Origin of the sequence: Actinosynnema sp. ALI-1.44 (assembly GCF_001984155.1) — a bacterium.
Taxonomy (GTDB): domain Bacteria; phylum Actinomycetota; class Actinomycetes; order Mycobacteriales; family Pseudonocardiaceae; genus Kibdelosporangium.
Genome location: NZ_MTQO01000054.1, coordinates 863421 through 978763, shown reverse-complemented (window position 1 = coordinate 978763; position 115343 = coordinate 863421). Strand labels below are relative to the sequence as shown.

The 115343-nt window shown below is 67.9% G+C and carries 89 protein-coding genes and 1 tRNA gene (2 of these 90 cut by a window edge); 31 read left to right on the top strand and 59 right to left on the bottom strand.

The window, feature by feature from the left end:
• Positions 1 to 1313, top strand: partial view of a glycoside hydrolase family 3 protein gene (locus ALI144C_RS51315; protein WP_076994539.1) — the 3' portion only. The gene continues 127 nt to the left of window position 1, outside the view; 1313 of the gene's 1440 nt are visible here — the last part of the coding sequence; its start codon lies beyond the left edge, outside the window; its stop codon occupies positions 1311 to 1313.
• Positions 1314 to 1360: 47 nt separating this feature from the next.
• Here the strand turns inward: ALI144C_RS51315 and coaE are convergent, their stop codons facing one another.
• Positions 1361 to 2527 (bottom strand): dephospho-CoA kinase, encoded by a 1167-nt coding sequence (gene coaE / locus ALI144C_RS51310; RefSeq protein WP_076994538.1) that lies wholly within the window; start codon positions 2525 to 2527, stop codon positions 1361 to 1363.
• Between the two features lie 88 nt (positions 2528 to 2615).
• On the opposite strand from coaE, the gene ALI144C_RS55090 reads away from it, so the two are divergent.
• A complete protein-coding gene (locus ALI144C_RS55090; protein WP_168211553.1) occupies positions 2616 to 4304 on the top strand; it encodes a sensor histidine kinase in 1689 nt (562 codons plus the stop codon).
• Here ALI144C_RS55090 and ALI144C_RS51300 read toward each other — a convergent pair.
• Both ALI144C_RS51300 and rpsA read right to left on the bottom strand, forming a co-directional pair.
• Complete coding sequence (locus ALI144C_RS51300; protein WP_076994536.1) at positions 4291 to 4872, bottom strand: hypothetical protein; 582 nt, start codon at positions 4870 to 4872, stop codon at positions 4291 to 4293. The two genes, ALI144C_RS55090 and ALI144C_RS51300, sit on opposite strands and share 14 nt — an antisense overlap.
• A 354-nt stretch (positions 4873 to 5226) precedes the next feature.
• Positions 5227 to 6720, bottom strand: coding sequence for a 30S ribosomal protein S1 (gene rpsA, locus ALI144C_RS51295; RefSeq protein ID WP_076994535.1), 1494 nt, complete (start codon positions 6718 to 6720; stop codon positions 5227 to 5229).
• A 238-nt stretch (positions 6721 to 6958) separates the two neighbouring features.
• On the opposite strand from rpsA, the gene ALI144C_RS51290 reads away from it, so the two are divergent.
• From ALI144C_RS51290 to ALI144C_RS51280, 3 genes are all read left to right on the top strand, one after another.
• A complete protein-coding gene (locus ALI144C_RS51290; protein ID WP_076994534.1) occupies positions 6959 to 7801 on the top strand; it encodes a class I SAM-dependent methyltransferase in 843 nt (280 codons plus the stop codon).
• Positions 7798 to 8712 (top strand): GNAT family N-acetyltransferase, encoded by a 915-nt coding sequence (locus ALI144C_RS51285; protein WP_237774706.1) that lies wholly within the window; start codon positions 7798 to 7800, stop codon positions 8710 to 8712. The genes ALI144C_RS51290 and ALI144C_RS51285 overlap by 4 nt, the downstream gene beginning before the upstream one ends.
• A gap of 91 nt (positions 8713 to 8803) precedes the next feature.
• The gene (locus tag ALI144C_RS51280) at positions 8804 to 9850 is read left to right on the top strand and encodes an alpha/beta hydrolase family protein (RefSeq protein ID WP_076994899.1); all 1047 of its coding nucleotides are present in this window, start codon (positions 8804 to 8806) and stop codon (positions 9848 to 9850) included.
• Here ALI144C_RS51280 and ALI144C_RS51275 read toward each other — a convergent pair.
• The 5 genes from ALI144C_RS51275 to ALI144C_RS51260 all read right to left on the bottom strand — a co-directional run bounded on the left by ALI144C_RS51275 (position 9835) and on the right by ALI144C_RS51260 (position 12697).
• Positions 9835 to 10482 carry a response regulator transcription factor gene (locus tag ALI144C_RS51275; protein WP_076994533.1) on the bottom strand — a complete coding sequence of 216 codons (648 nt, stop codon included), beginning with the start codon at positions 10480 to 10482 and terminating at the stop codon, positions 9835 to 9837. The genes ALI144C_RS51280 and ALI144C_RS51275 overlap by 16 nt on opposite strands.
• Before the next feature lie 269 nt (positions 10483 to 10751).
• Positions 10752 to 11651 carry a sensor histidine kinase gene (locus ALI144C_RS51270; protein WP_076994532.1) on the bottom strand — a complete coding sequence of 300 codons (900 nt, stop codon included), beginning with the start codon at positions 11649 to 11651 and terminating at the stop codon, positions 10752 to 10754.
• 61 nt (positions 11652 to 11712) lie between these two features.
• Positions 11713 to 12213 carry a GNAT family N-acetyltransferase gene (locus tag ALI144C_RS51265; protein ID WP_237774705.1) on the bottom strand — a complete coding sequence of 167 codons (501 nt, stop codon included), beginning with the start codon at positions 12211 to 12213 and terminating at the stop codon, positions 11713 to 11715.
• 30 nt (positions 12214 to 12243) lie between these two features.
• Complete coding sequence (locus ALI144C_RS56155; RefSeq protein ID WP_168211552.1) at positions 12244 to 12399, bottom strand: hypothetical protein; 156 nt, start codon at positions 12397 to 12399, stop codon at positions 12244 to 12246.
• Positions 12389 to 12697 (bottom strand): hypothetical protein, encoded by a 309-nt coding sequence (locus ALI144C_RS51260; protein ID WP_143231412.1) that lies wholly within the window; start codon positions 12695 to 12697, stop codon positions 12389 to 12391. Before ALI144C_RS51260 ends, ALI144C_RS56155 begins: the two co-directional genes overlap by 11 nt.
• 92 nt (positions 12698 to 12789) lie before the next feature.
• On the opposite strand from ALI144C_RS51260, the gene ALI144C_RS51255 reads away from it, so the two are divergent.
• The 7 genes from ALI144C_RS51255 to ALI144C_RS51225 all read left to right on the top strand — a co-directional run bounded on the left by ALI144C_RS51255 (position 12790) and on the right by ALI144C_RS51225 (position 21231).
• Entirely contained in the window at positions 12790 to 13398 is a 609-nt protein-coding gene (locus ALI144C_RS51255; RefSeq protein ID WP_076994530.1) for a TetR/AcrR family transcriptional regulator, read from the top strand.
• A 102-nt stretch (positions 13399 to 13500) separates the two neighbouring features.
• The gene (locus ALI144C_RS51250) at positions 13501 to 14118 is read left to right on the top strand and encodes an ATP-binding cassette domain-containing protein (RefSeq protein ID WP_076994529.1); all 618 of its coding nucleotides are present in this window, start codon (positions 13501 to 13503) and stop codon (positions 14116 to 14118) included.
• A complete protein-coding gene (locus tag ALI144C_RS51245; RefSeq protein WP_076994528.1) occupies positions 14115 to 16040 on the top strand; it encodes a YhgE/Pip domain-containing protein in 1926 nt (641 codons plus the stop codon). The genes ALI144C_RS51250 and ALI144C_RS51245 overlap by 4 nt, the downstream gene beginning before the upstream one ends.
• Entirely contained in the window at positions 16037 to 16600 is a 564-nt protein-coding gene (locus tag ALI144C_RS51240) for a TetR/AcrR family transcriptional regulator (protein WP_076994527.1), read from the top strand. The genes ALI144C_RS51245 and ALI144C_RS51240 overlap by 4 nt, the downstream gene beginning before the upstream one ends.
• 69 nt (positions 16601 to 16669) lie before the next feature.
• Positions 16670 to 17170, top strand: coding sequence for a SigE family RNA polymerase sigma factor (locus ALI144C_RS51235; RefSeq protein WP_076994526.1), 501 nt, complete (start codon positions 16670 to 16672; stop codon positions 17168 to 17170).
• Positions 17163 to 18329, top strand: a complete 1167-nt coding sequence (locus tag ALI144C_RS51230; RefSeq protein WP_076994525.1) for a WD40/YVTN/BNR-like repeat-containing protein — start codon at positions 17163 to 17165, stop codon at positions 18327 to 18329. Before ALI144C_RS51235 ends, ALI144C_RS51230 begins: the two co-directional genes overlap by 8 nt.
• A gap of 133 nt (positions 18330 to 18462) precedes the next feature.
• A complete protein-coding gene (locus ALI144C_RS51225; RefSeq protein ID WP_076994524.1) occupies positions 18463 to 21231 on the top strand; it encodes an AfsR/SARP family transcriptional regulator in 2769 nt (922 codons plus the stop codon).
• A gap of 15 nt (positions 21232 to 21246) precedes the next feature.
• Here the strand turns inward: ALI144C_RS51225 and ALI144C_RS51220 are convergent, their stop codons facing one another.
• The 4 genes from ALI144C_RS51220 to ALI144C_RS51205 all read right to left on the bottom strand — a co-directional run bounded on the left by ALI144C_RS51220 (position 21247) and on the right by ALI144C_RS51205 (position 24270).
• Complete coding sequence (locus tag ALI144C_RS51220; RefSeq protein WP_237774704.1) at positions 21247 to 21780, bottom strand: hypothetical protein; 534 nt, start codon at positions 21778 to 21780, stop codon at positions 21247 to 21249.
• A gap of 61 nt (positions 21781 to 21841) precedes the next feature.
• Complete coding sequence (gene bluB, locus ALI144C_RS51215; protein ID WP_076994522.1) at positions 21842 to 22489, bottom strand: 5,6-dimethylbenzimidazole synthase; 648 nt, start codon at positions 22487 to 22489, stop codon at positions 21842 to 21844.
• Positions 22490 to 22498: 9 nt separating this feature from the next.
• Complete coding sequence (locus tag ALI144C_RS51210) at positions 22499 to 23323, bottom strand: ABC transporter permease (protein ID WP_076994521.1); 825 nt, start codon at positions 23321 to 23323, stop codon at positions 22499 to 22501.
• Positions 23320 to 24270, bottom strand: coding sequence for an ATP-binding cassette domain-containing protein (locus tag ALI144C_RS51205; RefSeq protein WP_076994520.1), 951 nt, complete (start codon positions 24268 to 24270; stop codon positions 23320 to 23322). The genes ALI144C_RS51210 and ALI144C_RS51205 overlap by 4 nt, the downstream gene beginning before the upstream one ends.
• Positions 24271 to 24344: 74 nt before the next feature.
• Here ALI144C_RS51205 and ALI144C_RS51200 point away from each other — a divergent pair, with 74 nt between their 5' ends.
• The 3 genes from ALI144C_RS51200 (at position 24345) to ALI144C_RS51190 (ending at position 26839) form a co-directional block, all read left to right on the top strand.
• Entirely contained in the window at positions 24345 to 25109 is a 765-nt protein-coding gene (locus ALI144C_RS51200; protein WP_076994519.1) for a TetR/AcrR family transcriptional regulator, read from the top strand.
• Between the two features lie 78 nt (positions 25110 to 25187).
• Positions 25188 to 25658: a MarR family winged helix-turn-helix transcriptional regulator gene (locus ALI144C_RS51195; protein ID WP_237774703.1), complete on the top strand. Its 471-nt coding sequence runs from the start codon at positions 25188 to 25190 to the stop codon at positions 25656 to 25658.
• Positions 25655 to 26839 (top strand): multidrug effflux MFS transporter, encoded by a 1185-nt coding sequence (locus ALI144C_RS51190; protein WP_076994518.1) that lies wholly within the window; start codon positions 25655 to 25657, stop codon positions 26837 to 26839. Before ALI144C_RS51195 ends, ALI144C_RS51190 begins: the two co-directional genes overlap by 4 nt.
• Before the next feature lie 237 nt (positions 26840 to 27076).
• On the opposite strand, the gene polA is transcribed toward ALI144C_RS51190, so the two are convergent.
• Positions 27077 to 29764: a DNA polymerase I gene (polA, locus tag ALI144C_RS51185; protein WP_083754103.1), complete on the bottom strand. Its 2688-nt coding sequence runs from the start codon at positions 29762 to 29764 to the stop codon at positions 27077 to 27079.
• A 152-nt stretch (positions 29765 to 29916) separates the two neighbouring features.
• Between polA and ALI144C_RS51180 the strand changes: the two genes are divergently transcribed.
• The gene (locus tag ALI144C_RS51180) at positions 29917 to 30303 is read left to right on the top strand and encodes a PaaI family thioesterase (protein ID WP_076994517.1); all 387 of its coding nucleotides are present in this window, start codon (positions 29917 to 29919) and stop codon (positions 30301 to 30303) included.
• Positions 30304 to 31227, top strand: coding sequence for a LysR family transcriptional regulator (locus ALI144C_RS51175; RefSeq protein ID WP_076994516.1), 924 nt, complete (start codon positions 30304 to 30306; stop codon positions 31225 to 31227). It abuts the gene before it with no gap.
• On the opposite strand, the gene ALI144C_RS51170 is transcribed toward ALI144C_RS51175, so the two are convergent.
• From ALI144C_RS51170 to ALI144C_RS51140, 7 genes are all read right to left on the bottom strand, one after another.
• Positions 31194 to 31700: an SgcJ/EcaC family oxidoreductase gene (locus ALI144C_RS51170; protein WP_076994515.1), complete on the bottom strand. Its 507-nt coding sequence runs from the start codon at positions 31698 to 31700 to the stop codon at positions 31194 to 31196. The genes ALI144C_RS51175 and ALI144C_RS51170 overlap by 34 nt on opposite strands.
• 59 nt (positions 31701 to 31759) lie before the next feature.
• A complete protein-coding gene (locus ALI144C_RS51165) occupies positions 31760 to 32551 on the bottom strand; it encodes an alpha/beta hydrolase family protein (protein ID WP_076994514.1) in 792 nt (263 codons plus the stop codon).
• A gap of 129 nt (positions 32552 to 32680) precedes the next feature.
• Positions 32681 to 33394, bottom strand: a complete 714-nt coding sequence (locus ALI144C_RS51160; RefSeq protein WP_076994513.1) for an ABC transporter ATP-binding protein — start codon at positions 33392 to 33394, stop codon at positions 32681 to 32683.
• Positions 33391 to 34227 (bottom strand): ABC transporter ATP-binding protein, encoded by an 837-nt coding sequence (locus tag ALI144C_RS51155; protein ID WP_076994512.1) that lies wholly within the window; start codon positions 34225 to 34227, stop codon positions 33391 to 33393. Before ALI144C_RS51155 ends, ALI144C_RS51160 begins: the two co-directional genes overlap by 4 nt.
• Positions 34224 to 35966 (bottom strand): branched-chain amino acid ABC transporter permease, encoded by a 1743-nt coding sequence (locus tag ALI144C_RS51150; protein ID WP_076994511.1) that lies wholly within the window; start codon positions 35964 to 35966, stop codon positions 34224 to 34226. The genes ALI144C_RS51155 and ALI144C_RS51150 overlap by 4 nt, the downstream gene beginning before the upstream one ends.
• Positions 35963 to 36880 carry a branched-chain amino acid ABC transporter permease gene (locus tag ALI144C_RS51145; protein WP_076994510.1) on the bottom strand — a complete coding sequence of 306 codons (918 nt, stop codon included), beginning with the start codon at positions 36878 to 36880 and terminating at the stop codon, positions 35963 to 35965. Before ALI144C_RS51145 ends, ALI144C_RS51150 begins: the two co-directional genes overlap by 4 nt.
• A 104-nt stretch (positions 36881 to 36984) precedes the next feature.
• A complete protein-coding gene (locus ALI144C_RS51140; protein ID WP_076994509.1) occupies positions 36985 to 38226 on the bottom strand; it encodes a branched-chain amino acid ABC transporter substrate-binding protein in 1242 nt (413 codons plus the stop codon).
• 465 nt (positions 38227 to 38691) lie between these two features.
• Between ALI144C_RS51140 and ALI144C_RS51135 the strand changes: the two genes are divergently transcribed.
• Positions 38692 to 40260, top strand: coding sequence for a hypothetical protein (locus ALI144C_RS51135; RefSeq protein ID WP_076994508.1), 1569 nt, complete (start codon positions 38692 to 38694; stop codon positions 40258 to 40260).
• Here ALI144C_RS51135 and ALI144C_RS51130 read toward each other — a convergent pair.
• Positions 40253 to 40852, bottom strand: a complete 600-nt coding sequence (locus ALI144C_RS51130) for an ANTAR domain-containing response regulator (RefSeq protein ID WP_076994507.1) — start codon at positions 40850 to 40852, stop codon at positions 40253 to 40255. The genes ALI144C_RS51135 and ALI144C_RS51130 overlap by 8 nt on opposite strands.
• Positions 40853 to 40998: 146 nt before the next feature.
• Here ALI144C_RS51130 and ALI144C_RS51125 point away from each other — a divergent pair.
• Positions 40999 to 41075: transfer RNA gene (locus ALI144C_RS51125), tRNA-Leu, on the top strand.
• A 318-nt stretch (positions 41076 to 41393) separates the two neighbouring features.
• Here ALI144C_RS51125 and ALI144C_RS57035 read toward each other — a convergent pair.
• The 12 genes from ALI144C_RS57035 to ALI144C_RS51070 all read right to left on the bottom strand — a co-directional run bounded on the left by ALI144C_RS57035 (position 41394) and on the right by ALI144C_RS51070 (position 61235).
• Positions 41394 to 42170, bottom strand: coding sequence for a helicase-related protein (locus ALI144C_RS57035; protein ID WP_237774756.1), 777 nt, complete (start codon positions 42168 to 42170; stop codon positions 41394 to 41396).
• Complete coding sequence (locus ALI144C_RS57030; protein ID WP_202819239.1) at positions 42127 to 42498, bottom strand: hypothetical protein; 372 nt, start codon at positions 42496 to 42498, stop codon at positions 42127 to 42129. Before ALI144C_RS57030 ends, ALI144C_RS57035 begins: the two co-directional genes overlap by 44 nt.
• Before the next feature lie 98 nt (positions 42499 to 42596).
• The gene (locus ALI144C_RS51110) at positions 42597 to 44660 is read right to left on the bottom strand and encodes an AIPR family protein (RefSeq protein WP_168211551.1); all 2064 of its coding nucleotides are present in this window, start codon (positions 44658 to 44660) and stop codon (positions 42597 to 42599) included.
• A gap of 436 nt (positions 44661 to 45096) precedes the next feature.
• Positions 45097 to 48234 carry a type I restriction endonuclease subunit R gene (locus ALI144C_RS51105; RefSeq protein ID WP_076994503.1) on the bottom strand — a complete coding sequence of 1046 codons (3138 nt, stop codon included), beginning with the start codon at positions 48232 to 48234 and terminating at the stop codon, positions 45097 to 45099.
• The gene (locus tag ALI144C_RS51100) at positions 48234 to 48791 is read right to left on the bottom strand and encodes a restriction endonuclease subunit S (protein ID WP_143231410.1); all 558 of its coding nucleotides are present in this window, start codon (positions 48789 to 48791) and stop codon (positions 48234 to 48236) included. Before ALI144C_RS51100 ends, ALI144C_RS51105 begins: the two co-directional genes overlap by 1 nt.
• Positions 48730 to 49254 (bottom strand): hypothetical protein, encoded by a 525-nt coding sequence (locus tag ALI144C_RS55085; RefSeq protein ID WP_143231408.1) that lies wholly within the window; start codon positions 49252 to 49254, stop codon positions 48730 to 48732. Before ALI144C_RS55085 ends, ALI144C_RS51100 begins: the two co-directional genes overlap by 62 nt.
• A 226-nt stretch (positions 49255 to 49480) precedes the next feature.
• Positions 49481 to 51205 (bottom strand): type I restriction-modification system subunit M, encoded by a 1725-nt coding sequence (locus ALI144C_RS51095; protein WP_076994501.1) that lies wholly within the window; start codon positions 51203 to 51205, stop codon positions 49481 to 49483.
• 139 nt (positions 51206 to 51344) lie between these two features.
• On the bottom strand, positions 51345 to 52604 hold the full coding sequence (locus tag ALI144C_RS51090; RefSeq protein ID WP_083754167.1) for a DUF2399 domain-containing protein: 1260 nt from the start codon (positions 52602 to 52604) through the stop codon (positions 51345 to 51347).
• 56 nt (positions 52605 to 52660) lie between these two features.
• A complete protein-coding gene (locus ALI144C_RS51085) occupies positions 52661 to 56869 on the bottom strand; it encodes a TIGR02680 family protein (RefSeq protein WP_143231406.1) in 4209 nt (1402 codons plus the stop codon).
• Positions 56866 to 58011, bottom strand: a complete 1146-nt coding sequence (locus ALI144C_RS51080) for a TIGR02678 family protein (protein ID WP_076994498.1) — start codon at positions 58009 to 58011, stop codon at positions 56866 to 56868. The genes ALI144C_RS51085 and ALI144C_RS51080 overlap by 4 nt, the downstream gene beginning before the upstream one ends.
• Positions 58008 to 59336 carry a DUF2397 domain-containing protein gene (locus ALI144C_RS51075; protein WP_202819238.1) on the bottom strand — a complete coding sequence of 443 codons (1329 nt, stop codon included), beginning with the start codon at positions 59334 to 59336 and terminating at the stop codon, positions 58008 to 58010. Before ALI144C_RS51075 ends, ALI144C_RS51080 begins: the two co-directional genes overlap by 4 nt.
• Before the next feature lie 252 nt (positions 59337 to 59588).
• On the bottom strand, positions 59589 to 61235 hold the full coding sequence (locus ALI144C_RS51070) for an SWIM zinc finger family protein (protein WP_168211550.1): 1647 nt from the start codon (positions 61233 to 61235) through the stop codon (positions 59589 to 59591).
• 736 nt (positions 61236 to 61971) lie between these two features.
• Between ALI144C_RS51070 and ALI144C_RS56150 the strand changes: the two genes are divergently transcribed.
• Together ALI144C_RS56150 and ALI144C_RS59295 are read left to right on the top strand one after the other, a co-directional pair.
• On the top strand, positions 61972 to 62160 hold the full coding sequence (locus ALI144C_RS56150) for a hypothetical protein (protein WP_076994496.1): 189 nt from the start codon (positions 61972 to 61974) through the stop codon (positions 62158 to 62160).
• Positions 62157 to 62357: a WhiB family transcriptional regulator gene (locus ALI144C_RS59295; protein ID WP_076994495.1), complete on the top strand. Its 201-nt coding sequence runs from the start codon at positions 62157 to 62159 to the stop codon at positions 62355 to 62357. Before ALI144C_RS56150 ends, ALI144C_RS59295 begins: the two co-directional genes overlap by 4 nt.
• 238 nt (positions 62358 to 62595) lie before the next feature.
• On the opposite strand, the gene ALI144C_RS51055 is transcribed toward ALI144C_RS59295, so the two are convergent.
• From ALI144C_RS51055 to ALI144C_RS50995, 11 genes are all read right to left on the bottom strand, one after another.
• A complete protein-coding gene (locus tag ALI144C_RS51055; protein WP_076994494.1) occupies positions 62596 to 66336 on the bottom strand; it encodes a non-ribosomal peptide synthetase in 3741 nt (1246 codons plus the stop codon).
• Positions 66336 to 70403, bottom strand: coding sequence for a type I polyketide synthase (locus tag ALI144C_RS51050; protein ID WP_168211549.1), 4068 nt, complete (start codon positions 70401 to 70403; stop codon positions 66336 to 66338). The genes ALI144C_RS51055 and ALI144C_RS51050 overlap by 1 nt, the downstream gene beginning before the upstream one ends.
• A gap of 17 nt (positions 70404 to 70420) precedes the next feature.
• Positions 70421 to 72451 carry an SDR family NAD(P)-dependent oxidoreductase gene (locus ALI144C_RS58805; protein WP_076994492.1) on the bottom strand — a complete coding sequence of 677 codons (2031 nt, stop codon included), beginning with the start codon at positions 72449 to 72451 and terminating at the stop codon, positions 70421 to 70423.
• Positions 72452 to 72469: 18 nt separating this feature from the next.
• Positions 72470 to 75271 (bottom strand): type I polyketide synthase, encoded by a 2802-nt coding sequence (locus ALI144C_RS58800; protein WP_076994491.1) that lies wholly within the window; start codon positions 75269 to 75271, stop codon positions 72470 to 72472.
• On the bottom strand, positions 75264 to 81236 hold the full coding sequence (locus ALI144C_RS51035; RefSeq protein ID WP_076994490.1) for a type I polyketide synthase: 5973 nt from the start codon (positions 81234 to 81236) through the stop codon (positions 75264 to 75266). The genes ALI144C_RS58800 and ALI144C_RS51035 overlap by 8 nt, the downstream gene beginning before the upstream one ends.
• Positions 81233 to 85978, bottom strand: coding sequence for a type I polyketide synthase (locus tag ALI144C_RS51030; protein ID WP_083754099.1), 4746 nt, complete (start codon positions 85976 to 85978; stop codon positions 81233 to 81235). The genes ALI144C_RS51035 and ALI144C_RS51030 overlap by 4 nt, the downstream gene beginning before the upstream one ends.
• A gap of 418 nt (positions 85979 to 86396) precedes the next feature.
• The gene (gene hppD / locus ALI144C_RS51015; protein ID WP_076994893.1) at positions 86397 to 87608 is read right to left on the bottom strand and encodes a 4-hydroxyphenylpyruvate dioxygenase; all 1212 of its coding nucleotides are present in this window, start codon (positions 87606 to 87608) and stop codon (positions 86397 to 86399) included.
• A 306-nt stretch (positions 87609 to 87914) separates the two neighbouring features.
• On the bottom strand, positions 87915 to 88811 hold the full coding sequence (locus ALI144C_RS51010; RefSeq protein ID WP_083754098.1) for a carbohydrate ABC transporter permease: 897 nt from the start codon (positions 88809 to 88811) through the stop codon (positions 87915 to 87917).
• Positions 88808 to 89710 (bottom strand): carbohydrate ABC transporter permease, encoded by a 903-nt coding sequence (locus ALI144C_RS51005; protein ID WP_076994488.1) that lies wholly within the window; start codon positions 89708 to 89710, stop codon positions 88808 to 88810. Before ALI144C_RS51005 ends, ALI144C_RS51010 begins: the two co-directional genes overlap by 4 nt.
• Positions 89711 to 89713: 3 nt before the next feature.
• Entirely contained in the window at positions 89714 to 91039 is a 1326-nt protein-coding gene (locus ALI144C_RS51000) for an extracellular solute-binding protein (RefSeq protein WP_237774700.1), read from the bottom strand.
• Between the two features lie 98 nt (positions 91040 to 91137).
• Entirely contained in the window at positions 91138 to 92001 is an 864-nt protein-coding gene (locus tag ALI144C_RS50995; protein WP_076994487.1) for a glycosyltransferase family 2 protein, read from the bottom strand.
• Positions 92002 to 92488: 487 nt separating this feature from the next.
• Here ALI144C_RS50995 and ALI144C_RS50990 point away from each other — a divergent pair, with 487 nt between their 5' ends.
• Both ALI144C_RS50990 and ALI144C_RS50985 read left to right on the top strand, forming a co-directional pair.
• Positions 92489 to 93067 (top strand): suppressor of fused domain protein, encoded by a 579-nt coding sequence (locus ALI144C_RS50990; protein WP_143231404.1) that lies wholly within the window; start codon positions 92489 to 92491, stop codon positions 93065 to 93067.
• A gap of 148 nt (positions 93068 to 93215) precedes the next feature.
• Positions 93216 to 95417 (top strand): DEAD/DEAH box helicase, encoded by a 2202-nt coding sequence (locus ALI144C_RS50985; protein WP_076994485.1) that lies wholly within the window; start codon positions 93216 to 93218, stop codon positions 95415 to 95417.
• Here ALI144C_RS50985 and ALI144C_RS50980 read toward each other — a convergent pair.
• The 3 genes from ALI144C_RS50980 to ALI144C_RS50970 form a co-directional block, all read right to left on the bottom strand.
• Positions 95397 to 95855: a GNAT family N-acetyltransferase gene (locus ALI144C_RS50980; RefSeq protein WP_083754097.1), complete on the bottom strand. Its 459-nt coding sequence runs from the start codon at positions 95853 to 95855 to the stop codon at positions 95397 to 95399. The genes ALI144C_RS50985 and ALI144C_RS50980 overlap by 21 nt on opposite strands.
• Positions 95856 to 95892: 37 nt before the next feature.
• Positions 95893 to 96141, bottom strand: coding sequence for a 2-hydroxymuconate tautomerase (locus ALI144C_RS50975; protein ID WP_269086748.1), 249 nt, complete (start codon positions 96139 to 96141; stop codon positions 95893 to 95895).
• Between the two features lie 77 nt (positions 96142 to 96218).
• Positions 96219 to 98981 carry a fibronectin type III domain-containing protein gene (locus tag ALI144C_RS50970; protein WP_083754096.1) on the bottom strand — a complete coding sequence of 921 codons (2763 nt, stop codon included), beginning with the start codon at positions 98979 to 98981 and terminating at the stop codon, positions 96219 to 96221.
• An 824-nt stretch (positions 98982 to 99805) separates the two neighbouring features.
• Between ALI144C_RS50970 and ALI144C_RS57025 the strand changes: the two genes are divergently transcribed.
• The 5 genes from ALI144C_RS57025 to ALI144C_RS50950 all read left to right on the top strand — a co-directional run bounded on the left by ALI144C_RS57025 (position 99806) and on the right by ALI144C_RS50950 (position 103397).
• Entirely contained in the window at positions 99806 to 100177 is a 372-nt protein-coding gene (locus tag ALI144C_RS57025) for a tyrosine-type recombinase/integrase (protein ID WP_202819237.1), read from the top strand.
• Complete coding sequence (locus tag ALI144C_RS50960; protein ID WP_076994482.1) at positions 100174 to 100506, top strand: helix-turn-helix domain-containing protein; 333 nt, start codon at positions 100174 to 100176, stop codon at positions 100504 to 100506. The genes ALI144C_RS57025 and ALI144C_RS50960 overlap by 4 nt, the downstream gene beginning before the upstream one ends.
• A 1442-nt stretch (positions 100507 to 101948) precedes the next feature.
• Positions 101949 to 102506 (top strand): hypothetical protein, encoded by a 558-nt coding sequence (locus ALI144C_RS53865; protein ID WP_083754095.1) that lies wholly within the window; start codon positions 101949 to 101951, stop codon positions 102504 to 102506.
• On the top strand, positions 102476 to 102805 hold the full coding sequence (locus tag ALI144C_RS53860; protein ID WP_083754094.1) for a hypothetical protein: 330 nt from the start codon (positions 102476 to 102478) through the stop codon (positions 102803 to 102805). The genes ALI144C_RS53865 and ALI144C_RS53860 overlap by 31 nt, the downstream gene beginning before the upstream one ends.
• A gap of 406 nt (positions 102806 to 103211) precedes the next feature.
• Positions 103212 to 103397: a hypothetical protein gene (locus tag ALI144C_RS50950; protein ID WP_076994481.1), complete on the top strand. Its 186-nt coding sequence runs from the start codon at positions 103212 to 103214 to the stop codon at positions 103395 to 103397.
• A gap of 492 nt (positions 103398 to 103889) precedes the next feature.
• On the opposite strand, the gene ALI144C_RS56480 is transcribed toward ALI144C_RS50950, so the two are convergent.
• Both ALI144C_RS56480 and ALI144C_RS50940 read right to left on the bottom strand, forming a co-directional pair.
• The gene (locus tag ALI144C_RS56480) at positions 103890 to 104096 is read right to left on the bottom strand and encodes a hypothetical protein (RefSeq protein ID WP_193441296.1); all 207 of its coding nucleotides are present in this window, start codon (positions 104094 to 104096) and stop codon (positions 103890 to 103892) included.
• A gap of 135 nt (positions 104097 to 104231) precedes the next feature.
• On the bottom strand, positions 104232 to 105578 hold the full coding sequence (locus tag ALI144C_RS50940; RefSeq protein ID WP_076994480.1) for an FAD-binding oxidoreductase: 1347 nt from the start codon (positions 105576 to 105578) through the stop codon (positions 104232 to 104234).
• A gap of 51 nt (positions 105579 to 105629) precedes the next feature.
• On the opposite strand from ALI144C_RS50940, the gene ALI144C_RS50935 reads away from it, so the two are divergent.
• The gene (locus ALI144C_RS50935) at positions 105630 to 106601 is read left to right on the top strand and encodes a helix-turn-helix transcriptional regulator (protein WP_076994479.1); all 972 of its coding nucleotides are present in this window, start codon (positions 105630 to 105632) and stop codon (positions 106599 to 106601) included.
• Positions 106602 to 107455: 854 nt separating this feature from the next.
• Entirely contained in the window at positions 107456 to 107629 is a 174-nt protein-coding gene (locus ALI144C_RS57020; protein WP_202819236.1) for a hypothetical protein, read from the top strand.
• A gap of 73 nt (positions 107630 to 107702) precedes the next feature.
• Here ALI144C_RS57020 and ALI144C_RS50925 read toward each other — a convergent pair whose 3' ends face one another.
• From ALI144C_RS50925 to ALI144C_RS50890, 8 genes are read right to left on the bottom strand one after another with little or no spacing between them, the layout of a single operon-like run.
• On the bottom strand, positions 107703 to 107927 hold the full coding sequence (locus ALI144C_RS50925) for a hypothetical protein (RefSeq protein WP_076994888.1): 225 nt from the start codon (positions 107925 to 107927) through the stop codon (positions 107703 to 107705).
• A gap of 11 nt (positions 107928 to 107938) precedes the next feature.
• Positions 107939 to 109276, bottom strand: coding sequence for a TRAP transporter large permease subunit (locus ALI144C_RS50920; protein ID WP_076994478.1), 1338 nt, complete (start codon positions 109274 to 109276; stop codon positions 107939 to 107941).
• A complete protein-coding gene (locus ALI144C_RS50915; RefSeq protein WP_076994477.1) occupies positions 109276 to 109941 on the bottom strand; it encodes a molybdate ABC transporter substrate-binding protein in 666 nt (221 codons plus the stop codon). Before ALI144C_RS50915 ends, ALI144C_RS50920 begins: the two co-directional genes overlap by 1 nt.
• A 16-nt stretch (positions 109942 to 109957) precedes the next feature.
• On the bottom strand, positions 109958 to 110572 hold the full coding sequence (gene otnC / locus ALI144C_RS50910) for a 3-oxo-tetronate 4-phosphate decarboxylase (RefSeq protein WP_076994476.1): 615 nt from the start codon (positions 110570 to 110572) through the stop codon (positions 109958 to 109960).
• Positions 110569 to 111795 carry a 3-oxo-tetronate kinase gene (gene otnK / locus ALI144C_RS50905; protein WP_076994475.1) on the bottom strand — a complete coding sequence of 409 codons (1227 nt, stop codon included), beginning with the start codon at positions 111793 to 111795 and terminating at the stop codon, positions 110569 to 110571. Before otnK ends, otnC begins: the two co-directional genes overlap by 4 nt.
• Entirely contained in the window at positions 111792 to 112352 is a 561-nt protein-coding gene (locus ALI144C_RS50900) for a hypothetical protein (RefSeq protein ID WP_076994474.1), read from the bottom strand. Before ALI144C_RS50900 ends, otnK begins: the two co-directional genes overlap by 4 nt.
• A complete protein-coding gene (locus tag ALI144C_RS50895; protein ID WP_076994473.1) occupies positions 112349 to 113062 on the bottom strand; it encodes a hydroxypyruvate isomerase family protein in 714 nt (237 codons plus the stop codon). Before ALI144C_RS50895 ends, ALI144C_RS50900 begins: the two co-directional genes overlap by 4 nt.
• A complete protein-coding gene (locus ALI144C_RS50890) occupies positions 113062 to 114018 on the bottom strand; it encodes a phosphoglycerate dehydrogenase (RefSeq protein ID WP_076994472.1) in 957 nt (318 codons plus the stop codon). The genes ALI144C_RS50895 and ALI144C_RS50890 overlap by 1 nt, the downstream gene beginning before the upstream one ends.
• A gap of 123 nt (positions 114019 to 114141) precedes the next feature.
• Here ALI144C_RS50890 and ALI144C_RS50885 point away from each other — a divergent pair, with 123 nt between their 5' ends.
• A complete protein-coding gene (locus ALI144C_RS50885) occupies positions 114142 to 114831 on the top strand; it encodes a GntR family transcriptional regulator (protein WP_076994471.1) in 690 nt (229 codons plus the stop codon).
• On the opposite strand, the gene ALI144C_RS56140 is transcribed toward ALI144C_RS50885, so the two are convergent.
• Together ALI144C_RS56140 and ALI144C_RS50875 are read right to left on the bottom strand one after the other, a co-directional pair.
• Positions 114821 to 114994 carry a hypothetical protein gene (locus tag ALI144C_RS56140; RefSeq protein WP_168211548.1) on the bottom strand — a complete coding sequence of 58 codons (174 nt, stop codon included), beginning with the start codon at positions 114992 to 114994 and terminating at the stop codon, positions 114821 to 114823. The two genes, ALI144C_RS50885 and ALI144C_RS56140, sit on opposite strands and share 11 nt — an antisense overlap.
• A 257-nt stretch (positions 114995 to 115251) precedes the next feature.
• Positions 115252 to 115343 carry the 3' end of a DEAD/DEAH box helicase gene (locus ALI144C_RS50875; protein ID WP_076994469.1) on the bottom strand. It continues 2014 nt past the right edge of the window, so the window shows 92 of its 2106 coding nt (coding positions 2015-2106); its start codon lies beyond the right edge, outside the window — the gene reads right to left on this strand; its stop codon occupies positions 115252 to 115254.

Genomic DNA, 115343 nt, shown 5'->3' with positions numbered 1-115343 from the left:
TCGTCGACGACGCGCAAGTGCGTGAACTGACCGCGCAGCTGAGGGCCGAACGCGAGGACGTGATCATCGGCATCGACGAGGAAGGCGGCGACGTCACCCGGCTGGACGTCAACACCGGTTCCTTCGTCCCCGGCCCGCTCGCCCTGGGCGCGGCCGGTGACCCGGCGCTGACGACCGAGGTGGCGGCGGCGCTCGGCGAACGGCTCGCCGCGTGCGGGGTGACGGTGAACCTGGCGCCGAGCGCGGACCTCACGCTGACCCCGGAGGACCCGATCATCGGCGTCCGCTCCTTCGGCTCGGTCCCGGCGGACGCGGCCGAACACGTCGCGGCGTACGTGACGGGCCTGCAGCAGTACGGGGTTTCCGCGTGCGCCAAGCACTTCCCCGGCCACGGTGCGGCGACCGACGACTCGCACCTGAGCGTGCCCGTCCTGCCGCGCACGGAGGAGGAACTGCGCCAGATCGAACTGGTGCCGTTCGCCGCCGCGATCAAGGCGGGCACCCGTGCGATCATGACCGGCCACCTGGTCGTGCGGGAGTGGGGTGAACTGCCCGCGACCCTCAATCCCAGGGCGTTGACGGACTTGCTGCGTGGCGAGTTGGGCTTCACGGGCGCGGTCATCACCGACGCGCTGGACATGGGCGCGGTCGCCGGAGCGTTCGGGCGCAACGAAGGAATCCCGGCGGCGGCTGTCGGCGCGCTGATCGCGGGTGCGGACGCGTTGTGCATCGGCGGCCAGGCGTTCGACGCCTTGGTACTGGACGCGATCACCTCCGCGATCGTCGCGGCCGTGCGATCCGGCGCGCTGCCGGAGGACCGGCTGGTGGAGGCGTCACGGCGGGCTTCGGACCTCCGGACGCCGCCTGTCGCCACGGACGTCAAGCCGCTGGACCTGGCGCTGGGGCTGCGCGCTGCCCGTCAAGCGTTGCGTGTGCGGGGTGAGGTCGGGTTGACCGGCCCGGCGTTGGTGGTGGACATCGAGTCGACGCCGACCATCGCCGCGGGCCCGATGCCGTGGGGTGTGGGCCAGTACCTGGTGGACCTCGTCCCGGGCAGCAAGTCGCTGCGCAACGCCGACCGCGCGGAAATCCTCGCGGCGGCAAGCGAATTCGGCCAGGTCGTGCTCGTGACACGGGAAGCACACCGGCACGCGCACGTGCGTGAACTGCTGGAGTCGTTGGGCGAATTGGCCTTCATCCACGTGGAGACCGGAGTCCCCGGCGCGGCGGCGGGTTCCGGTCCCCGGATCGACACGTTCAGCGGCTCCAAGGTGAGCATGATCGCCGCGGCGGAACGCCTCGCCGGTCAGTAGCCCCTGACAGACAGCCAAGGCCGGGCCGCATGGCCCGGCCTTCGCTGTCACGGCTGCCAGCCGGTCGCTTCCGCCCACGACCGCGCACGCGGCAAAGCCAAGTCGAACCACGCGTCCTTGGCGGTCGCCACCTCGGTGAGGTCGTCCACAGAAGCGAACCGCTTGGCGATCCCCTGCTTGAGCGTCAGGTAGTCCGCTTGCTCCTCAGCCGAGGAACGCAACCAGTCGCGGAACAGCAACGCGTCGCGCCAGTCCGCACTGCCTTCGACACGCAGGTGGATGTTGGCCAGCCGACCGGGATCCGCCGAGTTGTGGTACCGCTTGGTCTCCTCCTCGCCGCGGTCGCCGGTGTTCTCCGGGCGCACCGGGAAACCCGCCTCCGTCAACGGTTCGGCGAAGCCGTCGGCTTGCTCCAAAGAGGACACGGTGACCTGGAGGTCGATGATGTCCTTCGCGGGCAGGCCGGGCACGGACGTCGACCCGATGTGGTCCACGCGCAGACCACCCGTCACCCACTGGATCCGGGCAGCCAGCCGTGCGGCCTGCGACGGCCATTCGGGGTTGTAGTCGTACAGGCGTGGGTTGCCGTACTTGCCCCGGCGGCGCAACCGCACGTTCGCCTCGAACGGCACCAGGCGATCCGCCCACAGCGCGTCGGCCTGTGCCAGGACCTGGTCCGGTGTGCTCGAGTTGTCCAGCCATACGTCCGCCACCGCGCGACGCTGCTCGACCGTGGCCTGGGCGGCGATGCGGGCACGGGCGTCCTCCGGGGCCATGCCGCGGGTTTCGGCCAGGCGGCGCACGCGTTGCTCCACGTCCGCGTCGACGACCACCACGAGGTTGTACATCGGCGCGTAGTTCTTCTCGACCAGCAACGGCACGTCATGGACGACCACGGCGTCGTCCGCCGCCGAGGCGAGCATCTCCGCGGTCCGCTGACCCACCAGGGGGTGCACGATCCCGTTCAGGCGCTCCCGCTGCTCGGCCGAGGTGAACACGACCGCGGCCAGCTTCGGGCGGTCGAGCGTGCCGTCCGGTGCGAGCACATCCGCGCCGAACGCCTCGACCACCGCGGCCAGGCCCGGTGTGCCGGGCTCGACCACCTCACGGGCCAGCTTGTCGGCGTCGATCAGCACCGCGCCGTGTTCGGCCAGCCGCCCGGCCACCGTTGACTTCCCTGACCCGATCCCGCCCGTGAGGCCCACTCGCAGCATGAGTTGATCGTAGGTAGACCTAGCCCCACCCGTGTTGTGGGTCTGCGCGCAATGTCCGGCCCCGGACGCACGGGGCAAACTGGGCGGCGTGATTCGGGACGTCGCCATCGCGCCCGTGCGTGGGCTGGTGTTGGGCGGGCTGTCGTTGCTCGGCCTGGTCGCGCTGCTGGCGCACGCGGTCGTGCTGCTGCTGAGCCTCTCGCTGGGCCTGGTGGTGCTCGTTCCGTGGGCGGTCGGGCTGGCCCGCCGGGTCACGGGCGCCCACCGTCGCCTGGCCGCCCGGTGGCACTCCGTCCACATCCCCAGCCCCTACGCGCCCGAGCCCGCGCCGCCGCAGCCCGACGCCGAGGGCCTCTACGAGTGCCTGGGGCAGCTGTACAAGACCCCGAAGCTGCCCACCCTGTACAACAGGGTCGACTGGATGCTGGACGACCGGGCGACCTGGCGCGACGTCGGGTGGCTGGTACTGAGCGCCACTGTCGGCAACGTGCTCACGCTGATGCCCGCCGCGTTGATCGTTTACGGGGTGCTGAACGCGCCGTGGGGGCTCGCGTTGGTCGTGCTCGGCTTCGTCGTCGCGCCGGTGCTGCTCCGCGTGCACACCGCCGCGAGCAAAGTGTGGCTCACCCCGCCACGGCGCCCGATGCGCGGCAAGGCGAGCAAGTTCGTCGTCGAGTGGGGCCGCAGCTCCGGGCTGTTCGCGCTGTCGTTGTTCAGCCTGGTCGCGTTGGTCGCCGTGCCGTGGGCGTGGAAGGTGGCGAACCTGCGTCGCACGCGAGCGGCCGACTGGTCGGGTGCGCCGGTGGCCAAGCCGCTCACCCCACGCGTCACCCGGCGTGAACTGTTGTTCTTCCTCCTGGATCCCCTGGTCGGGGTGCCGATGACTGTGGTGCCCCTCGCGTTGGCGATCTACGGAGGCTGGGGCCTGGCCATCCCGCAGACGTGGCGTTGGTTCGTGCCCGCGCCGGAACGGGATTGGGGAGGCGGGTGGTACGGCCAGTTCGCCGGGTCGGACCTGCTCGCGTTGCCCGTCGCGGTGGTGCTGATGCTGGGGGCGGTCTGGCTCGCGCCGTTCGTGGTCAGGTTGAACGGCCGCTGGGTGAAGTACATGCTGTCGCCTGGCAAGGAGACCGCGTTGGCGCTGCGCGTGCATGAGCTGGCGCAGACACGGACCGAGGCGAGCGACGCCGCGGAGGCGGAGTTGCGCCGGATCGAACGCGACCTCCACGACGGCGCCCAAGCACGGCTGGTCGCCATGGGATTCGAGCTGGGCGCGTTGGAGCAGCTGATCGACCAGGACCCGGTGAAGGCCAAGAAGGTGCTGACCGCGGTCAAGGACAACTCCGCCAAGGCGCTGGCCGAGTTGCGTGACCTGGTGCGTGGCATCCATCCGCCGGTGCTCGCCGACCGCGGGCTCGGGGACGCGGTCAGGGCGCTGGCCCTGGACACGCCGTTGCCCGTCAAGGTCAGGGTGGCCCTGCCCCGGCGACTGGACCCGCCGGTCGAGTCCGCGGCGTACTTCGCGATCAGCGAAGCCCTGCTCAACGTGGCACGACACGCGGACGCCACCGCGGCGCGCGTGGATGTCCACCTCGGTGAGAACGCGCTCGAGCTGGTCGTCCGGGATGACGGACGCGGCGGAGCCGACGCGTCGCGCGGCACGGGTCTGCGTGGCGTTGCGCGACGACTGAGCGCCTTCGACGGGGCGATGACCGTGCACAGCCCGGTTGGCGGGCCGACGACGGTCAGGATGACCTTGCGGGTCAGCGCGGGCTGAGCGCGCGGTCCGCGATCTTGCTGAGGACCGTGGCGGCCTGGGCGGCGGGCACGGCGTCGGTCGTGGCGATCACGACGACGGTCGTGCCCTGGTGGGTGGCGACCAGGGTGACGGTCTTCCGCGCCGTCAGCAGCGTGCCCTTGTCGGACCCGACGGGGACCTCGCTGGCCTTGGCGCCCGCGCCCTTCTCGTCGTCGATGGTCTTCTGGACCCTCGTGGCGGCCGAGTTGGCGTCGTTGTAGCTCGCCAGGCCGACACGCACGGGCGCGTCGTTGACCTGCTCGCTGTTGCCCACGCCGTAGAAGCAGTCGATCCGGTCGGTGCGGCCGATGCTCGCGTCCGCGTTGCCGTTGACGAACTTCGTCGCCCCGGGAAGCTGCTTGCCGACCGCGTCGGAGATCTCCTCCGGTGTGCCGATCGCACCGCACCCGGTCGGCAAGGCGCCGACGATCCGCGACGAGGCCGACTTGAGCGGGCTCGTCGACGAAGGGCTGTAGCTGGGGGCGGGGACTACGAGGGGTGTTCGCTTCTCAGTCCCGCAGGCCGCCAAACCGGCGATCAGCACCACGGCGGACGCACTCCGTGTCCATGCCTTAGCACTCACAAGGTGTAGACCGTAGTCCCCCTGATGGGTGAACGGGACACCAATCCCCGAAAAAGTAACGAACGAACAACGCGAGCAACACACACGTCTCGGGTTGTCGCGGCGGTGAGCAGCGGTTTTTGATCACCGCAGCGACACAAGCACCTGATAACGATCTTGGTGAACCGACGTCCGCTACACCGAGGGCCGCAACGCAGCGAGACCGCGCGAACACCAGCAGTACTTGACTCCGCCTCGCCAACACACGAAGAGGCCCCACACCGGAAACCGGTGTGGGGCCCCTCGTTCGTACTAGCTAGCGAGCCTGCTCAGCGGCGGTCAGACGCCACCGGACAGCTTCTCGCGCAGCGCGGCGAGCTGCTCGTCGCTGGCCAGGGTGCCACCGCTCTTGGCCTGGGTCTCCGACCCGGCCGAGGAGTAGCTCTGGTCACCGGCGGCCTCGGCACCTTCGCCCGCGGCAGCGGCGGCGTCGGCCTCGGCGGCCTTGCGGATCTGCGACATGTGCTGCTCGTAGCGGGTGTGCGCCTCGGCGTACTGGCGCTCCCACTCCTCACGCTGCTTGTCGAAGCCCTCTTGCCATTCCTGGGTGTCCGGGTCGAAGCCCTCGGGGTAGATGTAGTTGCCCTCGGCGTCGTACTCGGCGGCCATGCCGTACTGGGTCGGGTCGAACTCGGTGTCCGGCGTGAAGCCCTCGTTCGCCTGCTTGAGCGACAGCGAGATGCGGCGGCGCTCCAGGTCGATGTCGATGACCTTGACCATGACGTCGTTGCCGACCTGCACGACCTGCTCCGGGATCTCCACGTGGCGCTCGGCCAGCTCGGAGATGTGGACCAGGCCCTCGATGCCCTCGTCCACGCGGACGAACGCACCGAACGGAACGAGCTTGGTGACCTTGCCCGGCACGATCTGGCCGATCGCGTGGGTGCGGGCGAACTGGCGCCACGGGTCTTCCTGGGTCGCCTTCAGCGACAGCGAGACGCGCTCGCGGTCCATGTCGACGTCCAGGACCTCGACCGTGACCTCCTGGCCGACCTCGACGACCTCGGACGGGTGGTCGATGTGCTTCCAGGACAGCTCCGAGACGTGCACGAGGCCGTCGACGCCACCCAGGTCCACGAAGGCACCGAAGTTGACGATCGAGGACACGACGCCCTTGCGGACCTGGCCCTTCTGCAGCTGGTTGAGGAACTCGCTGCGGACCTCGGACTGGGTCTGCTCGAGCCAGGCACGGCGGGACAGGACCACGTTGTTGCGGTTCTTGTCCAGCTCGATGATCTTGGCCTCGAGCTCGCGGCCGACGTACGGCTGCAGGTCGCGGACCCGGCGCATCTCGACCAGGGACGCCGGCAGGAAGCCCCGCAGGCCGATGTCCAGGATCAGACCACCCTTGACCACCTCGATGACGGTGCCGCGCACCGGCTCGTCGGCCTCCTTGAGCCCCTCGATCGTGCCCCAGGCGCGCTCGTACTGCGCGCGCTTCTTGGACAGGATCAGGCGACCCTCCTTGTCCTCCTTCTGGAGAACAAGCGCCTCGACCTCGTCGCCGACCTTGACGACCTCGTTGGGGTCGACGTCGTGCTTGATCGAGAGCTCACGCGAGGGGATGACACCCTCGGTCTTGTAGCCGATGTCGAGAAGTACCTCGTCGCGGTCGACCTTGACGATGATGCCTTCGACGATATCGCCGTCGTTGAAGTACTTGATCGTCGCATCGATCGCGGCGAGGAAGTCCTCCGCCGTCCCGATGTCGTTGATCGCGACCTGCTGCTTCGGCGCGTTGGAAGCCGGGACAATGGTGGTGTCGGTGGACATTAGGTAGGTGGCTCCGGTACGGATTGGGAGTAGTTGGGTTGTTTTAAGTTCTGGCGCACGGTGTGATGGCGAACGCCCTGTGGCTGGTGTGATCATGCACAAGGTTCAACACCGATACGCGCAACCCGATTCCCAGATTTCTCACCTGAACCGCAGGCAGCGCGAAATTCACCGCGCGGGCGGTATCGTACGCGCCCGCGCGAACGTCGGGCAAACCGGATGCCCATAAGGAGCAGGCGTGGACAGCGAGCAGGACCGGTACGCCGGCGCTCAAACTACTCTCGGAACCGTCGGTCCCGCTCGTCGAAAGGTCGACGCGGGCGAGTCCGTGGCCGCCAACATCGCGTGGTGGGACGCGGACGCCGACGACTACATGGCCGAGCACGGGGACTTCCTCGGCGCCGCCGACTTCCTCTGGTGCCCCGAGGGCCTGCGAGAACGCGACGTGGAGCTGCTCGGCGAGGTCGCGGGCAAGGACGTCGTGGAGATCGGCTGCGGCTCCGCGCCGTGCGCCCGCTGGCTCGCCGGGCAGGGCGCCAGGGTCGCGGCGCTCGACCTCTCGGCCGGGATGCTGCGGCACGCGAAGCACGCGAACGACGTGACCGGTATCACACCGATGTTGATCAGGGCGAACGCCGAACGCCTGCCGTTCGCGGGCGCGAGCTTCGACATCGCGTGCTCGGCGTTCGGCGCGGTGCCGTTCGTCTCCGACGTGCGGACGGTCTTCCGCGAGGTCGCCAGGGTGCTGCGGCCGGGCGGCCGGTGGGTCTTCGCCGTGACTCACCCGATCAGGTGGATCTTCCCCGACGACCCCGGCCCCGCCGGTCTGCAGGTGATCAACTCGTACTTCGACCGGACCCCGTACGTCGAGGTGGACGCCGACGGGCGCCCGACCTACGTCGAACACCACCGCACGCTGGGCGACTACGTGCGGGCGCTGACCGGATCCGGGTTCGCCGTCGAGGACCTGATCGAGCCGGAGTGGCCGGAGGAGCAGACCAGGGAGTGGGGCCAGTGGAGCCCGCTGCGCGGCGGCCTGTTCCCCGGCACGGTGATCTTCAGCTGCCGGAGGGGTGCGTGAGCTTCCCCGACGAGCTGGTCGACACGCAGAGCACGTGGTTCGCCCGGCTCGACCCGATGCTGCCGCCCGCCGTGCGGCCGCCGGACGGCGAGGTGATCACCGCGGCGTTGCCCGACGGCTCGCGGGTGGCCGGTGTGCTGGTGCCGACCAGGCTCGCGCCGGACGCGATGCCGACGCTGTGGTCCGCGCTGGAGGTGTGGGAGCTGCACCCGATGCTCGGCGAGCACGGCATGGCCGAGCTGGCCGAGGGGTGGCGAGCGGTGATGGGCCGCCTGCGCACGGGCCCGGACTCGTCGTGCCTGGTCACCTGGCCGAGCCGGGACGTCATCGCCACGCGGGTGTTCCTCGACCACGGCCTCGTCCCGCTGTCCACACTGGCCATCCGGACCGGCGCGCCGCTGCTGCCGTCGCCCGGCGCGCTGAAGGTGCGCCGCGCGGCCCTGCGCGACCTGGACACCCTGCTCCCGCTGGCGATGGCCGAGCTGGAGTACTCGGCGATGGTCGGCGGCACGGTCCTGCGCCCGGGTGCCGAGCAGGTGAAGGGGGCGGCGCTGGCCCGTCACCTCGACCAGGGCGACCCGATCTGGATCGGCGAACGCGACGGGATCGCGGTGGCGATGGCGGAGTGCTGGTACAACGAGTCGACCACGGGGTCGTGGAGCGAGACCCGCCTGCGCCACGGGCTGTGGGGCTACGTCAACAGCTTCTCCGTGTCGCCGTCGTTCCGCGGCGCGGGCGTGGGACGTGAGCTGATCTCGGTGGTGCACCGCGAGCTCGCCGCGGCGGGCGCGGTCGGCACCTTCCTCTACTTCAACCCGCCCAACCCGTTGTCCACGGTGTTCTGGGCGCGCCAGGGCTACCGGCCGCTCTGGACGATCTGGGAGGTCCGGCCCGCCTCAGCCCTGCGGTGACCGATTCCGGGCCGGACCCCCGACCAAAGTCATAGACGGCTCTGGACCGTGGTCCGATGTGCCGGGACCGCATGATCACAACACTGTGATCATGCGAAACCTCGCCGTCCTCCCCTTGATCACCGCGGCCGTGCTGGCCGTGGCCTCGCCCGCGACCGCCACCGCCGCAACGGATGCCGGGCTGCTGCGACCCGGCGGGAAGCTGCCCGTCGGGCAGCGCGGCTATCACCTGACCGACCCCACTCGGGCCAGCCAGTGGCAGCCTGGCCAGCGCCAGGAACTCATGGTCTCGCTGTGGTATCCGGCGCTCCCGATGGGCAGGCCCGCCGAGTACATGACGGCGGCGGAATCCGCCGCGGCGGTGCGCGGCCTCGGGCTGGACCTGCCGGACAACGCGTTGCAACGGGTCAAGGTGCACTCACGCCGCAACGCACCGGCGCTGCCCAGCTCGCGTGGCTGGCCGCTTGTCGTGTTGTCCCCGGGGATGGGCAACAGCCGGACCACGTTGACGACGATGGCCGAGCAGCTTGCCTCCCAGGGGTTCGTGGTCGCCGGGATCGACCACGCGTACGAGGGGGGCGGCGTCGAGTTCCCCGGCGGTCGCCTGTTGCCGTGCAAGCCGTGCGGCATGAAACCCCAGCCCGACTGGGGCCAGGTGCTCTCCGAGCGCACGCGGGACGTCAAGGTCGTGCTCGACGACCTGCTCACCCGGCGTCAGGTACGGATCGACCAGTCCCGGATCGGCATGGCCGGGCACTCGGCGGGTGGTGTCGCGACGATCCAGGTGCTGGCGACCGACCAGCGGGTCAAGGCCGGTGTGAGCATGGACGGGCCGATCTACCGGCCGGTCGACGTGGCCAAGCCGTACGCGGTGCTCACCAGCCCGATCGGTGAGGAGGGCTGGGCCGGGCTCTGGGACGCGGCGTGGCCGCGACTGACCGGGTGGAAGGAACGCAGGTACCTGCCGGAGACCGGGCACTCCTCGGCCACCGACAACGGCTACCTGGCGGTGGCGTTAGGGCAGCAGGACAAGATCCCGGCCAACGCGTGGAAGAACCAGTACGGCACCGGGGACCCGGTGGCCTCGGTGCGGGTCTTCCGCGACTACCTGACCGGGTTCTTTCAGTCCAGGCTCTGAACGAGCCCGGCCTGGTAGGCCAGGATCGCCGCCTGCACCCGGTTGCGCACCCCGAGCCGCCCGAGAATCGCGCTCACGTGTGCCTTGACGGTGCCCTCGACGATGTGCACGCGAGCGGCGATGTCCGCATTGGACAGTCCGGAGCCGAGCAGCGCCAGCACTTCGGTCTCCCTGGGGGTCAGGACCGAGATCCTGTCCCGCGCGCCGGAGTTCGACCGGGGCAGCTGGTCGATCACCCGCTTGGCGACCCGGGGAGACAGGAACGCGGCGCCGTCGGCGACCGCCCTGATCCCGGCGATCAGTTCGGTGGGGTCGCCGGACTTCACCAGGAAACCGTTGGCGCCCAGCGACAGCGCTCGTTCGATGTAGGCGTCCTCGCCGAACGTGGTCAGCATGACCACACCGGTCTCCGGCCGCAGCCGCTTGATCTCGGCAGCCGCGGTCAGACCGTCCAGCTCGGGCATCTGGATGTCGAGCACCGCGATGTCCGGACGGTGCCTGGCAACCTGGTCGACGGCCTCGCGGCCGGTCCCGGCCTGGGCGGCGACCTCGATCCCGGGGTCGCTGCCCAGGATGGCCGCGATGCCCGCCCGGACCATCGCCTCGTCGTCGGCCAGCACCACCCGAATCACGAAACCGTTCCTAGCTTGAGTCTTGACCTTCGAGCGGTGCCAGCCCGCCCTTGTCGATCATCAGTGCCACCTTTGGTTGGTCATTCCTGCTTGCGACAGCGAGAAGATCGACCAGACGGCTGCGGTGATCAGTGTGCCTCATACCGGTGAGAGGCGTGCCGAGGGGAGTGATCGGAGTTCGGCGGCATCGCGGCAGACCTGCACCGCCCCTGGGAGAACCCACACCCCGACGGGCCGCCCGCGACGGACGGCCGCGCGAACCGACTCACTCAAACGACCTGGGAGGGCAGTGGGGCGATCCCCTCGGAAGTGCCCGTGAACTTCGCCGTCACAGCGAACCCGCCACCGTCGGCGCTGTCACGCGGTCCGGCGTCGAATGTCCCACCGGCTCGTTCGACCCGCTTGCGCAGACCGGCGAGTCCGCTTCCGCCGGACGCGAGCCCGCTCTGCAGGGAGGAGGGTTCGTTGACCACCGAGACACGGTTCGAGGTGACAGTCACGACCACGGGAGCGCCCGGTGCGTGCTTGGCCGCGTTGGTCAACGCCTCCCGCACGACGTCGTAGACCACCGGCTCGATCCCGGCGGCCACATCCTCCACAGTGGACGTGACGGTCATGCCGGATTCGACGCTCCTGGCGATCAGGTCGCGCACGCTCTCCGGCTCCCGCAGGACTTCGAGGATCTCCCGCAGCCGCTCGGTCGCGGCGGCCACGCTTTCCCGCAACTGCCCGACGGCCGCACGCTGGCTGTCGTCCAGGCCACCGGAGACTTCGAGCACCCCGGCGCGCACAGCGATCAGAGTGAGGTCGTGGCCGAGCGAGTCGTGCATGTCCGCGGCGATCCGGGCGCGTTCCTTCAGCCTCTCCTGGACCGCGTCCTGCTCGGCACGGCGTCGGACGTGCTGGCGTCTGGTGAGGTAGACGGTGGCGGCCACGAGCACAAGCGGCCACACCGGCACACGGCCGCCGTAGTCGAACAGCACCGCCACGCCGGACGCCACCGCCGTGGCCAGCGCGGCCGCCGGGTACCGCCTGATGGCCACCGCTGTGAGGGCGACAGCCACCAGTCCACCGAGAAGCTCCCAGGGCATGGGATTGTGCGAGCTGTCGAACACCAGCACGCCGGTGACGCAGGTCCACACCGCACCTTCGACGACCCCCACCCGCATGCGCTGAAACTACAAGCTCATACCCGCAAGCCGCGGCGTAGGTCCTCCAGTTGGTCGGCGATCACGAAGGACCCGCGGAAGGTGCCCGCGGAACCACGCGACTTGGTGGGACAACCAGCTCCTTGGCCAGCCAGTGGCCCACGTACTTGTCGTCGTTGAACGGGTCGACCTCGACGTAGCCGCACGCGGCGTACAGCGCTCTGGCTTCGACGAGGTCGTCGCGCACGTCGAGGCGCATGGTCACTGCCGCGTGCCGCCGTGCCACCCGTTCGGCCTCGGCGAGCAGTGCCCGCGCCACTCCCCTGCCGCGGGCGGCCGGGACCACGTACACCCGTTTCACCTCGGCGAACGGCGGCTGGTGCAGTCGCAGCCCGACGCACCCGAGGACCTGCTCGCCGTCCACGGCGAGCAGCATGTGGATGTCGTCGCTGGGTTCGTCGGCCATCGCCTGGTCGACTTCCGCCGTGGTCGCGGGCCTGCCGTAGTACCGGCCGACGATGTCGGTGTAGTACTCCCGCAGCAGCGGCATGGTCTGGCTCACGGGTGTCGCGACGATCTGCACGACCCGATCCTCACCGGCCAGTCAACGCGTTTACAGCACGCTGGCGACGAAGGCCAGCAGGAGCAGGGTGAGGAAGCAGCCGAACACCTTGTTCATCGTCTTCTCCCCGATGTCATCGAGCGCCGTCGCCGCGCGGAAGACCACGGCCATGAAGAGGCACACATAGAGCACGGTGTCAGTACCCATGGCCGTACTCGTTCATCAGGCGGTCCAGCACCAGCACCGACATGCCCGCGCTCAGCCCGCCCGCGAGCACCTTCTCGTCCCAGTCGTCAGAGGTCATCGCGAGCAAGGCGCCTGCGGCGATACCGACGCCTTCCAGCCGTGCCGCGATCTCGGCGGGTACGGCCAGGAGGAGCAACGCGATCTCCTCACCGTCGGCGTCCGGGCTCCGGCGGGCGGCGGCCACACCGGCCATCGTCGTGAGCTTCGAGCCGACCGCGATCCACATCAGTACCCGCAATACGAGCTGCACGATTTTCATGTCCACCAGCATCGACCTGACTCGGACATCATGTCAAGACACTCTGTCCGGACAACGTGTCCGGAAATGATGTCCGACAGTAGGATGTGCACATGCCGCCGAGCCGAACCACCCGCAAGCAACGCCGCGACGCGATGGAGCAGCGCGTGCTCGCGGCGGCCGAACAGCTGGTCAGGGACGGCGAGAACTTCGGCGAACTGAGCGTCGAGCGGCTGGCGGGCGTCTCGGGGATCTCCCGGTCGACCTTCTACGTGCACTTCGAGGACAAGGGCGATCTGGCCCGCCGGATGACCAAGGCCGTCGTCGCCGACCTCGAGGAGGTCTCCACCGACTGGTGGTCGACCGCCGACCAGGCCGACCGCGGGCAGCTCAGGACGGCGATCGGCGCGATCATCGACGTGTACCGGCACCGTGGCGCCGCGTTCACGCTGGTCTCCCAGGCCGCCGCGGTCGACGAGTCCGTCGCGGACGAGCTGCGCGGCCTGATGCGACGGCTGATCGACCGGACCCGTCAGGCGATCGAACTCGGCCAGGCCGCCGGGGCCATGCGCCCGGTGGAGCCACGCGAGACCGCCGCCGTGCTCATCTGGATGATCGAGCGAGTCGGGCACCAGATGCTGCGGCCGAGCGACTCCGGCGGCCACGACAAGGTCGCCGACGTGCTGACCGACATCATCTGGTCCACCCTGTACAGAGTCTGACCGAAAGCCTCAGCAAGCAGCGTCACAGTGTCCCGGCTTGCGAGGCGGTCCCACGCGGAGCACTATTTGAACTGACCAGTCAGTTCAAAGAAAGGCCATCCGGTGGAGATCCGCGCCGAGCGAGTCGGGGTCGACGGGCCGCACGGGCCGTTGCTGCGGCCGACCTCGTTGACTGTCCGCGAAGGCGAGGTCACGTTCGTCACGGGCGAGCCCGACGCCGGTCACACCACGCTGGCCCTCGCGCTCGGCGGTCGCATCCGGCCGTCACACGGAACGGTCGTCCTCGACGGCGACCCGGACCCCGCCAAGTTGCGTAAACACGTCGTGTTGGTCGACGCGCCCGGTGTCAACGAGCCGGAGGACGGCCTGAAACTGGGCGACGCGATCGCCGAAGAGCTGATGAACGCGGGTCAACGTGCCAACCGCGCCGCTGTGCGGGACTGGCTGCGCACGCGGGACGCCGAGCAGTACGTCGGCCACCGCGTCGACAATGTCCCGCCGGAAGTACGGACGCGGCTGCTCATCGAGGCGGCCGGCGCCAAACCGGACGTTCAGGCTCTGCTGATCGACCAGCCGGACCGGCACGTCAGCGAGCCGTGGACCTGGTGGCCCCACGTCTTCGGACAAGCCGAACGCGGCCTCGCGGTCGTCGTGCTGTGTGCCATTCCCACAGTGCGTGCGCTCAACGCCGAGGCAGCCATGATCGGAGTGACAGAATGAACGCCCTTCGCCTGGCGGGCAACGAGCTCCGCCGGATCACCGCGGGGAAACTGCCGAAGCTGGCCGTCCTCGCCCTCGTACTGGTGCCGCTGCTGTACGGCTCGTTGTACCTGTTCGCCAACCACGATCCCTACGGCAGGCTCGACCACATCCCGGCCGCGCTGGTGATGGAGGACGAGGGCACGCAGGAGTTGGGCAACGCCGGTGACAAGGTCGCCAAGAAACTCGAGGACTCCGGCGCGTTCGAGTGGCACGAGGTCGACGCCGAGGACGCGGACGCGGGCGTGCGGGACGGCAAGTACTCGTTCTCGATGACCATCCCGAAGGACTTCTCCGCGGCGCTCGGCTCCAGCGCGGAGTTCCAGCCGCGTCAGGGCCTGATCACGGTGACCACCAACGACGCCAACAACTATCTCGTCAGCACCATCGCCGACAAGGTGTCGGGTGAGGTGCGCCAGTCGCTCACCTCCGAGGTCGGCCAGAAGGCGGCGGACAAGTTCCTGATCGGGTTCAACACGATCTACTCCAAGACCCAGGAAGCCGCCAACGGCGCGAGTCAGCTGGCTGACGGCGCGGCGCAGGCCCGTGACGGCGCGGCGCAACTCGACACAGGTCAGCGCAAGCTCGCCAGTGGCGCGAACCAGCTGGCTGCCGGGACTCAGGAGCTCAGCAGCGGCTTGAACACGTTGCACGACAAGACGAAGGACCTGCCGGCGAACGCGCGCAAGCTCGCCGACGGCGCCGCGCAGGTGGCCGCGGGCAACGCCCAGCTCGCCGCGCAGGGGCAGCAGATCGCGGACGTGTCCAAGCAGTTCGTCGGTGATCTCGACCAGCTCAACGGCGACATCGCGGCCAAGCTGCGCGCCGGGGGCTTCACCGAGGAGCAGGTGCAGCGGGTGATGACCGCGCTGGGCCAGGTGCGCCAGCCGATCGACAACGCCAACGCGAAGGTCCAGACCGCATCGGCCCAGCTGAACAAGCTCGCCGCCGGAGCGAAGCAGGTGTCCGACGGCGCCGCGCAGCTGGCCGCCCAGTCGCCCGCTCTGGCCGACGGCATCAGCCAGGCGGCCACCGGGGCGAACAAGCTCAACACGGGCGCGGCGCAACTGGCCGCCGGTGAGAAGACAGCGGTCGACGGCACCGCCAAACTCGCCGCGGGCAGCAAACAGCTCGCCGACGGATCGGTGCAGCTGCGCGACGGCCTCACCCAGGGCCTCGGCCAAATCCCGCACCCGGACGATCCGACCCGCGGCGCGACCGCGCAGACCATCGGCAACCCGGTGGCGATCAACGCGGTCGGCGAGGTGAAGGCGGGCAGCTACGGAGCCGGGCTGGCGCCGTTCTTCCTCGGCCTGGCGACGTGGATCGGCGCGTTCGTGCTGTTCCTGCTGATCAAGCCCCTGTCGAACCGCGCGATAGCGGCCGGGCTGCCCTCGTGGCGGGTGGCGATCGGCGGCTGGTTGCCCGCGGCCGCGCTGGGCATCGTCCAGGTGATCCTGTTGTTCACGGTGGTCACCACGCTCGTCGGCGTCGGCGCGAACCGCCCGCTGGCCGCGTTCGGTCTGCTGGCACTGGCGTCCCTGGCGTTCACCGCGATCCTGCACGCGCTCAACGCCTTCTTCGGCGCGGTCGGCAAGTTCCTCGGTCTGGTCCTGCTGATCCTGCAGCTGATCAGCTCCGGCGGCACGTTCCCGTGGCAGACGTTGCCGGACGTGCTGTACCCGTTGCATTCCGTGCTGCCCATGGGATACGTGGTCGACGGGATGCGCCACCTGCTCTACGGTGGGTCGATGGTGAGCGTCGGCAAGGACGTGCTCGTGCTGCTGGCGTACCTCGTCGGCGCGCTCCTGGTGTCCACACTGGCCGCCAGGCGACAGCGGGTGTGGACGCCGTCGCGGTTGAAGCCGGAGCTGGTGTTGTGAGCCCGAGAACCGAAGCCACGAAACAGAAGCTGTTCGACGCCACCCTGCGCCTGGCCAGGACCAACGGCATGGTCGGGCTGACCGTCGACGACATCGCGGCGGAAGCCGGGGTCGCCAAGGGCACGGTGTACTACAACTTCGGCAGCAAGGACGGTCTGGTCGACGCGCTGTTGCGGTACGGCGTGGACCTGCTCGCCGACCGGTTGCGCAAGGCCGGCGAGGTCGAGGACCTGGTCGACGCCGCGCTGTCCTACTTCGCCGACTACCCGGCGTTCGCCCAGCTGCTGGTCAGCGAGCTGTGGCGGACACCGGGCCAGTGGCACGAGACGTTGACGCTGCTGCGTGACGACATCGTGTCGATCGTCAAGGAGCACATGCAGCGCCTGGCCGACGACGGCAGGCTGCCCGACGGCGTGCAGACCGGCACGGCCGCGTCGGCGCTGTTCGGCACGCTGCTCGTGGTCGCGTTGGACTGGCAGGTGTTCCAGCGGCAGCGCACACGCGACGAGGTCCGGGAATCGGTGATGTTATTGGTCCGGGGGCTCGGCCGGACGCCGTAAAGAATCATGGAACTGGCTGGAACCCGCCGGCCGCGTGACGCCTCTTGTCTGGTGAGGAGAGGGGGCGGGTTGTCCGACCAGTGGTTCGCCGAGCTGTACGAGGCGTCCTACCGGCGCATCGTCGTGGCGACGTACGGCCTGGTCGGAGACATCGGCGAAGCGGAGGAACTGGCGCAGGAGGCCTTCGCGCTCGCCTACAGCCGACGCCGCCGGGTGCGTGCCGCGGACAGCCCGGAAGCGTGGTTGTACACCGTGGCCATCAACCTCGCCCGGCGACGCTGGCGGCGCCGCAACACGCTGGACCGGCTGTTGCGCCGCGAGCCTCCACCGCCGACGGTGGAGTCGCCGGACGGCTGGGCGGTTGAGCATCTGGAACTGCACGCCGCGATCAGGAAGCTGACCTACGAGCACAGGGCGGTCGTGGTGTTGCACTACCTGGCCGACATGCCGGTCGACGAGGTGGCCGTGGCGTTGGGAATCCCCGTGGGAACGGTGAAATCCCGGCTGGCCCGGGCCCGGGCGGCCCTCGCCGCCCGGCTCGGCGTGCACCGGGAGGTGGAGAATGCCTGATCTCGACTTCGACGGGCTGCGCACCGATCTTCGCGATGCCGTACGGCAACCTCCGGTGGACGACGTCATCGCGCGTGCCCGCCACCGGAGCAAGCGTCGCCGCACGCAGATCGTCAGCGTGGCAGCCGTCTTCCTCGCGGCAGCCGTTGTCCCGTTGGTTCGCCTGGGGGTGCAACGGGACACGGCTCCGCCACTCGATCCGTCGGACGTGAACCAGGTGGTGTCGTTGGACTTCTACGACTCCACGCACGGCTACGCGCTCGGTCGCAGATGCGAATCGGTCTGTGAGGGGTGGCTCATGGCCTCTGTCGACGGCATGACGTGGGAACGCCGCGTGGCTCCGCCGACGGACTTGAGATTCAGCGAACGCCCAGACCGGCTGATCACGTTGGGCGCGTCGCGGGTTGTGATCGAGGACTACTCGCCCAGCGGTGCGGTGAAGCGGCTCTTCTCCGGCGACGGCGCACGAACCTGGCAGCAGGTGCCGGCCCCAGGCGGCATTGCGCCGGTAGCCACGATTCCGGGGTCGTCGGTGTTGGACTGCGCCGACGGCGCCGTGAACGTGTTGTTGCCCGACACCGGCGGCACAGCGCGCCTGACCCACCAGCCGCCGTTCGACGTGACCTCGTGCGACACCTACCCCGACCAGTGGAAGCGGTGGTGGGTCGCCGGGCGGGACCGAGCGACGGGCAACGTCACGATCGCATCATCCAAGAACGGTGAGCAGTGGACACTCGGCACACTGCCCCTGACCGCCGGACCGCCGAGGGCCATCTCGATCGCGGCTTCGCCGACCGCCGTGTACGCGGTCGAGGCGAACGCCGGCGAGACACCTACCACCATGGTCGCGATCTTCCGCAGCAACGACAATGGCGTCACCTGGGAACGGACTTGGCCGCTGGGCGCTCAACCCGTGGTGATCGCCGGAGTGCCGGTCGCGGGCACCGACGGCAAACTGCGCATCTCCGGGTACCCCAGCACCAGTGGGGAGAGCTGGGTCAGCGCCGACGGCGGCAAGACCTTCACCGCGGAACCGAGCAAGGCCGCGGGCGAGGCGCGGCGGATGAGGACCGGTTACGTGGTGATCCGCCCGGACGGCCGGGCCCTGATCTCGCCGGACGGAGTCAGCTGGTGGGACAAGGAGCTGCCCGTCGCATAGCAGTGGCTCCGGGGTACTCAGTGGTCCCCGTCACAAACCTTACGGTTCCTTAGGGATCGGCGAACCCCAGGTATTGTGCGGCGACGTGGCCCGCACGAGACTGAGTGGCAGTGACGTGCGACTGGGGGTCCATGTGACAACGGAGCTGAAATTCCGCGTGCTCGGACCGCTGCGGGCCGGGGACGCGGAGCTCGGCGGTACGAAACCGCGAGTGCTGCTGGCAACACTGCTGCTGAACGCCAACCAGACGGTCACCGCCGACATGCTGACCGACGCCTTGTGGCCGACCCGCAGGCCGCGTTCGGTCGCGGCGAACCTGCGGACGTACGTCAGCGCGCTGCGGGCGAGCTCGCCCGAGATCGGCGCGCGGATGCGGACCGACCGGATCGGCTACTCCATCGCGGTCGGCCCCGGCGAGCTCGACCTGACCGAGTTCACCGAACACGTCGCCCACGCCCGTCGGCTGCGGGCCGCGGGCAGCCTCGCGGAGGCGACCGCGAGCCTGGAGCAGGCGTTGGCGCTGTGGCAGGGTGACCCGTTGGCGGACCTGCCCGGTGTGCACGCGTGGGGTGACCGGCTCGCGGCACTGGCCGAGGCCAAGGTGATGGCGACGGAGGAACTGCTCAGCCTGCGCGTCGCGGAGGGCCGCTACCAGGACGCGATCGCCGAGCTGCGGCCGTTCCTCGCCGAGCACCCGTTCCGCGAAACCGGTTGGCAGCAACTGCTGTTGGCTCTCAACGGCAGCGGGCAGCAGGCCGAGGCGCTGCGGACGTACGCGGAGATCCGCGGCAGGCTGGTCACCGAACTCGGTGTCGAACCGGGACCGGACCTGCGCGAGGCGCATGCGGCGATCCTCAAGGGCGAGGCGCCGCGGCCGGAACCGGCTTTCGCGCGGATCCCGAGGCAACTGCCGCACGACGTCCCGGACTTCACCGGGCGCGGCAAGCACATCGCGGCGCTGCGGGCGATGTTCGCGACCGCGGGTGAGGCGGCGGCGGTCGCGACGATCGTCGGATCGCCCGGTGTCGGCAAGACGTCGTTGGCCGTGCACGTCGGGCACCTGGTGAAGGACGAGTTCCCGGACGGACAGTTGTACGTGGACCTCGCCGGGACCACGAATCGGCCGCGTACCGGGAAAGAAGTACTCGGCAGCCTGCTGCGGTCGTTGGGCGTGACCGGTACCGCACTGCCGGACACCACCCACGACCGCGCGGCGCTGTACCGGTCGTTGGCGTCGGAAACGCGGATGCTGGTGCTGTTCGACGACGCCGCCAACGCCGCCCAGCTCCGTGACTTGCTGCCGGCCGACAGCTGGGGCGTGGTGGTGACCAGCCGCCAGCGGATGGCGGAACTGCCTGCCACACACCAGATCGAGCTCGATGTGCTGCCGACGGCGGAGGCGGGCGAACTGCTCGGCAAGATCGCCGGGTTGGACCGGGTCAGCCGCGAGCCGGAGTCGGCCGAGGCGATCCTGCGCTCGTGCGGGCACCTGCCGTTGGCCATCCGGATCGCGGGTGCCCGGATCGCCGGTCGCCGCGGCTGGACGTTGACCGTGCTGGAACGCAGGCTGGCCGACGAGGCGCAGCGGCTGAGCGAGCTGAAGGCGGGCGAGTTGGCTGTCCGCGCGAGTTTCGACCTCAGCTACCGGCAACTGCCCGACGCCGCCGCGGCGGCGTTCCGCCTGCTGGGCAGGCTCGGCCCGGCATCGATCCCGGAGTGGGCGGTGGGTGCCCTGCTCGGCCGCGGCGACAGCACGGACCTGGTCGACGTCCTCGTCGACGCGAACATGCTGGACATCGCCGGGGTGGACGTGATCGACCAGCCGCGCTACCTGATGCACGACCTGATCCGGTGCTACGCCCGCGACTCGGGGGACGCCGACGTGCGCGAGCCGGTCAGCCGGGTCGTCTCCGGCTGGCTCGGGCTGACCGAGCGGGCCGTCGGCGAACTGCCCGCGAGCATCTTCCGGCCGCTGCGCACGGACACCGCGCGCCACCCGATCGACAAGTCCGTTGTGGACGCCGTGGTGGCCGCGCCGCTGAAGTGGCTGGACGCGGAGCACGAGACGGTGATCTCGGTGGTCGAGCTCGCGGCGAACGAAGGACTGGACGAGCTGGCGTGCGCACTGGCGACGACGCTGGTGCCGTACTTCGACCACCGCTGCCACTTCGACTCGTGGCAACGGGTGCAGGAGATCGCGTTGAAGGCCGCCGGGGACACCGGCAGCCGGGCGGTGCTGATGCGTGGATTGGCGCAGGTGCACCTCTACCGCGACTCGTACAGCACGGCCGAAGCCATGTTCGCCAAGTCCCGCGGCATGTTCGTCGAAGTGGGCGACTCGATCGGCGAGGCGTTCGCCAGCTGCGGCATCGGCGCGTCGAGGTACTTCCGCGGCCGCCCGCTCGCCGCGCTGCCGTACTTCCACAAGGGACTGAACATCTTCGTCGAGCACGGCGACATCCACGCGGAAGCCTACGCGCGGCAAGCGATCGGCAAGGCCCAACTGGCGATAGGAAACCAGGCCGAGGCGGCGAACTGGCTGCAGCGCGCCCTGTTGCTCGCGCGGGAAACCGGCGACCGGCACCGCGAAGGCCGCGTGCTCAGCGAACTGGGCAAACTGTACGGCGGACGGGACCAGACCAAGAAAGCCGTGCGCTACCTGGAGATGTCACTGGGCATCCTGCGTGAGCTCGGCGACGACCTCTGCTCGGCGTACGCGCTGCACTCGCTCGGCGACCTGCACGCGACGTCGGGCGACTTCGGTCGCGCCGAGGTCGAAGTCCGGCAGGCACTGGCGGCGTTCCGCCGTCTGAAGGACCGCAGCGGCGAGGAGAAAGCCGCGTGGACGCTGAACCTGTTGCGCAGGCGCCGCAACACGCACCTGGAGCACATCACGGGATGAGGCCGGTGGGACCCCTCAGTGCAGGGCGTTCCACGGCCTGAACTCGCCCACCTGGTGGACCGCGTGCCTGCGGCCGTCCAGTGCTCGGCGAACCCCGGCCAGCACCCCGTCCGCGGTCTCACTGTGGGTCAGCCACCGCGTTCTCCCGGAGTTGCGCCGGAAACCCAGCACCACCTGCTGGGTGGGGTGGCCCGCCAGCACCGGATCGGGGCAGCCCTGCAGCGGGTTGGCCGACGCGCTGCCGTGGACCTCGACCACGGGACACTCGTCTTCCAGCAGTGCGCTCACCGCGCGCAGGACCGGCCTCCGGAAACTCCCGTGCACCCAGGCCACCAGCAGTTCCGCTGGCCCGCCGAGGGCGATGTGTGCTCGCTCGGCCAGTTCTCCCGGCTGAGCCCAGTCGGCATGAACCCATACAGCGCCGTGGGTGTCCGTTGGCCGCCGCCGGCTCGGAGAGACCACATACCAGCCCTCGCTGGTCAATGCCTCCACGCAACCGGCGAGCATCCCGGTCCCACCCAGGACCAGCGCGCGACGTTGCGACGGCATCGTCCCAGGTTACCGAGCATCCCGGAAAAGGCAACCCCCGGTATACCGTCCTCTGTGGACGTTATTGGCCGCCGAACCGCGCCCCGAATCGTTCCCCGAATCGCTCACTGTGCAGCACATCGGCCAACGGCAATCGGTTGCGCCAGCCGTGCCGTTCCAGATCCGGCACGTCGTTGAGGTGGCTGACCGGGCCGAGGCACAGCCACGCCACCGGGCGGATCGACGCGGGAATCCCGAGCAGGTCCCGCACGAAATCCTCGCGGTAGAAGCTCACCCACCCCACCCCGAGCCCCTCGACGGTCGCGGCCAGCCACAGGTTCTGGATCGCCAGGCACACCGAGTACAGGCCCGCGTCGGCGATGGCGTGCCTGCCGAGGACCGCGGGCGCGCCTTTCGCCGCGTCGTAGGTCACCAGGACCGACAGGCTTGACTCGAGCACGCCCTCGATCTTGATCCGGCCGAAGGTCCGCGCCCGCTCCCCGGTCAGCTCGGCGGCGAACACCTCCCGTTCCCCGGCGACGTGTTCCTGGAAAGCCTTGCGGGTGACGGGATCCCGCACGACCACGAAATCCCACGGCTGACTCATGCCGACGCTGGGCGCCGCGTGCGCGGCGCCCAGCACCCGGGTGAGGACGTCGTCGGGCACCGGTTCGCCGGTGAACTCGGCCCGCACGTCCCGCCGCCGGGCGACCACTTCGTAGAAATCCACTCCCGGACACTAACGACCGAGCATGCGGTACTTCCGAACCGACAGCGGAAGGAAGATCGCCACCAGCACGACGGGCCAGATCACCGCGAGCAGCACCGGGTTGTTCGCCGCCCAGCTGTCGCCGCCGAGGCCCGGGTTGCCGAACAGTTCCCGTGCCGCGCCGACCGTGGCCGACAACGGGTTCCAGTCCGCGATCGCGCCGAGCCAGCCCGGCATCATCTGCGGCGCGACGAACGTGTTGGCGATCATCGTCACCGGGAACAGCAGCCCGTAGACCCCGGCCGCGCTCTCCGTGTTCGGCAGCACCAGACCGATGTAGATGCCCACCCAGATCACGGCGAACCGCAGCAACAGCAGCAGGCCGAGCGCACCGAGCAGCGGGCCGAACCCGCGATGCCACTGCCAGCCGACCAGCACGCCGCAGAGGATGAGCACGACCAGGTCGAGCACCGAACTCAGCATGTCGGCGAGGCTGCGCCCGACGACCACGCCGGAGCGCGCCATCGGCATGGACCGGAACCGGGTGGTGATGCCGCGTTCCTTGTCGGTGATCATCGCCGCCATCGTCACGCCGATGCCGAACACCATGGTCTGCCCGAACATGCCGGGCATCAGGAACTCCCGGTAGTCGCCCCCGCCCGGCACCTGCATCGCGCTGCCGAACACATAGCCGAACAGCAGCACGGACACGATCGGGAACAGCAGCCCGCTGATGATCTGCACCGGGCGGCGGATCAGGTGCGTGAAGTGCCGCCGGGTGACCACCCAGGCGTCGAGGACGCCCCACCGGACGCGTTCCCCCGTGGTCCGCGGGATCACCGGAGTGAGGATCATGCCGCCACCTCCGTCTTGTGACCGGTCAGGCGCAGGAAGACCTCGTCGAGCGTCGGCCTGCGCACACCGATGTCCTCGACGTCGATCCCGGCTGAGGCCAGCACGCCGACCAGTTCGGTCAACGCCACGACGCGGTTGCTCACCGGCGCGGAGATCCGGCGGTTGTCCTCGTCGATCTCCGGCGGCTGCTTGGCCACCCGTTCGACGAGCTCGGCCGCTTTCGGCAGGTCCTGCTGGTCGTGCAGGACGACGTCGATCTGGTCACCGCCGATCTGCGACTTGAGGTGCGCCGGTGTGCCGTCGGCGATCACCTTGCCGCTGTCGATCACCGCGATCCGGTCGGCCAGCTGGTCGGCCTCGTCGAGGTACTGCGTGGTCAGCAGCAGCGTGGTGCCGCCGTCGACGAGTGTCCGCAGCGTGTTCCAGACCTCGTTGCGGTTGCGCGGGTCAAGGCCGGTTGTCGGTTCGTCCAGGAACAGCACGGACGGCGCCATGATCAAGCTCGCGGCCAGGTCAAGACGCCGACGCATCCCGCCGGAGTACTGCTTGGGCGACTTGTGCGCGGCGTCGGTGAGGTTGAACTGCTCGAGCAGTTCGTCCGCGCGACGGCGCGCCACCTTGGCGCTGAGGTGGAACAGGCGGCCGAACATCACCAGGTTGTCCCGTCCGGTGAGGATCTCGTCGATCGCGGCTTCCTGGCTGTTGAGGCCGATCCGGTAGCGGACCTCGGCGGCCTGCTTGACCACGTCGAACCCGGCGACCTCGGCGCGCCCGGCGTCGAACGTCAGCAACGTCGTCAGCACGCGCACGGCCGTGGTCTTGCCCGCGCCGTTCGGGCCGAGCAGCCCGCACACCGTGCCCTCGGCAACGACCAGGTCAAACCCGTCCAGAGCGTTCTTGTCCTTGTACGACTTGCGGAGTCCTTCGGCGAGAACCGCGTGATTCATCTGCGTTACCCCCTAACTGGGTACACTGTACCCTAAACGTCGTACACTGTACCCAGTTCTATGATCTACGCAAGATGGCTACCGAATACACCGGCAGCGGCGACGTCACGGCCAGCCTGCGCCTGCTGTGGGGACTGGACGAGCGGCCGAGCCGAGGGCCGAAACCGTCGCTGACCGTGGACGGGATCGCGGCGGCGGGGATCGAACTGGCCGACGAGGAAGGCCTGGCCGCGCTGTCGATGCGGCGCGTCGCCACCAAGCTCGGCGTGGGCACGATGTCGCTGTACCGCTACGTGCCGAGCAAGGCGGAACTGATCGACGTGATCCTCGACCGCGCGGTGGCCAACGCGATCACCGAAGATCAGATGGCGGAGCTGGAAAGCGCGACCTGGCGCGACAAGCTGACCTCGATAGCGCACAGCGGCCGCGACCTGTACATGCGTCACCCATGGCTGTTGCAGATTTCCCAAGCGCGACCCCTGGTCGGCCCCAACGCGCTGAAGAGCTTCGACCGCTACATAGGAGCGCTACGCGACACCGGCCTCACCGACGTGGAGAAGCTCAACACGATCAGCCTCATCGACGGCGTCGTGACCAGCACGACCCTCGCGGTAATCGAAGCGTCCCAGGCCGCCGAGCGAACCGGCACGAGCGACGAGGACTACTGGGCGGCGCACACGCCGTACCTGGAGAAAATCATGACCACGGGCGACTACCCGAACATGCTCGCCCTGGACTGGACCACGTTCGAGGAAGCCATGACGTCGTCGTTCGACTACAGCCTGGGGCGCGCACTGGACGGCATCGAAGTCCTCATCAACTCACGCAGGACACCCTAGTTACTACGCAACAGCGTAGTTTTTGCGCGCTCATCTGCGCATTTGACGAGAGATAAGCTAAGCGTTAGCTTCGTAATCGTGGCGGATGAGAGCTGGGAAACCGCACAAGCCCTGCGCTGGTCGGTGTCTCGCGTGGCACAACGTCTGCGCATGCAGCACCCCGGCCGCGACGAGGCACTGACGAGAGTCGGCGCGTCCGTGCTGGCCAACCTGCGGCACAGCGGACCGCTGACCATGACCACGCTGGCCGCGATCGAGGGTCTGCAGCCGCAATCGTTGACGCGTCCGGTGAACTCCTTGGCAGAAGCCGGTTTCGTAACGCGCTCGCGCGACGAGGAAGACCGGAGGCAACAGACGATCACCATCACCGAGCGCGGACGTGAAGCGTTGGCCGAGCACGTCCACGACGGCACCGCCTGGCTGGCAACGACCCTCCGCGACACGTTGACGCCAGCCGAGCGTGCCATCCTCCGTGTCGCGGCGGATTTGCTCACAGCGGTCGCTGACAACCCCGAGCCCAGCGGCCTGGGCGCGACAGCACCGCAATGACGGCAACGCAGACACGCCCAGGCACCGCGCTGCTCCTGGTCCTCGCAGTGCTGACCGGCGTGTCCCCCCTCGCGACCGACATGTACATCCCCGGTCTGCCGGACCTCACCAAGTCGCTGAACACAACCCCCTCGGCCGCGCAGTTGTCGATGACCGCGTTCCTCGTAGGTGTGGTCGTCGGCCAACTCGTGCTGGGGCCAGTGAGCGACGCGGTGGGCCGCAGACCGGTGCTGTTGACGGGCGCGGCCCTGTTCGCGGTGCTGTCGGCAGTGTGCGCGGTGGCGCCGTCGATCGAGGTGCTCAACGCCGCACGGTTCTGCCAAGGCGTGACAGGCGCGGCGGGAATGGTCGTCGCACGCGCGGTGATAACCGACTTGTACGACGGTATCGCCGCGGCCAAGAAGTTCTCGACGCTCGGCGCCATCACGTCCGCAGCCCCGATCCTGGCGCCGATGCTGGGCGGAGCCATCCTGGCGGTGTCGTCGTGGCGCATGGTGTTCGTGGCGCTCGCAGTCATCGGAGCGTTGCAGGTACTGGGTGTACTGCTGTGGGTCCCGGAGTCCGCCCCACGACAACGGTTGAGGCCATGGAAAACCATGACCGCCATGGGCAGCCTGACCAAGCGCTCGACCCTCCGGTGGCACATCCTCAGCCTGGGCTTCGGCGCCGCCGCGGTGTTCACGTACATCGCCGGCTCGACGTTCGTCCTTCAGGACATCTACGGCGCGTCAGGGACCCAGACCAGCGTGATCTACGGCGTGAACGCGCTCGGCACGATGGCCGGAAGTGTCCTTTTCGGACGACTCGTCGGCCGGTTCGGCGCGCCGCGGCTGCTGCTGGCGGGGCTGGCAGGCGCTCTCGGCTCGACCACCGTCCTGGTTGGCCTGCTCCTCGCCGCAGGCGGCTCGCTGGTGAGCGTGTGGGTGTGCCTGTTCACGATGATCACGGCTTTCGGGGTGTTCTTCCCTGCCGTGACCACCGTTGTGCAGGAAACCGGCCGCGATCTTCCCGGCGCCACCTCGGCGCTGCTTGGCGGCGGCCAGTTCCTGCTTGGCGGCGCGATCTCCCCGCTGGTGGGCCTGTTCGGTACGACGAGTGCCCTGCCGATGGCGCTACTTCTGGCCGGATGCCTCGCCCTGGCCACAGTCGCGGCATACCGAGGCAAGCGATCCGGCGTCTGATCTCGCTCCACGGGCGGCAAACCGCCAGAGACGGCATCGAGGTCGCACTGGAGATCACGCCGGACGCGCCGCGGATCCCCGCGGACCTGAAGGCGGTCATGGCCAGCCGGTCCGCGGTCGGCGACGGCCATGTCGAACCTGTACACGGCGTTCCCGGTCAGCACCGCGTCGGAGACATCGCCTCGGCGCCCGTTGCCCAACCGCGCCGACGACCAGGCAACGGTTGCCGTCACCGCATCAGTGGGCGGCGTCGTTCCACGAGCGGCCGAAACCGACGGACACGTCCAGCGGGACGTCGAGGTGGTAGGCGTTGCCCATGCCCTCGCGAACCAGGTCCTCGACCGCTTTCTTCTCGTCGGCCACGACTTCCAGCACGAGTTCGTCGTGGACCTGCAGCAGCATCCGCGACTTGAGCCCGGACTGCTTGAGCTTGGCCTGGACGTTGAGCATCGCGACCTTGATGATGTCGGCCGCGCTGCCCTGGATCGGCGCGTTCAACGCCATCCGCTCGGCCATCTCGCGGCGCTGCCGGTTGTCGGAGTTCAGGTCCGGCAGGTAGCGGCGGCGGCCGAAGATCGTCTCGGTGTAGCCCTCGCGGCGCGCCTTGTCCACAATGGACGTCAGGTAGTCGCGGACCCCGCCGAACCGCTCGAAGTACTCCTCCATCAGGCCACGGGCCTCCTCGGTGGAGATCCGCAGCTGCTGGGACAGGCCGTACGCGGACAGGCCGTACGCCAGGCCGTAGTTCATCGCCTTGACCTTGGCCCGCTGCGCGCCGCTGACCTCGGTCGGCTCGACCGAGAACACGTGCGCGGCGGTGGCGGCGTGGAAGTCGAAGCCGGAGTTGAACGCCTCGACCAGGCCTTCGTCGTGCGACAGGTGCGCCATGATGCGCATCTCGATCTGCGAGTAGTCCGCCGTCATCAGTTCGGAGTACCCCGCGCCGACCACGAACGCGTCGCGGATGCGGCGGCCCTCGTCCGTCCTGATCGGAATGTTCTGCAGGTTCGGGTCCTGCGACGACAACCGGCCGGTCGCCGCGATGGTCTGGTTGTACGTGGTGTGGATCCGGCCGTCGTCGGCGACCGACTTGATCAGCCCGTCCACAGTGGTCTTCAGGCGGGTCGCGTCCCTGTGCTCGAGCAGGTGCTGCAGGAACGGGTGCTCGGTGGTCTCGAACAGGGTGGTCAGCGCGTCCGCGTCGGTGGTGTAGCCGGTCTTGGTCTTCTTCGTCTTCGGCATCTGCAGCTCGTCGAACAGCACCACCTGGAGCTGCTTGGGCGAGCCGAGGTTGATCTCCTTGCCGATCACGCCGTACGCCTCCTGCGCGGCCTGCTTGACCCGCGAGGCGAAGTGCGCCTCCAGGGAGGCGAGGTGCTCGGTGTCGATGCAGATCCCGATGCCCTCGATCTCGGCGAGCACCTGCAGCAACGGCAGTTCCATCTCGGCGAGCAGCTTCGCGCCGCCGGTGGACTCGACCTCGGTGAGCAGCGCCTCGGCCAACTCGGCGACGGCCCGCGCCCGCACGACCTCCGTGGCGGCGAGCTTCTCGTTCTCGTCGGCCTCGTCGAACATCGACAGCTGCTGCTCGCCCTCGACCTCCTCGACGCGCAGCTCACGCTTCAGGTGCCGGAGCACGAGGTCGTCGAGGGAGAAGGAGCGCTGCCCCGGCCGGACCAGGTACGCGGCCAGCTCGGTGTCCATCGCCAGCCCGCCGAGCTCCCACCCGCGCTGGGCGAGCCCGTGCAGCGCCAGTTTCACGGCGTGGGCCACCTTGGGCACAGCGGGGTCGGCAAGCCACGCCGTGAGCGCGCGCTCGTCCTCTTCACGCAACGCCGTGACGTCGATGAAGGTTCCATCCCCGTCGACCCCGGCCACCGTGATCGACTGCAGGTCGACCGCGCCGGGGGCGCCGACGTGGCGAAACGCCAGGCCAGTGCGTTTTCCGGCCGGCGCGTGCTCGGCCAGCCACGCGCCGAGTTCACCCTCCTGGATGGCCGACGCCTTGACTTCGAAGCCGGATTCCGCTTCGGGCTCGGGCGCGGCGAGGGTCTGGAACAGCCGGTCGCGCAGCACCCGGAACTCGAGTTCGTCGAACAGCCGGTGCACCGCGTCCCGGTCCCACGCCTGCGCGGTCAGGTCCACGGGCTTGGCCGGCAGGTCGAGATCCCGCACCAGCTGGGTGAGCTCGCGGTTGAGCACCACCGACGACAGGTTCGCCCGCAGGTTGTCGCCGACCTTGCCCTTGACCTTGTCGACCTGGTCGATCAGGTCGTCGAGCGATCCGTACTCCTGGATCCACTTGGTGATCGTCTTCTCGCCGACGCCGGGGATCTTGGGCAGGTTGTCCGACGGGTCGCCGCGCAGCGCCGCGAAGTCCGGGTACTGCGCGGGCGTCAGGCCGTACTTGGCGAGCACCGCCTCCGGGGTGAACCGGGTCATCTCGGACACGCCACGCGACGGGTACAGCACGGTCGTGTGCTCGGTGACCAGCTGCAGCGCGTCGCGGTCGCCGGTACAGATCAGGACGTCGTACCCGCCTTCGGCCTCGGCCTGGGTGGCGAGGGTGGCGATGATGTCGTCGGCCTCGTAGTTCTCCTTGGTCAGCATCGGGATCTTCAACGCGCCGAGCACGTCCTCGATCAGGCTGACCTGGCCCTTGAACTCGTCCGGCGTGGCGCTCCGGTTGGCCTTGTACTCGGTGAACTTCTCACTGCGGAACGTCTTGCGCGAGAGGTCGAACGCGACCGCGATGTGCGTCGGCTTCTCGTCACGCATCAGGTTGATCAGCATCGAGGTGAAGCCGAAGACGGCGTTCGTGTGCTGCCCTGTGCCGGTCTGGAAGTTCTCCTTCGGCAGGGCGTAGAACGCACGGTAGGCCATCGAGTGGCCGTCTATCAGGAGGAGTCGATGCTGGTCTGCCACGCGGCCGAGTCTAGGCCGACCCACCGACACTTTTGACTCGGCCTTGCCGGGTGCGGTGTCCACGAACGTTCACCGGGCCCGGCAACGTCCGCGGACACCGCACTAGGGTGGCGGTAGTTGCTAGAGGAAACTTATTTCGCGGAGGTTCCACCATGACCGAGCTGGTCGAGCAGCTCAACGAGAAAATGGGCATCGAGGTCACGGACTGGAACCCCGATCGGGTGGTCGCGACGATGCCCGTCAAGGGCAACCGCCAGCCGTACGGCCTGCTGCACGGCGGCGCGAACGCGGTGCTGGCGGAGGCGGCGGGCTCGGTGTGCGCGGCGCTGCAGTCCGACGGCAAGCCGACCGTGGGCCTGGAGCTGTCCTGCACCCACCACCGCGGCGTCCGGGAGGGCATCGTCACGGCGGTGGCCACGCCGGTGCACATCGGCCGCACGACCGTGACTGTGGAGATCGTCCTCACCGACGAGCAGGACCGCCGCACCTGCACCGCCCGGCTGACCTGCATGGTGTTGCAGACCGTCCCGGGTTCCTGAGTGGACCTCGACCTGGCCCAGGTCAGGGCGTTCGTGGTGGCCGCCGACCAGCAGCACTTCAGCCGGGCGGCGGACACGTTGTTCCTGACCCAGCAGGCGTTGTCGAAACGGATCAAACGGCTGGAGGAGTCGCTCGGCACGCAGCTGTTCCAGCGCACGAACCGCGCTGTGGAGCTGACCGAGGACGGCCGCAGGTTCGTGTCGCACGCCCGTGAACTGATCCGGGTCGCGGACGCGGCCGTGGCGGCGCTGGGTGACCAGCCGTTGCGGCTCGACCTGATCGACTTCCGGCTCGCGCCCGCGTTCATCCTGCGCAAGATGGCCGAGCGCGACCCGCGGCTGGTGGTAGAGCGCAGCACGAAACAAGGCTTGGACAACGCGACAGAGCCGCTGCTGAACGGCGATCTGGACGTCGCGTTCGGGTACGTCGGCGGCGTGCGACCGCTGCCCGACGCGCTCGACCACCGGGTCGTGCGGCTGGAACCGCTGCTCGCGCTGCTGCCGCCGGAGCATCCGTTGGCCGACCGGCCGGAAGTCCGGATCGAAGACCTGGCCGACGAGGGGCTGTGGCTGCCGTCCGGCAAGGGCCCGACCGAGTGGCGCGCCTACATCCGTCAGCTCTGTGTGGGCCTGGGGCTGCGTGTGGACGACAGCGGCAACAGCTACGACCTGCGGCACACGCTTGAGCAGGCCCGCTACGGCAAGCCGCGGGTCACGCTCGTCGGCGCGGACATGGATCTGCCGCGCGATCTGAACCTCGTTGTGCTGCCGTTCAAGCCGTTGCCGCTGTTCCCGTGGTCGATCGTGTGGCACAAGCAGAACAAGCGCCCAGCCCTCCGCGAGCTGCTTGCCCTGGCTGGCAGGACGAGCCGCGCGGAGGGCTGGTGCGACTACGACCCGGCGGTGTCCTGGCTGCCCGGTTGACCGATCGGTACGTACCTGGTGTTCTGGAACGACTCCTGCGCCCAGCGGCCGTTCCGTTTGGACAGTACGTTGGTGTTGCGCGACTGCGAACCGTCCCGGCAGTCGGTCGCGGGTAGTTCGATGATGCACGTGGTCCGCACGATGAAGACCAGGTCCCTGCCCGCGTACCGGACGCGCTCGTCCAGCACCTTCAGCTTCGACGGGGGAATGTGGTTGTCGAAGTAGTACTGCATCCCCTTGGCGATGCCGTCGCGGCCGACGAGGTGTTCGCCGTTGAACGTGACCAGGTCCGCGTCCTTGGTGAACGTGGCCGCGAACTTGGCGCCGTTCTCCTCGTACCAGGCGTCGTACTGCTGTTTCAGTATCCGCGCGAACTGCGCCTGGTCGTTCTCGGCGGCAGTCGCCGAGCCGGTACCGATCCCCAGTGTCACTACGAACGCGCCGACCATCGCGGCGACTTTGCTCCCCTTCATGCCGCCACGTTCGCAGGCACGTGGCGGCGGGGTCGTCCCCCAGGAGTTGCGATCCGCGATCAACCCTGGATGTACTGGGCGAACCACCGCGTGAACTCGGCGTCGACGCGCTTGGCGGCCTCGTTCCGCGGTGCTGCTTCACTGCCGTCGTCGTCGGCGAGCGCGTGCTCCATGCCGGGGATGGTGACGAGCTCGGAGCCCACGATTGCCTTGTGCCCCAACGAGGCTGGCTCACGAATCGCGATGTCGTCGTCCTCGCCGACGATGATCAGCAGCGGCACCGTGATCTCGTCCGCCCGGCGTACGAAGTCGTAGTGCTCGGCGACTTTCCGCGACTCCTCGGACCACGCGTACGCCATCTCGAACCGCCGTTCGTTGGCCGCGATCAGCGGAGCCAGTTGCGTGACCGGGCTCACCACCGCTGCCGCCGCGATCTCGACGTCGCCCCTGGTGATGACCTCGTACGCCACCATCGACCCGGCCGAGCCGCCCGCGACGTACACCGGGCCGTCCGCAATGGACAGCTGCTCGCGCAGTTCCGCCACCGCGGCGGGGAATTCGGTGGCCGCCTGGTCGGCGGTGGGACCGTAGACGTTGAGCACCGCGTCCTGCATCGCGAGCCCGAAGTACTCCTCGTCACCGCCCGGCAGCGCCCGCCTGCCCGACATCGGCAGGCCGAGGTACACGCGCCACGCCGGAAGCTCGTTCATCGGCAGTGCCGCCGCCATCGCGACGTCGGTCCGCGGCGCGTCCATCAGGTGCCAGGTCACCACCAGCGGAGCGGGTCCAGCGACGCCGACCGGCTCGAGAGCGACGAACGGAACACCCGCTGCGATACCCGTGATAGCCATTTTGTGTTCTCCCTGTCCTCGGCTGACGCGTCCAGCAAACAGCCTGGTCAGGGGGTACGTCCAACAGCCGTGACAGCCTTGAGCACAACCGGCGGTTGTGGTCACGCACAACCGCCGGTTGTGATCGGCTCAGCCCTCGCCGAGGTACGCGGCACGCACCCGCTGGTCGGCCAGCAGGTCCAGGCCCGGGCCCTCCAGCGTGGTGGAACCCAGGTCGATCACGTACCCGCGGTCGGACAACGCCAACGCCGCCAAGGCGTTCTGCTCGACCAGCAGGATGGTCGTGCCGTCTGCCTGCAGTTCCTTGATGGTGTCGAAGATCCGCTGGGTCATGATCGGCGACAGGCCCATCGACGGCTCGTCGAGCATCAGCAGCTTCGGCTTGGACATCATCGCCCGGCCGATCGCCAGCATCTGCTGCTCACCGCCGGAGAACAGGCCCGCCTTGTTCTGCCGCCGTTCGCCGAGCACCGGGAACAGCTCGTACACCCGCTGCATGTCGGCTTCGATGCCGGTGTCATTGCGGACGTAGGCACCGAGCTGCAGGTTCTCCTCGACCGTCATCCGGCCGAAGAGCCTGCGGCCTTCCGGGCAGTGCGCGATCCCGCTCGCCAGGATCTCGTGCGCGGCCTGCCGGTGGATCGGCCTGCCGCGGAACAGGACCTCGCCGCGGGTCGGGCGCAGCAGACCGGAGATGGTCCGCAGCGTGGTCGTCTTGCCCGCACCGTTCGCGCCGATGAGGCTGACGATCTGGCCCTCTTCGACGGAGAACGAGATGTCGCGGACCGCTTCGATGGCGCCGTAGGCGACGCTGAGGTTGCGGACCTCCAGCAACGGGCTCACTGGCCAACTCCCTTGTCACCGTGCTCGCCGACCAGCTCGGCCGCGTGCTGCACCTCGGCCTGCACTTCCTCCGGCGGCTTGCCCAGGTACGCCTCGATCACGCGCGGGTCGGTCCGCACGGCCTCCGGCGTCCCCTCGACCAGCAGCTTGCCCTGCACGAGCACGGACACGTGGTCGCACAGGCTGAAGATGAACTTCGTGTCGTGCTCGATCACCACGACCGAGATGCCGAGGTCGCGGATCTTGAAGATCAGCTGCCTGGTCGCCTCGGTCTCCTGCGGGTTCATGCCCGCCGTCGGCTCGTCGAGCAGCAGCACCTTCGGGTCGGTCGCCAGCGCGCGGGCGATCTCCAGCCGCCGCTGGTCACCGTAGGGCAGGTTGCGCGCCAGCTCGTCGCCGCTGCGGCCGATTCCGGCGAAATCCAGCAACTCCTTGGCCCGTGTGCGTGCGTCCGTCTCCCCCTTGCGGAACCTCGGGCCGCGGAAGATCGTGGCGATCGGTCCCTGCTTCATCCGGGCGTGCCGCCCGACCATGACGTTCTCCACCGCCGTCATGTTCGGGAACAGCCGGATGTTCTGGAAAGTCCGGGCGATGCCCGCGATCGTCACGTGCGCCGGGTCGCTCGGCAACTGCGTGCCGTCCAGCAGCACCTGGCCGTTGGTCGGCGTGTACAGGCCGGTCAGGCAGTTGAAGAACGTGGTCTTGCCCGCGCCGTTCGGGCCGATCAGCCCGACGATCTGGCCGCGGTCGAGGGTCAGCGAGACCTCCGACAGCGCGGTCAGGCCGCCGAACACCATCGTGACGTCCTGTGCCCTGAGAATCGGAGCAGTCATCGCGCCGGTACCTCCTGCGGCTTCGGCTGTTCCGGTTCGTCGCCACCGGGTTTGTCTTGCAGCGTATGGCCTTCGGCGTCCTCACCGGCGAGCTCCGCTCTGCGGTGCGCGTCGGGGATGAGGCCCTGCGGCCGGAACCGCATGATCAGGATCAACGCGAGACCGAAGATCAGCAGGCGGTAGTCGGAGAACTCCCGCAGCTTCTCCGGCAGCACGAACAGCAGCGACGCACCCAGCACAGCGCCGGGGATCGAGCCCATGCCACCGAGGATGACCGCCGCGAGCAGCGTCACCGACTCCATGAACAGGAAGCTCTCGTAGCTGACCGTGCTGGTCTTGTGCGCGAACACCGCACCGGCGATACCGGCGAGGACCGCACCGCAGAGGAACGCGAGGATCTTGGCCTGGCCGGTCTTGATGCCCATCGCGCGGGCCGCGTCCTCGTCCTCGCGGATGGCGATCCACGCCCGGCCCATCCGGCTGTTCTTGAGGTTCGCGAACACTGTCATGACCGCCGCGATCAGCAGCACGATCAGGAAGTAGTACAGCACCCCGGACGGCAGTTTCGCGCCGAACAGCGTGATCGACTCGTTGAACGCGGTGCCGTCGAACCACTCCAGTGCCGGGATGTTCGGCATCGCGTTCGAGCCACCGGTCAGTCCGCCGATGTTGTTGCGCGCGGCGATCTGGAAGATCTCACCGAACGCCAGCGTCACGATCGCCAGGTAGTCACCGCGCACGCGCAGCGTCGGCGAGCCGACGATGGCGCCGAAGATGCCCGCGATCGCCGCGGAGATGATCACGACGAGGTAGAACGGCAGGTGGATGCCCAGCTGGGACGCGGCCGCGCCGGACAGGTTCGCCGCGACGAACGCGCCGATGCCGAGGAACGCCACGTATCCGAGGTCGAGCAGACCGGCGAGGCCGACCACGATGTTGAGGCCGATGGCGGTCGCGGCGTACACCCCGATGTTGGCGGCCACCGTCATCCAGTACTCGCTGCCGGCATCGGTGAACGGCAACGACAACGCGCACAGCAACAGCACGACGATGCTGAACACCCGGTGCTGCTCGGACAGCCGCGAGATCCACTTCAGGACACCGAGGCCGGCCGCTCCGGCGAACATACCGCCGGCGAAGCCGAGGAACGACAGGAACATCGGGCCGGAGTACGGGCTCGCCGCGCCGCCCTGACCACCCGCGGTCAGCGTGAGCGAGACGACGTAGAGCAGTGCCGCGAACGACACGACCAGCCCCAGGTACGCCACCGGGGTCGGGAGTTTCGTGCTCCAGCGCGGGATCTCCTCCAGCGGCTGGCCGATCGTGGCCAGCACCAGCAGCACACCCGCGACCAGCGCGGCGACGCTGCCGAACGCGAACGTGCCGTCCAGTGCCGTGACCGCGCCGAGGCCACCGCCCGCGGAGGCGATGAAGCCGAAGTTGATCAGGCCGATGGCGAAGATACCGGCGCCGAGGCCACGCAGCACGCGGCGCTGGGCAGGCACCTTGGCCACCGCGCACACGAGCGCGACGACACCGATGATCAGCAGTTCCCACCGGAAACCGGTCAGTTCGAACGGCGCGTCGAAGAACTGCAAGGTGGCCTTGTCCGGGTACGCCCCCTTGTTGAGCAGGAACGTCGACCAGGGCAGCATCGCGGCGATGACCGCGAGCACCGCACCGGCCACGCCGAGCACACGGGAGACCGCCGGGTTCGTGAAAAAGGTCTTCTCGCTCATGCGCGCACCCTCTCGGTCTCACCGAACAGACCTTGCGGCCGGAAGACCAGCACAGCGATCAGCACGACGAAGATCCAGACGTAGTCGTACTGCGTCCCGCCGGGGAAGTACTGCCCGGCGATGGTCTTGACCAGGCCGATCACGAACCCGCCGATGACCGCGCCGCGGATGCTGCCGATGCCGCCGAGCACGGCCGCGGTGAACGCGAAGATGCCGTTCTGGAAGCCGATGTCGATGCTGATGTTGTTGATGTGCACGCCGTAGAGCACGCCCGCGACGCCCGCCAGCACGGCGCCGATGGCGAACGTCAGCACGATCGTGCGGTCGGGGTTGATGCCCATCAACCGGGCGGTGTCGGGGTCCTGCGCGGTCGCGCGCATCGCCCGGCCCATCCGCGACGTGTTGATGTAAACCTGGAGCAGCACGGTGAGCACGACCGCCACCACGATGATCAGCAGGCCTGTTTTCGGGATCAGGATCGAACCGAGCTCGATGCTGCCCGTCAGGAACTCCTTGGGGAACGGCAGCGGCGCCGTGGCGCCCGGGTACCAGATCCGGACGGCTTCCTTGAGCGCGACCGACACGCCGAGCGCGGTGATCAGCGGCGCGAGCCGTGGCGCGTTTCGCAGCGGCTTGTACGCCAGCCGCTCGATGATCAGAGCGATCACCATGGACACCACCGCACCGGCGATCACCATCAGCGGCAGGGTGATGTACCACGTTCCCTTGACACCCTCGGGAATGACCCAGGTGAACGTCGCGAGGGCGCCGAACGCGCCGACCATGAAGATCTCGCCGTGCGCGAAGTTGATCAGCTGCACGATGCCGTACACCATGGTGTACCCGAGCGCGATCAATCCGACGGTGCCACCAAGGATCAAACCGTAGACCAGCTGCTGTAGCAGCGTTGTCACAATCTACCTCCAACAAGGCGGGGGCAGGCCATTCGAACGACCTGCCCCCGTCAGACCACCCCGCCGATCGGGCGGAGCTCACCAGTCCTGTGTGATTGCCGCTGTTACTTGTCGGCCTGACCAGTCTCGATGTTCTTGAAGTCACCGTCCTTGACCTGGTACACGGTCAGCAGCTTGTTGGTGCTGTCGCCGTACTGGTCGAAGCCGACGTCGCCGTTGGCGCCCTTGCCCTTGTAGTCCTGGACGTTCTTGATCAGGTTCGCGCGCTGGTCCTCGCCCCACGCCGCGTTGGCCAGGGTCTTGGACAGGGCCTCGATCAGGGCGTTGGTCGCGTCGAACGACATGGTGCCGTAGGCGCTGTAGCCCTCCTTGGGGAACTTCTTGCCGTAGGCGTCGATGAACGCCTTGGCCTCCGGCAGGGTCTCAGCCGGGGCGCCGACGGAGGTGGCCAGGTCGCCCTCGGATGCCTTGCCTGCCAGTTGCGCGTAGGTCTTGTCGACGATGCCGTCGCCGCCCATCAGCGGGATCTGCAGACCGGCTTCCTTGAGCTGCTTGGAGAACGGGCCCGCGGCGCCGTACTCGCCGCCGTAGTACACCGCGTCGGGGGCCAGCGGCTTGATCTTGCCGATCACACCGGAGAAGTCGGTGTCCTTCTCGCCGACCTTCTCACGGGTCACGATCTCCGCGCCCAGCGACTTGGCCTTGGTGGTGAACTCGTTGGCCAGGCCCTCGCCGTAGGTCTTGCCGTCCGCGACGACCGCGATCTTCTTCTTGCCGGCCTTGCCGACCAGGTACTTGGCCGCGAACGGGCCCTGGTTGTCGTCGGTGGCGCAGACGCGGAAGTAGTTCTCGAACTGGCGCTTGGGCGCCGTGCCGTACTGCTCGCCGCGGGTCAGGCTCGGGCCGGTGTTGGCCGGGGAGATCTGCACGATCTTCTTGTTGGAGAGGATCGGCTGGACGTTCTGCGAGGTCGAGGAGTTCAGGGTGCCGATCACGCCGACGACGTTGGGGTCCGACGAGAGCTTGGTGGCGGCCTGGCTGGCCTTCTGCGGGTTCTTCTCGTCGTCCTGCGGGTCGAGGACCAGCTTGTAACCCTTGACGGTGCACTTCTCGTTCGCCTGGCTGACGGCGAGGTCGGCCGAGTTGCGAATACCGACACCGAGGGCGGTCAATTCACCGGTCAGCGGAACGATGACACCGATGGTCAGAGTACCTTTGCTGGTGTCGCACTGATTTCCGCCTGCAGCATTTCCGGAGGAGCCACCCTCATTTTTATTGGAGCTGCACGAAGCAATCAACAGAGCGCCAGCCGCGAGTACAGCAGCTGTAGCTACCTTCTTACGCACGAGACAATCCTCCTCGGTGCCGGGTCGCGTAAATCCGCAACCCGCATTTCGCCCCCGCCTGCGAGGAGCGCTGGGCGGAACTTAGGCGATGGACCAGCCGACAGTCAGCCATCCCTGGGAGAGCGTAACCAGAACGCAACGTTGGCGTACGTTGAGCGGACACTTCAAGTTCCTTCTAACTGCTGGCAGTTGGCGTAGCATAGACTGCTTGAGGTGACTCGACGCGCCCGGATAAGCGCTTGGGTCATCGGCGCGGCCCTTGTTCTGAGCGCGATCATCCTGTTACGCAACGAAACCACTACGCCGGATGTTACCGGCTTTCCCAGTTTCGCCGCCGACGCAGTGATTCCGCCGCGCCCGGCCCAGTCCGTACCGCCGCCTGGCCCAGTCCGATTGTCGCCGGGACCTGGGCGTCTCCGGCTCGCGTGGGCGGACGGGTTGCCTGGCGGACAGCCACTTGCCGGTGTGACGGGGTACGAAGTCCAATGGGACGGGCAGACCCGCCTCGTCGGCAGGCCGGTTGTCCAGTTGGACGGGCTGGGCAACCGTGAACACGAGGTCCAGGTGCGTTCGATGGACCCCTTCGGTAGGCGTTCGGTACCCGTCCGGGTGACAGGAATGCCTTCCAGGGCAGCCAGATCTGCACTGGAATACACTGACGAGTTCGACTCGACCGACTCGGTGCACGCGGAAGTCCCCGGGTCGCGGTGGCACGTGTCGGGATACCGGGGCTGTGTCGATCTCAACTCGCCCGGCGGGGCGAAACACGGCCAGCTCGCGGTGCAATTCGGCTGCGGGGCCGACGACGTGGTGCTGCGGTCGCGTGCGGCATTCCGGCTGGTTTCCGGAAACGGCAGGCTGACCGCGGTGACCGACGCGGCCGGCCCGCGCGGGCAGTTGAACTTCGACTTCGTACCAGGGACTTCGGACCGGATCGGGTCCCGCAGCGACCCGGTGGCCTCGCTGCCGGCCGGGGCGATCCGCGTATCCATTTCAGACAGTGGGGTCCGGATCATCACGGACCATGGCGAGTTCACGCCATCGGCGGTCCGCCCGGCCACGCGCGGCAGCGGAACGCTCCACAAGTTCGACATCGTGTTCACCCCGGCGGGTCTGCAGGTGTTCCAGGACGACTCGATGGTGGCGGAGAGTTCAGCGGTGCCCTCGTGGACGACGTCGACGGTGCTGCTGGGGATGATCGGACCACCGGGCCGCCGCAGCCGCGTGCACCTGGACATGGTGGGGATGTCGGCGGTGGTGCAGCCGGCGGAGCAGGTGGTCGAGTTCGCGACGGCATTGGGTGTGCAGCGGGTGCTGCGACCGCAGGAGAACGCACCCGGCATCGGCGTGAGCAGGCAGCCGCTGATCGGCGCGACAAAAGCCCGCCTGCGCACCACGGTGACGCTGGGCGCGGGCACGGACCCGGCGGGGATGACGCTGCAGCTGGCCGACCGCACCTTGCCGTTGGTGCCCGCGACACCGGGCTCGCCCGCCAGGGCGGGCGCGGACGTGACGCTGGTGGCGGAGCTGCCGCCGGACGTGTTCACCGGGGAAGCACCGGCGTTGAGCCCGTTGGTGATCAGGGGCCAGGGGACGGGGGCGGTGCTGGAGTCCTATTTGGAGATAGTGGGGACGGCGCCGACCGAGAGATCGCCGGATCCGGAGCTGGACCAACGAGCGCCCGCGATGCCGACAGTGACCATGGCACTGCGCGGCGTGAACGGAGTGGACCTTGGAAAAATAGCGTCAGCAAACGCCCCGTTCCAGTTGGAAATCAACCTCGACCCGGCACTGAGCCAGCGCGACGCGGACGACGTCCAACCGGTCAGGGGATTCGAGGTGTTCCTGAACGAAAGGCGAATAGCAGCGGTACCGACGGATTTGGAAGGCCCAGCGGTAGGCGGGGTTTATAGGCTGACGATGTCGCCGACGGACGAATTGCCGGGTGCCCAGACACTGGCGGTCCGATTACACCCGGCAGATCAGCAAAAGCAATCCCAATGGACCCAGTTCGAGATATCCCTGATCAGCTGAGGCCTTCGACAACAGCCTCAGCCACAGCCTTCATAGTGGTACGCCGGTCCATGGCGGTCCGCTGGATCCACCGGAACGCCTCCGGCTCGGTGAGGCTCTGCTTGGACATGAGCAAGCCCTTGGCGCGCTCGATGACCTTGCGCGTCTCCAGGCGCTCGGTGAGCCCGGCGACCTCGTTCTCGAGGGCCTGCATCTCGGAGAACCGGCTGACAGCGAGCTCGATGGCCGGAACAAGATCATGCTTGGCGAACGGCTTGACGAGATAAGCCATCGCGCCGGCATCCCTGGCCCGCTCGATGAGCTCCCGCTGGGAGAAGGCGGTGAGGATGACAACAGGGGCCACGCGGTCGGCGACGATGGAGGAAGCGGCCTCGATACCGTCCATCTTGGGCATCTTGACGTCAAGAATGACCAGGTCAGGCTTGAGTTCGGTGGCGAGCCTCACGGCCTCCTCGCCATCGGCGGCCTGCCCAGCGACCTCGTAGCCCTCCTCGTGCAGCATCTCGACAAGGTCAAGACGGATGAGAGCCTCATCCTCGGCGACAAGAACACGCCGCTGCACACCACGGGCCTCGGTAGCCACCTCGGTCACCGGGGTCCTCCTCGCTGTAGGGTGACGAAAGCCGGAAACAGCAGCGTACCGGGGGCAGCGGCAGCGGCGCCGTAACCCGGGGAGTTATCCGACACACACCCACCCCCAACCGGCACGAACCTGATCGAGTAAAGTTCACCCAGCCAGCCCCCGTAGCCCAATCGGCAGAGGCAGCGGACTCAAAATCCGTCCAGTGTGCGTTCGAGTCGCACCGGGGGCACCAACATGATCAAGAGTTTCCGCAGCTTAGCCCTGTCCCCTCTGCGGGGCTGACATAGCGGCAGAAGCGCCCATCCCCAGGTCGGTCCTGTTCCCGTGGGGCTCCTACGGGGTACGGCCCGCGTTGACCACACCCCCAGCCTGTTCGCACTGCGTGAGCACCCGTCGCACTTCAACCAACCGCTCGAGTTTGGTGCACAGAGTAGTGGTCACCGAGGTGTGGAAGACGGACTGTGGCAGGTGGCCGCAAGGTGGTGCATGGTCCGCAAGCGCGTAGACAAGGTGGCGGCGGTGGTGAACACCAGGCTGGCGGTCACTGGGCCTAGACGCTGCCGCAGGTCAGCGGGGATGCACCCGACATCGGCGTCGGTCTGCACCTGTGCACTGACGAGCGCGGGTGACGCCATCCGGTGCCGCTTGACCGAGGACGTCCCGGACACCCCTTGCCAGTTCGAACGACGTCGCGCCGCCACGACCACCTCACTTCGCCCTGCCCAGGAGGTCGGCCGGCTCGATCTGGCGCCGCCTGCGCTGCCAGTCGATCGAGGCTCCCGTCTGCACGCAGGAGCACCGAGAGGCCGTCGGCGTGCTCCGAGAGATCGGAAAGGTATCGGCGTCCGAACCGTCGCTCGGCCTCCATGCCGATGACCGCGAAGTCACCGTCGGGTTCGAGGTGGCCCTCTGCGGTCAGGTGCCGCACGATCTCCGGGCGGTGCCGTCGAACACCGACAAGTCGCCCCACCAGTCCAGTCATGTGCGGGTGCCGACCACACCTCCCTGCAGGGCCGACGCGAGGATCTGCTGCGCGACGAAGTGCCGAAGGCGGGCGGCGGCTCGACCGGTTCGACCCAATCCTGGGACCAGCGCAACAGGAAACCGCACACATGGCGTTGAGTTGGACCACGCAATTCAGGTCGCCGACGTCGATGCCGAGTTGCAGGGTCGAGGTGGCGACGATGACACAGTCGCGTCCGGTAGCGAACGCCTCCTCGGCCCGGCGACGTTCCGCAGCCGACAGAGACGAGTGCGACAGGAACGTCGTCATCCCTTGACCGTCAACGCCGCGCCCAGCTCGTTCGGCGCGCCGCCTGCTGTCCACGAACACCAGCCGCTTCTCGCCCTGGTGCAGCAGGGAGATCACCCTTCGCGGCGTTGTCGACCGAGCCGACGTGGTCGACAGTGATGTCTGGGGGCTGCCCGGTGGTCGGCTCCGACGCGACGATCTTCCGTTCCCGGGCGTGAACAGAGCCCTGCAGCCAGCGCTGCAGGGCGGGTGGATTGCCGACAGTCACGGAGAAACCGATGCGTTGCAGCGGACGACCCGCCCACTCTGGACAGTCACTGAGGACAGCGAGCAGGTGCCATCCGCAGTCATCACCAGCGAAAGCATGGATCTCGTCAACCACGACCGACAGGTCGACCAACATCGCCCGATAGTCCGCAGTGGATGATACGGGCGGCCTCCAGTGACTCCGCGGTGGTGAGTAGACGTCACCCGGTCTCGCGTCCACTATGACCGGGGTGGCTACTCGGTGTCTTCCGATCGGCGCAGTTCGTCGGCCAGTTGGACCAAGGTTCCTTCGCTACCGAGATGCCAGCACTTTGGCCCCTGCACAGCGACCGGCGCGTCGTCCCAGCCAGCTTGCTGCCACATGTGCATCACCAGGCCGGAGAGGGAGTAGCGCTGTCCGTCAGCTGACCACAACAACGGCTTCCTCCTGTCCTGAACCCACGTGGCCCGCTGACGACGGTCGTCTTCGCCCAACCACCTTCCGAGTGCCTCGTCTTCGCGTTCGGTGGCCGGCCGGTAGATCAGGGTCGCGCCCGGCTCGATGCGCCCGGCGTCGATCAGCACGTTGACGGCGGTGCGCGCGCGACCTCGTACAGGTCGTGGGGCGGGTCGGTAGGCGGCACCGAAGTCCGGCGCCACCTCACCCGAGTGAAGTCGGTTCCGGACGCTCCTCGCGAGGGCGGTGAACCTTTCGTGGCTGGCGAAGGTGCTCGACACGAAAGAACCCACCCCGTAGAGCCGGTCGACCTCGTGCACCAGCCACCGAGCGACCCGCTCAACCAGGTCCGACACGTCACCGGGGATCTCCCAACTGCCGTCGGCCTCCTCCAAGCCATCCGAGTCGACGACCTGGAAGACGAGATGTGTCAGCAGAAGGTCCCCGTGGTCGAGAATCGCGGCCGCACGACCCTCCAACTTCTTGGCGACGCGTCGCGTCGCAACGTCGACAGCGCGGAAAAGCTGCACCGAGTTCCAGATCAGACCCGCCGATGGCTGGTTGCCGAACAGGCTCGGATACGCGCCACCCTTGTCGTCCTCCCACAGCAGGTTCCGGTCTCGCTTCGCTCGGAACACGAACTCCGGGTTCCGGTGGGCACATGCGAGCGCGATCGCAGCGGTCACCACCGAGCACCCCTCGTCGGGTGCGGGTTCCAGGTCGCCTCGTTTGAACACGTAAAGCTTGTCCAGTGACAGCTTGAAGTCCTCCCGGATCGCCATCTGCACCTCGTCGAGCGCGATGAAATCCCGGGGCTCCATGTGGTTCTGTGTGTTGGTGCTTTGCGTGACGATGTTGCCGAAGCCGGCTTCGTCCGCCGGCACCTTCATCACCCGCACGCTGACGTCCGCCTCGGTGACGGCGTCGGGGTTCCTGAGGTATGCCTCGTGGATCGCCGTGACCGTTTGGGCTCCGTTGACAACGCTCGCGTTGGTGAGGTGCAACTCGACCGGCGCGTTCGACCGCCTGCCCGTTGGCCACCGGGTCTCGAGTTCCGAACACAATACGGTGATGCCGTTGTTACGGGACCAGAAGGTCTCTGGCGCGGTGATGAGAGTGTCCACCATCTGCTGGTTCACCGCAGTGAGGCCGAGCGACTTCCGCACGTTCTTCTCGAACAGTCGGTCACCGAACTCAGCGAACCAGGCAGCGATCCCGTCGGCCGGCACGCTTCCCTGGTATGCCTCCACCGGTAGGGTGCGTTGAATCCACTGCGTCATCATCGCCTGGAGTGAGATCGGCGTTTCCGCCAAGTCGTCACGCACCTGTTGGAGAAGATCGGCCCCGTTGATGACGCTGGTGTTGAGATACCGCCCGTTGCCGTTGAACTCCTGCTGTGCGGCGTCGAAGATCGTGACCACCTCGGGCGACAGGGTGCCTTCGCCCATGACGGCCTGGACCAACGTCACCTGCAGATGTGGCTCCATCATGACGGCGCGCAACTTTTCAGCCATCGCTTGGAACCGGTCGTTGAACCTCTCAAACTGGTGGTCGTCGATCTGCCGGAATCCGTCGATCATCTTGAGCGCGGCGGCGGTGTCAATGCCGGCGTTCCCCCGGTCACTCCACTTCGCCTGGATGAGGAAGACTGCGGACTTCCCGTCGGCGAACGCGATCGCGTCGATGCCCTGATCGTTCCTACCGTCAATGACGGCGTCAGCCGCCTGCTGGCTTGAGCAGCCGGTCAGTCGCCGAACGGCGAGCGCGGCGAGCGACCGCGACAAGAATTGTCGCTCGATCTCGTCTGGACGCGACGTCTCGACGTTCGACAAGTCGATAAGCCCATCGAACTCCTTCTGCAAGGCGTTGCGTACGTGCCTGACCTGAGTCGGTGGGTTGATCCTGGTTGACGTTGTGTTCACTACGCTCCCCTGCGTGTGAATGAACAGGCTCAGTTGCTCGTGTCGGGCAGGTTGTGACGGCGACGGATCATTTGGGTAAGGCGGCCTTGCCTTGTGTGCCTCGCTGGTGAGTCTGCCCTGGAACTCACTGCCCGCAACGGCGTGAAAGTTTCCGCAGGCCGACTGTCCCACCACGTGCCGATGATCCCACGTCGCGGGCTGGCTCACTGGCCTCATTGGTGTTGGAGGTCGTGTTGGGCTTGAACACCAGTGTGATCGTTGGGCTGATGTGCTGATTGACCGAGGCGGACTAGCGTCATGTTCCCGGTACGGTGGTGTTGCGGGGTTGTAGCTGTTCAACCCGTACCGCACGCCGTCCTTTCGGGGCCGGAGCTGCTCAAACATCCGTCTGCTGATCAATCGCTGCCTCGTAGAAGGCGTCCGCGAGGGCCATGATGACAGCGCTGATGCCGGGTCCGTCGCTGAAGAAGTAGTCGGCCATCGTGTTGTGGGCCCCCTGGTTGTCGACCACTGCTTCGGTGACCGCCGCCTGAAAGTCCTGCGATTCCATGAACTGCTTCTTCGAGTTCACCTTGGTCTGGTTGATCAGGTCTGGGTAGGTGAGCAGCCGTTGCACTAGTCCCTGCACGAACTCACGGACCTGAGACGCGGAGAAGGACTCAGCGCCGAAGAGGTCGTTCATCTTGTCGATGACGACCTGGAGTGCGACGTACTTTGGCTCCTTCCGGGTGCCACTGCCCGCTGCACTGATGCCCTTGAGCTCACCATCGCCGCTCAGCGAGATGTCGACCGCGGTTCTCTTGCTGTGCTGGACCCCGACCAGGACCACATCAGAGAGATCGACCTCCGCAGCCCAGGATGAGTCGGCGATGACCTTCTCGAGGAGCCGCAGGAAGATCGACAACATTTCCATGTACGGGTCACCGTAGTCGACGATCTGGCTCATGAAGTCATAAAGCCGGACGAGGGTGGAGACGTCCTTGCGGAACAGGTCGAGGGTGTTGAGGGTGACTTTGTCGTCGGCCTCGATCCCAGCCGCGTAGCGGCGGGCGAATTCGTTCTTGGCTGGGCTCATCGCAGCCGAGAGCGCGTTGTTGCCTTTGCGCTCCACCCAAAGCCGAGCGACGTCGCGCACCTGGTCTGGCGTGTAGATCCCGGCCTGGTCAAGCTTGGTGGCAAGGTGGACAACGATGTAGGGGTCGGTTTCGGTCTCCAGAGTGGCGTTCGTGAAGTACGGCTCAAACGCAGTCCGGATGTCCTCGGGCTTGTTGACGAAGTCGATGACAAAAGTCTTGCGCTTCTGCTCCCCGCCGGACGTGCGATGGGTGCGGTTGAGCCGCGAGAGCGTCTGCACGGCAGTGACCCCGGAGAGTTTCTTGTCGACGTACATCGCCGAGAGCAGAGGCTGATCGAACCCGGTCTGGAACTTGTTGGCGACCAGCATAATCTTGTACGTCGCACCCTTGAACGCCGCAGCCAGGTCCGAGCCCGCTCCGGGGTTCATGTTGGCCTCGGTGAACTCGTCTTCCTTGCTCGGCTGCGGACCCCAGTCCGACACCCACTGCTCGTCCTCGGCCATCGTCACCGAACCGGAGAAGGCGACCAGGGTGCGGTAGCTGTACGAGGAGTCCAGGGCGGCACGCTTGGCGATGTAGGCGTCAATCGCTTTTTTGTATTTCACCGCGGCCTTGCGTGAGTCGGTGACGACCATCGCCTTGGCCTTGCCCTCCAGCAGGTGGGCGACATTGATGTGGAAGTGTTCGACGATGATCTGCACTTTCTGACTGATATTCGTCGGGTGCAGCTTCACCCACCGCATCAACCCCTTGCGGGCTGCGGCCTCCTCCACCACCACGTCGCCCTCGCCGTGCTCAAGCTGGCCTGCGATCTTGAGCGCGGTGTCGTAGGACTGGTAGCCCCTGAGCACGTCAAGGATGTAGCCATCCTCGATGGCCTGCCGCATCGAGTAGAGATGAAACTCGACTGGTTTGCCGTCAGGCCCCTTGCGGCCGAAGAGTTCCAGAGTCTTGTTCTTCGGCGTCGCGGTGAACGCGAAGTAGGAGATGTTCTTCGACTCGGCCCGCTCGGTCATCTCCGAAGCGAGGATCGACTCGACGTCGACGGAGCCGCCCTCCTCGATTTCCTTGACCTCCTCCGCGGTCAGCACGGCCTTGAGCTTGGAGGAGATCTGCCCGGACTGCGAGGAGTGCGCCTCGTCCGCGATCACCGCGAACCGCTTGCCCTTCAGCCCCTTGTCGGCCCGGATCTCGTCGAGCGCAAATGGGAACGTCTGCACCGTCACCGCGATGATCAACTCACCGTTCGTCAACGCGGTCGCCAGCAGCCCGGACTTTGACTTCGCCCCCGCCTTGCGGACATCCTCCGGACTGATCGTGGCCACGATCTTCCCCGACCCGTCGATCTGCCGGATCGCCTCCTGAAGCTGCCCGTCGAGCACCGTGCGGTCCACCACCACAATCACCGAGTCGAAGACCTTCTCGTCGTTCACATGCAGCCGCGCCAGCCGATGCGCGGTCCAGGCGATCGTGTTCGTCTTCCCCGAACCGGCTGAGTGCTCGATCAGGTAGCGTTGCCCCACCCCCTCCTCACTCACCGCGGCCACGATGTTTGTCACGGCCTCCCACTGATGAAACCGCGGGAACAGCATGCTCGTCCGCCGTACCGACGTGCCGGTGGCGACGTCCCACTCCTCCTTGGTCTCCACGATCATCAGGCGGCCGATGATGTTGAGCCAGGCATGCTTCTCCCACACCCGCTCCCACAGGTACGCCGTCGCCGACCGCCCACCCGCGCCGGGCGGATTTCCCGCGCCACTGGCGTGCCCCATGTTGAACGGCAGGAAATGCGTCTTCTCGCCCTCCAACTTGGTAGTCATCGCGGCCAGGTCGTTGGAGACTGCGAAATGCACCAGCGCTCGATGCCCGAACGACAGCAGCGGCTCCGGGCGACCGTTGGTCAGCGGGTTTCGGTTCTTGCGGTACTGGTTGATCGCCTCGTCGAGGGACTGGGTGAAGTCAGTCTTCAACTCTACGGTGGCGACCGGTAACCCATTGACGAAGAACTCCAAGTCGACGCTGCGCTGGTCTGCGGTGGAGAAGTGCACCTGCCGCATCACCCGGACCCGCATCGCCGCGTACTGCTCATTCGTGGTCGCGTTCAGGCTGGTCTCGGGCCGGAACTGCGCCATCTTCAACCGACCGCCACCGATGTACTGCACCCCGTTGCGCAGTATGTTCAGCGTTCCGCCACCATGCTCGAGAGGCCTGTCGAGCGCCGTAGCCAGCACGTCGAGGAACCTCGCTTCCGACCCCGCCGCCCTCAGAGCCTTCTCGTACGCGGCCTGCTGGGTTCCCTCCAACCATGCGATCAGGTCCTCGGGGAACAGCGCCCGCTCCCGGTCGTAACCGGTGTCATCGGTTGAGTGGAGCCACCCGTGGTCGGCCAGGTACTCGCAGATCTCAGCCTCGAAGACGACCTCGTGATGGTCCGCCATCACACCACCTCTCGCACGTCGATCTGCCCCGTCACAGCCGCAGTGATCAACGCCGCCCGTCGCTCACGGGCCAGTTCTACGAACCGCTCAGTCTCTGCGATGAGTGTGTCTATCTTTGTAGTTTGCTCCTCCAGGTAAGCAGCTATACGCCGTTGCTCCTCGAGCGGTGGAACTACGACGGGCAGTACTCTGTAGTGATCATTGTCAATCTCTGCCTGTCCGATGCGGACACCACGCGAAATCAGTCCGTAACCGAGCGTGTATCGCGGTGACCGGAAGAGCCAGTTGAGGTAGGCATCGTCTTCACTATGTAGTGGAGCGAAGCAGATGTAGTGACCTGAAACAATCCCGCGCAGTGGCGAGATCCCGACTGACCCCTGCCACGCCTTCATACGATTGGTGACGAGCCAGCCGGGGTGGACCAGCTGGTATATGTTGCGATTCTCGGCCGTCTTGTTGATGTTGTCGCGGGAATCTTTCGCCACGACCCCGTAGTCACGGAAGACGGAGAGCATTCGCTCCTCCGGGTGGTTGACATCCTTGATCCGGCGGAACATCGACCACAATGGGCGAATGTCCCACCCGTCGGGGGATCGGCCCAATCCAATCGACACCCGAGTCCACCAAGCGCGAATCAGCGTCGATACCTCGCGTGATGACTGCGTCGACGACAGCACTCTTACGACTGACCAACATGGCGATGAGGCGCTGCTGTTCCTCGATGAGCGTGTCGATGCGGGCGGTCTCGCGGTCAAGAAAGCCCGCCACGGCCCGCTGCGTCCGACAATCAGGTATTGGAATCGAGAACGATCCTACAAATGAGTCAGGAACACGACGAAGGCCTCCCGAACCGGTCATATAGGATTCGCCCTTCTTCAGGAACTGCGACGACTGAAGGGTCCAACCGAGATAGTCCACCTCGACTCGAGCTGACGGCCGCATCACAGTAACTTCTGTCGTCGCGAAGGCTTGGCCGTCCGGGAGATCATGCGCGACGAAGCCTTTCCGTTCTCGAAGCATGGAGTCACCTTTGCGAACGCAACGTCACCGTTCGCCACATAGGAGTACCCGTGGCGAAGATCGCTGATCGGGCGGCGACGGCTCGTATCTACCGCGCCGAACTCGGAGATCGCTTCCATCGGCAAGTACACCGCATCGCCGTTCAAGTTCGACGCGGGGCGAGGGTTGAAGGATACGAGATATCGCAGGGGTACTACAGGCGCTGCCGACAAGTCTTCCCAAATGTTCATCCCTCCACCTCCCGCAACAGGTCGAGGATCTTGGCAACCTGCTTCTCCAAGTCGGCGTCGATCTCGGCAAGAGGGCGGGGCGGGACGTACTTGTAGAAGTGGCGAGTGAAAGGGATCTCGTAACCGGTTTTGATCTTGGTCCAGTCGATCCAAGCATCTGGGGCGTGCGGCTTCACCTCGGCGTCGAAATAAGCCCCGATGACCTCGACCTTGCCAGCGGCACCGGCGGTCGAGCCGCAGTACGTGAACGGGATGTTCTCGGTGTCACGCTTTTTCGTGTCCGGTTTTGGCTTGCCATTGCGGTCAAGAACCGGCTGGTCGGACTCATCGAGGAGCGGGCGCTCAACGGTGATGGTCCAGTAGCCGAACTCGTCGTTTCTTAGCAGCTTGGAGTAGTCGGGGTCGGCGTCGGTGAAGTCAGCATACAGCTTGACGACGGTGGCTCGGTCCTGGTCGCTGATCTCGCGCCCCTTGGAGCCGAGGTTTTTGCGCATCTTGGTCCAGAACGCGGTGCCGTCGATGAGCTGGACCTTGCCTTTGCGGTCGGGGTGCTTGGTGTTGTCGAGAATCCAGATGTAGGTGGCGATGCCTGTGTTGAAGAACATGTTGGTCGGCAGGGCGACGATGGCATCGATTAGATCGTTCTCCAATAGCCACTTGCGGATGTTGGAGGGTCCGGACTCGGCGGCGCCGTTGAACAGCGGCGAGCCGTTCATCACGATCCCGGCTCGGCCGCCGCCATCCTCCGGAGTCCGCATTTTGTGGGCGAGATGGAGCAAAAATAGCATCTGCCCGTCCGAGGTCGACGGGAGTCCCGGGGCGAATCGGCCGTAGGGACCAGCAGACTCCCTCTCTTTCGTGACCGCCTTGGCGTACTGCTTCCAGTCGACGCCGTATGGCGGGTTGGACATGCAGAAGTCGAACTGGCGGCCCTTGAAGGCGTCATCGGTCAGCGTATTGCCGAAGGCGATGTTGGATGCGTCGTGACCCTTGGCGAGCAGGTCGGACTTGCAGATCGCGTACGACTGCGGGTTGTACTCCTGGCCGAACAAGCTCAGCTTCGCGTCGGGGGTGTGCGCGAGCAGGTGCTCCTCGGCCAAAGCGAGCATGCCGCCAGTGCCAGCCGTGGGGTCATACAGCGTGCGGACGATCCCGGCCTCGGTGAGGTCGGCGTCCTTCTCGGCGAAGAGCAGGTCGACCAGCAGCCGGATTGCGTCCCGCGGGGTGTAGTGGTCACCCGAGGTCTCGTTCGCGGCCTCGTTGAACTTGCGGATGATGTACTCGAACGCATCTCCCATGTCGGCGTTGGAGACGACATTAGGATGCAGGTCGATGGCCTTGAAGGACGTGATGACCTCGCGCAGGAGTTCCGCCTTCTCCAAGGCGAGGATCTCCTTCTTAAAGTCGAAGTACTCGAATACGTCGACGTCGGGCGAGAACCGGTCGATGTAATCGGCCAGGTTGTCCGCCAGCCCGTCGGCGTCAGCCAGCAGGTTGGCGAATGAGTAGTTCGAGGTGTTGTAGAAAGGCCGGCCAGTGGCCTTCTTGACCTCGGTCCTGAGGCGATTCGGGTTCTCGTACTTCGCCGCCAGCTCGCGTACCGTCTCCCGGTCGGGCTCAAGGATGCAGTCGAGGCGGCGCAGGATCGTGAGCGGGAGGATCACGTTGCCGTACTGGTTGGGGCGGTAGGGACCCCGAAGCTGGTCGGCGATCGACCAGATGAAACTACCTACCGAGGGTGCTCACAAGGCTCCTTACAAGGCTCACTCGACGACAGATGTCAAACGCCAGCGTGAGCCCGTGCGCGTCGTCCGACCAGGCGGCGCACAGCGTGCATCAGCTGGTGCGCCGCTCTGAGCATCATTTCGTATCACGACACTGCGCATGCCGAGGGCCGTATCCAACCATCACAGGCGGCGTATCGCTGGACACCGAGGTCTTGGTAGGGATACCTGCTCCCACCGCAAGGTCTGACAGCAGCAGAGCGAGCACACGCTCCTCGTGCACCGGGGAACGCACGCGGTCGTAGACGACCCGTAATCCGGCGACAGCGGTCGCAAGATCGTCGGGAGCGTCGTGGTGAGCGCTCAGGCCGCATTCATCGGCGTAGATTCGCGCGTTGAAACGCCACGACAGCGCACTGGGCACCACAGAGAGCACTTGGTCGGCGATCGTAAACCCTGCCGGGTCGAAATCTGCCCGCGCGTGGATCGTGCAGCCGGTGGTAGCGAGCCCAGCGAGGAGGTCGAGGGCGGCGCCGGAGGCGATCCCATCGGTACACACCAGTGGTGGGCAGGTCTGGCCGAGCGCGTCGGCGGCAGCTTCCGCGACGGTGGGGTTCTCGCACACGAAGACATCGCTCGCGGGAGCGGTCCACGTGCCCGTGAGCGAACGAAGAGTCAGCCAGACGGGCTCGCCGGGAGCGGCGGCGCACAGCCTCGCCGCCGGAGATTCACCGGTCAGTGTGAGGTTCAACGCCAGCACACGGGACGATACGCCGTCGCACATCACTCCCGCACCGGCCCACGCCGCGCGCCAGGCTCGACCGGCTCGTTGTGGTCGGGGCAGGTCGTGCACGATCGCCAGAAGACGCGCCACTCCGCGACCCAGTTGCCGATCGGCATCCAGCGCGTGGGCGTCGTGCAGGGCGTCCGCGGCGAGTTGGGCGAGTCGTATCCCGCCGCTCGTGTTGCGCAGTCGGGTGCCGACGGTCGCCACCTGTTCAGCCAGGGCCTCGAGCTCACCCGAGCCTGGCCGGGGCAAACCGGTGTCGGACAGCCACCTCTCCACCACGTCTGGAGCCACACCCGACTCGGTCAGATGCGTGGCCGCGCGGTCACGCTCAGCGGCTGCCTCGGCTTGGGCTCGGCTGCGGTGAGCCTTGTCGGGTTCGATCTGTTCGCCGTGCAGTGCCTCGACGAGTCCGCGCACGGTCAGGTGGTGTTCGGCCAGCTTCGCCGCGAGGTCTTGGAGACGGACGGGTTTACCGGACAGTTCCCACCGGGTGCCGAGCAGCAACGCGACCTGCCGACGCTGCTCTGCGGTCAATGGGACGGAGGTGAGCGTTCCCGTCTCGGTGCGGTGTCCTCGTCTGGCGCGGGTGTGGACGGCGTCGAGCACAGCCGCAGGACCTGGGAGGCGTGCCCAGTCCTTGATGCCGGGCGGGATCGTGGTCGTCACTCAGCATCCACCTCGGCGAACAGGCCATCCGCCGCCAGCAGCGTCTCGTCCGCGCGCACGTCAGAGATCGGGAGTGCGACCGCGGTCCACTCACCGCCACACCACAGGTACGGAACGGCATCGACTCCGGGCAGCCCTTTGTGCCTGGCCAGGTCATACACGGCCACCGCCGGGACGGTTGGGTACTTGCACCACTCGTCGTGGGCGGTCAGCATCACATCCAGGTTGAAGCTCACCGTCAGGCCCATGAACGAGGCCTTGATCTCGTCGTCCACACCGGTCATCGCCTCGTCCAGCCACACGCAACGCGGGGCGTGCCCGTCGGCCGCGTTGTAGGCGACGACTGCGGCAGCGAACAGTGGCTGGGACAGCAGCACGACCTTCTCACCACCGGACTTGGCGCCGTGTTTGGCGGCGTCGAACGGCACCCAACGACTGGTCGAACCGGGACGGTATTGCAGCGATATCTTCAGCCAGCCGCGGTAGTCGAGGGCGGTGGACAGTTGCTCCCGCCAGTCGGCGGAGCCCCCTGCCGCCGCGTCTGCCCTGGCATTGTCGATCTTGCGCGCGAGGAAGGAGCGCACGGTTTCCTGGCGTGCGTGTGAGAGTTGCTGGTAGCCCTGGGTCAGCGCGTCCACCACGGTGCTCGCGTCCGGGTCGGTGGGGTCGGGTTCCCACTTCAACTGAACGGCGTTCCCGTGCCGGGTCGGATGGCCAGCCAACTGCTTGTTGATGTCGGTGAAGGTCCGGGCGGTGTAATCCAGCCGGTCCTTGAGGTGCTCGATGAACGTCGAACCGAGCAGCGTGGTCAACACTCGCTGCTGTTCGGAGTCGAACGCGTTCTCCTGCGCGCGTACCTGGTCGGCGAGCAGGTACGCAGCGGCCGATGGCATCTGCCAGCCAGCGGAGCTGTCGGCCAGGACGACCACGCGTTGGATCGCACCGTCCCGCTCCGACTCCAGCACGCGGGCATCCCGATCGGGCAGCAGCTCCTGTCGCAGCGCTTCGAGCTTGCTGTAGCAGAGCCGCCAGGCACGGTCCTCGTCGCCTGGGTCCGGTAGTTCCCGGCGTGCGGCGCGGGTCGACTCGCGCGCGGACTCCACGCTTCGGCGTTCCGGTTCCTCCAACCCGACGGGCTGCGCGAGGTTGGCGTCATACACCTCCCACCACACCGCAAGCGCAGTATCTCGCTTGCGTTCCGCGCCTTGCCGACGTTCCTCGTGCTGGTCGAGAGTGCCTTCGGCTCTGGTGACGGTGACCAACGCGTCCATGCGCTTCTTCCCGAGTTCCTCAAGTTCGCGGTCGACCTGTGCCACCAGACGGTCAAGCTCGGTGCGGCGGTCCAGCTGCGCGTGGACATCGCTGGTGAGCGCCTCTTCGGCGGTGCGCAAGCGGACCTGCGCCTTGCGCTCTCGCGCACGCAGGTCGCGCAGTTCGATATCGACCCCGGCGAGTCTGCGCTGAGCGCCGGCCAGGTCGCTTCGCACGCGTGTGAGGGTCGCTGTGTGCAGGTCGAGCAGTTGCTTGTGGCGAACCAGCTCGGCCACAGCCTGGTGGTAGACCTGCAATGCCGCGTCGTGGCGTGCCAGATTGTCCAGTGGGAAGGCGTGCTCGCCCGCGTACGCGGAGAAGTCTGCCCACGCGGTGTCCCTGGCGGTTTCGTTCGCACGGTGGGTGTTGCTGGCCGAGGTCGCCTTACGTTCACTGTCAGCCGCCTGTCGTTCCCTCTCCCGCAAGATTATGACGGCGTCGGTGACCACGCGCTCTCCCGGAAGCCTCGCTGCCTCCTCGGCGAGGCGGCGCAGGTCGTCGTCGAGTTTCCCGATCCTGGCTTCGATCGCGTTGATCGAGTCCGCCAATTCCGCGAGTCGGGCCCGCAGCCGGTCGATCTCCCGCTGCCGTGCGGACTCACGGGCAGTTGCCCCTAGGTAAGAGGCGGGTTGGGCGATCTCGGCGCGTCCGGACAGGGCGGCACACCGCCACGTGCCGTCCGCCGCCAACCAGGTCCCGGTCGCATCGCCGCCGGATCGGAACTCGTGCCAGCCGATCGAGGTGAGCACGGCATGGATGGCGGTCTGTGGGACACCGCCGACCGGAGTGGGTTCCAGAACCTGCGTCAGGTTCGCGTCGACTCGGGTTCCTCCCGCGCGCACGACTGTGTCTGCTTGTTCTCCGCCTTCCACGGTGATCAGCTCGCCGTCGGTGCTCAGCCAGGCGTCAAGCACGCCTGCGGCGGCCAGGGTCGCTTCCAGTAGGTCGACCTCGTCCGTCGACAACTCGTCGACGGGCTGCACACACCGCCAGAACGGTGCGCCCTGCCCGCCGTCGGGCTCCGGCCTGTCGCGACGCCGCCACGAGTCTGGTGGGGTTGGCGGGCGCTCCGTCCGGTCGAGCGCTTCGGCCAGTTCCGCTGTGGCCTTCTCCTGGTCCGCGACGAGCGCACCGTGCTCGTGGACCTGTGCCGAACGCCGCGATCTCAGCTTGTCGCGGACCCCTTGCACGTGCCGGGCGACCGCTGCCGCAGGGGAGATTCCGCGCTGTTCGGCCGGAGCGCCCGACGGGTGCACGGCGGTCAGCTCGGCAACCAGATCACACCAGGACTCAACGGTTTGCTCGTCCACTTTGGCGTGGACGACGCTCGCGTTCCACTCCCGGAGTTGCCTGCGCAAGGTGTCCACTGCGGACTCGACGCCGTCACGCGCCAGCTCCCGCCGTTCGGCGGCCTCATTCAGGTCCGACTCCCGGTCGGCCAACTGCTCGGCGGAACGCACCGCGTTCGACTCGGCCCGGTCGAAGTCCGCACGCAGCCGCTGCAACTGGGTGAAGCGGTCCCGGCGGACCGAGAGGTCGGCGCGCAACGCGGACACATCACGAGCGGGCAGGTGCCGGGCAACCGACTGGTGTAGTCCGGCGGGGCGCCCGACGGCCTCGACGTGTTCGGACGCCAGAACCGTTTCCGATTCGGCCTGCTCAACGCCGGAAGCCGCGGTTGCCTCCGCCTCGGCGGCTTCCGCCACGTCCGCTGCCGCCCCAATGCGGCGCTTCTCAACTCCCAACAGTTGCTCGGCCAGGCCGCCGAGCTGTTCACGAAGCCCGTCGACGCGGCTCGCCGCGCTCACGGCATCCTGGAACGCCTTGTTGTCCAGCAACTCGCGCAGCTCCGTGCCGAGGTCGCTCTGGTGCGTCCGCGCCCGGCTGATGTCCTCGTCCAGCCTGTCGGCTTCAGTGCGGGCAGTGGTCAACGCGGTTTCCGCGGCTCGGCGGTCTTTGGTAGTGCGGTCCAGCTCTGTGGTGGCCGTAGTCAGCGCGTCGGCGCGGTGGCGCACTACCGTGCGCGCCCATGGAGTCCAGGCGGTGCGTACGAACCCCGCCAACTGCACGGCCGCACCACGGGTTTGATCCACGGCCGTTCGCAGCTTCTCCAGGTTGTCCCACCCGTCGGCGAGCTGAGTGATCTCCGCGCTCGCGAGGGGCGGCAGGGCCGCGCTCAGTGTCTCCGCCAGGCTGGTGGGGTTGAGCCTTTCCCCCAGTTTGGGCTTGCGCAGTTGCTTGAGCAGCTCGGTCAGGTTGTCGTAGGCGTCGGAGCCCAGTCCGAACAGTTCGGTGGCTACCCTGGCGCGGTATCTCGCGGCGCTGTCGGGCACCGTGACGCCGGGGAGCTTCTTGAGCTCTTTCTGGTCGAGCGGCCGGTCGGCCGTGGTCAACTTCAGGTCGCGTCCCGGACGCAGGTGGGTGATCAGGTGCCACGTGGTCACCGAGGAGGTACCGCTGCCGCGACGCGCGCTGACACCAAGACCACAGACGAAGAACCGCGCGGTACCGTCGTCGTCGAGCCTGCCGAACTCAGCCCAGGCGTAACCTAGACCGGCGTCCGAAGGCGGACGGGGGTCGTCATCCTCACCCGTGGGCAACAGGTTGAAGCGCATCGTGCGGTGCTGGGATCCGAACGGGTCGAGCACGGAGGCACCGATCTCCCCGCGCAGCAGCATCAAGGTCGTCAGTTCGAGCACCTTCGTCTTGCCCGCACCGTTGCCGCCGCGCAACACCAGGCGGCCGTCGGCGAACCAGAACTCTGCCTGGTCGTATTCCCACAGGTTGACGATGCCCACGCGCAAGGGCTGCCAGCGGTGGAGACCTGGCTCCGGGAGGCCACCCGTCATCGCTGCCGCCAGCCACCGCTCGCGTTCAGGTCCCGGTCGGGTCAACCTGCACCCTCCTCGTCCAGTCTCGCGTTCACGGCCACCACTTGCGGATTACGGTAGCGGGCCGCCGCGGCGGTCAAGCGCCACTTGTCCAGTGCTCCAGTCGGACGCAACAGGTCCAGCGCACCCAGCAGATCGCGTGCCGTGGTTTCCACGGCGTTGCCCACGCGCAGATCATTGGTCATCGCCTTGGAGTGCCGCTCACGGACTGCGATGGCGGCTGAAGCCAGCTCGTCAGCTGTGACGACCGAACCTGCACCGTGGGTCCGCAACAGCTCGTCAAGCACCATCAAGCTGGCGAAGTCGGCGGCGCGCAGCCTCGGGAACGGCAGGTCCGTGTCTGTCTCATCGGCGGCGATGAGCGCCATTCCTTCAGCGCGTTGTTCAACCGCCCAGCCGGTCATCTCCGCGCACCAGGTCTGGACCCGATGGCGCTGACCCGTCAGGTAGAGCCGCTCGGCGTCCGTGAGGTCCTCGTACAGGACCACGGGCAACTCGACCAGCTTGCGCATCAAGCCGATCCGCGCCGCCGCTTCGTGGGGTGGTCCTCCATCGTGTCCTGCGGTGAGAGCGGCGCGCAACGAGGCGGGGTCGACCAGGCGCAGCAGCAGCTCGCGGCGGACTTCGTAGGCGCCACCGATCGCGTCACGGCGGTGCGCCCACCCCTCACGCTGATCCTCGTCGTCACGGCTGGTCGGCCGCAACGCGCCCACGGACACCAGCAGGTGGACGGCTTTGACGAACAGCATGCGCTCGGCGAACCGGTCGGGGTCGTAGTGTGCAAGCTCAACGTCCTCGTGCGTGGAAAGCACGCGGACCCGGTCGGACAGGTCCTGGGTGGTGGTGATGTCCTCGGCATCCTCGGCCGCCGCTGCGGCCATGATGGCCAGCACGAGCACCCGCCGGGCCGGCGGCCTGAACCGTCGGGGCGCGACGACGACACCGTCAACAGGAAGCCTGAACAGCCGGGCTGCTGAGTCGGTCACCACCAGTCGATAGCCGAGCCGCTGGGCGAACCACTCGCCCAGCGTCGCCCGGTGCACCCGCACCAGCGGCCATATCTCGGGGTGAGTGTGCCGGTCGAGCACCGGCGAGCGGAGTAGGGCGGCGAACGCCCGTTGCCGGTCGGCGGCCTCGCGGTTCACGCGGGCTCCATTCCGAAATACCAGTTCAAGCTCGTCATGCTGCCGCTGTCGGCGCGCAGGCTCGTGGTGTCATGCGCTTGCGGCGGTCGACGCAGCGTGATCCGCCACCGACCGTCTCCGGTTACCGCACTCTCCGACCGCGTCCGCCGCACGACCCCGACGAACTCCAACAGCAGGTTCAGTTCAGCGTCGGTGATCTCACCCCACTCGGCCAGGTGCGTTCCGGAACGCTGGCGCAGCGCCGCCTCCGCGCCGCTGCGGGCGGCCTGGGCGGCGAGCCTGGCCCGTCGGGCGGCACTCTTGCCAGTCGAGTAATCCGGGATCTTGGTCCGCCTGCCGACCGCGGCGCGCGCGCCTTGTTCGCGGAAGCGGGCCGTGACCGGCGCGGGCGGCGCGTTGGTCCAGCTCAAGTCGCTTTCGTCAGCGGAGTCCTGCGCCAGCAGCAGGTGGCGTGCGGAGAACGCTCCTACTGCGGTGTCCCAGATTCGCCAGGCGCTCTCGTCGTCGGGAGCGCGTTCGACCGCGACGGCCAACGCCAGGAGTTCGGCCCGGCGGGTGACCGCACCACCGGTGTCCAATAGAAGATTCATGTTGCGCGCCCATGGAGCGACCAGGTCACGCAGCTGGCGCCGCAGCCTTCGGGCCTGGCTGTCAGCACCACCGAACCAGGAACCAAGGGCCTCCCAGGTGTGCTCCCGGTCTGGGCCACCCGACAAGGCGTGTGCCAACGTCCGCTGCCATCCGCGAGCCGCCGTGGCCATCGCCTGGTGCATGGCTCCGACTTGCTGGAATTCCGTCGCCGCATCGGTGTACACCGCTTGGCGAATCGACTCCGCGAAGGCGATCAGACGTTCGTGGATAGCGCGAGGCGCCAACGTGAGATCACCCGTGGCCTCCTCGGTGTCGTCGACCGACGACCAGAAGACGTGCAGACCGGCTGCTCTTGGGGTGAGCTGGTACCGGTCACGGCGGCGCAGGAAGTCCTCTCCCGAGCGGGCGGGCTCCTGCCAACGGGTCAGAACCCGCCACTGCACCAATCGCTCCAACCGCGCGTCGAGGTGCAGGACCTCGGGAGCGAGCAGGCGGTCGACCACGTCCGCCGGCACCTGTCCGGCGAGGCGAGCGCGAACCCCGGCGGCCACCTCGTCATAGGACAACCCGGTCAGGCTCGTGTCTTGTTCGGCCAGCAGGACATCGACGATCACCCGGTACTGCGCCGCGAACCGCGAAGTGAGGTAGGCAGGGACGAGTTCTTGCCCTGGAAGCAGAGCCGACCACGGATCAGCGGGTGCCTCGGTCTCCGGCATCTCGTCGTGATCGATCACGTGCCCAGAGTACGAACGCAAGATGCCGAGCCGACGACAACAGCGACACATCACCCGTTCTGGTGAACCCTCCCGCTGAACCGCGCCGTGGAGGGATGATCACCAATCCGCACGAGGTACGGGTGCTAATTCTGAAGCGGCACACGAGCGGGGTGTCCAAAGGTGAGTCGCACCGGACTTGGTGGAGACCGCCCTTTCGAAGACATCTCAATCTGCGCGGTTGCTCCCGCACCGCAGTGTAAGCTCGGCTGATCAGGGCAACTGCGCCCAATCAAGTTCCTGGCGCAGGGCCCACTTCGTGCGGTGCGCGTCGCGCACCGCAGCCATGTGGTCGGAGAAGTCGCCATCGCGGTCGCAACGGGCGAACAGGACCTTGGCCTCGGCTAGCAGACGGGCTGCTGCCTGGTAGGAGTCACGGTTGCGGACTTCGATCGCCCGGTCGGCAGCGCGGAGCAAGATCGGAATGGCGTCGGCCGGGTGGCTCGCGGCACGGGTACGCGCGAGGCGGAGCCACAGACCGTCCGAGCAACCGCCGTCGACAGCAGCCTGCCAGGCGGCCTCAATCTCATCGTCGTCCAGCAGGATCTCCACCAACGCTGAGCGACCTGGCGACCAGGATCCCGTAGCGGGCAGTGCATCGGCGAGGAAGGCCAGCGCGCGTTCCCGCCAGGGTGGAAAGCCTCCGGCGGTGGCCTGGCGGAGCGCGCGGAAGGTTTCCAGATTCGGTCGGTCGGTGAAGTTGGCCCAGAGCATGTCGCCCGCCTGGTCGCGTCGGCCAGCGCGCACGTGGATCTTGGCAGCCAAATCACGCAGGCGGAAGTCGGCTTCGAAGTCGGACAGACCGCGTTCCAGCCAGGTCAGCGCCTCGTCGTCACGGCCGTCGGTGCACAGCCGCTCGGCGATGCGGAGTACGTCATAGGCGCTCGTCACATCCCGGGCCAGCACCTCAATCAGTCCATCTGCCCCTCCCGACGACTCCCCCAGGTTCTCCATGAGGTGGGTGATGACGAAGCGGCGGGCGCTGTAGTCGTTGGGCTTCTTCGGCGGCAACTTCCGCCAGGCCTGCTCGACGAGTTCCCGGTACCGCGCCAAGCCCGCTGAGCCGAGAACCTTTTCGTACTCGGGCAGCACGTCGAGGAACACCTCGTACTCGCTGCTCACCGCACGCGTGACCAGACGCTCGGCCAGCTCCACCGGGTCCGATGAGCCCGCCTCGCACGCCGCCAGGTGGATCTCCTCAGCGCGGGCGATCGCCTCGGACAACCCACCGTCGGAATCGTCCACCCGCTCGGCCGAGGACTCCAGCAGTTCCAGCGCGTGTTCGGCGAGGGTGATCGCGGCATCGGCGAACCCGGCTCCGACCAGTCGTTCGACTTCGTCCAGAGCCTCACCGACGTGCATGAAGTAGCCGTACGCCTCGGCGTAGTCGACGAAGTCCGGGATGTAGACGGCCCGTTCCAGGCGGTCCCTGATGTCCCCGTCATCGAACGCGTTCTCCTGCCCGGCCGCGGCAGCGAGCCGGGCACGCAGCAGCCCATCCGATTTCGCGGCCGTCATCAACTGGTCGATCAGCCACGCCTGGTCACAACCACGAAGGAACAACCGCAAGCGCTTGTCCGACAGCGGTTTGGGGCGCGGCTCCCCCACCTCACCGCCTTGCTCCAGCCACGCCAGCGAAGCAGCGACGCAGTGCTTGCAGAACACGCCGTCAGCTCCGTACGGGCAGGAGCAACGCCCGCTCAAACCCTTCGGCGTCACATCAAGGCGCACGCGATAAGTCCGCGTGCCGTCCACCGTTGCGGTCACGGTCGACCCGTTCACCGTGACCCGCCGAACCCGGCCAGCCGCGAAGTACCGCTCGCCCCGCTCGAACGACCTCTCGTCAGCCAGCTTTCGCACCGTGCTCCTGCTCACCGCCACGGCTGGTCATCTTTCCAGGCACCTGCAAGCAGCGAAGTTCCCCCGCCAGCTACACCTGCACGGAGTCACAAACAGCGACACGCCACCCTTTTCGGTGAATCCTTTCCATCGGGCGTCGCAGGAGGCGGGTTTGGCGGTGAGATGGACCCCTCTCCGAAAGGCACCTCCCCGATGACCTCGCTCTCTCCCTCGCACCTGGACGTGATCGAACAGCGGTTCCTCGCGATGGCCGCCGGTCCGCAGCCGCTGACCCTCGACTGCGCGACGCTCGGATGCGGCCTGCCCGACGAGGAGCTCCCTTTGGACCGCGTGCGCGTACTGCTCCTCAAACGACAGACGAGCTGGGTGAGCAAGGACGCCGTGTGGAAGGAACTCGTCCAACGGGCACACGCGACACCGGAACCGTGGACCACCATCGCCGCCGCCATGATGATGCCCGGTCTCAAGCACATCGCCGGGAAACTGGGTTCCCGCTTCTGCGGTGACCGCAACGACCTGGACTCTGAGATACTCGAGGGCTTCCTCCAAGCACTCGACGTCGCCGACGCACGCTCGCCGAAGGTCTTCGGCCAGCTCTACTGGGCAGCCTTCCGGCGCGGCCACGAAGCTTGCAACAGCGAAAGGCGACGGGCCATGTCCCGGTCCGAACTCACCCGACACCGCAATCGACACCCGCACAGCCGACGGGCACCCGGACCTCGTCCTCGCAGGAGCCATGCTGTCCGGCGTCATCACACCCCACGAAGCCGACCTCGTCTCCGACGTGCTCCTCGACCACGGAGACCGATCAACCGCGGCCAAGCGGCGCGGTATGAACCGCCATCAGGTGGCAGCGCAGCTCAACACCGCCTCCCGCCACCTCGCCGACTACATCCTCGGCGGCCCACTTCGTCCGGCTGCATGACGACACTCGTGGCGCTGCATGCACCGCAGTGGCACGTGCACGCAGCATGCCGAAACGCAGACCGAGAAGTCGACTGGATCGACGCCGAGCCGGGAAGCGCGACCGCAGCGGACTGCAAAGCGATCTGTCGCCTATGCCCAGTCCGCCTCACCTGTGCCATCACGGCACTCACCAATGACGAGAGCTACGGCGTGTAGGGCGACATGGACCAAGTCGACCGCGAAGCGCTGAGACACGCTGAGGCTCAGGTCGCAGCATGAACCCAACGCCCAACCTCACGCCGCGAACCCGCCGCCAGGAGCAACGTAAAGCCACGAAGGTTGTCCTCGAGATCAATCTCGTTGACGGCGCGCACACCTGAAGAGCGCGCTCGCAACCAGATCGAAGAGCGCAGCGGCTCCCTCCGCGTCGTCGTCTACGCCGGACAGGACCCCGTCACAGGCAAGCGCGTCTCGCCAGGTGGGCCAGGACGGTGTCGGCGAGGATGTCGACGTGCGGGGGCGCGAGCATCGACAGGTGGTCGCCGGGCACGGTCACCGTGGTCAGCGCCGAGCAGATCCGGCCCCAGCCCGCGTCACCGTCCGGGTGGTCGTACTGCGGGTCGACGGCGCCGGCTGGGAGCCTGTCGGCAGCCCGGAACAGCACGGTCGGGTGTTCCGAGCGGGTCGGCTTGGCGCGGTCGGCGATGGCCATGCTGCGTTGGTAGGACGCGTAGATGCGGCGGAGGACGTCGGTCCCGGTTGGAGTGACGATGTCGGCGGCCACGCAGGCGGCCACGAAGTGGTCGAGTTGGTCGGCCGGCGACAGCGCGGCCAGCGCGTCCGGGTCGACGCCGACCGGCACGCCGAGTGTGACCTCCAGGTAGTGCGCGAACCGGCCGAACCGGCGGGCGCTGAGCACGGGTACCGGGATGTCCGGCGCGGGCAGCGGGAGGACGGCATCGAACAGCAGCACGGGTGCGACATCGTGCCCGGCAGCGGCGAGTCGGACAGCGACCTCGTACGCGAGGATGCCGCCGAACGACCAGCCGCCGAGCCTGATCGGGCCGTCGCGGTCGGACAGCAGCTTGGTGTAGCGGTCGGCGAGGTCGGCTGCAGTGGTGTCCTGCGGGATGTCCGGGAACTCCTCCAGACCGCACGCGGGGCCGGGCAGCCGGTCGACCAGTTCCTGGTACGCCGTGACGTTGCCGCCGGCCGGGTGGATCAGCAGCAGCGGAGCTCCTTCCCCGGCTTTCAACGGGGTGATGAGTGATTCCCGGCGTGCCGAGGGGTCCGCGCGCAGAAAGCGCGCCAGCGCCTCCACGGTCGGGTGCTCGAACAGCGTCCGGAAGTCCAGGTCGCACCCGAAGTGCTGGCCCAGGCGCGTGATCACCTTGATAGCCAGCAGGGAGTGGCCGCCGATGTGGAAGAAGTTGTCGGTCGCGCCGACCCGGTCCAGGCCGAGTGTGTCGGCGAAGACCCGTGCGACAGCCAGTTCGGTCGCCTCGCGTGGCCGGACGGACGTGTGCCCGCTGGTGCCGGGGGCGGGGAGCGCGGCGCGGTCGACCTTGCCGTTGTGGTTGAGCGGAAGCGCTGGGAGGACGGTGATCGAGCTGGGGACGAGGTAGGGCGGCAGGGTGGCGGTCAGGGTCTGTCGCAGTGTCGGGACATCGACGTCCCGACCGACGACGTACGCGGCCAGCGCGCGGGAGTCGCCTTCGCCGTATCCGATGACCACGGCCTGGTCGATGGACGCGTCCGCCAGCATGGCGGTCTCGACCTCGCCGGGTTCGACGCGATAGCCGCGGATCTTGATCTGCTGGTCGGCGCGGCCGAGGAACTCGAACGCTCCGGTCGCCGTGCGCCGGACCACGTCCCCGGTCCGGTACACCCGCTCGCCACTGAAGTGCATAAAGGATTTTTCGGTGAGGGCCGGTTGGTTGAGGTAGCCCCTGGCCAGTCCAACGCCCGCGATGTGCAGTTCACCCGGCACGCCAACCGGGACCGGGTGACCGTCCGCGTCCAGCACATGGATTCGTATGTTGGCGATGGGCCGGCCGATGTCCGGGTCGCCGTCCTCGTGGGCGAAGCACTCGCGGCCGGTCACGGTGACGGCTGCCTCGGCGGGTCCGTAGAAGTTGAAGAACCGGCGACCTCGGGCGTGCTTGCGCACCAGCCACCCTGGGCACTTCTCGCCCACCATCGACAGCGTCCGCACGCCGGAGATGTCCTCGTCACCGAGCGCGGCAAGGGCGGACGGCGTGCACGTCAACGCGGTGATTCCGTTTTCTCGCAACGTGGTGGCCAGCATGGGGCCGGGGACCAGGTCGCGGCTGACAACCAGGCGTGCGCCGAACGCGAGGGGGTGGAAGAACTCCAGGATCGCGGCGTCGAAAGGCGTCGCGCAGAACTGGAGAACGACATCGTCGGGTCCGAGCTGCCAGAACCGTTGGTGCGACTCGATGACGTTGCGCAGGGCCCGGTGTTCGATCATCACCCCCTTGGGGTTGCCGGTGGACCCGGACGTGTAGACCACGTACGCCAGGTCGTCCGGCGCGATGGTGACATCCGGGCGTGTGGTCGGGCCGTGCGCGACCGTCTCCGCAGTGAGCACGACCTTGGGTTTGGCGTCGGCGACAATGGCGTCGATCCGGGCTTGCGGGTACGTGGGGTCCAGTACCGTGAACGCGGCCCCCGCCTTGCCGGTGGCGAGGATGGCGATGATCAGCTCGACCGACCGGTCCAGCCGCAGGGCGACGATGTCGTCCCGGCCGACGCCTTGGCCGAGCAGCCAGTGCGCGAGCCGGTTGGACTCCGCGTCGAGTTCGCCGTAGGTCAGGGTGCGGTCGCCGATGAGGGCGAGCCGGTCGGGGTCTTGGTCCTCGATCAGGCGGTGCACTGGTTCGGACGACACCGTGCGCGCGGTGTTGTTCCACAGCTCGATGGACCGGCGTTCGTCCTCGGTCGCCATCTCCAACTCGCCCAGCGGCCGGTCCGGATGCTCGGCGAGGCCGGTCACCAAGGTCTTCAGGTGGCCGAGGAGCAGACCGGCCGCCTGCTTGTCCACTGTGGATGAGTGCGCGCCGAGTCTGAGACCGTCGACCGGGAGGGCGTTGATCATCAGCGGAAAGCTGGTGCGCAGCGCGTAGTCCATGGTCTCGACGCCGAGATCGGCGAAGGATTGCCAGGTCGACGAGTCGTGACCCGCGTTCTGCACGGACAGGACGGCGTCAAGGGGCGGCGCGCCGAGGTCGAGGACGCGGCGCAGCGGCAGGCCGCCGTACTCGCGATCGCGGGCGGCGGCCCGCTGGACGTCCGCCAGCCACTCGCCGGCGGGCTTGTCCGGATCGGCGTCCACTCGGAACGGCAGCGTCTCCACGAACATGCCCACCATCGACGCCGCGCCTGCGTCAGTGGGACGCGTGGCCGACGCCACCCACACGGCCACGTCCCTGCGCCCGGTGTAGCGGGACATCAACAGCGCCCACGCGCCTTGGACAGCCGTGCCCAGTGTGATCCGGCGGGCACGCAGCCGGTCTGTCAGCCGGGCGGTCTCGACCACGATCTCCTGGGAGGTGCGTTCTCCGGACAGGGGAAGGTCCGGCGACACCGGCTCGTAACCGTCCAAAACAGACTTCCAGTGGCGTTCGAGCCTGTCCGCGTCACGGTCGCGCAGCCATCTCACGTAGTCGCGGAACGGTCGACGGTCGGGTTCGACCCGCTTGCCCGCGTACTCGTCGGCCAGCTCGGCCAAGAGCATCCCGAAGGACCAACCGTCCAGGACGATGTGATGGTACGTCCACAGCAGACGCCAGCGGTCGGTGCCGAGCCGAGCCAAGGTGACGCGGATCAGCGGCGCGCGGTTCAGCTCGAACCCCATCACGCTGTCTGTGGCTCGGAAATCGCGTTCGGCCGCCGCCGCGTCGATCCCGCGCCAGTCGACCTCCTGCCACGGCATCCTGGCCGCTTCGCGGACAGCCTGCAACGGGGTGTCCCGTTTCCAACTGAACGCCGTGCGCAACACCGCGTGCCGGGCGACCAGCGCGTCCGCCGCGGCCCGCAGCGCCACCGGATCCAGCGGGCCGCACAGCGTCATGGCGATCTGCTCGCAGTACACGCCGGAGCCGGGTGCGTTGAGGGTGTCCACCAGCATCCCCTCCTGCATCGACGTGAGGGGGTAGACGTCCACGACGGCCATCAGCCGATCTCCTCGCCCAGTTCGTCCAACAGGTCGGCGAAATCGTCGCCGCCGAGGTCGGCCAGCTCGAACCCCGGACCGGCGACCAGGTCGGCCAGCGCGGTCACCAGCGCGTCGGCCAAGCGGGTGATGACCTCCGGGTTCGCCCGGTGGCACCAGTCGGTGACCAGGACGCCGTCGGCGAGCGAGCACCGCAGCTCGACGGCGTAGCCCATACCCAGACCGGTGTCCCGGGCAGGGTCGCAGATTTCGGTGACGTACTCGAACGACTGGTCGGCTCGTCTTCCCAAGTACGCCAACAGGATGTCAGCGTTCGGCCAGGACGAGAGCAGTCGCGCGGCCGGTTGGTTCAGGTACCGCAGGACACCGTAGTCGACACCTTGCCGAGGCACCTCGCGGACCGCCGAGCGTGCTGCCGCCAGGCCGGTGGTGGGGACCGAAACCGGGTACAACGTGGTACAAGTGCCCACGGTCCGGTGCAGGTCGGCCAGTTCACGGGCGCTGCCCTCCAGGTCGACCAGCATCCGTTCGGAGCCGAACTCCTTGCGCACGGCCTTGCCCAGCGCGGCCAGCAGGATCTCGACGACCCCGGACCGACTCGACCGCTGCAACGCCAGCACGCCCTCTGCGTCGACCTCCCGCACGATGTGCCCGACCGGCCCTTCTCCGACGTCGATGGACCCGACGCGCTCACGCAGCCAGAAGTGCTTGTTCCGTACAGGTTCCTGCCGCTTCGCCCACGTAGTCCACGGGACGGGGACAGGTTCGAGTTCCACGGGTAGCCCGGCAACCAGGGACTCACACGCATGCCGCAGGTCGCCGAGCAGGACGCGCTCGGAGGCGGCGTCGGACGCGAAGTGATGGACGGTCAGCACCAACACTGGGTCCTGGTTGGGAGTCCGCAGGTATGCTGCCCGCAGCATCGGCCCGGGCCCGAGCAGATCGGCAACAACGGTCTTTCCTGTCTCCGTCAAGCGATCCGTGTCGACAATGGTCATTTCCGCGGTACCGGAACCGACTCTCTGCTCCCACAGGCCGTCTCGGAGCGAGAGGTCCATCCGGAGAACTTCATGATGGTTCACGAGGGCTTCCAGTGCCTCGCGGACGATCTCCGGCGTCATCTCCGGGAGGAGCCGCAAGGCCAAGGGGACACGCCAAGCCAGCGGATCGCCGGACTCCAGCGCCCGCGCCTGCAATGGCGTGAAGGGGACGTCGTGGTCCTGCTCCGGCTCGGTCACGGCTTCGAGGTGCCGGGTGAGGGCGCCCAGGGTCTGGTGATCGAACAGGTCCTGGGAGCGCAGCGGGACACCGCGGGCGGCGGCCAGGTCGATCAGGCGGACGGCAACCACCGAGTCGCCGCCGAGGTCGAAGAAGTTGGCGTCGGGGCCGATGTCCTCAATGCCCAGCACGTGCGACCACAGCCGAGCCAACAGCGTGGCATTGTCCGACGCCTCTGACTCACGCGGAGCCAACGTGGGGACCTGCGGCCCGATCGTGTCCAGGGGGACGACGTCCACCCAGTGCTCGGTCCTGGCGAACGGATAGCCGGGCAGGCTGATCCGACGTCCTTCGCGCGGGAGGTCGACGTCCACGCCGATGGCCCACAGCTTGCCCAGAGCCAGCAGACAGGCGTCGTGGTCGTCGACGCCCTCGCGTTCCTGCCGCAGCACCGGCACCGCACGGTGGCCGGGTCCCCACAGATCATGCCTGCGCGCCGAGCCGGTGAGCGCACGGCCCGGACCGGCCTCGACCAGGACACGTCCGGGTTCGCCGAGCAGTTCGGCGACCTGGTCGGCGAACCGGACGGTCGCGCGCATCTGCCGTGCCCAGCGGTCCGGGTCGACCGCATCGGTGGCGGGCATCCACGTGCCGGTGATGTTGGACAGCAACGGGATTGTCGGCGCGGCCAGCGGGACGCCTGCCATCACACTGGCGAACTCGGCGGCGGCGTCGTCCATCAGCGCGGAGTGGAACGCGTTGCCGGTGGCCACCGGACGCGTGTCGACGCCCTTGCCCGCCAGCTCGGCGCCGAAGGCAACGACCCGGTCGGCCGGACCGGAGATCACGCACGTTCCGGGATCGTTCACGGCGGCAAGGGAAAGCCCGTCCGGGAGGTCCAGCACGGATTCCGGCAGCCGCACGGACAACATCGCCCCGGCGGGCGCGTCCGCCATGATCCGGCCGCGCGCGGCGACGACCCGGATGGCGGTGTCGAGGTCCATCACCCCGGCCACGCACGCGGCGACGAACTCCCCCAGGCTGTGTCCGGCGACGGCGGCCGGGATGACGCCGACGGACTCCAGCAGCTTGGCGGTGGCGTACTCGACCGAGAAGAGAGCGGCCTGCGCGATGTCGGTGCGCACCGGGTCGTCGTCGACGTTGATTCCGTGGCCAGCGAAGGCGGTGGCGCAGTGTGTGTACCACTTCCGGAAGACGGGCTCCTGGTTCAACCCACGCGCCATGCCCGCGTACTGCGCGCCCTGGCCGGGGAAAAGCAAGGCCACGGAAGCGTTTTCCGTCGGCTCGACCCATGCCGCCAACGGGTGTGCGTCGACCCGCAGGACCTCCGCCGCGTGCTCGGCGTTCCTGGCGACGGCGACGTACCTCTGGGGGTGCCTGCCCCGGCCGACGTCCAGAGTGTGGGCGACGTCGGCAAGCGGCAAGGAGGCGACACGGCCGGCTAATCGTTGGCGTAGGTCGTGCACACCGTCGTGGGTATGGGCGCTGAGCAACAAGATCCGCGGCCGGGTCGATGTCGTGACCGCGCGTTCGGGAGCGGCTTGCAGCACCACGTGGGCGTTGGTCCCACCGACGCCGAGCGAGCTGACGCCCGCCCGCAACGGCCCGGTCCACTCGGCGAGTTCGGTGGCGATGCGAAACGGCGTGCGCTCCAGTTCCAGGTCCGGGTTGGCCGCACGGAAATGCGGGACCGGCGGGATCAGCCGGTGTTCCAAAGCCAGCACGGTCTTGATGAGCCCGGCGATACCGGACACGACCTCCAGATGTCCGATGTTCGGTTTGACCGAACCGACAACGCACTCCTTGGCACCGGCGAACGCGGTGGCCAACGCGGCGATCTCGACCGGGTCCCCCAACTTGGTACCCGTACCGTGCGCCTCGACGTAGCCGATGTCCGTGGCGTCGACGCCCGAGATCGCCAACGCCTCGGCGATCACCTCGGCCTGCGCGTCCACGCTGGGAGCGGAGAACCCCATCTTGAGGGCTCCGTCGTTGTTGACCGCCGACCCGAGAATGACCGCACGAACCGGGTCCCCGTCTTCCAGCGCTCGATCCAGCTGCTTCAGGACGATCGCGCCCACACCGCTGCCGAACACCGTGCCGTCGCCGTCGGCGTCGAACGACCGGCAGCGCCCGTCGGCGGACACGATCCATCCGGGCGAGTGCCGGTAACCCGCGAGATGCGGCACCCGGATCGACGTGCCCCCAGCGACGGCCAGCTCACATTCCTGGTTCAGCAACGCTTGCACCGCCAGGTGAACGGCGACCAGCGAACTGGAACACGCGGTCTGCACGGCCATGCTCGGCCCACGAAGGTCGAGCAGGTGCGACACCCGCGTGGCGATGTAGTCCTTGTCGGTGCCCGCGGCAAGCGTGGTCAGCTCGGCGTTGACCCCGTGCCCGACCAGTGTGGCCGGGTCACGTTGCGAGATGAGTTGGTACAGAAAGTAGGAACTCGTCGCTGCCGTGGCGAACACCCCAGTCTGCGGTGGGCAGCGACGCGGGTCCATCGCAGCGTCTTCCAAGGCGTGCCACACAGTCTGGATGAAGAGCCGTTGCTGCGGATCGGTTTCCCTGGCGGCCTGGGGTGTGAACCCGAAGAACTCGGCGTCGAACTCCCGCACCCCGTCGACGGGTGCGGCACGGCGGACGTAGGAGGGGTGGGTGAAGACGTCCTCGGGGATGCCTTCGGCCGCGAGTTCGCCCACGCTCACGTCCCGGACGGATTCCTTACCTGCGGCGATGTTCGCCCAGAACTCGGTGAGGTCACGCGCCCCGGGGAACCGCCCGGCCATCCCGACGACGGCGACCGCGTTCTCAGTGGTCATGTTCGAAAGTTCGGATGTCATGTTCTCCCCCTGCGCCGGGCCATGCCCCGTTGTCCGGCCCGCTCCCTCGCCCTACGGACCGCGTCCGGCACGTCGTCCTCCGCGGGCACCCCCAGCACCCGTTCCGCCAGCGCGCCCGCACTGGCTCCCTTCAACAGCAAGGCAACCGGGATCGTCACGGCAAAGTCCCGTTGGATGGCGTTCTTGATCCGGACCGCCGTCAGCGAGTCCAGGCCGAGGGACGTCAGCGGCACATCATCGGCGAGTGGTGTGGTGAAGCCCAAGACCCTGGCCACGACCTGCCGCAGTCGGGCGCCGTCGTCCGTCTCGGCTGCCTCGTCGACGCCCTTCCGCTCCATCAGCCCCGAGAAGAACGGCAAGTCGACCAACTGGGGGTACGCCTCCGCCAACGCGTCCGGAGTGAAGTGCGCGACGGCGATGGTGCCCGCGTCCAACACAGTCCGCAAGGCGGCCACGCCGTCGTCCGGTCCGATCCGGGTGAAGCCGGGGGCATCGACGTCACGCGCCAGGCCCACCTCATCCCACGGACCCCACGCCACGCTGGTCGCGGGCAGCCCCTGCGCCCGTCGCCACTCGGCGAAGGCATCCAGCCACGCGTTGGCTGCCGCGTACACGGCCTGCCCGGGCGAGCCGAACAATCCCGCCGCTGACGAGAACAACACGAACCAGTCGAGGTCATGCCCCACGGTGGCCTCATGCAGCCGGAGCGCGCCATCCACTTTGGGCGTCAGAACACGATCTACGGTATCTCGATCGGCGGCATGAAACACCTTGTCGTCCAAAACCCCCGCAGCGTGGATACAACCGCGCAGTGGCACGCCATCGGCGCACACGGCCGCGACGAGGCGTTCGGCGACGCCGGCAGCGGTGATGTCGCCGATGACGACCTCCAGCCCGGGCAAGTCCGGCACCTCACGTGCGGTCCGGCCGGACACCACAACTCGGGCGGCACCGTCGGCGAGCAGGGCGCGGGCCACCGTCAGGCCGAGCCCGCCAAGACCACCGGTCACCAGGTACCCGGCACCTGGTCGCGCCAGCGGCCGGGGCGTTCCGGTCGGCGTGCGCACCACCCGGGCCCGGTAGCGCGTCCCCGCACGCCAGGCGATCTCGTCGTCGGGAGCGCCTGCCGCGAGTTCGGGCGCGATGACGCTCTCGTCGTCGGTCTCCAGCATCGTGGCCCGCAGCTCCGGATGCTCGTAGGCCAGTGTGCGGGTCAGGCCGCGCAGGAACGCTTGGTCCGGCTCCCCACCGCCGACCAGCCACAACCGGGGCGACGAGCCCTTGGCCACGACCGCCCGCACCACCTCCGCCACCCGTGCGACCTTCGCCGCGGGCGTTTCCGACCCGAAACGCAGCACCACGTCGTCCACGTCGTCCACGTCGACGGGGTCGTTCGCACGGAGCACCAGCGTCGATCTTTCCACAGTGGACCTACCGGGCAGTGGGGCGACGTCCCAGCGCAGCGCGTAGCCGAGACGGCCGGACCGCGTCACCCGGCGGACGAACACGTCGTCCACAGCGGCGAACACGAGCCCGTCCGCGTCCAGGAACCTGATCCGCCCGACCCAGTCGTCCCCGTCGGCACAGACCTCGGTGACGCAGTACCCCTCATGCCGCACCGGCCCCGCGATCCGCACGCGCCCGAACTCCATCGGCAGGTACGCCTGACCGGCGGGCAGCGCGGCGGCCATCGCCTGGAGGCCGCTGTCGAGCAACACCGGGTGCACGTGGAAGCGCTCGTCCTCCGCCGAGAACGGCACCCGTAGCCGCGCGCCTGCGCCGGAAATCGCTGTCACACCGGCGAAAGCGTCCCCGTGCAGCTGCCCGACAGCGCGCAACCCGGCATACAGGCCCGCTGGGTCCCCGGCCACCTCGGGCACCGTCGCACGCTCATCCAACTTCTCAGCCGGGGCCACGGACGCGGTGGCGTGCAACGTCCACTGGCCCGCACGGCCCGCGTACACCTCGACCGCGTACCCGCCGCCCTCCGGCTTGGCCAGCGTCGTGATGTCGGCGTCCAGCTCCAAAGTCGTGTGCAGGGTCAGTCAGCGGACCTCGAAGGGGTCGTCGAGCAGGACCGATCCCGCCGCGAGTGCGATCTCGACGTAACCCGCGCCCGGTAACACGATCCGGTCGAATACGCGGTGGTCGGTCAGCCACGGCAGCTCCCTCAGGCCGACCCGGGCGTGCCAGGCGTGGTGTCCGCGGTTGGGCAGGGCCACGTGCACACCCAGCAGCGGGTGCGTGTCGCGGACGGACGTTGCCTCCGGCAACCAGTAACGGGTATGCCGCCACGGGGTCGTCGGCGTGTTCACCACCCGCCCGGCGGGCACCGGCAGCGGGACCACGCCGTGGTTGTGCAACTCGGCGCGATGGGTGTGGAAGGTGACCGTGTCGTCCTCGTCCCGGCGTAGCGTCGGCAGGACCAGCCCGGCCGCCGTGTCGCCGATCGCATGGACCAGCACCGGGTGCGGCGACACCTCCACGAACACGCGGTACCCGTCCTCGGCGGCTGCGGCGACCGCCTGCTCGAACCGCACCGGCGCGCGCAGGTTGGTCACCCAGTGCCCCGCGTCGAACACGACCTGGCGACGCGGGTTATTGTCCACAGTAGAGTAAACCGAGACCTTGGGCGCCGCGGGCACAATACCGGCCAGCTCTCGCGCGAGATCGTTCAGCAGCGAATCCACCTGCGGTGAGTGCGACGCGACGTCCACTTCGATCAGACGAGCGTGTCCGCCGCCTGCCTCGACCTTGCCGACGATCGCGGTCACAGCGTCGGTGTCACCGGCGATCACGACCGACTCCGGCGAGGCGTACACCGCGATGCCGACCGACTCGTCGCCGCCGACGAGCTCCTGCGCCTCCTCGGCGGACACGACCAGCGACGCCATCGACCCGCGTCCGGCCACCCGCGTCAGCAGCCGGGATCGAGTCGTGATCACCCGCAAACCCTGCTGCGGGGTCAACGCACCCGCGACCACGGCCGCGGCGACCTCGCCCATCGAGTGCCCGATGACGGCGGCGGGCCGCACCCCGGTCGACTCCCACAGCCGCGCCAAGGCCACCTGGACGCCGAACAGCAGCGGCTGCACCTGGTCGATGCCATGGGGCTCACCCAGCAACGCGGACCGCATCCCGAGTTCGTCGATGGCGGCGGCGAACACGGGCTCCTCGGCCAACAGCCGCCGCCCCATGCCGACCCACTGCCCGCCCTGCCCGGGGAACACGAACACGACCCCGGGGCCGGGCGGGGTGGCCGCCACCGGCCGCACGTCGGCCAGCCCGGCGAGCGCACCCTCCCTGTCGCGCGCCACCACGGCCGCCCGAAACCGCCGGGGAGCACCTCGCCGTCCCTGGGTGGCCGCGACATCTGCAAGGGAGGCGGAGGACGACCGCAGCCAGTCCGCCAGACCGGCAGCAACGTCACGGACTTGCTCCGCCGAGGCCCCGGACAACGGCACCACGACGGCACCCGGCGCGTTCTCGACCAAGTGGTGCGCGGGCGGCTGTTCTACCAGCACGTGCGCGTTGGTCCCGCCGAACCCGAACGCGCTCACCCCAGCGACTCTCGGCCCGTCCACCGGCCACTCGACCGACTCCGTCGGCACGAACAGCCGGCTCTCACCCGCGTCGATCTCCGGGTTCCACCGCGTGAACCGCTGATTGGGCGGAATCACACCACTATGGACGCTCAGCACGGCCTTGATGAATCCGGCCACCCCGGCAGCGGCCTCCAGGTGTCCCACGACAGACTTCACAGCCCCCAGCGCACACCGGCCCCGGCCGCGCCCGTACACCGAGTCCAGCGCCTCGAACTCGATCGGGTCACCCAGCCGGGTTCCCGACCCGTGCGCTTCGATCAGTCCGACCGTTCCCGGGTCGATCCGGGCCGACGCCAGCGCCGACGCGAGAACCTCCTTCTGTGCCACCCCGGAAGGCGCGGTCAACCCGTTGGACCGCCCGTCGTGGTTGACCGCGCTCCCGCGGACAACCCCGAGAATCCGGTCCCCGTCCCGTTGGGCGTCCGACAAACGCTTCAGCACAACGACGCCACAGCCTTCACCGCGCACGAACCCGTCCGCGGCCTCGTCGAACGCGTGACAGCCGCCGGTCGGCGAGAGCATCCCCCACTTCGAGAGAGTCAACCCGGTAAACGCACCCGCGATCAGGTGCACGCCACCCGCCAGCGCCACGTTCGACTCGCCTGAACGCAGGCTCTGGCATGCCAGGTGGATCGCGGTCAGCGACGACGAACAGGCGGTGTCGACAGCGACACAAGGCCCTCGCAGACCCAACACATAGGACACTCGACCGACCGCGGTGCTGTGTGGTGTCCCGGTCGTGGTGTACCCGTCGACGCGCGCTCCGCGCTCGATCCCGGCCACCAGGTAGTCCGAAGAGGACATGCCAACGAACACGCCGGTCTTGCTGCCGCGCAGGGTGTCCGGGTCGAGCGCCGCATGCTCCAGCGCCTCCCAGGCGACTTCGAGCAGCAGCCGCTGCTGTGGGTCCATCCCCGCCGCCTCGGCCGGTGAGATGCCGAAGAACTCGGCGTCGAACCCCGCGATGTCCGGCAGGAAAGCACCGACCGTGAACCCGTCCGACTCCCGTACTTCCCAACGGTCCGCCGGAACCGGCCCGATCACATCCCTGTCGTCGCCCAACAACGACAGGTAGTCGTCAGGACCGGTGGCACCACCGGGGAACCGACAGCCGATGCCGACAACCGCCACCGGGTCGTCCTGCGGCGGCGGGGGTGCGACCCCGGCGTCGAGCAGGTGGCGCATCAGCAGCGTGCGGCCCTCGGGGGTGAGCTTGGCGATCAGTCCGCGCAGGTCACTCACCGGCGGCCTCCAGTTCCACGGAGTCGAGGATGTCGGCAAGCAGGTCGGCGTCGATGTCGGGCTCCGGTTGCGATGCCGGGTCCAGTCGTTCGAGCAGACCGTCCACCAATGCGTTCACCGTCGGGTACGTCCACAGCAGGGTGGCGGGCAGGCGCAGTGCCAACCCGGCCTCCAGTCGGTTGCGCAGTTCGAGAGTCAGCAACGAGTCGAGGCCGCGCGCTGTCAGCGGCGCGTCCGGGTCCAGGTCATCGGTCGAGCGCAGCACCGCGCGGACCTGCTCCATCACGTACGCCCCCAGCACCGCCGCGGCCCGTGGCCCGCTCGGCGTCGCGGCCAGCCGCCGCAGGATCTCCGTGGTGTCCTTGGCACGCGCACCCAGGTCCGCGAAATAGGGCGAGTCGGCCAAGGCCGGGTAGGACGCGAACCAGCGTTCCGGGTCGAGCGTGATCACGCCCTGCCGGGCCGCTCCCACACGCAGCAGTTCGGCCAGCGCGGCCACACCCTCGGCCGTGCTCATGCCGTGTGCGCCGTCATGGAACCCGACGCCGCTGCCGACCTCGGCCCACGGCCCCCAGTTCACCGCCAGGCCCGGCAGACCCATCGAACGCCGCCATTGCACCAGCGCGTCCAGCCACGCGTTCGCGGCGGCGTAAGCCCCTTGCCCCGGCGAACCCAGCATGGACGCGGCGGACGAGAACACCACGAACCAGTCCAGATCGACGTCCTTGGTCGCTTCGTGCAGCGCCCAACCACCGGCGACCTTGGGCCGCCACACCCGTTCCAGCGCCGCGGCGTCGACCTGGTCGGTGACAGCGTCATCGAAGACGGCTGCCGCGTGCACGACACCCCGCAGCGGCACGTCCCCCATCGCGGCCACAAGGTCGTCCGCCACCTCGGCGACGTCCCCGGTGACCACGCGGACATTCGGGTACCGGGCAAGATCGCCGATGTCACGCGTTGAACGGCCGTTGAGGACGACCAACCGGGCGCCGGCGCCGACCAGCCAGCGGGCGACGACCAGGCCGAGCCCACCCATACCGCCGGTGACGATGTACCCGCCGTCAGCGCGAACCGGGGTCACACCGGCCGGTCGAACGACCTCCAGCGAGTCGGGCACGGTCAACACCAGTTTGCCGATGTGGTCGGCGGCGGCCATCGTGTGAAACGCGGCGGGCGCGTCGGCCATTGAGGATTCACGCGCCGGCAGGGGTTTCAGCGTGCCCGCGCGGACCTCGGCCAGCACCTCCGACAGCACGGTTGCGATGAGCTTGGGCCGGGCGTCGATGAGCAACGCCAAATCCACCGCCGAGAAGGACGCGCTACCGGCGAACTCGCGCAAGCCGACGACCGCGTCCGAGTGAACGTCCTTCTTGCCGAGCTCCACGAACCGGCCGCCGGGCGCGAGCAGGTCGATGCCCCGCCGCAGCGCCTCGCCACTGAGCGAGTTCAGTACGACGTCAACGCCTTCACCGCCGGTCGCCGCGCGCACCTGCTCCACGAAGTCCAGCGTGCGTGAGTCCATGACCAGCTCGACACCCAACGCGCGCAGGTGGTCACGTTTCTCCGGCCTGCCCGCCGTGGCGTACACAGTCGCGCCGACCAACTGTGCGATGGCGACGGCCGCGAGACCGACGCCGCCGGTGGCCGCGTGGATCAGCACCCGCTCACCGGGTCGGAGGCGGCCGACGTGCCGCAGCGCGTACCAGGCGGTGCAGTAGGCGACCGGAATCGTCGCGGCTTCCACAGTGGACATACCGTCCGGCACGGCGGCGACCAGTTCGGCGGGCAGCGTGACGTACCCGGCGAGTCCGCCCGGCGCCAACGCCAGCACCTCGGCCCCGACCGCCAAGTCCACCTCCTCCCCGACCGCGCGCACGACACCCACGCACTCGCTGCCGAGCAGGACCTGCTCGCCGTCGCGTGTCGGGTAGAGGCCCATCGCCTTGAGGACATCGCTGAAGTTCAGGCCCGCCGCCCGGACCTCGATCTCGACTTCGCCCCGGCCGGGCGCGCGTCGCGGGATCTCGTGCGGCCGGATCGCGTCCAGCACACCGGGTTCGGCCGTCTCCAGGCGGAACGCGTCGGTGCGCACGGCCAGCGGCGGCGTGTCCGGCTCGGCGACGGCGGTCACCCGGGCGACCCACCTGCCCGTCGGCCGCAGTGAGACCTCCAGCTCACCGTCGTCCCGCCCGAGTTCGTCGACAATCCCGGTGTCACCCTCGACCAGCTTGACCCGCAGACCTGGGTGCTCGTAAGCGATGACCCGCACAAGGCCACGCAGCGGCGCATGTTCCAGGCGATCCTGGCTGACAATCACCAGCCGGGGCATGGACTCCGCCGTGACCAGGTCACGCACCACGTCCGTCACCGCGAGCACGACGTCGGAGTCCGGCGCGACGACGACCACACCGCCCGGTGTGGCCCCTTCGACGAGATCGGCACGCAGCGAGTCGGCCAGCGCTCCCGTCCCGATGACACGCCAAGTGCCAGGCGGACCCGGTTCGGTGTCGGCCAGTTGCCAGCGGACACCGAAAAGCGTGCCGTCCCAGTACTTCGCGCGGCCCAGCCACGCCAGCCGCACGCCGCCGACGGTCAGCACGACGGCACCGTTCGCATCGACCAGGGTGAGGTCGTACCCGCCGTCATGACGGTCGACACGACAGGCCACCCCACCGCGCCAGTCCCCGAACACCCGCAGGTCGGCGAACCCGACCGGCAGCACGGCCCCGGCCTCGGACGCGGCGGCCACCGTCAACTGCAAGCACATGTCCAGCACGACCGGGTGCAGCACCATCCGGCCGGACCCCGCCCTGGCCGCCGGAGGCAGGGCGATCTCGCCCACGACTCCGCCGTCCTCGATCCGGACGCGCCGGACACCGGTGAACGCGGGACCGTGGTGCTGCCCGGCCGACCTCAGCCGGTCGTACAGGTCAGCCACCGGGAACTCCGCTCCGGTCCCGGTGACGGCCACCTCCCCACCGTGTCCACGATGGACGTTCACGCGCCCGGTGGCGTGCGTCGTCCAGCCGTCGTCGCTCCTCGCGCGGACGGCAAAGCGGTTGTCCGGGGACAGAGTCACACTGACGGTGACCGCCGTGGCCAACAGCAGGGGCCGCACGAACTCGACGTCCGCCAAGCCAAGGTCACCGGTGCGGACGGCCCGCGCGGCAGCCAGCGCCATCTCGCAGTACGCGGAAGCGGGCAGCACGACCGCGCCCTCCACCACGTGATCAGCCAGCCACGGCAGGGTGTCGACACTGACGGTGTTCTGCCAGATGTGGCCGCCGTCCGGGTGTTCGACGTGCGCGCCCAGCAGTGGGTGTCCGGCGTGCGCGCGGGTCGCGGGCAGCCAGTGCCGCTCCCGCCGGAACACCGTGCCGGGCACGTCCACCAGCCGTCCGCAGGGCACGATCCCGGTCCAGTCCACCGGCCTGCCCGCGCGGTACAGCACACCCGCCTGCACGGTCAGAGTTTCGCGAGGGTCGTGCTCACGACGCGCGGAGTACACCGTCAGAGCGTCGGCCGGAACGCTGTCCGCCAGGGCCAGCACCGGGTGCGGCGAGATCTCGACGAACGTTCGGAAACCGTCAAGGGCCGCCGCGGCCAGCGCGTCGGTCAACCGCACGGGGTTGCGCAGGTTGTCTGTCCAGTACTGGGCGTCGAACGCGGGCTGACCACTCGTGACGGTCGAGTAGAAGTCGATCGAGGGGACACCGGACGGGATGTCCGCGAGCGCGGTCCGCAGGCCGGGCAGCACCGGGTCGACCTCGGCGCAGTGGTAGGCGACGTCGACCTTGATCGAGCGCACCGGGACGCTCCCGTTCGCCACGAACCGGGCCACCGCGTCGGCGGGTCCGGCGACGGCGGTGGCGGCAGGCCCCAGCAGGATCGCCACGGTCAGCCCGGTGCCCTCGATCGCCGTCCGGGTCTCGTCCGGGCCGAGTTCCACCAGCGCCATGCCGCCGTGACCCGCGATGACGTGCAATGCCCGCGAGCGTCGGCAGATGATCCGCATCCCGTCCGCCCCGCTCAACGCCCCGGCCACCACGGCGGCGGCGATCTCTCCCATCGAGTGCCCGATCACCGCGGCCGGGCGGACACCCCGGTTCGCCCACGCCCGCGCCAACGCGAGGTGCGTTGCGAACAGCGTCGGCTGGAGTCGCTGGGGGTCTTCGCCGTCGGCCATCACGATGTCCCGCAACGACATGCCCAGCTCGGCTGTCACCACCGGGTCCAGCTCCGCGACGACCGCACCGAACTCGGGCAACGTCGTGAAGGCGCCGCCCATGCCCGGCCACTGCGCCCCCTGTCCCGAGAAGACGAACACCGGTCCGTCGTCGTCGGCGGGAACAGTCGGCGCCGGTTCCCACTCCCGTAACGCTCGCGCGGCCTCGGACTTGCCGGAAGCGTGCACGACCAACCGGGCGGGCAGGTGCGTGCGCCGGTGCGCGAGGACGAACGCTATGTCCTCAAGGGACTGATCGGTGTCGGAGAGCCAGTCCGCCAGACGCCGGGAGGTTTCGACCAACGCCTCACTCGTCGCCGCCGACACGACCAGCGGCAGCGATCCCTCCGTGTCGGCTTCCGGCTCAACGACCACCGTCGCGCGCTCCACGATCACGTGCGCGTTGGTCCCGCTGGCCCCGAACGAGCTGATGCCCGCCCGTCCGGGTCGGTCAACGCGCGGCCACGGCATCGGGGTCGCGGGGACGACCAGTTTCGCGGCGTCCGTGCTGACGTTCGGCGTCATGCCGTGGAAGTGCAGGTGCTGGGGAACGACACCGTGATCCAGCGACAACACGGTTTTGATGAAGCCCGCGACCCCGGCCGCGGACTCCAAGTGCCCGATGTTGGTCTTGACCGAGCCGACGATCAACGGGTGCGTCCGATCGTGCTGGTAGACGTCGGCCAGGGCCTCCAGTTCGATCGGGTCGCCGAGCGCGGTGCCCGTGCCGTGCGCCTCCACGTAGTCGACGTCGTCGGGTACCAACCCGGAGCGCTCCAGGGCGGCGCGGACGACGGCGCGCTGCGCGAGCCCATTGGGGACGGTCAGTCCGCTGCTGTGACCGTCGTGGTTGACCGCCGTGCCGCGGACGACAGCCAGCACCCGGTCGCCGGCGTCCACGGCGTCCGACAAGCGCTTGAGCACCACGACACCGCAGCCCTCGCCTCGGGCAAAGCCGTCGGCGGCGGCGTCGAAGGTCTTGCAGCGGCCGTCCGGCGACAGCATTCCCCAGCGGGACAACGACACCGACAGCTCTGGTGACAGGATGAAGTTCACCCCACCGGCCAGCGCCACCGACGTCTCTCCCGCCCGCAACGCCTGGCAAGCCAGGTGGATCGCCACCAGCGACGACGAGCAAGCACTGTCGACCACCATGCTCGGCCCGCGCAGGCCGAGGAAGTGCGCGACCCGACCCGCAGCGAAGTTGCCCGCGCCGGTGACGGTGTACGCGTCGATCCCGTCCACGCCGCCACGCACCTGCTCGTACAGGTAATCGGTCAGCGTAAGTCCGAAGTAGACGGCAGCGTCGGTGCCCCGCAGGGACTCGGCGGGGATGCCCGCGTGCTCCAGCGCCGACCAGGTGACCTCCAACAACAGCCGGTGCTGCGGGTCCATCACGGCCGCGTCGCGCGCGGACACGCCGAAGAACCCGGCGTCGAACATGGCCGGGTCGTAATCGGTCAGGTACCCGCCGGACTCCTGGCGGATCGTGCCCGGCTCGGTGTGGTCGGTCGTGCGGTACAGCGCCGGGTCCCAGCGGTCGACGGGCACCGGGACGGTGCCGTCCCGCCCGGCGGCGAGCAGGTCCCAGTACTCGTCCGGCCCGTCGACCCCACCGGGCAACCGGCAGCCGACGCCGGTCACGGCGATCGGCTCGGTCCCCCTGGCCTCGGCGCGGCGCGCCCGAGCCTCGAGCTTGTCGATGGCAGCCAACGCCTTGGCTAGCACGTCGGCCGTCATGAGAGCTGCCCCAGTCGTTCCTCGAGGCGACGGACCAGGTCCGCTTCGTCGTCAGCCGGCGCGGGCTCGGCGAACGACTCGCCGATGTGCTGGGCCAGATCGTCCACTGTGGAGTAGTCGAACACCGCGGTCGGACGCAGGTCGACGCCGGTCGACGCCACCAGATCGCGACGTACCCGCACGCTCATGATCGAGTCCATCCCCAGCTCGCGGAACCCGACCCGGGTGCGAAGCGCGGACACCTCGCCCACTCCCATCACCTCGGCGACCACGCTGCGCACGTGTTCTCGCAACAATCTGCGTCGCGCGGCGGGTCCGGCGACTCGCAACCGTTCGGGCAGTCCGCCGACTGGCTCGGCGACGACGGCGTTGCCTTCCTGGCCTGCTTCACGCGTCTCCCCAGTCAGCTCCGCGAGTACCCCGGCCGCCGAGTGCGTGCCGTAGCTGCCGGCCAGCAGCCCCCAGTCCGCGGCGGCCACCACCGTGTAGGCCCGGTCCTCCCCGACGATCATCGGAACCGCCTGGATCGCCAGCTCGTCGGCCATCGGCACCAGCCCGGACCGCTCGATCAGGCCGCCCATCTCGGCAGTCCCCACCCATCGGTCGTGCGCACCCGCTCCGGCCATCCAGTCCCGCCACGCGCCCCACGCGACCACCTGCGCCGCGGCCCCGGCTGCCCGGCGTGCGCCGCCGACCGCGTCGAGGTAGGCGCTTCCCGCCGAGTAGTGCGTCATCCCGCGCGACCCGAGCAGCCCAGCGACCGTGGAGAACAGGCAGAACACCGGTGGCGCGTGCGTGGCGGCCAACCGGCTGAGCAATGCGGTCCCGTGCACCTTGGCGCGGAACATGTCGGCGATGGCATCGGCGTCCAAGTCGGCGAGGCCGACCATGCCACCACCCAGCGCGGCATGGAAAACGCTTGCCAGGGGCGGGAGGTCGTGCCCGAACCGCGCGAAGAGGGACGTCATGGCGGCTTCGTCGGCGACATCGGCGCGGACGTCGGTCAGCACGACCCCGGCCCGCCGCAGCCGCCCGGCCACGTCGGCGGACAGCCCGCTTCGAGTGACGGTGACAAGATTCCGCGCACCCGCCGCGACGAGCGTGTCCAGCAGCCGGGGCCCGATGGACCCGCTGGCACCGGTCACCAGATGCGCTCCGGGCCCGAGCGCCCGCGGGCCAAGGTCCGATCCCGCACTCCCGACCACCTTGCGCAGGCGAGGCACCGTCCGCACCCCGTCCCGGTACGCCACCTGCCGTTGCGCCGTGTCGTACACCTCCGCCGCCAGCAGCTCCAAGGTCGGTTCACGGTCTCCCACGTCGATCACCGAGCCCATGACCTGCGGCGACTCGACCGCGATGCCCCGCGCCAAGCCCCACATCACGGCCTGCGCCGGGTTGCCGGTGTGCGCGTCGCGGGTCACCAGGTGCAGGATCGGCGGTTCCGGCCGGGCGGCCAGTTCCCTGGCCAGCGCCACTGTCTCGACGGTCAGCCGCAGCGCGTCATCCGGATCGTCGGTCGCGTCCAGCGCCGCCAGGGACACCACGTGCCGGGTGTCCTCCGGGATCTCCCCCGCGTACGTCCGGACACCGGCCAGCGCACCCCCGACCACCAGCCAGGTCGCATCCGGCAGTGCCGGGGCGGGAGCGGGCACCGGCTCCCACACCAGATCGTGTACCCACTCCTCGGGCAGACCGGCAGGCAACCGTGCGGTCGCGGAGCGGGTGAATGGACCGTCACCGGCCCGCACGTGCACGTCCACTGCCCAGCCCGCGCCGTCCGGCCGTAGGATCGCTTGCGCCACACCGGGTCCGGTGACCGTCACGACCAAGTCGACGGGCGCGACCCCGGGCAGTCCCACCGCCGACGCGCACTCCGCCAACAACGCCCGGCAACTGTCCTCGGTCAACCCGTCCGGCAGCGACACCTGCACCAGGTGCGCGCCCCTCGGGTCGGCCAACTCGACGTGCTTCACCGAGGACACGGCCGCGGCGAACTCGCGCCAGTACCGCACGTGCCGCCACCGCGTCACCGGCACATCCACCACCACCGACCCCACCGGGTACAGCCGGGTCAGGTCGATGTCGATTCCGGCGCAGTGCAGGGCGGCGAGGTTGCCGAGGAAGGCGACCCGGTCGTCGACGTCGCGCCGCAGAGACCCGATCACCAGCTCCGCGCCGACTTCACGCAAGGCCGCCCCCAGTAAGGGATGCGGCGACAGTTCGAGGAACGCCCGGTGCTCGGCGGCGGCCTGCGCGAACCGCACCGGCTGACGCAGGTTCGCCACCCAGTACTCGGCGTCGAAGACGGGTTCGCCGTCGCGCACAGTCGACAGGAACGGCACCAGCGGTGTGATTCCCCGGATGTCCGCCAGTGCGTCGGCCAGGTCGGGCAGCAGCGGGTCGACCTGCGCGGAGTGCGACGCGACGTCCACCTTCACCAGCCGGGCCAGCCTGCCTGACTCGGCGACCTCGGCGACCAGGTCCGCGACCTGCCCGGCATCCCCGGCCACGACCGTCTGCCCCGGCGCGTTGTACGCGGCCACGGACACGCCGGGATACCGCGTGATCAGCTCCTCGACCTCGGCGGCGGCGAGCTCCAAAGCACCCATCGCCCCGGCACCCGCGATGCCCGCCATCAGTCTGGACCGCCGCGTGATCACCCGCAGCCCCTGCTCGACCGTCAACGCCCCGGCCACCACAGCGGCGGCCACCTCGCCCATCGAGTGCCCGATAACGGCGGACGGCTCGACACCGTACGACCGCCACACCGCCGCGAGGGCGATCTGCACACCGAACAGCAGCGGCTGGATCCGGTCGATCCCTTCCGGCAGCGCGGCCGACGTCAGCGCGTCCCGCAGCGAGAACCCGGCCTCGGCGAGGAACAGCGGCTCCAACTCGGCGAACACGGGTTCGTCGAGCAGCGCCCTGGCCATTCCCGCCCACTGCGAGCCCTGCCCGGGGAACACCCAGACCAGCCCGGGGTCCCGGACCTCACCGCGGACAACGTTCTCGGACACTTCACCGGCTGCGATGGCCCGTAGGCCATCGACAGCCGCCGCCCGGTCCCGCGCCACCACCGCGGCCCGCAACGGACCATGTTCGCGCCTGCGCGCCAACGTGTATCCCACGTCCACAAGAGAGCTTTGAGATTCGGCGAGCCAGTCCGCGATCGTCGAGGCGTTGTCCCGCAGACGTTCCTCCGACCGGCCGGACACGAACAGCACAACGAGATCAGCCGACGCGGACACTGGCTCCCGCGCGGCTGCCTGCTCGACGATCACGTGCGCGTTGGTCCCGCCGAATCCGAACGAGCTGACCCCGCCCAACCTGGGCTCGGGCCAGGACTGACGAGTGTCGACGACCCGCACGGTGTCGAACGTGATACGCGGGTTGGGGTTGGCGTACTGCGCGCTCGGCAGCAGCTCACCTCGGCTCAACGACAGCACCAGCTTGGCCAGTCCGACCAACCCGGCCGCCGCCTCCAGGTGTCCGAAGGTGCCCTTGGCCGACCCGATCAGCAGCGGCCGTCCACGTCCTTCACCGAGAGCGGCCTTGATGGCGGACACCTCGATCGAGTCACCCAGCGGCGTGCCTGTGCCGTGCGCTTCCACATAGTCCACTTGCGATGGATCAACCCCGGCCGACGCACACGCCGTCAGCAGCATGTCCTTCTGCGCGAGCGGGTTCGGCGCCATCAGACCGTCGGAGCGTCCATCGGAATTGACCGCGCTACCACGCAGCACGGCCAGGACCGGGTCCCCGGCGGCATCCTGCAGGCGTTTGAGCACCACGGCCACCGCGCCCTCGGCCCGCCCGTAGCCATCGGCGGCGGCGTCGAACGGCTTGGAGCGACCATCGGCAGCCATCGCCCCGGCTTGGTCGAAGTTGGCGGTCAGACCCGGCCCCAGCACCAGATTCACGCCCGCCACCACAGCGACGTCGATCTCCCCGTCCCGCAACGCCTTCATGGCCAGGTGCACAGCCACCAGCGACGACGAGCACGCCGTGTCCACGGTCATGCTCGGCCCGCGCAGGTCCAGTAGGTACGACACGCGGTTGGCGATGATGCTCAGCGCGGACCCCGTCCCGCTCCACGCGTCGATTCCGGCCAGGTCCTCCATCTGCCGACGCGCGTGGTCGTCGGCTGACGCACCCACGTACACGCCGGTCCGGGTGCCTGCCAGCGACGACGGTGGCAACCCGGCGCGCTCCAACGCCTCCCACGCCACCTCCAGCACGATCCGCTGCTGCGGGTCCATCGCGGTCGCCTCGCGCGGCGTGATGCCGAAGAACTCCGCGTCGAACCCGGCGATGTCGTCGAGAAACCCGCCGAACCGGGTCACTGCCTTGACCGCGTCGCCGTAACGCTCCCACCGCCCGGCCGGGATCTCGCCCATGGCGTCGCGCCCGGAGACAAGCAGGTCCCACATACCCTCCGGTGTGCACACTCCGCCGGGCAACCTACATCCCATGCCCAGCACGGCGATCCCGCCCTCCGCCGCCGGGACCACAATGTCCACTCCAGACAGATGGGCGACCAGCCGGTCGATGGTCGGGTACTCCGCCAGCAGCGTGGGCGGCAGGTTGACGTGGACGTGGGCCGCCAGATCGGCGATCAGTGTGGCCACGCCGGTCGAGGACAAGTGGAGCTCATCGAACGGCCGGTCGGTGCCGACGGCGGCCGGGTCGAGTCCACCCAGCGCGGTGACGCGCGCGATCAGCCAGGAACGCAGGTCAGACATGGATTTCCTCACGAACACCGATCTACAGCCCGGACAGGGATGCCGCGTGACAGCGGCCGCGCTGGATCTTGCGCTGGTTGTCTTGGGCAGGCCGACGCGCGGCAGCAGCACGAGGTCGCCCAGGTCGACGTCGTGCGCGGCCAGGATCGAGTCCGATGACGTACTCCGAGCCCTGCGGCCGCAGGCTGACTAAGGCGTTCACGCTGTCGATCCTCCCCAGGAGCGGGGGCGGCAGGTGATTCACCTACTGTGCGTGTCCCCCGGTGAGATCGACCGTAACGCGTCAATCATAGGACGACTAGGGCCATTCGTGGGGCCGGTCGGGGCGTCAAACCCTGACTGTCAAACGGTTTTGGCAGCACTTGAACCCCGCCCGGTCGTGACCGGGCGGGGTTCGGCTGATGCGGCTACCGGACTGTTACAGGTTGCCCCGGCGCTTCTGCTCGGCCTCGATGGCCTCGAACAGGGCCTTGAAGTTGCCCTTGCCGAAGCCCAGCGAGCCGTGCCGCTCGATCAGTTCGAAGAACACCGTCGGGCGGTCGCCCAGCGGCTTGAAGAAGATCTGGAGCAGGTACCCGTCCTCGTCGCGGTCCACCAACAGGTGCCGCTTCTTGAGCTCCTCGATCGGCACGCGGACGTCACCGATGCGGGCGCGCAGCTCCGGGTCCTCGTAGTAGGAGGCGGGAGCGTCCAGGAACTCGACACCGGCGGCGCGCAGGGCGTCGACTGTCATGAGGATGTCATTGGTGGCCAGTGCGATGTGCTGGACACCCGGGCCGCCGTAGAACTCCAAGTACTCGTCGATCTGCGACTTGCGCTTGCCCGGCGCGGGCTCGTTGAGCGGAAACTTGACCCGGTGGTTGCCGTTGGCGACCACCTTGCTCATCAGCGCCGAGTAGTCGGTGGCGATGTCGTCGCCCACGAACTCCGCCATGTTGACGAAGCCCATGACGCGGTTGTACCAGTTCACCCAGTCGTCCATCTTGCCCAGCTCGACGTTGCCGACGCAGTGGTCGACCGCCTGGAAGATGCGCTTGGGTGCGCCCGCCGGCTTCTGGTAGGTGCCTTTGGCCGCGACGTAGCCCGGCAGGTAGGGGCCGTTGTAGCGGGAGCGGTCCACCAGGCTGTGGGTGAGGTCGCCGTACGCGGCGATGGTGGCGGTCCGGACGGTGCCGAAGTCGTCGGTGACGTCGTGTGGCTCGACCAGGACGGTCGCCCCCTGCGCGCGGGCGTGGTTGACACACTGGTCGACGTCGGTGGTCTCCAAGGAGATGTCGATGACCCCGTCACCGTGCTTGCGGTGGTGGTCCAGCAGCGGGCTGTCCGGCGAGACGCCGCCCATGACGACGAACCGGGCCGAGCCGGACTTGAGGACGAACGCCTTGTGGTCGCGGGTGCCGTTCTCGGGGCCGGTGTAAGCGACGACCTCCATTCCGAACGCGGCCTGGTAGTGGATCGCGGTCTGCGTGGCGTTGCCGACGACGAAAACCAGCGCGTCCTGCGCCTTGACCGGGAACGGGTCCTTGGAGGCGTCGTAGTCGACCAGGCCGACCAGGCGCTTCATCTGGTCGAAGCTGACGTCGTCGATCTCGGCCTCGAGCGGAGTCGGCGGCGTGTGCGTCCCTGTCATCAAGTCCTCCATCGCCATGTGTGGTGAAGGTCAGCATTCAACGGCGAGGACGACTTGTGCAATGGTTTCGTTTTTCCCTGGACAATATGTACAGCGAGCAAGCAGAACTACCCGATCTCTCTGCCAAACCTGTGCAGAAGCACCCCGTGACCGGCGACGCCGGGCCTTGACGCCCGGCTCCCGCTGCTCATGATCGACAAGGACCGCATGCGTCCTGGAGTGCACCCGCCGCCCGGGGCACGGTGCACGGTGCACTGGACAAGATGTACGCCCGCGGCATCAACCGTGGTCCGGCACACCTGGTGGTCATCGGTTCGATCGGGTGTCCAGGCCACGTACGAAGTAGCGCTGCGCCACCAGGAACAGCAGGATCATCGGCGCGGTCGCGATCGTGCTCGCGGCCAGCACGAGTTCCCACTGCGACTCACCACCCTCACCGAACCGGTCGAGAATCGTCTTGAGTCCACGCGGCAGCGTGAAGAAGTCGGTTTCACGCAGGTAGATCAAGGGCTTGATCAGGTCCGTCCACGCGGCCTTGAACTCGAACACGAACACCACGATCAACGCCGGTACGGTCAGGGGGAGCGCGATCCGGACGAACGTGCGTACGTGCCCCGCACCGTCGACCTTCGCGGCGTCGAAGATCTCGCCCGGCAGGCCCAGGAAGAACTGGCGGAGCAGGAAGATGTAGAACGCCGAGCCGAAGAGGTTCTGCGCCCACAGCGGTACCTGCGTGGTCGCCAGGCCGACAGCGTGCCATTCGAGATAGACCGGCACCATGGTGACCGCCCCCGGCAACATCATCGTCGCCAGAACCAGGCCGAACAGCACATTGCGACCGCGGAACCGGAACCGCGCGAACCCATAGGCCACCACGGCGCTGGACAACGTCGCAGCAACCGCGGCGGCCAGGCCGACGAGCACACTGTTGACGATCCACACCAACAGCGGCACCGCCCGCCAGACCTCGACGTAGTTGGCGAACGCGACGGGATTCGGGACGAGCGCGTTGTCGAAGACGTGTGCGCGATCCTTCAACGACGCGCTGACCAGCCAGATCAGCGGGTAGGTGAACGCCGCCGCGGTCAGCAGCAGTGCCAGCACACACGCGATCCTGGCAAACGGCGTGGTCTGCGGTGTCCTGCGGCCGGGGACGTCCTGTTCGGTGACGGTCGCCGCGGCGGACGCTTCCACGAGACTCATCCCGGCTCGCTTTCGTAGTGCACCAGCCGTCGGCTGACCCGGACCTGGATGACGGTGATGATCGCGATCACCACGAACAACGCCCAGCCCAGTGCCGAGGCGTACCCCATTCGCAGCGAGCTGAACGCCTGCTGGAACAGGTAGATCACGTAGAACAGCGCGGAGTCGCCTTGGCTGTCGGCGGTTTTGCTGTTGCCGAAGAACATCGCGTACGCCTCGGTGAACGTCTGCAGGGAGGCGATGGTGTTCACCACGACGGTGAAGTAGATCGTGCCGCTGATGCCCGGCAACGTGATGTGCCAGAACTGCCGCCACGGTGACGCTCCGTCCAGCCGGGCGGCTTCGTAGAGTTCACCCGGCACACGGCTGAGCGCGGCGAGGTAGATGATCGCCGTGCTGCCGACCGTCCACAGGCTCATCACGACCAACCCGGGTTTGACCCAGACCGGGTCGGTGGTCCAGTTCGGACCGGTGAACCCGAAGAAGCCGAGCAGTTCGTTGATCGCACCGGTCTGGCCATTGAGCAGCAGCAGGAACAGCGCGGCGAGCGCGACCGGAGGCGTCATCACGGGCAGGTACAACACGGTCCGGAAGAACCCGCTCGCGCGGCCTGCCCGCCGTAGCAACGAAGCCAGGCCCAGTGCCAACACGATATGCAGCGGCACGTGCAGGAACGTGAAGAACAACGTGTTGTACAGCGCGGTGGCGACCTTGGGGTCGGAGATCAGTTCCCGATAGTTGTCCAAGCCCACATAGGACGCGGGTTTAAGCATGTCGTAGCGGGTCAGCGACAGACACAGGCTGAACACCATCGGACCGGCCGTGAACAGCACGAATCCGGCCACCCACGGGGAGATGAACGCCCATGCCGCTCGGGTGTCACCGCGTCGTCCGGCCACGGCCTACCGTCCGATCACTCGGTGCAGCGCCAGGTCGGCTTCGCGTTGCGCCTCGGTGAGTGCCTGCTGCGCGGTCTGCTGGCCGTTGAGCACGCGCACCGCCGCCGAGCGCCACGCCCGGATCAGATCCGGCGCTGCGGGACTGGGCGGTAGCGCGAAAGCCTTTTCCTGCAACGACAACACCACTGGCACGCCCTGTTCGATGATCCGGTTGCCGTTCGGCCGGTACACTGTCGAGAAGATCTCGTTGTCAGCGTCCCGGTTCGCGGTGAAAGTGCCGCCATAGGGCCTGCCCTTGGCTGCCAATCCGTCACGGCGCGCCTTGGCCGCGGCGACCCAGGTGTCCTTGGCTGTCATCGTGGCCAGGAAGTCGCAGGCCTGCTCGGGATGTGCCGCGCCCTGGGGAATCGCCCACGCCTGGCCGCCGAGTTCGGTGAGGGCGTTGCCCGCGCGGTCGGTGAACGGCTTGACCGTGACGTCCACGTTCGGTGAGTTCGTGGCCAGCGTGTTGATGTAGAAGGAGTCCATCGGCATCGCGGCCAGTTGGCCCTTCGCGTACTGGTTCCCGGCGCCGAACTCGTCGAAGCCGTCCTTGAACGCCTTGAACGACGCCCACGGCGCCTGGGCTTTGACCAGGTCGGTGGTGTACCGCAACGCCTCGACGAGCTTCGGGTCGTCCAGCATCGCCCGCCTGCCGTCCTCGGAGATCAGGTCGGCACCGTTTGCCTTGGCCCACAGCGGAACGAAGTCCGGCAGTTTCGGGTCGAAACCGATCCGGCGTAGCCGCCCGTCGGCGGATTCGGTCAACGTCGACGTCTGCGCTGCCAGCAACGACCAGTCCGTCGCCGACATCCCGGCTGGGTCGATGCCCGCGGCCCGGGCGGGTGGGTTGTTGATGATCAACACCTTGACCGTGGCGAAATCCGGCAGACCATATGTCTGGCCATCGACGGTGACCTGGCGTAACGCCGCGGGCCGGAAGACCGAGAGATCGATGTGGTGCCGTTTTACGCATTCGTCGATCGGTTGGACCGCACCGCGTGCGGCGAACCCACCGAGCTTGAACCGATCGGCGTACACCAGGTCCGGCGGTTCTCCGCTGGCCACGGCCGACAGGAACTGCTGCTCGTCGAACGCGCCTTCGGTGATCCGGAGATCGATGCCCGGGTACTTCTGCCGGAAGACTGCCACTCGAGCCGTCGCGTGCTCATCGGGCAAGCCGAAACCCATGGTGGTCAGCACGTTCGGCGCGTCGCCAGCCGATGTCCCCACTCCGGCGCATCCCGCCGCGAGCATCGCCACGGCGACCAACGTTCCCGCTTTGCCCACCGCACACCCCTTCTCTGGAATGCCCGTATACCCAGTGGACACACCGGCAAACCAGGGACCGACCCGCTTTTCAGGGAACCCGCCAAGCGTTGCTTGCTCTAGCGGGACACCTTCCGGCTCAGCAGCTTCACCTGTCGCTCCACGTCCGCGGGCAGCCGGTGCCGTTGTCTGACGACTTCGGGCAGCCGGAGCACCGCCGCTCCCAGCGCGGCCCTCGCGTCACGGTCCCCAACACCTCGCTTGGCCAACCCCACCGTCTCGGTGATCGCGACCATCGCCGGACGACGCAACCACGTGGTGAGCAGATCATTGCGCAACTCCGCCCGCCGTCGAGCGCCCGACGGACCACGGATTTTGGACGGTTGGTGGTAGGCAACCACATCGTCGACATAGCAGCACGCCCAGCCGGTCGCTGCCATATCCCACGAAAACAGGCGTTCTTCACCAGCGAAGAACAGCACCGGATTGAAACCTCCGACTCCGAGGAACGCGTCCCTGCGAACAATCGAGGCGCAACAGATGAATCCCAGCACGGACGGACCAGGCAGCTCGGGAAGCCGGCCCAGTCGCGAGGATGCCATTTCCGCACAAACCGGGTCCTCGGTGCCCGCAGGCTCGACCACTACCCGCCCCGCGACCAGACCGAGCGCAGGACAACGTTCAAACAGCTGCTCCGCCTTGCGCAAGGCGTCTGGCGACCACCACGAGTCATCGTCGCTGAAGGCCACGTAGGCCGTACGAGCCAAACGCACGCCGTGATTGCGCGCCGACGCTCCGATGTTGCGCGGTAAAGCCACTGTTCGCACCCATGGAAAGTCCCGCCGCACGCGCGTCGTCGTGCCGTCCGACGAACCGTTGTCCACCACGATGACGGGAACGGACAAGTTCTTCAGACGTGTCAGAGTTCGCGCGAGTTCGTCTACACGATTGCGCGTGGCGACCACCACCGTTGTACGGGCCATTGGCAAGTGTTACCCGCTGGCCGATCTAGCAACCACCGTCGGGACAGCGTGACACACCAGCCGACGGCGCGCTATGACAGGCGCGAGTCATCTACTTCAGTCGCCCCTGGACTTCCCGCAAGTTCACCCGTTCGACGGACTCCTTGCTGTGAGGTGGATGATCATATGGGTGCGTTCTCGCTGGTCGCGCCCGGTTTCTACAGCTTGGGATTCGCCCGATCGGGTGCACGGGATGTGACGGCGTCCGCGCCAGCCTCAGGATCGTTTCTTGCGGCGCGCCGCAGCGGCCGTCGCGGCGCTTGGTGGGGTGCGGCCTTCCAGCGATTCATGCCGAAAACCCTTGGCAGTCAGCAGATGGGCCGGTCGCGTCGCACGCCGTCTCCTGCCGCTCCGCAGGAGCGTTCAGGTGAGAATTTTGGAGTCGCACTGGACGGACTTGTCGATTTGCGAATCGTAACCAGTGATTCCACTCGTCACCATGACGGCCATGGACCAATACATACCTGAGTTGTCTCCGCTTCTTCGGCATGTGCAGAAGTACGCGGGGACCTATATCGGGACTGAGACGAAGCCGCTGGACCAGCGGGACTGTGAGTACGGGCTCGCCTGCTTCAGGCAGGATGACCTGGTCACCATCGTCAGCGACGGACTTCGGTTCGTGGAGGTCGGTGTGCCGTTTGGTGGCGAACTGGCTTGTACGTTGCGGATGGAGCAAGCGGGTTATGCGCGTGAGCTCATTCGGTACGCGAGCGGTTACGTCACGGAGACGCGTACTGGGCTTGAGTTCGGTCAGGTTCTGGACAACGTGGATGAATGTTTCGCCGACGCCCGCATCGTTGCGGTGCTCGCGTCGGGCCATCCGCAGTTCGCCACGGAGTTCAACTACCTCCCGACGCGTCCTGGGGCTACTCTGACCAGCGACAATGTTGTGTTCCAGATCATCACGCTCATTCCGCTGACACGGGCTGAGGTGGTGTGCGCGGTTCAGGACACCGAGGCGCTCTACGAGCACTGGGACGCTGTAGGCCCCGACCTGCTTGACATATCCAGGCCTTCGACTATGTGACCCAATACCGGCCTGGTGCGCCTCGTGTTCAGACGGGCGCACCGGGCCGGACCGCGTGCTTCCCGGCAATCTTGATTGTGGGTGAACCGGCTGACATAATCCGCCGAGTGCCCGGCTGGCGGTTGTTCGATCCTCTCGAGGACGCCTGATGGACGAGGTTGACGCCGCGGCGCGGCGCAAGCAGGTGGGCGCGAAAGCACGTGAAAAACTGGACGCGCTGGAAGCTCTGCTTCAGCAAGGTGAAATTCTCATTGGGGCGCCAGAGGCGTTGCGTGAGCGCGCGAGTGAACTGGCGGACGCGCTGATCGAAGCACAAGTGGCCCAACGGCTCCGGGCGACTTCGCTCAATGAGCTACGCGGCGTCGTCGGCAAGGGTGTTCGGTTCGGGAAACTCGAGGCTGCCGGGTATCGGACTGTGGCCGACGTCCGGTCCAAGCCGGTGTCCTCCTTGCTCGCGGTGCAGGGTGTCGGTGAGAACTCGGCCAAGGCGATCGCCACTGCCGCGGCGCAAGTCGCCCGGCAGTTCCGGCAGGACGCGGTGATCCGCTTCGACGTCGCGCAACGACCCGGCCGGGACACGAAACTGCTGGGCAGTCTCGTGAAGCTGCGGGCAGCCGAGCAGGCCGCCAAACGGCTGCGTCCCGATGTCGAGCGTTTGCGGGACGAAGCCGCGCCGTTGCTGGTCGAGGCTCGCCGGGCGGGCAGCAAGTTTCGGATGTTCTTCGCCGGGAAGGCTGCGAAGAACGCCGCATTGGCCGCTTTGCGGCGTATCGAAGCCTTGCTCGCGGGACCTGGTGTTGCCGCCCTGCGTCGTGAGATCGCGTCGGCTGAGACGGCGGTGGCCGCCGCTGGGTCCCGGGCGGACGAGGTTTGGCGTAGCTACGAGAACTCCGCCGCGGACATCAACTCCCTTCTGGCCACGCTCTCCGGCGCCCGGCGCGCTGACGACACCGAGGCGGCACACGGCTACGCCTCCAGCGACCTGACGCGCAAGATCCAGGCAGTACCGCTGGACACGAGTCATCTCACCGCCACTTTGCGTGGCTACCAGGTGTTCGGCGCCCAGTACGCCATCACGCAGCAGCGGGTCATCCTCGGCGACGAGATGGGGCTGGGCAAGACGGTCCAGGCCTTGGCAGCCGCGGCTCATCTCGCCGCGAACGGGCAGACGCTGTTCCTGGTCGTCTGTCCTGCCAGCGTTCTCGTCAACTGGATCAACGAAATCGACAAACACACCGTCCTGAAAGCGCAGCAGTTGTACGGGTCCGGGCGTGACGCGGCTGCCGAAACCTGGGCGCGGCAGGGCGGTGTCGCCGTGACCACGTACACGACCTTGGGTCGGCTGCGGTTGCCGAAGGTGCGGTTGAGCATGGTCATCGTCGACGAGGCGCACTACGTCAAGAACCCGGAAGCGCAGCGGTCACAAGCTGTGCTTGCTGTCGTGCGTCAGGCGGAACGCGCTCTGTTCCTCACGGGTACGCCGATGGAGAACCGCGTCGAGGAGTTCCGAAACCTGGTCGGCTATCTGCAACCCGGGGTCGCCGCCAAGGTCCGGCCGCTGGACGCGCTGGGCGGGGCGCGGGCGTTCCGCCGCGCGGTCGCGCCGGTTTACCTGCGTCGCAACCAGGAGGACGTTCTGCGTGAACTGCCTGAGCGGCTGGAAATGGACGACTGGGTGCAGTTCACCGACGCCGACGAACGGAACTACCGCCGAGCTGTCTCGTCCGGCAACTACATGGCGATGCGGCGGGCGGCGTTCGCCGGGGGTAAGGGGCGTTCCGCCAAACTGGAGCGGCTGCTGGAGATCGTCGAGGAGTCCGCGGCCAGTGGGTGGAAGGTCATTGTCTTCTCCTATTTTCTCGACGTGTTGGACTGCGTGCTCGACGCCGTCCGCCCGGTGGCCTTCGGGCCGTTGACCGGCTCGTCCACTCCCCGGCAGAAGCAGGACCTGGTCGACAGCTTCTCGCGGCACGACGGCCATGCCGTGCTGCTCAGCCAGGTCGAGGCCGGCGGCGTCGGCCTGAACATCCAGGCCGCGTCCGTCGTGATCATCGCCGAGCCGCAGTGGAAACCGAGCACGGAGGAACAGGCGATCGCCCGCGCTCACCGAATGGGCCAGCTCCGGAAAGTGCACGTGCACCGCCTGATGGCGAAGGACTCCGTCGACGAACGCATTCGCGAGATCCTCGAAGGCAAGACACGGCTGTTCGACGCCTACGCCCGTAAGAGCTCGGCGAAGGAATCCGACGCTCGCGCCGTCGACACGGACTGGCACAGCGAGGAAGCCGCCAAGCACCAGATCATCGAAGGCGAACGCCGGCGACTGGGCCTAGGCCGCGTTCAGGACTAACAGGACGTGTTCGTCTTCACCGTGGTGGATTGTGTCGAGACGCTCGAAACCCTGCTTCTCCAACAGGCGCACCGAGGCCAGGTTCCCTGCGAACGGGTCCGCGTACAGCGGACGGACCTTCTCCGCCCGGAGGAACAGGCTCAGCGCCCGCGATCCGACTCCCCTGCCCCAGTACTCACGGCCGAACCAGTAACCCACGAACCGCTGATCCTGCTGCCACCAGGCGACTACGTGGCCAGCCGGTTCGCCGTTCACCGTCACCGTCTGGACGAAGGTCGGCGGGTCGCCCAGTATTTCCTTCGTCCAGTGGGCTGTGAACGCGTCCTTGTCCCGTGGCTTGAACTTCGAACGGCGGCCCGCTTCCGGGTCCTGTTCCTGCTGGTGGAACACCAGCAGGTCGGCGTCGTGGACGTCTCGCAGCAGCACTTCGTCGGTCATGTCGGGGAGTGTGCCACTGGGTACCGACAATCCGGGGTCACGCGTCGAGCTTGCCGCCGATCGCCCAGTGTTCGCCGGGGACCTCGTTGATCACCACCCAGATCCCTTCGCGGGTTTGCCCAGGGTTGCCGCACGTCTCCAGGAAGACGTCGGTCACGCGTTCGGCGAGCGCCGCCTTCTGCTCCGCGGTGCGGCCGGACAGCATCTGGACACTGATCATGGGCATGGCCGGATCCCTTCTTCTCGAGTGGATGAAGTCTTTCCGGTCGCCGGGCCCGAAGTCCACGGTCGCGGCTGTGCTTCGTCAGGTATGGCGGTGGCCCCGCCGTGGGGGGTCGGCGGGGCCACCTGGCTAACTCGTTGTCAGCGTTTCGGTGTGGGTGTCAGGGACAGTTCGACGGTGTTGCCCGGCCCTTCGGTGAAGGCGTTCATCAGGCTGGTCAACGGGCCGCAGCCGCGCAGCGACGGCAGCGTGTACTTGCCGGCGAGGCTGCCGCCCTTCACCGGGCTGAAGCCGGGCTTGGAGGCCAGCGGAACGTCGACCGGGGTGCTGGTCTGGCAGGTCTGCGACGCGCTGATCGGGAAGCCGAACAGGCTGACTCGCGGCAGTTTGACCGTCACACTCGACTTCGACGTGAGCACGCCGTTCGCCGCGAGGGTACCGGTGGTCTTGCCGACGGGGGCGAACTCGATCCTGGCCGAGACCGGGATGAACCCGAACAGCCTGAAGTGGCCGTGGGTCGGACCCAGCTTCAGGTCACCTTGGAAGGCGCCGGTCGCGGGCGTGAACAGCACCGAGATGCCGCCGTCCAGCGGGACTGTTCCGTTGGCTGCCTTGACCTTGCTTTTGCCGTTGATGTCGAAGGCATACGGGATGTCGTTGTTGCTACGCGGTTTGGTCTTGACGGTAACCGGTGCACTGGCCGCCGACAGGTTGCCCGCAGCATCCTTCGCCTTGACGGTGAAGGTGTGCTCGGTGTCGGGTGTCAGTCCGCCGATGGTTGCGGACGTACCGGTGACCGACGTGTTCGCGGCGCCGTTGTACACCTCGTAGGCGACGACGCCGACGTTGTCGGTGGACGCGTCCCAGGCCAAGGTGATGGCCGTTTCGGTCGTTCCGGTGGCGCGTACGTTACCGGGAGCCGTGGGTGCCTCGGTGTCCTTGCTGGTGGTGGTCACCTTGATGTCGGCACTGGGGTTGGACACGTTCCCGGCGGCGTCCTTCGCCTTCACCGCGATGGTGTACTCGGTGCCGCGCGTCAGGCCGTCGATGGTGGCCTCGGTGCCCGCCACGCTCGTCTTCGGCTGGCCGTTGACGAACACCTCGTAGCCGGTGACTCCGGTGTCATCGGTGGACGCGTTCCAGGCCAGCGTGATGCTGGTTTCGCCGACCGTGGTGGCTCGGACGTTGGTCGGCGGCGTCGGCGCGGTGACGTCCGGCTTCTTGAGAGTCCGTGCCTTCACTGCGGTGCTCGGGTCGGACTTGTTGCCCGCGGCGTCCTTCGCCAGCACGGTGAAGGTGTACTCGGTGTCGGCAGTCAGGCCGTCCACTGTTGTCGAGGTGCCTGTGACAGTCGCTTTGGACTGGCCGTTGACGAACACCTCATAGCCGGTCACGCCCACGTTGTCAGTGGACGCCTCCCAGGACAGCGCGATGCTGTTCTCCGTCGCATTGGTGGCCTTCACGTTCTGTGGAACGGTCGGCGCCACGGCGTCAGGGGCGGTTGACGTGCGCACAGTCAGCGGAGCGCTTGGGGGTGAGGTGTTGCCCGCAGCGTCCTTGGCGGTCACGGTGAAGGCGTATTCGGTGTCGGGTGTCAGGCTGTCCACTATGGCCGAGGTGCCCGTGACGGTCGCCTTGGACTGACCGTCGACGAACACCTCATAGCCGGTCACGCCAACGTTGTCCGTCGACGCATCCCACGACAAGGCGACAGTGCTTGTCGTGACATCGCCCTTGCGGACGTTCTGCGGCACCGACGGCTTCTCGGTGTCCGCTGCCGCCTCCACGGTGAAGGTGTGCAGGACGTTGGTCTGGCCGTCCTTGAGGGTGCAGTCCGCCGTGAACGTGCCGAGGCCGGTGGGGGTTCCGTCGGCCTTCAGCGGCGTCATCTCCATCACGAGGTCGTGCACGGAAAGGGTCGCCGTGCCCGGCTTGTCGAACCGCAGCGCGGGCGCCGCGCCCTTCGCGTTGACGATCAGCGGGTTGCCGACCTGCGGAATGGGCTGGTTGGGCACGTCGGTCGCCACTTGCACGGCCAGGTGACCTTGAGGTGACGAGACGAGGGACGTGGCACGGGCGGTGCCTTGGATCGTCTCGGCACTCACCAGGCGCAGGCCCTGGGTGGCCGTCGGGCCCGCGTTGGCCACCGCCGTGATGTCGATCTTCGGTGTGAAGTCCCCGGCTTTCACCTTGGCAGGCAGGTCGGCCGAGATGTCGACCGTGACGTCCTGGTTGCCGATCAGGGGGAACGGACAGGTGTAGGCCTGCTTGAGCGGCGGGACGTTGCCCTGGCCGACAATCGTCTCCGGGGTCACGGGGTTGCCGGTGACGTCGTAGCTGTGCAGGAGCGTCGGCTGGCCGGGGTTCATCACGCAGGCCGACTTGAACGTCCCGAGGTCAGTCGGGCTGCCATCGGCACGCAGCGGAGTCATCTCCATCTCCAGCGCGTCGACCGACAGCGTCGCCTTGCCCGGCTTGTCGAAGCGCAGGCCCGGTGCGCTTCCCTCAGCGTTCACGACCAAGTCGTTGCCGATCGCGGGAATCGGCTGCTTGGGCACCGTGGTGGGAACCCGCACGGTCAACGCTCCCTGATCAGCGGGAGCGGTCACGGTGGAGGTCGCCAGAGCCGAGCCCTGGATCGACTCGGCACCGACCAGGCGCAGCCCCTGGGTGGCGGTCGCCCCCGCGTTGGCCACCGCCTTGACGTTGATCGGCGGGGTGAACTGCCCCGTGGCCAGGGTCGACGGCTGGTCGGCGGTGATCTGAACGGTGACGTTCTGGTTGCCGATCAGGGGAAACGGACAGGTGTAGGACTGCGTGAGCTGGGCCTGGACAGCCAGCGCAGGCGACGAGGCGGTGACCAGGCCGGTGACCACCAGCCCGGCGGCAAGCACCGCCGCCATCCCCCTCGTCCATCTTCGACTGGATCTTGTCGGCATCACTGAGCATCCTCCCGGCAGGTAAGAAGAGCGCGCGAAAACAGGACAGGCAAAAAGGAACGTGTACGTTACAGCCGCGCTACGACAGGCCAAAATTAATCACCGAAGCCACGCGGCGCAAGACCCGAAAAAAGCATCAATACAGGTAGGACATCTTTGTCATGCGTTGCCAAAACGCCGAATAGTTGTCAGCAAATGAGCACTCGCGGGCAGCTTTTGTCGAATAGGACGGAAAACGTGGCCGACCCGCTGCGGTGCGGATGTCAAGTGTCCAGGAAGCCGCAACCGACCCACCCGCTGCTGAGCAAGCAGGTCAGCCCGGGCTGTCGGTGATGGTCAACGGAATGTCCCAGATGCGTGGACGGTGGCCTTCCCACCGCTGAAGGCCGATGTCGCGAGTGGCCAGCCGTCCAAGAACTCGTGTGCCGCTCCGACGATCGCCGTCGAATCATACTGACGACCGTTGTGCACCAGGATGTGTGGCCAATGCGGGTGGTGCCGCTGTGCTCGCCGCAAACGGGATGAATTGAATTTGATGCAACACTCGCCCATAAGAGAAAACTGGCGGGAACTCGGTGGCGCACGTCGCCGAGTACGAGGGCCATCCGCGACGGAGGCCGTTGTCCTACGACGAAGTCCAGGCGTTGTTCGACGCGGCCGACGGGCGAGTGGCCCGGATCAGGGGCCAAGGCCGGAAGGGGGCACTGTGTGCGCTGCGTGATTCGGCTGTTCTTAAGGTGGTTTACGCGTTTGGCTTGCGGCGGACTGAGACATCCAGACTGGACCTCGTGGATGTTCGACGTAACCACAAGGCGCCGATGTTCCGCGACGCCGGGAGTCTGATGGTGCGCTACGGCAAGGCAAACCGTGGCGGACCACCCAAACGGCGCCTGTCACCACGGTCGATCAACACCGCGTTCACGGTTGCCCGCGACGAGGCTGGATTGGATCCGGCACTGGATCTGCACTGCCTTCGGCGTTCGTTCGTCACACATCTGATCGAGTTCGACTACCCAGAGAGGTTCGTGCAGGAGCAGGTGGGTCATTCGCACGCGGCAACCACGGCGATCTACAGCGGGGTGAGCAACGAGTACCGCAACAAGCTGATGACGTCATCGATGCGAGCGCGGCTCGGCCGGGACTGGGATGGTGGATCGTGATCAAGAAGATGGGTTATGAGTGGCATCTGCGGCAGCGGATGGCCGAGCGGAAGTTGTTCCAGACCACGGAGTTGGTCCCTTTGTTGGCCGAGCGTGGGGTCGTGCTATCCCGCGAGCAAGTCTTCCGGCTGGTCACCCAGCCGCCGCAGCGGTTGAACATGGATGTGTTGGTGGCCCTCTGCGACATCCTGGTGTGCACCCCGAACGATCTGATCGAGCCGGCGGTGGTGAACCAGCAACTCCGCAAGACCGCCCACGGGGTGGCTCCGTCTGCCGACGCACCACCGCCGGTCGTGCGGCGCACTGTGATCCGGCGGCCGGGTCAGTGACGTCTACGCGAACGGGGAAGCGTGGACCTCGGCAGCGTTACTCCGGCACACTGCAGGACGCGCGCACCGAACTGGTCGTCCATCTCCGAGCGGTTGTGGGGCAGGAACTGAGCGACGAGGCGGCCGAGGAGGTATTACGTTCGGCCGAGGTGGCCGGCCCGCGGACCGTGCGTCCTCTCGCCTCCTACATCCGGTCCACACCGGACGCGTTGTCCGCGCCACCCGCGCACTGCCCAGTGGGTCTGGTCCGTCTGTTGCTGGCCTTGGACGGCGCCGGATACGACAAAGCGGTCACACAACGGGCCTGCACAAGTTGCGGGCGCGCCGGGATCATGTTGCCCCAAAATTCCGAGTCCGGCCGCGTCTGTGCCCGCTGCGCAGGCCGAGCCAATCAGCGACCGTGCGGTCACTGCGGCGAGATCGGGTACATCGTCACACGTTCCGCCGACGGCATTAATACCTGCCGGCGCTGTTACCGGGCCAGCCCATCACGCCTGCGGCCCTGTGACGACTGTGGACAGATGCGCGAACCAGGGCGACGCACAGGTCCACAATCGTGGCTGTGCATCCCCTGCAGCCCCGCGTCCGCTGCACGTGTGCTCCCGCTGCGGCACCCTGGCACCGGCTCACACCAACGGCCAGGACCAGGGGCCGGTCTGTCGCGAGTGCTACACCTCCCCTCCACGCACCTGCGGAACCTGTGGCTTGGACCGACCGATCGCCAAACAGGCGGTCGACGGACAACCTGACGTCTGCGTCCACTGCTACCGCGGACGCAGAGACGGGTGCAGTATCTGCTCCCGCACCCTCGACGGCGTCACTCGCTTTCACGGCGGCGCCCTCATCTGCACCAATTGCCGGCCCCGTACACCAAAGACCTGCTCACTCTGCCGACGACGACGCCACGTCCAGGCGAACTGGCCGCTGGGCTCCATCTACTCCAGTTGTTACTCCTCAGCCACCCGGCACCCCACGCCCTGCACACGTTGTGCCACCACGCGCGTACTCGTCGGCCACACCGACGACGGCGAGCGAATCTGCGGGCCCTGCACTGGCGTCGACATCAACTTCACCTGCCTCACCTGCTCCCATCCCGGCGACATCTACGCCGATGGCCGCTGCGCCCGCTGCGTGGTCAGCGATCGAGCGACCGACCTGCTCCGCCACGACAACCGGCCAGTCACGGCACAATTGCTGCCGCTGCAGGAAGCACTCATCAGAGCAACCAACCCACGGTCGGTCATCGCCTGGCTGAGGTCCAGCCCCGTCGTCCGCCTCATCGCCGACCTAGTCGAGAAACACGCCACCATCAGTCATGACCACCTCGACTCGTTGCCCCCAACAAGAACGTCGACTATCTGCGCGCCACTCTCGTCGCGATCGACATCCTGCCGCCCCGTGAGGAACAGCTGGCCAGGCTTGGCCCCTGGATCAACACCACCTTGACCGACCTTCCCGCCCATCACTTTCGCTACCTACGCCCCTTCATCGAGTGGGACGTCCTGCGCACTGCGCGACGCACCGCGGCACGCAAGCGATACACCATCAGTTCGGCCACCCTCGACCGCAGCAAAATCCGCTCGGCGATCCAGTTCCTCAGCTGGATAGAACAGCAGCAAACAGACTTGGCCTCGATCACCCAAGCCCACGTCGATATCTGGCTCACCACCGGACCACCAACCAGGCAACGAGCACGCGCATTCCTGCGCTGGACCACAGCACGAAAGATCACCACGCCACTCACCATCGCGCACCAGAGTCCCGCGCTGCCCACCCGGTTCCTCGACGAGGAGGGGCACATCGACCAACTCCGACGCTGCCTCACAGACTCCGCCATGCCCACCGAGGCCCGCATCGCCGGAGCCCTGGTCCGGCTCTACGCCATGCCGCTCACACGGGTTGTGGAACTGACCGCCGACCGCGTTCACCACCACACGGCGACACCTTCCTCACCATCCGCGCGAACCCGGTGCTCTTACCGCCCAGCCTCGCCACGCTGATCGACCAGCAACTGGCCAACCACCAACGCGGCATCATCCCCGGCAACACCCACTACCTGTTCCCCGGCACCGTCCCCAACCGACCGCTCCGATCCGAATCGCTCGGAGTTCAGCTCCTCCGGCACGACCTCGGCACCCCCGCCGCACACAACACAGCCATGGCGATGCTGATCACCGACCTCCCAGCCGTCGTCGTCAGCGACATGATCGGCATCAACATCAAAACTGCCAACCAATGGCTCGGCTACGCCCGGAACAACTGGACCGACTACCTCGCCGCCCGGCAAGAAGACGAATAGCGCCTCCACCCGACGCCCGCCACCCGTTGAACACCACCCAGCGGTGATCACCCGTTCCGGTTCTCGACAACGACCATACCCTTGGCGCAGCATGAAACACGCGGTCGCTGTGGGTGGCCGTGCGTGGATCCAGCGGGGATGATGGCCCGCCCGCCGGAAGGTTGTCCGCGCGGTAAGGACGATCTCGGATGACGGCAGGGAGTCCTCGAACGAGGGCCCGCTTAAGGAACGAGATCACGGCCGCGGTGACGCGGCACGTGAGCGCACCCATCCCTCGGGCGCCGGGTGGCGCGAGCCTGCTCGCAGTGGGCGAGTCGGCTCAGGGGGACCGTCCCGCATCTGACGGGCGCTCCCGCACCGGTTGTGTTCCGTCTTCCCTCGCCTTGGTATTCCGTGTGCGCTGTACATGGCCACCGCGCACGGCTCGCTGTGGAAGGAGGTGCACACCATGGGCCGAGAAACCCCGATGAATCATGAAGCCGCGGAACGGATCTCCGCCGCGGCCGAACGCGATCCGGACTCGCCGGCCGCGCAGAGCGGATTCGACGACCGCGCGCAACAAGCAGCCGATCGCAACGATGACGCCGACTGACCTGCCCCGATGGACCGTCCGCGCAGAGCCGCCCCACCGGGGTTCTGCGCGGACACTGACAATCTCGGGCAACGTCAACGCCATCGAGACGTCTCGACTCACCCAGGCGGTCGACCAACCACCACAGTCACGATCGCCGGTTCTCCCGAGCATTGAGTGCCTCGTTCACCGGGTCCTGACGACCTCCCTGCGATGGCGGTGAACGTCGAGCCTGGACAGCTGCTCCGCGCTCGCGCTGCGCCCGTTGCTCAGCAGTCAATCCCGCAGGTTCTGGTGTCCGGCTGTCAAGCAACGGCCAGAACGGTTCCTCCAGATCGCCCGGCGGATCCTCCCACCATCCAGCACGCCGCCACTGTGGCCGCTTCCGCGTGCTCATCGTCCTCCGCCTCTCAGGACACGGATATGCCACTGCAAGCCTCCGCTGCCGGAGGATCGATCAGAAGATCAGCCACCCATTCGAGTGAACAAGACCGTCCGACCGTCAGGACACGATCACACCCGGTTGCCAACGACGGTGCTGGTCAGCGACAGATCCACACGGGGTGGGAACCGAATACGCCAGAAGGGCCGCGGCCCGGTGTAGGTCCTGGTCAGTCTGATCGCCTTCTGCACGGCCATCGGCAGCCACTTCCTCGCCGCCGACCACAACGGCCGCACCCGCGCCGAGGTCATCGCCCGCGCCGCCGACCTGCTGCTCAACCTCCCGCCCGACGCCCCGGACGAGCCTGACCGCCTGGTTCCTGATCGCCGCCACCGAATCGCTGACTCACCGGTACCTGGCCGACTTCCCGGACGGTGACCGGCCGGCGTTCCGGGACGAACTGATCGTGATGCTCACGCGGTTTGCCGTCCGGGAATCGGATGGTTGACGTGCCACCGCCGGTCCGGGTCGACCTGCGCTTTCAGCGCGGTCAGCCGTGGCCAGTCCCCGGGGGCGAACGCGGACCGGACGTGGTCCTCGGTCATCGGTCCGAAGCTTTGGGCGAGCAACCGTCCGATCGCCTGCCCCGCGACCAGCGCCATGGCCTCCTCCAGCAGCGGCCGAACCACCTCCTCTCCGTTGTCCACGATGGACAGCACGTGCAGGGAGTACGCGGCGTCCCGGTGCGCCACCACGCTCGGGATCTCGGGCGACCGGGCGAGTGCGCCACCGAGATGCCGCAGCACGATCACCGAGAACGCCGGGGCCGACGGACCGGCCAGTGACACGAGTTTGGCGAGGGCCTGTGAGTCGAGCCCGTTCAGCAGCCGGTGCTCCGACCGGTAGGGATGCGGCTGCTTCGGCTCGTCGAACACCTCGCCCGACTCCACGAACGGCAGTTCACGCAATTTGTCGGCGAGGACCGGTCCTGCTGCCCGCAAGGGCCGCACCAGCCGCGCACCATCGTCGGCGGATCCGGCGTAGGAGACCTGGACTTGCGCGACGTGCCTGCCCCGCAAGTGTTCCGGGAACATCGGAGCGTCCGGATAGGACAGCACGGACACCGCCGAGGTCATCTCTTCCGGCACCGTGTGGGTCCACTCGTGCCAGACGTCCATGATGTCCGGGGTCTGGGCAAGATCGAAGTACAGCCCACCGCCGTACAGCCGGGCGACCGGAACCAGCCCGATTTCCATCCCGGTCACCATGCCGAAGCTGCCGCCACCACCCCGCAACGCCCAGAACAGCTCGGAGCCAGGGGTGACCTCCTGCACGCCGCCGTCGGCGGTGACCAGCTCGAAGCGGCGCACCCAGTCCGAGGCGTACCCGTATCGGCGCCCGAGCAGCCCGATTCCGCCGTTCAGTGTGTAGGACACCGCACCGACGCCGGGTGAGCTTCCGGACAGCGGCGCGAGGCCGTGCGGCGCGGTCGCGTCGACCACCTGCTGCCAGGACGCTCCGGCCTCCACCCACGCGGTGCGGGCCTGCGGGTCGACACGGACACCGGACATCCGGCGGGTGCTGATCAGCACGCCGCCCTCCAGCCCGGCCCCACGCCCATGCCCGCTGAACTGCACGGCGACCTTGGCGCCGGTGCGGTTCGCGTACGCCACGGCGTCACGCACATCCTGCGTGCTGGTGACACCGGCGATGAGCGACGGCCGGTGCGGGCGGTTGAGCTGGTACCCGGTGGCCTCCTCGTCGAATCCGTCCGTCCCCGGGAGGAGGACAGGGCCGTTGGTGGTGAGTGCTTTGGTCATGGCCTCACATTAAGTAGCCTTGCGGACATAGACTGTCCGCAAGGAGGTCGGGTGAGTAAGGACATGCCGGGCCGGATGTTGCGCCTGCTGTCGCTGCTGCAGAGCAGACGCGAATGGTCGGGGACCGAACTGGCCGAACGGCTCGGCGTGACCGGCCGGACCGTCCGGCGGGACATCGACCGGCTGCGGGCCCTGGACTACCCCGTCGACGGGACGACCGGCACCGCCGGTGGTTACCGGCTCCGGTCAGGCCGCAATATCCCTCCCCTGCTGCTGGATGACGAGGAGGCCATCGCGATCGCCATCGGCCTGGTGACCGCCGCCGGGAGCACCGCAGGCGCGCCGGACAGTTCGATGCGGGCGTTCGCGAAGCTGGAACAAGTGCTGCCTGCCCGGCTGCGGCCCCGGCTCGCCGCGATCACCGGCACCACCACGGCAATCCCGAACCAGGGCCTGCCGCAGGTCGACCCGCCGACGCTGGCGTTGTTGGCCGCGTGCTGCCGTGACCAGGAGGTCTTGTCGTTCGACTACCGCAGCCGCGACGGCTCCCCCAGCACCCGGCGGGTCGAGCCACGCGAACTGGTGACATTCGGCGGGCGCTGGTACCTGCTGGCTTTCGACCTCGATCGGGATGATTGGCGGACCTTCCGGATCGACCGGCTCGAGCGGCCGTTGGCCACGCATCGGCGGTTCAGCCCACGCGAGCTGCCCGCCGAGACCGCGGCCGACTACGTCGCCACGGTGTTCGCACGGGCGTCCTACCGGTACACCGCGGTCATGGCCGTGCGCATGTCAGCCGAGGCCGTGCGCGCCGGAGTGTTCGGCCCATTCCGCTGGGGGGTCGCCGACACCGGGCCGGGGGAATGCTCGGTCCGGCTCAGTGCGGACTCCCCGGAGCTGGTGGTCCAGCACATCGCGGCGATCGCCGCGCTCGGCGCCGGGTTCACCCTGGACGCTCCGGCCGAGATCACCGACCGCCTCCGTTCTCTCGGCGCCAACCTGATGTCGTCTTCCGGAACATGAACTGTCGGCTCGCTGTCACCGCCCCACTGAGTCGCTGCCGGGTATCCGTATAGCTGTTCGGCACGAAACTCGTTTGTTCGGTACCACTTTGGCGGCTGCCGCTTTGCTGGCAGCCGCTTCACCAGCGGCAGGCGCGGCGACTTTGCCCAAGGCGCGCAGCCGAACAACAGCACCTGCTGGCCGGCGCCCGACCCTCCAGCCTCGATAACGACACCCTGGACCGAGTCCAGCGCGTCTATCGCGAGGGGATGGACGGGCATGTCGCGTTCGAGAACCAGCTCGCCCGCTGGCAACGCGATCAACCCCTGTCTCGGAGGGCAGACAGATGAGGATCCAGTGCTCGATACGCACCCTGATTCGGATCGCGCTGTGGGCAGTCTGCGTCGGTGTTGTTCTCGGCGTGGTCCTGGCCCAGCTGGGCACAGCCGCCACCAGGTGATCGCCGCTCACGTACGCGGAGCGACCAGTACCCGTGGTTCCAGGTCGAGCCGGGTCACCGGCGCTTCCTCCGGAGGGGACAGGTTGAGCACGAGATCGCCCATCTGCCGGATGGTGTGGGTGCCTCGACCAGACCACACCGTTCGAGCGAGAATACGGCACGTCTGGGATACCGCCCATCCACCAGCTCGCGAGTCGGTTGCCCGAGGTCCGTCCTGTTGCCACCATTGGGGCTCCTGCTGATCCGGCACATGTTCTCCAGCTGATCGGGGACTCGCGGGCCGAGATCGAGGCGCGGGGTGAGGCTGAGGTTGTGCTCGCCGGGCGGACTTTTCGGATTCGCCGTCAGTTCCTCGACGACATCGCCGAGCAGCCGCAGGCCGAGCGGATCGCTGGGCTCAAGGCCGCTTCTGGTGATGCACTCCCCTGTCGACGAGTACGTGGGGATCGACAATGCGCGGCGGATCTTCGACGCCGCACATCACCCCAAGTCGTTCGTCGCCCTTGACGGGGCCAACCACCTGCTCACCGACAAGTGTCCCGTGCACCGGACGTTGCCCTCCGAGATCTCCATCGGGGCGAGTCCGTGAGACGCCAGGTGCGGGGCGATGTTCGGCTCGTGAGTGTTTAGTCCGGTTAGAACCAAACACTCACGAGGGTTGTTCAGTCGTCCTGGATCTTCTCTCCTGTGTAGACCAGGAGGTAGGCCAGGACGCTTGCGATCCCGGCGGTGACGCAGGCGGCGTCGGCCACCGATGTTCCGAAGACCTCGACCAGCGGGCCGGATCCGGTGACGATGCCGATGGTCTGCCCCAGTGTCACGGCGATGCCGCCGATCAGGAACACGGCCAGCAGGACGCGGGACGCGGTCAGCAGGACTGTGCGCATGTCGGCTCCCTTCACGTCGGGATCCAGAGAATGCCGACGGCCAGCAGGATGCCGGTGATCAGCGTCGGGATCAGGTAGTAGAGCACCACGGGGACGAAGATGCGGACCGGGTTGATCTCCGCGATCCCCGCGGCGACGTAGAGCGGTGCCGCGCCGGGCGGGGAACAGCCCTCCGACGACGCCCAGACGAGGATGGCGGCGAAGGCCACCGCCGGGTGGATCCCGGCGGTGGTCAGCGCGACGAACGCGACCGGCCCGACGGCGGCCACTGTGGACGTCGTGTTGAGCGGACCGGCGACGATCACGATCACCAGACCCACCACGATGGCCGCGACCACCTTCGGCACGCCGGTCAGACCGGTCAGGTACGGCGTGAGCTGCTTGCCCAGCCCGAGCGTGTTGAGCACGTTCGACGCCGCGAAAGCCGCGATCATCGTCATCCCGACGAGGCCGAGTTTCGGGCTGACCTCGCCCAGCAACGACCACCACTGGGAACGGCCCCGCGGCAACGCCTTGCGCTCGACGACCAGGCCGACCAGCAGCATCACGACCGGCAGCCAGATCAGCAGCGGGATCACGTCGTCCGCGTCCAGCCCGGTCCGGCTGACCACGAGGCTCCCCGACGCGACGATGATCGGCAAGGCTATGGAGCCGAGGACCACCAGGGAAGGCCAGCCCGCCCGGAACGAGGTCCGGAGTGGACGGATGTCGGCCGCGGCCATCGCGCCGACACCGCGTTTGCGGACGATCACCGCCGCGACGACCACCCGCATCAGGACCATCCAGATCCCGGTGATGAACATCGCCGCGACGATGTCGCCCGAGCTGAGCACCGGCAGCACGGTCGGCGCCGCGAGCAGGACGAAGAACGCGCCGCTGAAGGGGAACGTGGCGCCGACACCGGCGTTCCCGGACAGCACCAGCGCCGCCGTCTCCCCGCTGGCCTTGGACCGCTTCATCCAGGGAATGGTGATCGAACCGATGGTCGCCACGATCGCGGCGCCGTTGTGCGCCACCGCTCCGAACAGTCCGGACGCGACGGTCGCGGCGTAGGCCGATCCGCCGCGGTACCGGCCGAGGACCGAGCTGAGGATGTCGACCATCCGGCCGACGAGACCGGTCCTGGTCAGCAGTTCGCTGACGAACACGAAGGCCAGCGCGGCGAAGGTGATCTCCGACTTGAGCCCGTCGACCAGGCTCTTCCAGCCGACCGCGAAGGCGTCCGCCCCGGCGAACGCGGCGGTGACGACGAACCCGACAGCCATGGCCTCGCCGATGTTCCGCTTGAACACGGCGTTCCACACGACGATGGTCAGGATGAAGGCGCCTAAGGCGTAGATCGCGTTCATCACTCGTCACCTTCGGCTGGTGCCAGACCGGCCCGAGTGTACGCCTCCCTCGCCAACTGTCCACAGAGGAAGTCGCGCAGCCGGGTGGCGTCCGGGGCCGCACCGGTGCCGACGGCGACCGAGAAATCGCTGTAGTGCTGGACCTCTTCGGGCAGTGGACCGACCACCCGCGCCTCGGGGACGAACTTGAGTTCGCTCATCTGCTGGATCGCGAGGTCCGCCCGGCCGTCCAGCAGAGCGAGTGCGGTGAACCCCTTCTCCACCACGGTCGCGCGAGCGTTGACCTCGTCGGCGATGCCGAGGTGTTCGATCAGGGTCGCGAAGTAGATGCCGCTGGCACCGGTCCGGGAGTACGCGACCGAGCGGGCCGACGTCAGGGTCTCGCGCAACACCGGAACCGCCGAGATGTCGGGAACGGACACGTCGGGCCCGACCGCGACACCGACGCCGACCTTGGCGACGGGCACGATCGGTTGACCAAGCGTGGCAACGCTTTCGGTCACCGCGACGATCACGTCCGGCTGCGCGCCCGCTTCGATCCGCTTCATCAGCACAGTGGTGGGGTCGAACACGGTCTCCACCGCGATCCCGGTTTCCGCCGTGAACACGGGAACCAGTTCTTCGACGGCTTTCTTCACCGCGAGGACGCTGAACAAGGTGATCATGCTGGATGTCCGTTCGTCATTGAACAAGGTCCTGCCGTTGCCGCTCGGTCAACGGCCGGGTGCGCATGCCGTGCAGCAGCAGGAAGATCTTGGCTGTGTGTTCGATCTCGTCGAGCACGTCCATGGCCGTGCCGAGATCTGCTCCGGCGATGACCGGTCCGTGATTGCTGAGCAGAAACGCCCGATGATCCGTGGCCGCGTCGGTCACGGCGGCGGAGATGTCTGTGTCTCCAGGCGCATAGTACGGAAGCAGAGGGAGCTTGCCAACACGCATCGCGAAATACGCTGTCAGCGGCGGGATCGCGTCGGCCGGGTCGAGACCGTCCAGACACGACACCGCCGCCGTGTACGTGGAATGCGTGTGCACCACGGCATTCGCGTCCGGGCGTTGCCGTAGAACGATCGCATGCAGGAAGGCCTCTTTGGACGGTCTCGGCCCGTCGAGGTGGTTGCCGTTCAGGTCGATAGTGGACAGTTCTCCGGGCAGTAGCGTGCCGAGCTTGCACCCGGTTGGCGTGACCAGGATCTTGTCGCCGACTCGGACCGAGACGTTCCCGGTGCTGCCGTGCGTGAGGCCGCGCGCGTACAGCGTTCGGGCGGCGGTCACCAGCATGTCGCGTTCGCGAATCATTCGCCCTCCCCAGAGGCCGTGACGAGCAGGCCGACGTGGCCGAAGTTGCCGGATTTCAGCAGCAGAGCCAGGTCCGGCCTGCCGACCGGATGGATCCACGGCACGCCGACGTCGGCCTCCGCGCCGACAGCGCCGCCGGTGATCCCGAGTGCTCCGACGACCGCGCCCGACGTCTCGCCTCCGGCGACGACCAGCCGCCGGACTCCCTTGTCCACCAAGCCTTCGGCCACCAGTCCGGACGCGCGTTCCAGGATCCACGCGGACTCGTCGGTCCCGAGGACCTCCTGTGTCCGCCGGAGGTCGACCGGCCCCATCGACGAGTAGATCAACGGCGCCGCACCGTCGGGCAGGCCGTCGTACCACGCCAGTGCCCCGGCTGCGAGGAGGTCCGGATCGCTCTGGATCACCGGGTCGAGCCGGTACGCGGGCCTGCCGACCCTGATCATGGCGGCGATCTGTTCGAGAGTGCGTGCCGAGCAACTGCCGGACAGCACCGCCGCCGGGCCCACGGCCGGTGGAAGTGCCGGTGAATCCGCCGTTCCCGGTCTCGCGGTGGCAAGCCCCCGTGCCAATCCGGCTGCTCCCGCGACGAGTGGCGCTTCCCGCAGTGCCCGCCCGATCACGGTCAGATCGCTTTCCTCGACCGCGTCGACCAGGAGGTATCGGTCTTCGGTCGCGGACAAGGCTGCCGCCAGGTCGGCGCGCACGGTTTCGAGCGGCAGCACACCGACCGGCTCGGCGGTCTGGGCACGCAGGAGTCTCGGCAGGTACGAGTCACGCATGGGGTTCACCGGGTGGTCCCGCATGTGCGATTCGGCCAGCAGCGTTCCGCCGACGAAAAGGTGCCCCTGGTACTGCGTCCGCCTGTGTTGTGGCGAGCTGGGTGTCATGACGACGGTTTCGGCGCGCAGCGCGTCGGCGAGGACGTCGAGCACAGGGCCGATGTTGCCCAGCGGTGTCGAGTCGAATGTGGAGCAGTATTTGAAGTAGATCTGGTCGCAGCCGTCGTGGCGCAGCCATTCGAGCGCGGCCAGCGACTGCGCCGTCGCCTGTTCGACGGGTGCCGAGCGGCTTTTCAGCGCGACGACCACGGCGTCGTGGCCGGGCAAGCCGGTGGATTCGGGTGGGGCTCCGAAGAACAGCAGGGTCCGCAACCCTTGGGAGCGCAACGCCACCGCGACGTCGGTGCCGCCGGTGTAGTCGTCAGCTATGGCGCCGATCATGTCGTGATCACCGACTTCAGTTTCGCCGCGGCGCTGCGCGGGCCGGAGATGACGGGGATGTCGAGCGTCGGCGCGTAGGGAGTGAGTGAGTACTGGGCCAACAGGACCGCGTCCACGTCATGGGAACGGCACGCGTCCGCGATGTCCGCAGGAAGGGAGACAACTCCGGTCGCATTGGGGTGATCCAGCCTGGAAAGGGTGTCGCGTAGCGCCGGTTCCAGTGACGCGACAACAAGAAGACTCCGATGTGCGCGTGCGTGCTCGAAAGCCGCCGCATCGGGCGCCAGTACGGGGATGCCGGACGATTCCTCGGCGATGAAGCCGTACATCGAGCACGTGAGGAGCACGGCATCGGCGGAACCCGCCGCGTAGGCGATCAGTCGCCGCATCCGGTTGGCCAGCTGGGGTGTGACGCCGCCGCTGCTTTCCGCGTCCGGCAACAGCTTGTCGTCGAGGAGGTTCCACGGGTCGGCCTGCGGGAACTCCTCGGCCAGCGCGGACACGGCCGGGCCGATCGCCGCGGTGGTCGCGCTGATCAGGGCGATACGGGGGCTCATGGCAGCAACTCCTTGATCCACCGCAGGCCCGTGGACGTGTCGGTGACCGGCTGGTACTCGCACCCGATCCAACCGTCGTAGCCCGCGAGCGCGGAGAAGACGCCGGGCCACGGGACATCGCCCGTTCCCGGCTCGCCACGCCCTGGTGGGTCACCGATCTGGACGTGCCGGATCACCGGCAGGAACGAGGTCAGCGAGCCGATCACGTCGGTCTCCATGACCTGGGCGTGGTACACGTCGAAAAGCAGGCCGACACCGATCTCCTCGGCCACGGCAGCGGCCTGTTCCTGGCTCTCCAGGATGAAACCCGGCTTGCTCTGCACCTCCAGCAGGAGGCTGACATCGCAACCGTGGGCGCGTTCGGCTGCCCACGCGACGTTGGCGACGTACCGCGCGAACGCCCGGTCTCGACTGACACCGTTTGGGATGGCCCCGCCGACCAGGTGCAGGAACGAACTGCCGAGTTCGACCGCGTATTCGAGGCCCTGGTCCACGCCGCCGCGGAAGTTCGCGTCCATACAGGTGAACGGGGTGTTGATCAGTACTTGCGCGAGACCCGCGTCGGCCAGGCGCTTGGTCAGCCAGGCCGGTGTGTGCGGGTAGGGGTCGGCGTATTCGACTCCGGTGAACCCGGCTGCCGCCGCCGCGTCGAAGCGTTGTTCGAAGGGCAGTTCGGTGAACAACCACCCGAGGTTGGCATCGAGTCGCATCAGAACACCTTGTGGTTGACGAGGTTCTTCGGGGCGCGGCCGTTGAGGACGTCGATCACCTGCTGGGCGGCCATCAGGCTCGACCGCGACCGCGCCTCTGCCGTGGCGCCCGCGATGTGGGCGGTGACGATGGCGTTGTCCAGTTCCCGCAACCTGCTGTCGGCGGGCAGTGGTTCCTCGCGTAGTACGTCGAGCGCCGCCCCGGCCAGTTCGCCTTCGGCCAGCGCGTCGGCAAGGGCGTCTTCGTCCACGACTTCACCACGCGCGGTGTTGATCAGGTAGGCGCCCGGTTTCATCGCGCGCAACGCCGCCGCGTCGATCAGGTGCCGGGTCGCCGGACTGAGGAAGATGTGCAGGGTCAGGAAGTCCGACTGCCGCAGTACTTCGTCGAAGCCGACGACCGAGACGCCTTCCTCGGTGACCGGCTCCCGGTCGTAGGCGATGACGCGCATGTCGAGCGCCAGCCCCAGGCGTGCGACGGACTTGCCGATCGTGCCGAGTCCGATGACGCCGAGCGTCGCCCCCTCCAGTTCGCGGCCGCTGCGTTGTTCCCACGCTCCCGAATGGACACTCGCGATGTTCTGCGGGATGTGACGCGCGCAGTTGAGCATCAGGGCGAGCACGTGTTCGGCCACTGACCGGCGGTTGGCGCCGGGGGTGAAGGTGATGGCGACGCCGTTGCGGGTCGCGGCGTCGATGTCGATGTTGTCGTATCCCGCGCCGCAGCGACCGATGACTTTCAGCCTCGGGGCGGCGTCGAGCACCTTGGCGGTGAAGGCGTCGGTCCCCGCGACGATCCCGTCGACGTCCGCGACGACGTCGTGCAGGTCCTGCCCCGACGTGGCGCGCTGCGCGGGCGTGGCGAACACCGCCTCGAACCCGGCGTCGCCGAGCAGCCGATCCACATCACCGCCGGGAGCCAGGTAGGCGGCGGTCACGAGCACTCGCTTGGTCATGTTTCCCCTGATCAACAGCGGTCAGATGTAAATACTATATGATTGATGTCAATACTATAGTTTTGATCACCGCCCGGATGCCCCGGTGAGGCCGGATATCTTCATGACGACGAAGGAGGGTCCATGGCGTCCCCACGGCGGAAGTCCGAGCGCCAGCCGCTGGCCGACAAGATGTACGAGGTCCTGCTCGGGCAGTTCACCGACGGCCGGTGGACCGCGGGCGAGCCGGTCAACATCGGCGCGCTGTCCCGTGAACTCGATGTCAGCCAGACGCCGCTGCGCGAGGCCCTCGCCCGGCTCGAGCACACCGGCCTGGTGCGCCGGGAGGCGCTGAAGGGCTACCGGGTCGCTCCCCTGCTGACCGAGTTCGAGCTGACCAAGCTGATGGACGCCCGCCTGGTGCTGGAACCGGCGATGGCGTACGAGGCCGCGCGGCGCACGACCCCGGAGTTCCTTGACGAAGTGCTCAAGGCCGTCGACGAACTGGCCGCGCTGGACAGCGCGGTGTTCAGCGACTACTGGAAGGCCGACGAACGTTTCCACATGCTGATCGCGGCACAGGCGGACAACCCGTTCCTGGTGACGGCGTACAAGTCGCTCGGCGGCCAGGTCCAGCGGTTCCGGTTCTTCGCGACACTGGGCTCGGCGCGTGGCGCTCCCGGGCTCGCGGCCGAGGAACACCGCGCGGTGCATGCCGCGTTGGTCGCGGGCGATCCGGACGAGGCGTCAGCCAAGATGCGGCTGCACATCGAGAACGCGAAGGCCCGCGTGCTCAGCGATCGGGCCGCCGTGGCGAGCTCGCTCAGTCGGTGACGGGCCTGCCTTCGCGGTGGAGGTCGGCGACCATCTGGACCACGCTGATCCGGAGGTGGAGCTGTTTGGTCCGGCCGTCGAGGACGACGTAGAGGACGTCCTCGCTGTGCCTGTACACGGTTCGGCGCTGCAACCGCCGCGGGTGCGTTGGGCGGTATGTCATGGCCAGCTCGGTTGCGACAGCCCGCGCGTGGTCCCGGCTGTCCGCCGTTTGGATCGGTCCCAGCATTCAGACTTACGCGTCCTGACCGGACTGGTTCTGTTCCACGAGCGCGGCCCACGGGCCGGCGATCTCATCCACAACGGGATTCTGGTGGACGGCGCCACACGCGGGACGCTGTCCAGGACCACTTGACCGAGCGTCGGAAGACGAGTCTCTGCGACAATTGATCACCCCGCGCAGGCTTCAGAACGCGTTGTTCACTGCGCCACGAACCTCACTCGCTGTCGCAGCAGCTCCCGTGCGGCGGTGAGGTCCGCGAGCCTCGATGCGAGTGTCGCGTTGGCGAGGC

What these genes read in the sequence shown, in the direction of transcription:
- coaE (WP_076994538.1), bottom strand. Translation starts at nt 2,527, where the DNA reads ATGCTGCGAGTGGGCCTCACGGGCGGGATCGGGTCAGGGAAGTCAACG.
- rpsA (WP_076994535.1), bottom strand. Translation starts at nt 6,720, where the DNA reads ATGTCCACCGACACCACCATTGTCCCGGCTTCCAACGCGCCGAAGCAG.
- ALI144C_RS51280 (WP_076994899.1), top strand. Translation starts at nt 8,804, where the DNA reads ATGCGAAACCTCGCCGTCCTCCCCTTGATCACCGCGGCCGTGCTGGCC.
- ALI144C_RS51270 (WP_076994532.1), bottom strand. Translation starts at nt 11,651, where the DNA reads ATGCGGGTGGGGGTCGTCGAAGGTGCGGTGTGGACCTGCGTCACCGGC.
- ALI144C_RS56155 (WP_168211552.1), bottom strand. Translation starts at nt 12,399, where the DNA reads ATGGGTACTGACACCGTGCTCTATGTGTGCCTCTTCATGGCCGTGGTC.
- ALI144C_RS51260 (WP_143231412.1), bottom strand. Translation starts at nt 12,697, where the DNA reads ATGAAAATCGTGCAGCTCGTATTGCGGGTACTGATGTGGATCGCGGTC.
- ALI144C_RS51255 (WP_076994530.1), top strand. Translation starts at nt 12,790, where the DNA reads ATGCCGCCGAGCCGAACCACCCGCAAGCAACGCCGCGACGCGATGGAG.
- ALI144C_RS51245 (WP_076994528.1), top strand. Translation starts at nt 14,115, where the DNA reads ATGAACGCCCTTCGCCTGGCGGGCAACGAGCTCCGCCGGATCACCGCG.
- ALI144C_RS51230 (WP_076994525.1), top strand. Translation starts at nt 17,163, where the DNA reads ATGCCTGATCTCGACTTCGACGGGCTGCGCACCGATCTTCGCGATGCC.
- ALI144C_RS51220 (WP_237774704.1), bottom strand. Translation starts at nt 21,780, where the DNA reads ATGCCGTCGCAACGTCGCGCGCTGGTCCTGGGTGGGACCGGGATGCTC.
- ALI144C_RS51210 (WP_076994521.1), bottom strand. Translation starts at nt 23,323, where the DNA reads ATGATCCTCACTCCGGTGATCCCGCGGACCACGGGGGAACGCGTCCGG.
- ALI144C_RS51205 (WP_076994520.1), bottom strand. Translation starts at nt 24,270, where the DNA reads ATGAATCACGCGGTTCTCGCCGAAGGACTCCGCAAGTCGTACAAGGAC.
- ALI144C_RS51200 (WP_076994519.1), top strand. Translation starts at nt 24,345, where the DNA reads ATGGCTACCGAATACACCGGCAGCGGCGACGTCACGGCCAGCCTGCGC.
- ALI144C_RS51190 (WP_076994518.1), top strand. Translation starts at nt 25,655, where the DNA reads ATGACGGCAACGCAGACACGCCCAGGCACCGCGCTGCTCCTGGTCCTC.
- ALI144C_RS51180 (WP_076994517.1), top strand. Translation starts at nt 29,917, where the DNA reads ATGACCGAGCTGGTCGAGCAGCTCAACGAGAAAATGGGCATCGAGGTC.
- ALI144C_RS51170 (WP_076994515.1), bottom strand. Translation starts at nt 31,700, where the DNA reads ATGAAGGGGAGCAAAGTCGCCGCGATGGTCGGCGCGTTCGTAGTGACA.
- ALI144C_RS51165 (WP_076994514.1), bottom strand. Translation starts at nt 32,551, where the DNA reads ATGGCTATCACGGGTATCGCAGCGGGTGTTCCGTTCGTCGCTCTCGAG.
- ALI144C_RS51155 (WP_076994512.1), bottom strand. Translation starts at nt 34,227, where the DNA reads ATGACTGCTCCGATTCTCAGGGCACAGGACGTCACGATGGTGTTCGGC.
- ALI144C_RS51150 (WP_076994511.1), bottom strand. Translation starts at nt 35,966, where the DNA reads ATGAGCGAGAAGACCTTTTTCACGAACCCGGCGGTCTCCCGTGTGCTC.
- ALI144C_RS57030 (WP_202819239.1), bottom strand. Translation starts at nt 42,498, where the DNA reads ATGTTGGTCGACCTGTCGGTCGTGGTTGACGAGATCCATGCTTTCGCT.
- ALI144C_RS51105 (WP_076994503.1), bottom strand. Translation starts at nt 48,234, where the DNA reads ATGGCGGACCATCACGAGGTCGTCTTCGAGGCTGAGATCTGCGAGTAC.
- ALI144C_RS51100 (WP_143231410.1), bottom strand. Translation starts at nt 48,791, where the DNA reads ATGTTCCGCCGGATCAAGGATGTCAACCACCCGGAGGAGCGAATGCTC.
- ALI144C_RS55085 (WP_143231408.1), bottom strand. Translation starts at nt 49,254, where the DNA reads ATGCTTCGAGAACGGAAAGGCTTCGTCGCGCATGATCTCCCGGACGGC.
- ALI144C_RS56150 (WP_076994496.1), top strand. Translation starts at nt 61,972, where the DNA reads ATGCTGTCCGGCGTCATCACACCCCACGAAGCCGACCTCGTCTCCGAC.
- ALI144C_RS59295 (WP_076994495.1), top strand. Translation starts at nt 62,157, where the DNA reads ATGACGACACTCGTGGCGCTGCATGCACCGCAGTGGCACGTGCACGCA.
- ALI144C_RS51055 (WP_076994494.1), bottom strand. Translation starts at nt 66,336, where the DNA reads ATGGCCGTCGTGGACGTCTACCCCCTCACGTCGATGCAGGAGGGGATG.
- ALI144C_RS51050 (WP_168211549.1), bottom strand. Translation starts at nt 70,403, where the DNA reads ATGACCACTGAGAACGCGGTCGCCGTCGTCGGGATGGCCGGGCGGTTC.
- ALI144C_RS51035 (WP_076994490.1), bottom strand. Translation starts at nt 81,236, where the DNA reads ATGACGGCCGACGTGCTAGCCAAGGCGTTGGCTGCCATCGACAAGCTC.
- ALI144C_RS51030 (WP_083754099.1), bottom strand. Translation starts at nt 85,978, where the DNA reads ATGTCTGACCTGCGTTCCTGGCTGATCGCGCGCGTCACCGCGCTGGGT.
- hppD (WP_076994893.1), bottom strand. Translation starts at nt 87,608, where the DNA reads ATGACAGGGACGCACACGCCGCCGACTCCGCTCGAGGCCGAGATCGAC.
- ALI144C_RS51010 (WP_083754098.1), bottom strand. Translation starts at nt 88,811, where the DNA reads ATGAGTCTCGTGGAAGCGTCCGCCGCGGCGACCGTCACCGAACAGGAC.
- ALI144C_RS50995 (WP_076994487.1), bottom strand. Translation starts at nt 92,001, where the DNA reads ATGGCCCGTACAACGGTGGTGGTCGCCACGCGCAATCGTGTAGACGAA.
- ALI144C_RS50990 (WP_143231404.1), top strand. Translation starts at nt 92,489, where the DNA reads ATGGACCAATACATACCTGAGTTGTCTCCGCTTCTTCGGCATGTGCAG.
- ALI144C_RS50985 (WP_076994485.1), top strand. Translation starts at nt 93,216, where the DNA reads ATGGACGAGGTTGACGCCGCGGCGCGGCGCAAGCAGGTGGGCGCGAAA.
- ALI144C_RS50980 (WP_083754097.1), bottom strand. Translation starts at nt 95,855, where the DNA reads ATGACCGACGAAGTGCTGCTGCGAGACGTCCACGACGCCGACCTGCTG.
- ALI144C_RS50970 (WP_083754096.1), bottom strand. Translation starts at nt 98,981, where the DNA reads ATGGCGGCGGTGCTTGCCGCCGGGCTGGTGGTCACCGGCCTGGTCACC.
- ALI144C_RS50950 (WP_076994481.1), top strand. Translation starts at nt 103,212, where the DNA reads ATGGCCACCGCGCACGGCTCGCTGTGGAAGGAGGTGCACACCATGGGC.
- ALI144C_RS50940 (WP_076994480.1), bottom strand. Translation starts at nt 105,578, where the DNA reads ATGACCAAAGCACTCACCACCAACGGCCCTGTCCTCCTCCCGGGGACG.
- ALI144C_RS57020 (WP_202819236.1), top strand. Translation starts at nt 107,456, where the DNA reads ATGCACTCCCCTGTCGACGAGTACGTGGGGATCGACAATGCGCGGCGG.
- ALI144C_RS50925 (WP_076994888.1), bottom strand. Translation starts at nt 107,927, where the DNA reads ATGCGCACAGTCCTGCTGACCGCGTCCCGCGTCCTGCTGGCCGTGTTC.
- ALI144C_RS50920 (WP_076994478.1), bottom strand. Translation starts at nt 109,276, where the DNA reads ATGAACGCGATCTACGCCTTAGGCGCCTTCATCCTGACCATCGTCGTG.
- ALI144C_RS50915 (WP_076994477.1), bottom strand. Translation starts at nt 109,941, where the DNA reads ATGATCACCTTGTTCAGCGTCCTCGCGGTGAAGAAAGCCGTCGAAGAA.
- otnC (WP_076994476.1), bottom strand. Translation starts at nt 110,572, where the DNA reads ATGATTCGCGAACGCGACATGCTGGTGACCGCCGCCCGAACGCTGTAC.
- otnK (WP_076994475.1), bottom strand. Translation starts at nt 111,795, where the DNA reads ATGATCGGCGCCATAGCTGACGACTACACCGGCGGCACCGACGTCGCG.
- ALI144C_RS50900 (WP_076994474.1), bottom strand. Translation starts at nt 112,352, where the DNA reads ATGAGCCCCCGTATCGCCCTGATCAGCGCGACCACCGCGGCGATCGGC.
- ALI144C_RS50895 (WP_076994473.1), bottom strand. Translation starts at nt 113,062, where the DNA reads ATGCGACTCGATGCCAACCTCGGGTGGTTGTTCACCGAACTGCCCTTC.
- ALI144C_RS50890 (WP_076994472.1), bottom strand. Translation starts at nt 114,018, where the DNA reads ATGACCAAGCGAGTGCTCGTGACCGCCGCCTACCTGGCTCCCGGCGGT.
- ALI144C_RS50885 (WP_076994471.1), top strand. Translation starts at nt 114,142, where the DNA reads ATGGCGTCCCCACGGCGGAAGTCCGAGCGCCAGCCGCTGGCCGACAAG.
- ALI144C_RS56140 (WP_168211548.1), bottom strand. Translation starts at nt 114,994, where the DNA reads ATGACATACCGCCCAACGCACCCGCGGCGGTTGCAGCGCCGAACCGTG.